This is a genomic window from Brevibacillus sp. Leaf182, from assembly GCF_001423865.2.
GTDB lineage: Bacteria > Bacillota > Bacilli > Brevibacillales > Brevibacillaceae > Brevibacillus > Brevibacillus brevis_C.
Window position 1 is genome coordinate 113,638 of record NZ_LMPN02000031.1, and the last position, 115,343, is coordinate 228,980.

At 48.3% G+C, this 115,343-nt stretch carries 116 protein-coding genes, 1 other RNA gene and 3 riboswitches (2 of these 120 only partly in view); of the genes, 89 read left to right on the forward strand and 28 right to left on the reverse strand.

The genetic code is table 11. From position 1 onward, the window contains the following. Positions 1-30, reverse strand: partial view of a spore germination protein gene (locus ASG16_RS22010; protein WP_016740748.1) — the 5' end (the start) only. The gene continues 222 nt to the left of window position 1, outside the view; 30 of the gene's 252 nt are visible here — the first part of the coding sequence; its start codon is at positions 28-30; the stop codon falls past the left edge of the window. A 147-nt stretch (positions 31-177) separates the two neighbouring features. On the opposite strand from ASG16_RS22010, the gene ASG16_RS22015 reads away from it, so the two are divergent. After that, positions 178-375 carry a spore germination protein GerPD gene (locus tag ASG16_RS22015; protein ID WP_048033723.1) on the forward strand — a complete coding sequence of 66 codons (198 nt, stop codon included), beginning with the start codon at positions 178-180 and terminating at the stop codon, positions 373-375. Positions 376-384: 9 nt separating this feature from the next. Here the strand turns inward: ASG16_RS22015 and shc are convergent, their stop codons facing one another. Next, positions 385-2,283: a squalene--hopene cyclase gene (gene shc, locus ASG16_RS22020; protein WP_056486096.1), complete on the reverse strand. Its 1,899-nt coding sequence runs from the start codon at positions 2,281-2,283 to the stop codon at positions 385-387. A 56-nt stretch (positions 2,284-2,339) separates the two neighbouring features. Between shc and ASG16_RS22025 the strand changes: the two genes are divergently transcribed. After that, complete coding sequence (locus tag ASG16_RS22025; RefSeq protein WP_056486099.1) at positions 2,340-3,482, forward strand: DUF2515 domain-containing protein; 1,143 nt, start codon at positions 2,340-2,342, stop codon at positions 3,480-3,482. A gap of 350 nt (positions 3,483-3,832) precedes the next feature. Here the strand turns inward: ASG16_RS22025 and ASG16_RS22030 are convergent, their stop codons facing one another. Continuing rightward, positions 3,833-4,687 carry an AraC family transcriptional regulator gene (locus ASG16_RS22030; protein WP_056486101.1) on the reverse strand — a complete coding sequence of 285 codons (855 nt, stop codon included), beginning with the start codon at positions 4,685-4,687 and terminating at the stop codon, positions 3,833-3,835. Between the two features lie 243 nt (positions 4,688-4,930). Between ASG16_RS22030 and ASG16_RS22035 the strand changes: the two genes are divergently transcribed. From ASG16_RS22035 to ASG16_RS22050, 4 genes are read left to right on the forward strand one after another with little or no spacing between them, the layout of a single operon-like run. Beyond that, the gene (locus tag ASG16_RS22035) at positions 4,931-6,205 is read left to right on the forward strand and encodes a phytoene desaturase family protein (RefSeq protein WP_056486104.1); all 1,275 of its coding nucleotides are present in this window, start codon (positions 4,931-4,933) and stop codon (positions 6,203-6,205) included. Between the two features lie 27 nt (positions 6,206-6,232). Then, positions 6,233-7,120: an RNA polymerase sigma-70 factor gene (locus tag ASG16_RS22040; protein WP_056486106.1), complete on the forward strand. Its 888-nt coding sequence runs from the start codon at positions 6,233-6,235 to the stop codon at positions 7,118-7,120. Then, positions 7,117-7,839, forward strand: a complete 723-nt coding sequence (locus ASG16_RS22045) for a VOC family protein (protein WP_056486108.1) — start codon at positions 7,117-7,119, stop codon at positions 7,837-7,839. Before ASG16_RS22040 ends, ASG16_RS22045 begins: the two co-directional genes overlap by 4 nt. A gap of 15 nt (positions 7,840-7,854) precedes the next feature. Beyond that, positions 7,855-8,268: a DUF6220 domain-containing protein gene (locus tag ASG16_RS22050; protein ID WP_056486111.1), complete on the forward strand. Its 414-nt coding sequence runs from the start codon at positions 7,855-7,857 to the stop codon at positions 8,266-8,268. 486 nt (positions 8,269-8,754) lie between these two features. On the opposite strand, the gene ASG16_RS22055 is transcribed toward ASG16_RS22050, so the two are convergent. Both ASG16_RS22055 and ASG16_RS22060 read right to left on the reverse strand, forming a co-directional pair. Then, positions 8,755-9,153 carry a hypothetical protein gene (locus ASG16_RS22055; RefSeq protein ID WP_056486114.1) on the reverse strand — a complete coding sequence of 133 codons (399 nt, stop codon included), beginning with the start codon at positions 9,151-9,153 and terminating at the stop codon, positions 8,755-8,757. Between the two features lie 34 nt (positions 9,154-9,187). Continuing rightward, positions 9,188-9,694, reverse strand: a complete 507-nt coding sequence (locus ASG16_RS22060; protein WP_056486117.1) for a DUF2269 family protein — start codon at positions 9,692-9,694, stop codon at positions 9,188-9,190. Positions 9,695-9,880: 186 nt separating this feature from the next. Here ASG16_RS22060 and ASG16_RS22065 point away from each other — a divergent pair, with 186 nt between their 5' ends. The 7 genes from ASG16_RS22065 to ASG16_RS22095 all read left to right on the forward strand — a co-directional run bounded on the left by ASG16_RS22065 (position 9,881) and on the right by ASG16_RS22095 (position 17,104). Beyond that, positions 9,881-10,567, forward strand: coding sequence for a response regulator (locus ASG16_RS22065; RefSeq protein ID WP_056486120.1), 687 nt, complete (start codon positions 9,881-9,883; stop codon positions 10,565-10,567). A gap of 404 nt (positions 10,568-10,971) precedes the next feature. After that, a complete protein-coding gene (locus tag ASG16_RS22070) occupies positions 10,972-11,892 on the forward strand; it encodes a HAMP domain-containing sensor histidine kinase (RefSeq protein ID WP_370444413.1) in 921 nt (306 codons plus the stop codon). 354 nt (positions 11,893-12,246) lie between these two features. After that, the gene (locus tag ASG16_RS22075; protein ID WP_056486126.1) at positions 12,247-14,502 is read left to right on the forward strand and encodes a type IA DNA topoisomerase; all 2,256 of its coding nucleotides are present in this window, start codon (positions 12,247-12,249) and stop codon (positions 14,500-14,502) included. A gap of 124 nt (positions 14,503-14,626) precedes the next feature. Then, positions 14,627-15,292 (forward strand): PspA/IM30 family protein, encoded by a 666-nt coding sequence (locus ASG16_RS22080; protein ID WP_056486129.1) that lies wholly within the window; start codon positions 14,627-14,629, stop codon positions 15,290-15,292. 66 nt (positions 15,293-15,358) lie between these two features. After that, a complete protein-coding gene (locus ASG16_RS22085) occupies positions 15,359-15,763 on the forward strand; it encodes a DUF350 domain-containing protein (RefSeq protein ID WP_048033709.1) in 405 nt (134 codons plus the stop codon). Between the two features lie 25 nt (positions 15,764-15,788). Further along, on the forward strand, positions 15,789-16,295 hold the full coding sequence (locus ASG16_RS22090; protein ID WP_048033708.1) for a DUF4178 domain-containing protein: 507 nt from the start codon (positions 15,789-15,791) through the stop codon (positions 16,293-16,295). Between the two features lie 17 nt (positions 16,296-16,312). Continuing rightward, on the forward strand, positions 16,313-17,104 hold the full coding sequence (locus ASG16_RS22095; protein WP_048033707.1) for a DUF4247 domain-containing protein: 792 nt from the start codon (positions 16,313-16,315) through the stop codon (positions 17,102-17,104). A gap of 77 nt (positions 17,105-17,181) precedes the next feature. Here the strand turns inward: ASG16_RS22095 and ASG16_RS22100 are convergent, their stop codons facing one another. After that, the gene (locus ASG16_RS22100) at positions 17,182-20,103 is read right to left on the reverse strand and encodes a collagenase (RefSeq protein WP_056486132.1); all 2,922 of its coding nucleotides are present in this window, start codon (positions 20,101-20,103) and stop codon (positions 17,182-17,184) included. Positions 20,104-20,288: 185 nt separating this feature from the next. On the opposite strand from ASG16_RS22100, the gene ASG16_RS31000 reads away from it, so the two are divergent. The 32 genes from ASG16_RS31000 (at position 20,289) to ASG16_RS22250 (ending at position 56,184) form a co-directional block, all read left to right on the forward strand. Continuing rightward, positions 20,289-20,435, forward strand: coding sequence for a hypothetical protein (locus ASG16_RS31000; protein ID WP_198674254.1), 147 nt, complete (start codon positions 20,289-20,291; stop codon positions 20,433-20,435). A 3-nt stretch (positions 20,436-20,438) separates the two neighbouring features. Then, a complete protein-coding gene (locus ASG16_RS22105; protein ID WP_056486136.1) occupies positions 20,439-21,059 on the forward strand; it encodes a DUF4912 domain-containing protein in 621 nt (206 codons plus the stop codon). A gap of 10 nt (positions 21,060-21,069) precedes the next feature. After that, positions 21,070-23,907, forward strand: coding sequence for a 1,4-alpha-glucan branching protein domain-containing protein (locus tag ASG16_RS22110; RefSeq protein ID WP_056486139.1), 2,838 nt, complete (start codon positions 21,070-21,072; stop codon positions 23,905-23,907). 30 nt (positions 23,908-23,937) lie between these two features. Then, positions 23,938-26,343: a sugar phosphate nucleotidyltransferase gene (locus ASG16_RS22115; protein ID WP_056486141.1), complete on the forward strand. Its 2,406-nt coding sequence runs from the start codon at positions 23,938-23,940 to the stop codon at positions 26,341-26,343. Between the two features lie 18 nt (positions 26,344-26,361). Next, positions 26,362-28,323, forward strand: a complete 1,962-nt coding sequence (locus tag ASG16_RS22120; RefSeq protein WP_056486144.1) for a glycoside hydrolase family 15 protein — start codon at positions 26,362-26,364, stop codon at positions 28,321-28,323. Between the two features lie 19 nt (positions 28,324-28,342). Then, entirely contained in the window at positions 28,343-29,767 is a 1,425-nt protein-coding gene (locus ASG16_RS22125) for a phosphoglucomutase/phosphomannomutase family protein (protein WP_056486146.1), read from the forward strand. An 861-nt stretch (positions 29,768-30,628) separates the two neighbouring features. Next, on the forward strand, positions 30,629-31,270 hold the full coding sequence (locus ASG16_RS22130; RefSeq protein ID WP_048033700.1) for a serine/threonine-protein kinase: 642 nt from the start codon (positions 30,629-30,631) through the stop codon (positions 31,268-31,270). A 77-nt stretch (positions 31,271-31,347) separates the two neighbouring features. Beyond that, positions 31,348-31,797 carry a signal peptidase II gene (gene lspA, locus ASG16_RS22135; protein WP_048033699.1) on the forward strand — a complete coding sequence of 150 codons (450 nt, stop codon included), beginning with the start codon at positions 31,348-31,350 and terminating at the stop codon, positions 31,795-31,797. A 45-nt stretch (positions 31,798-31,842) separates the two neighbouring features. Beyond that, entirely contained in the window at positions 31,843-32,772 is a 930-nt protein-coding gene (locus tag ASG16_RS22140; RefSeq protein ID WP_048033698.1) for an RluA family pseudouridine synthase, read from the forward strand. 19 nt (positions 32,773-32,791) lie between these two features. Further along, on the forward strand, positions 32,792-33,193 hold the full coding sequence (locus ASG16_RS22145; protein ID WP_056486149.1) for a VOC family protein: 402 nt from the start codon (positions 32,792-32,794) through the stop codon (positions 33,191-33,193). Between the two features lie 98 nt (positions 33,194-33,291). Beyond that, on the forward strand, positions 33,292-34,653 hold the full coding sequence (locus ASG16_RS22150) for a TolB-like translocation protein (protein ID WP_056486152.1): 1,362 nt from the start codon (positions 33,292-33,294) through the stop codon (positions 34,651-34,653). 223 nt (positions 34,654-34,876) lie between these two features. After that, positions 34,877-35,416 (forward strand): bifunctional pyr operon transcriptional regulator/uracil phosphoribosyltransferase PyrR, encoded by a 540-nt coding sequence (gene pyrR, locus ASG16_RS22155; protein WP_007728461.1) that lies wholly within the window; start codon positions 34,877-34,879, stop codon positions 35,414-35,416. A 177-nt stretch (positions 35,417-35,593) separates the two neighbouring features. Further along, positions 35,594-36,952, forward strand: coding sequence for a solute carrier family 23 protein (locus ASG16_RS22160; RefSeq protein WP_056486154.1), 1,359 nt, complete (start codon positions 35,594-35,596; stop codon positions 36,950-36,952). A 168-nt stretch (positions 36,953-37,120) separates the two neighbouring features. Next, complete coding sequence (locus ASG16_RS22165; protein WP_056486156.1) at positions 37,121-38,062, forward strand: aspartate carbamoyltransferase catalytic subunit; 942 nt, start codon at positions 37,121-37,123, stop codon at positions 38,060-38,062. Further along, complete coding sequence (pyrC, locus tag ASG16_RS22170; RefSeq protein WP_056486159.1) at positions 38,029-39,309, forward strand: dihydroorotase; 1,281 nt, start codon at positions 38,029-38,031, stop codon at positions 39,307-39,309. Before ASG16_RS22165 ends, pyrC begins: the two co-directional genes overlap by 34 nt. Positions 39,310-39,364: 55 nt before the next feature. Continuing rightward, positions 39,365-40,462: a carbamoyl phosphate synthase small subunit gene (locus tag ASG16_RS22175; RefSeq protein WP_056486162.1), complete on the forward strand. Its 1,098-nt coding sequence runs from the start codon at positions 39,365-39,367 to the stop codon at positions 40,460-40,462. Further along, positions 40,446-43,658 carry a carbamoyl-phosphate synthase large subunit gene (carB, locus tag ASG16_RS22180; protein WP_056486164.1) on the forward strand — a complete coding sequence of 1,071 codons (3,213 nt, stop codon included), beginning with the start codon at positions 40,446-40,448 and terminating at the stop codon, positions 43,656-43,658. Before ASG16_RS22175 ends, carB begins: the two co-directional genes overlap by 17 nt. Before the next feature lie 15 nt (positions 43,659-43,673). Next, the gene (gene pyrF, locus ASG16_RS22185) at positions 43,674-44,411 is read left to right on the forward strand and encodes an orotidine-5'-phosphate decarboxylase (protein ID WP_056486168.1); all 738 of its coding nucleotides are present in this window, start codon (positions 43,674-43,676) and stop codon (positions 44,409-44,411) included. Between the two features lie 27 nt (positions 44,412-44,438). Further along, positions 44,439-45,077: an orotate phosphoribosyltransferase gene (pyrE, locus tag ASG16_RS22190; protein ID WP_056486171.1), complete on the forward strand. Its 639-nt coding sequence runs from the start codon at positions 44,439-44,441 to the stop codon at positions 45,075-45,077. A gap of 206 nt (positions 45,078-45,283) precedes the next feature. Then, the gene (locus tag ASG16_RS22195) at positions 45,284-45,760 is read left to right on the forward strand and encodes a GNAT family N-acetyltransferase (RefSeq protein WP_056486174.1); all 477 of its coding nucleotides are present in this window, start codon (positions 45,284-45,286) and stop codon (positions 45,758-45,760) included. A 54-nt stretch (positions 45,761-45,814) separates the two neighbouring features. Continuing rightward, complete coding sequence (locus tag ASG16_RS22200) at positions 45,815-46,330, forward strand: phage tail protein (protein ID WP_056486177.1); 516 nt, start codon at positions 45,815-45,817, stop codon at positions 46,328-46,330. Positions 46,331-46,357: 27 nt separating this feature from the next. After that, complete coding sequence (locus ASG16_RS22205) at positions 46,358-46,867, forward strand: phage tail protein (protein ID WP_056486181.1); 510 nt, start codon at positions 46,358-46,360, stop codon at positions 46,865-46,867. Positions 46,868-46,882: 15 nt separating this feature from the next. Beyond that, positions 46,883-47,407 carry a phage tail protein gene (locus ASG16_RS22210; RefSeq protein WP_056486184.1) on the forward strand — a complete coding sequence of 175 codons (525 nt, stop codon included), beginning with the start codon at positions 46,883-46,885 and terminating at the stop codon, positions 47,405-47,407. Positions 47,408-47,590: 183 nt separating this feature from the next. Beyond that, positions 47,591-48,769 carry an ATP-binding protein gene (locus tag ASG16_RS22215; protein ID WP_056486189.1) on the forward strand — a complete coding sequence of 393 codons (1,179 nt, stop codon included), beginning with the start codon at positions 47,591-47,593 and terminating at the stop codon, positions 48,767-48,769. A gap of 136 nt (positions 48,770-48,905) precedes the next feature. Continuing rightward, a complete protein-coding gene (gene kynB, locus ASG16_RS22220) occupies positions 48,906-49,526 on the forward strand; it encodes an arylformamidase (protein WP_056486191.1) in 621 nt (206 codons plus the stop codon). A gap of 97 nt (positions 49,527-49,623) precedes the next feature. Next, a complete protein-coding gene (gene zwf / locus ASG16_RS22225; protein WP_056486195.1) occupies positions 49,624-51,123 on the forward strand; it encodes a glucose-6-phosphate dehydrogenase in 1,500 nt (499 codons plus the stop codon). 24 nt (positions 51,124-51,147) lie between these two features. Continuing rightward, positions 51,148-52,137 carry a Gfo/Idh/MocA family protein gene (locus tag ASG16_RS22230; RefSeq protein WP_056486198.1) on the forward strand — a complete coding sequence of 330 codons (990 nt, stop codon included), beginning with the start codon at positions 51,148-51,150 and terminating at the stop codon, positions 52,135-52,137. 20 nt (positions 52,138-52,157) lie between these two features. After that, positions 52,158-52,781, forward strand: a complete 624-nt coding sequence (locus ASG16_RS22235; protein WP_056486201.1) for a cyclase family protein — start codon at positions 52,158-52,160, stop codon at positions 52,779-52,781. 125 nt (positions 52,782-52,906) lie between these two features. Then, positions 52,907-53,422: a DinB family protein gene (locus ASG16_RS22240; RefSeq protein ID WP_056486204.1), complete on the forward strand. Its 516-nt coding sequence runs from the start codon at positions 52,907-52,909 to the stop codon at positions 53,420-53,422. Between the two features lie 7 nt (positions 53,423-53,429). Continuing rightward, entirely contained in the window at positions 53,430-53,921 is a 492-nt protein-coding gene (locus tag ASG16_RS22245) for a methylated-DNA--[protein]-cysteine S-methyltransferase (protein ID WP_056486212.1), read from the forward strand. 33 nt (positions 53,922-53,954) lie between these two features. Then, positions 53,955-54,159: riboswitch (cobalamin riboswitch) on the forward strand. Between the two features lie 159 nt (positions 54,160-54,318). Continuing rightward, entirely contained in the window at positions 54,319-54,453 is a 135-nt protein-coding gene (locus ASG16_RS31565) for a hypothetical protein (protein WP_255413036.1), read from the forward strand. Between the two features lie 94 nt (positions 54,454-54,547). After that, a riboswitch (SAM riboswitch) is annotated at positions 54,548-54,654 on the forward strand. A gap of 66 nt (positions 54,655-54,720) precedes the next feature. Continuing rightward, positions 54,721-54,832: riboswitch (SAM riboswitch) on the forward strand. A gap of 86 nt (positions 54,833-54,918) precedes the next feature. Continuing rightward, the gene (locus ASG16_RS22250; RefSeq protein WP_056486214.1) at positions 54,919-56,184 is read left to right on the forward strand and encodes a homoserine dehydrogenase family protein; all 1,266 of its coding nucleotides are present in this window, start codon (positions 54,919-54,921) and stop codon (positions 56,182-56,184) included. A gap of 59 nt (positions 56,185-56,243) precedes the next feature. Here the strand turns inward: ASG16_RS22250 and ASG16_RS22255 are convergent, their stop codons facing one another. Next, positions 56,244-57,413 (reverse strand): CapA family protein, encoded by a 1,170-nt coding sequence (locus tag ASG16_RS22255; RefSeq protein ID WP_056486217.1) that lies wholly within the window; start codon positions 57,411-57,413, stop codon positions 56,244-56,246. 77 nt (positions 57,414-57,490) lie between these two features. Here ASG16_RS22255 and ASG16_RS22260 point away from each other — a divergent pair, with 77 nt between their 5' ends. Then, positions 57,491-58,306: a VOC family protein gene (locus tag ASG16_RS22260; RefSeq protein WP_056486219.1), complete on the forward strand. Its 816-nt coding sequence runs from the start codon at positions 57,491-57,493 to the stop codon at positions 58,304-58,306. Between the two features lie 77 nt (positions 58,307-58,383). Here the strand turns inward: ASG16_RS22260 and ASG16_RS22265 are convergent, their stop codons facing one another. Further along, positions 58,384-59,376, reverse strand: a complete 993-nt coding sequence (locus ASG16_RS22265) for an arsenic resistance protein (RefSeq protein ID WP_056486223.1) — start codon at positions 59,374-59,376, stop codon at positions 58,384-58,386. Positions 59,377-59,637: 261 nt separating this feature from the next. On the opposite strand from ASG16_RS22265, the gene ASG16_RS22270 reads away from it, so the two are divergent. Continuing rightward, entirely contained in the window at positions 59,638-60,045 is a 408-nt protein-coding gene (locus ASG16_RS22270) for an NUDIX hydrolase (RefSeq protein ID WP_056486227.1), read from the forward strand. Between the two features lie 52 nt (positions 60,046-60,097). On the opposite strand, the gene ASG16_RS22275 is transcribed toward ASG16_RS22270, so the two are convergent. Then, complete coding sequence (locus ASG16_RS22275) at positions 60,098-60,577, reverse strand: CcdC family protein (RefSeq protein WP_048033670.1); 480 nt, start codon at positions 60,575-60,577, stop codon at positions 60,098-60,100. Between the two features lie 94 nt (positions 60,578-60,671). Next, positions 60,672-61,871 (reverse strand): MFS transporter, encoded by a 1,200-nt coding sequence (locus ASG16_RS22280; protein WP_056486228.1) that lies wholly within the window; start codon positions 61,869-61,871, stop codon positions 60,672-60,674. 194 nt (positions 61,872-62,065) lie between these two features. Between ASG16_RS22280 and ASG16_RS22285 the strand changes: the two genes are divergently transcribed. Both ASG16_RS22285 and ASG16_RS22290 read left to right on the forward strand, forming a co-directional pair. Then, positions 62,066-62,746 (forward strand): CPBP family intramembrane glutamic endopeptidase, encoded by a 681-nt coding sequence (locus ASG16_RS22285; RefSeq protein WP_056486232.1) that lies wholly within the window; start codon positions 62,066-62,068, stop codon positions 62,744-62,746. Between the two features lie 21 nt (positions 62,747-62,767). Then, a complete protein-coding gene (locus ASG16_RS22290; RefSeq protein WP_056486235.1) occupies positions 62,768-63,319 on the forward strand; it encodes an RNA 2'-phosphotransferase in 552 nt (183 codons plus the stop codon). On the opposite strand, the gene ASG16_RS22295 is transcribed toward ASG16_RS22290, so the two are convergent. Continuing rightward, on the reverse strand, positions 63,316-63,849 hold the full coding sequence (locus ASG16_RS22295) for a DUF309 domain-containing protein (RefSeq protein ID WP_056486238.1): 534 nt from the start codon (positions 63,847-63,849) through the stop codon (positions 63,316-63,318). The two genes, ASG16_RS22290 and ASG16_RS22295, sit on opposite strands and share 4 nt — an antisense overlap. Before the next feature lie 91 nt (positions 63,850-63,940). Between ASG16_RS22295 and ASG16_RS22300 the strand changes: the two genes are divergently transcribed. Then, positions 63,941-64,204 carry a hypothetical protein gene (locus tag ASG16_RS22300; RefSeq protein ID WP_056486241.1) on the forward strand — a complete coding sequence of 88 codons (264 nt, stop codon included), beginning with the start codon at positions 63,941-63,943 and terminating at the stop codon, positions 64,202-64,204. A gap of 51 nt (positions 64,205-64,255) precedes the next feature. Here ASG16_RS22300 and ASG16_RS22305 read toward each other — a convergent pair whose 3' ends face one another. Then, a complete protein-coding gene (locus ASG16_RS22305) occupies positions 64,256-64,426 on the reverse strand; it encodes a YjzC family protein (RefSeq protein ID WP_007728413.1) in 171 nt (56 codons plus the stop codon). Between the two features lie 322 nt (positions 64,427-64,748). On the opposite strand from ASG16_RS22305, the gene ASG16_RS31005 reads away from it, so the two are divergent. From ASG16_RS31005 to ASG16_RS22325, 4 genes are all read left to right on the forward strand, one after another. Further along, a complete protein-coding gene (locus ASG16_RS31005; RefSeq protein WP_198674255.1) occupies positions 64,749-65,000 on the forward strand; it encodes a hypothetical protein in 252 nt (83 codons plus the stop codon). Between the two features lie 96 nt (positions 65,001-65,096). Then, complete coding sequence (locus ASG16_RS22315; RefSeq protein WP_007728403.1) at positions 65,097-65,447, forward strand: DUF4870 domain-containing protein; 351 nt, start codon at positions 65,097-65,099, stop codon at positions 65,445-65,447. Positions 65,448-65,577: 130 nt separating this feature from the next. Then, a complete protein-coding gene (locus ASG16_RS22320; protein ID WP_056486244.1) occupies positions 65,578-66,753 on the forward strand; it encodes a CaiB/BaiF CoA transferase family protein in 1,176 nt (391 codons plus the stop codon). An 18-nt stretch (positions 66,754-66,771) separates the two neighbouring features. Next, positions 66,772-67,542: an enoyl-CoA hydratase/isomerase family protein gene (locus ASG16_RS22325; RefSeq protein ID WP_056486665.1), complete on the forward strand. Its 771-nt coding sequence runs from the start codon at positions 66,772-66,774 to the stop codon at positions 67,540-67,542. Between the two features lie 7 nt (positions 67,543-67,549). Here the strand turns inward: ASG16_RS22325 and ASG16_RS22330 are convergent, their stop codons facing one another. After that, a complete protein-coding gene (locus ASG16_RS22330; RefSeq protein WP_056486247.1) occupies positions 67,550-67,975 on the reverse strand; it encodes a Gmad2 immunoglobulin-like domain-containing protein in 426 nt (141 codons plus the stop codon). Positions 67,976-68,117: 142 nt separating this feature from the next. Between ASG16_RS22330 and ssrS the strand changes: the two genes are divergently transcribed. Next, positions 68,118-68,308, forward strand: a non-coding RNA gene (ssrS, locus tag ASG16_RS22335) — 6S RNA. Positions 68,309-68,393: 85 nt separating this feature from the next. Here ssrS and ASG16_RS22340 read toward each other — a convergent pair. Genes ASG16_RS22340 through ASG16_RS22350 form a run of 3 tightly spaced genes read right to left on the reverse strand, consistent with a single transcriptional unit; the run spans position 68,394 to position 70,990 of the window. Beyond that, positions 68,394-68,840 carry a hypothetical protein gene (locus ASG16_RS22340; RefSeq protein WP_048033663.1) on the reverse strand — a complete coding sequence of 149 codons (447 nt, stop codon included), beginning with the start codon at positions 68,838-68,840 and terminating at the stop codon, positions 68,394-68,396. Between the two features lie 32 nt (positions 68,841-68,872). After that, on the reverse strand, positions 68,873-69,214 hold the full coding sequence (locus tag ASG16_RS22345; RefSeq protein ID WP_047068205.1) for a DUF2512 family protein: 342 nt from the start codon (positions 69,212-69,214) through the stop codon (positions 68,873-68,875). Between the two features lie 36 nt (positions 69,215-69,250). Then, positions 69,251-70,990: an Rqc2 family fibronectin-binding protein gene (locus ASG16_RS22350; RefSeq protein ID WP_056486250.1), complete on the reverse strand. Its 1,740-nt coding sequence runs from the start codon at positions 70,988-70,990 to the stop codon at positions 69,251-69,253. 178 nt (positions 70,991-71,168) lie between these two features. On the opposite strand from ASG16_RS22350, the gene ASG16_RS22355 reads away from it, so the two are divergent. The 15 genes from ASG16_RS22355 to ASG16_RS22425 all read left to right on the forward strand — a co-directional run bounded on the left by ASG16_RS22355 (position 71,169) and on the right by ASG16_RS22425 (position 86,170). Beyond that, complete coding sequence (locus ASG16_RS22355) at positions 71,169-72,053, forward strand: YicC/YloC family endoribonuclease (RefSeq protein ID WP_056486252.1); 885 nt, start codon at positions 71,169-71,171, stop codon at positions 72,051-72,053. 24 nt (positions 72,054-72,077) lie between these two features. Next, on the forward strand, positions 72,078-72,338 hold the full coding sequence (gene remA / locus ASG16_RS22360) for an extracellular matrix/biofilm regulator RemA (RefSeq protein ID WP_015891999.1): 261 nt from the start codon (positions 72,078-72,080) through the stop codon (positions 72,336-72,338). Positions 72,339-72,354: 16 nt separating this feature from the next. Continuing rightward, positions 72,355-72,975, forward strand: a complete 621-nt coding sequence (gmk, locus tag ASG16_RS22365; protein WP_047068199.1) for a guanylate kinase — start codon at positions 72,355-72,357, stop codon at positions 72,973-72,975. A 4-nt stretch (positions 72,976-72,979) separates the two neighbouring features. After that, positions 72,980-73,186 carry a DNA-directed RNA polymerase subunit omega gene (gene rpoZ / locus ASG16_RS22370; RefSeq protein WP_016742004.1) on the forward strand — a complete coding sequence of 69 codons (207 nt, stop codon included), beginning with the start codon at positions 72,980-72,982 and terminating at the stop codon, positions 73,184-73,186. Between the two features lie 75 nt (positions 73,187-73,261). Then, positions 73,262-74,509, forward strand: a complete 1,248-nt coding sequence (coaBC, locus tag ASG16_RS22375; RefSeq protein ID WP_056486254.1) for a bifunctional phosphopantothenoylcysteine decarboxylase/phosphopantothenate--cysteine ligase CoaBC — start codon at positions 73,262-73,264, stop codon at positions 74,507-74,509. Then, on the forward strand, positions 74,506-76,941 hold the full coding sequence (gene priA, locus ASG16_RS22380; RefSeq protein ID WP_056486257.1) for a primosomal protein N': 2,436 nt from the start codon (positions 74,506-74,508) through the stop codon (positions 76,939-76,941). Before coaBC ends, priA begins: the two co-directional genes overlap by 4 nt. Positions 76,942-76,957: 16 nt before the next feature. Beyond that, positions 76,958-77,434, forward strand: a complete 477-nt coding sequence (gene def, locus ASG16_RS22385) for a peptide deformylase (protein ID WP_056486260.1) — start codon at positions 76,958-76,960, stop codon at positions 77,432-77,434. A gap of 4 nt (positions 77,435-77,438) precedes the next feature. After that, a complete protein-coding gene (gene fmt / locus ASG16_RS22390; RefSeq protein WP_056486263.1) occupies positions 77,439-78,389 on the forward strand; it encodes a methionyl-tRNA formyltransferase in 951 nt (316 codons plus the stop codon). Positions 78,390-78,392: 3 nt separating this feature from the next. Continuing rightward, complete coding sequence (gene rsmB / locus ASG16_RS22395; protein WP_056486266.1) at positions 78,393-79,739, forward strand: 16S rRNA (cytosine(967)-C(5))-methyltransferase RsmB; 1,347 nt, start codon at positions 78,393-78,395, stop codon at positions 79,737-79,739. A 211-nt stretch (positions 79,740-79,950) separates the two neighbouring features. Next, positions 79,951-81,021, forward strand: coding sequence for a dual-specificity RNA methyltransferase RlmN (gene rlmN / locus ASG16_RS22400; protein WP_056486269.1), 1,071 nt, complete (start codon positions 79,951-79,953; stop codon positions 81,019-81,021). Positions 81,022-81,025: 4 nt separating this feature from the next. Beyond that, complete coding sequence (locus ASG16_RS22405; RefSeq protein ID WP_056486272.1) at positions 81,026-81,781, forward strand: Stp1/IreP family PP2C-type Ser/Thr phosphatase; 756 nt, start codon at positions 81,026-81,028, stop codon at positions 81,779-81,781. Positions 81,782-81,786: 5 nt separating this feature from the next. Continuing rightward, positions 81,787-83,769: a Stk1 family PASTA domain-containing Ser/Thr kinase gene (gene pknB / locus ASG16_RS22410; RefSeq protein ID WP_048033652.1), complete on the forward strand. Its 1,983-nt coding sequence runs from the start codon at positions 81,787-81,789 to the stop codon at positions 83,767-83,769. An 18-nt stretch (positions 83,770-83,787) separates the two neighbouring features. Then, complete coding sequence (rsgA, locus tag ASG16_RS22415; protein ID WP_048033651.1) at positions 83,788-84,678, forward strand: ribosome small subunit-dependent GTPase A; 891 nt, start codon at positions 83,788-83,790, stop codon at positions 84,676-84,678. After that, a complete protein-coding gene (gene rpe, locus ASG16_RS22420) occupies positions 84,672-85,322 on the forward strand; it encodes a ribulose-phosphate 3-epimerase (RefSeq protein ID WP_048033650.1) in 651 nt (216 codons plus the stop codon). The genes rsgA and rpe overlap by 7 nt, the downstream gene beginning before the upstream one ends. 383 nt (positions 85,323-85,705) lie before the next feature. Next, the gene (locus ASG16_RS22425; protein ID WP_056486275.1) at positions 85,706-86,170 is read left to right on the forward strand and encodes a protease complex subunit PrcB family protein; all 465 of its coding nucleotides are present in this window, start codon (positions 85,706-85,708) and stop codon (positions 86,168-86,170) included. An 81-nt stretch (positions 86,171-86,251) separates the two neighbouring features. Here the strand turns inward: ASG16_RS22425 and ASG16_RS22430 are convergent, their stop codons facing one another. After that, positions 86,252-86,674, reverse strand: coding sequence for an RDD family protein (locus ASG16_RS22430; protein WP_056486276.1), 423 nt, complete (start codon positions 86,672-86,674; stop codon positions 86,252-86,254). 127 nt (positions 86,675-86,801) lie between these two features. Continuing rightward, a complete protein-coding gene (locus ASG16_RS22435; RefSeq protein ID WP_056486278.1) occupies positions 86,802-87,935 on the reverse strand; it encodes a M20 family metallopeptidase in 1,134 nt (377 codons plus the stop codon). A gap of 243 nt (positions 87,936-88,178) precedes the next feature. On the opposite strand from ASG16_RS22435, the gene ASG16_RS22440 reads away from it, so the two are divergent. From ASG16_RS22440 to spoVM, 6 genes are all read left to right on the forward strand, one after another. Further along, positions 88,179-88,985, forward strand: a complete 807-nt coding sequence (locus ASG16_RS22440) for a transporter substrate-binding domain-containing protein (protein ID WP_056486280.1) — start codon at positions 88,179-88,181, stop codon at positions 88,983-88,985. Between the two features lie 53 nt (positions 88,986-89,038). Further along, positions 89,039-89,698, forward strand: coding sequence for an amino acid ABC transporter permease (locus tag ASG16_RS22445; RefSeq protein ID WP_048035888.1), 660 nt, complete (start codon positions 89,039-89,041; stop codon positions 89,696-89,698). Further along, positions 89,691-90,413 (forward strand): amino acid ABC transporter ATP-binding protein, encoded by a 723-nt coding sequence (locus tag ASG16_RS22450; RefSeq protein ID WP_056486282.1) that lies wholly within the window; start codon positions 89,691-89,693, stop codon positions 90,411-90,413. The genes ASG16_RS22445 and ASG16_RS22450 overlap by 8 nt, the downstream gene beginning before the upstream one ends. Positions 90,414-90,539: 126 nt before the next feature. Further along, positions 90,540-91,100 carry an energy-coupled thiamine transporter ThiT gene (gene thiT / locus ASG16_RS22455; RefSeq protein WP_056486284.1) on the forward strand — a complete coding sequence of 187 codons (561 nt, stop codon included), beginning with the start codon at positions 90,540-90,542 and terminating at the stop codon, positions 91,098-91,100. A gap of 191 nt (positions 91,101-91,291) precedes the next feature. Next, the gene (locus ASG16_RS31010) at positions 91,292-91,465 is read left to right on the forward strand and encodes a hypothetical protein (RefSeq protein WP_007728365.1); all 174 of its coding nucleotides are present in this window, start codon (positions 91,292-91,294) and stop codon (positions 91,463-91,465) included. 23 nt (positions 91,466-91,488) lie between these two features. Then, the gene (gene spoVM / locus ASG16_RS22460; RefSeq protein ID WP_005831022.1) at positions 91,489-91,572 is read left to right on the forward strand and encodes a stage V sporulation protein SpoVM; all 84 of its coding nucleotides are present in this window, start codon (positions 91,489-91,491) and stop codon (positions 91,570-91,572) included. A 98-nt stretch (positions 91,573-91,670) separates the two neighbouring features. On the opposite strand, the gene rpmB is transcribed toward spoVM, so the two are convergent. Then, complete coding sequence (rpmB, locus tag ASG16_RS22465) at positions 91,671-91,859, reverse strand: 50S ribosomal protein L28 (RefSeq protein WP_005831020.1); 189 nt, start codon at positions 91,857-91,859, stop codon at positions 91,671-91,673. Between the two features lie 248 nt (positions 91,860-92,107). On the opposite strand from rpmB, the gene ASG16_RS22470 reads away from it, so the two are divergent. The 8 genes from ASG16_RS22470 (at position 92,108) to ASG16_RS22505 (ending at position 101,250) form a co-directional block, all read left to right on the forward strand. After that, entirely contained in the window at positions 92,108-92,473 is a 366-nt protein-coding gene (locus tag ASG16_RS22470) for an Asp23/Gls24 family envelope stress response protein (RefSeq protein ID WP_007728362.1), read from the forward strand. Positions 92,474-92,486: 13 nt separating this feature from the next. After that, a complete protein-coding gene (gene fakA / locus ASG16_RS22475; RefSeq protein ID WP_056486287.1) occupies positions 92,487-94,193 on the forward strand; it encodes a fatty acid kinase ATP-binding subunit FakA in 1,707 nt (568 codons plus the stop codon). Positions 94,194-94,240: 47 nt separating this feature from the next. Beyond that, complete coding sequence (fakB, locus tag ASG16_RS22480) at positions 94,241-95,098, forward strand: fatty acid kinase binding subunit FakB (RefSeq protein ID WP_056486290.1); 858 nt, start codon at positions 94,241-94,243, stop codon at positions 95,096-95,098. Between the two features lie 107 nt (positions 95,099-95,205). Continuing rightward, a complete protein-coding gene (locus tag ASG16_RS22485) occupies positions 95,206-95,697 on the forward strand; it encodes a hypothetical protein (RefSeq protein WP_056486293.1) in 492 nt (163 codons plus the stop codon). Between the two features lie 249 nt (positions 95,698-95,946). Then, complete coding sequence (gene sdaAB / locus ASG16_RS22490; protein WP_056486296.1) at positions 95,947-96,612, forward strand: L-serine ammonia-lyase, iron-sulfur-dependent subunit beta; 666 nt, start codon at positions 95,947-95,949, stop codon at positions 96,610-96,612. Positions 96,613-96,650: 38 nt separating this feature from the next. Then, the gene (gene sdaAA / locus ASG16_RS22495; RefSeq protein WP_007728344.1) at positions 96,651-97,535 is read left to right on the forward strand and encodes an L-serine ammonia-lyase, iron-sulfur-dependent, subunit alpha; all 885 of its coding nucleotides are present in this window, start codon (positions 96,651-96,653) and stop codon (positions 97,533-97,535) included. Between the two features lies 1 nt (position 97,536). Continuing rightward, on the forward strand, positions 97,537-99,591 hold the full coding sequence (gene recG / locus ASG16_RS22500) for an ATP-dependent DNA helicase RecG (RefSeq protein WP_056486298.1): 2,055 nt from the start codon (positions 97,537-97,539) through the stop codon (positions 99,589-99,591). A gap of 159 nt (positions 99,592-99,750) precedes the next feature. Further along, positions 99,751-101,250 carry a hypothetical protein gene (locus ASG16_RS22505; RefSeq protein WP_056486300.1) on the forward strand — a complete coding sequence of 500 codons (1,500 nt, stop codon included), beginning with the start codon at positions 99,751-99,753 and terminating at the stop codon, positions 101,248-101,250. On the opposite strand, the gene ASG16_RS22510 is transcribed toward ASG16_RS22505, so the two are convergent. Beyond that, the gene (locus ASG16_RS22510; protein ID WP_056486303.1) at positions 101,247-101,732 is read right to left on the reverse strand and encodes a GNAT family N-acetyltransferase; all 486 of its coding nucleotides are present in this window, start codon (positions 101,730-101,732) and stop codon (positions 101,247-101,249) included. The two genes, ASG16_RS22505 and ASG16_RS22510, sit on opposite strands and share 4 nt — an antisense overlap. Positions 101,733-101,752: 20 nt before the next feature. Next, on the reverse strand, positions 101,753-102,115 hold the full coding sequence (locus ASG16_RS22515; protein WP_056486306.1) for a VOC family protein: 363 nt from the start codon (positions 102,113-102,115) through the stop codon (positions 101,753-101,755). Positions 102,116-102,236: 121 nt separating this feature from the next. Here ASG16_RS22515 and ASG16_RS22520 point away from each other — a divergent pair, with 121 nt between their 5' ends. Continuing rightward, positions 102,237-103,106 carry an AraC family transcriptional regulator gene (locus ASG16_RS22520; protein WP_056486309.1) on the forward strand — a complete coding sequence of 290 codons (870 nt, stop codon included), beginning with the start codon at positions 102,237-102,239 and terminating at the stop codon, positions 103,104-103,106. A 1,177-nt stretch (positions 103,107-104,283) separates the two neighbouring features. On the opposite strand, the gene ASG16_RS22530 is transcribed toward ASG16_RS22520, so the two are convergent. Then, on the reverse strand, positions 104,284-104,760 hold the full coding sequence (locus ASG16_RS22530) for a YhjD family protein (RefSeq protein ID WP_056486315.1): 477 nt from the start codon (positions 104,758-104,760) through the stop codon (positions 104,284-104,286). Further along, positions 104,757-106,019: a DNA polymerase IV gene (locus ASG16_RS22535; protein WP_198674256.1), complete on the reverse strand. Its 1,263-nt coding sequence runs from the start codon at positions 106,017-106,019 to the stop codon at positions 104,757-104,759. Before ASG16_RS22535 ends, ASG16_RS22530 begins: the two co-directional genes overlap by 4 nt. Positions 106,020-106,556: 537 nt before the next feature. Between ASG16_RS22535 and ASG16_RS22540 the strand changes: the two genes are divergently transcribed. After that, complete coding sequence (locus tag ASG16_RS22540; protein WP_048033632.1) at positions 106,557-106,838, forward strand: hypothetical protein; 282 nt, start codon at positions 106,557-106,559, stop codon at positions 106,836-106,838. A 125-nt stretch (positions 106,839-106,963) separates the two neighbouring features. On the opposite strand, the gene ASG16_RS22545 is transcribed toward ASG16_RS22540, so the two are convergent. Next, positions 106,964-108,274 carry an MFS transporter gene (locus ASG16_RS22545; RefSeq protein WP_056486318.1) on the reverse strand — a complete coding sequence of 437 codons (1,311 nt, stop codon included), beginning with the start codon at positions 108,272-108,274 and terminating at the stop codon, positions 106,964-106,966. Positions 108,275-108,495: 221 nt separating this feature from the next. Between ASG16_RS22545 and ASG16_RS22550 the strand changes: the two genes are divergently transcribed. Then, on the forward strand, positions 108,496-110,094 hold the full coding sequence (locus tag ASG16_RS22550) for an amidohydrolase (RefSeq protein ID WP_056486321.1): 1,599 nt from the start codon (positions 108,496-108,498) through the stop codon (positions 110,092-110,094). Positions 110,095-110,176: 82 nt separating this feature from the next. Here the strand turns inward: ASG16_RS22550 and ASG16_RS22555 are convergent, their stop codons facing one another. Together ASG16_RS22555 and ASG16_RS22560 are read right to left on the reverse strand one after the other, a co-directional pair. After that, the gene (locus ASG16_RS22555; RefSeq protein WP_056486323.1) at positions 110,177-110,656 is read right to left on the reverse strand and encodes an SRPBCC family protein; all 480 of its coding nucleotides are present in this window, start codon (positions 110,654-110,656) and stop codon (positions 110,177-110,179) included. Positions 110,657-110,779: 123 nt separating this feature from the next. Next, entirely contained in the window at positions 110,780-111,676 is an 897-nt protein-coding gene (locus ASG16_RS22560) for a DMT family transporter (RefSeq protein WP_056486326.1), read from the reverse strand. Positions 111,677-111,821: 145 nt separating this feature from the next. Between ASG16_RS22560 and ASG16_RS22565 the strand changes: the two genes are divergently transcribed. After that, positions 111,822-112,700, forward strand: a complete 879-nt coding sequence (locus ASG16_RS22565) for a LysR family transcriptional regulator (RefSeq protein WP_056486328.1) — start codon at positions 111,822-111,824, stop codon at positions 112,698-112,700. Position 112,701: 1 nt separating this feature from the next. Here the strand turns inward: ASG16_RS22565 and ASG16_RS22570 are convergent, their stop codons facing one another. Next, on the reverse strand, positions 112,702-113,448 hold the full coding sequence (locus ASG16_RS22570) for a YwaF family protein (protein ID WP_056486331.1): 747 nt from the start codon (positions 113,446-113,448) through the stop codon (positions 112,702-112,704). Between the two features lie 363 nt (positions 113,449-113,811). Then, positions 113,812-114,282, reverse strand: coding sequence for a Gmad2 immunoglobulin-like domain-containing protein (locus tag ASG16_RS22575; protein ID WP_056486334.1), 471 nt, complete (start codon positions 114,280-114,282; stop codon positions 113,812-113,814). A gap of 158 nt (positions 114,283-114,440) precedes the next feature. Between ASG16_RS22575 and aspA the strand changes: the two genes are divergently transcribed. After that, positions 114,441-115,343, forward strand: the 5' portion of a protein-coding gene (gene aspA / locus ASG16_RS22580; protein ID WP_056486337.1) for an aspartate ammonia-lyase. The gene runs 522 nt beyond the window's last position; 903 of the gene's 1,425 nt are visible here — the first part of the coding sequence; its start codon is at positions 114,441-114,443; its stop codon lies off the right edge, out of view.

The window sequence follows — 115,343 nt, forward strand, 5'->3', positions numbered from 1 at the left end:
TACATTGATGACTCCAACGAATGCTGGCATGTTCGGCACATCCTTTTGGGAGAGATCCTCTCTGTATTGTATGTCGTAGGCCAGTGGGTGTTCATACCTGTTTTTGCAACCGAACTCATGTGAGCAGCATACGATGTATAGATAGGCACGAGTTTTAGGAAAAGGAGAAAAAGTTCCATGAATATGAAGGTGACAAATAAAAAAATAGACGTCGGTGATTTCAGCTTTGGTGGCGTAAATAAGTCGTCGATTGTGCTGATTGGGGACACCGATGTCCTGTCCTGCTACTCTATATTTGATACGCCGCCACACGCCGTGATTTATTCCCCCCAGGTTCCTCTCCAGCCGTTAGACCTTGGTTTGCGAAGAGGGTAGAGGTGGTTTTTACATGTTTGCGTATTTGGTCTGGTAGTGGCTGAGAGCCAGCAACGGCCAAATCCAACGATAGCTGTGATAAGCAAAGTAAGTGCCGCCAGGACGTCCCCCGCCAGTCGGGTAGCGAGTCGTCCAGTCATTTGTTTGATTGTGAGTGAGCAAATAGCGAATCCCTCGTTGAAGCTCTGGTGTCGGCTTTGATGATACAGCTATTAATGCATCGGTTGCCCATGCCGTCTGCGAGGGAGTACTTGCTCCGAGGGGGACGTACGTTTTTTTCTGATCGCTTTGGCAAGATTCTCCCCAGCCGCCGTCGGGATTTTGGTTGGCAACCAGCCACGCAACCGCTTTTTGAATGGCGGGATCAGTAGGGGAAAAGCCAATTGCCATCAGTCCGGTAATCGCAGCCCATGTACCGTATAGGTAAGCAATTCCCCAACGTCCATACCAGGAGCCGTCGGACTCTTGATGTTTGAGAAGCCAGCGGACTCCTTTTTCTACATGGGGGTCAGTCAATGTTCGGCCGGCATAGTTTCCAAGGAACTCCAAAGTCCTCCCTGTCAAATCGGCAGAGGAGGGATCTGTACTGACGGTATCGGCTCCTTCGATCGGCAGGTGGCGAATGAAATCAGCATCTGTATTTCGTTCAAAAGCAGGCCAGCCCCCATCCTCGTTTTGCATGGATAATAGCCATTCGAGACCGCGATTCCAAGCGGCTGCTGTTGTGATATCTGTACGGGCAAAATGGCGCAGAGAGCGCAGAGCAGCCGTCGTATCATCAATATCCGGGTTCATGGTGTTATAGTCAGAAAAGCCCCAACCGCCAGGCTTTCCTTTTGGATTGCGAATTTTCCAATCACCGTACGTATGCTGCTGCTTGTGGAGAAGGTAACGATTTGCTTTTTGAATGGCGGGATGTGTGGTAGAAAGTCCGCTTTTTTGCAGAGAAGAAGCCAAGAGTGCCGTGTCCCAGACGGCTGAGGTAGCTAGCTGCAAATGTGCGCCGTTTTCATAATCGTAGACACTATTCGTAAGGCCCTGCATCGCTTTTTGGATGAGAGGGTCTTTCGGAGAATAACCGCGAGCAAGTAACGCAAAAATCATGAAAAAGGTGGAGGTCGAATAATTGTACAGGGTACCGTCCGGCTCGATTCGCGCGAGGATGTATTGTTCCAGACGCCGTAGGGCGAGCTTGTGCAGTTGTCCGGGTAAAAAGGGGAGACGCTGCAAGGAATCTTGAATGGTAGCGAGGAACGCTTGCCCCTCTTTGAGGAAATTCTCTAAGAATCGATGTGGATATAGCCCGCGAGTGATAGGTGTATCTGCATACAGATCGGACAAGTCTGGCGCATCGTCAGGCTTTTTTACATATTTGCGATCAGCCACAATCATCATGGGGGCAAGATGGACTCGTGCGTACCCGACAAAATCATAAAAGCTGACAGGGAAGCTCGGGGGCAATAGAGCAATCTCGACGGGAACGAGAAAATGCGGTGGCCACTGGTATTGGCCGGTCAAGGCTGTAGAGAATTTGGTCAGCATGTTCGCTTGTGTCAGTCCACCCTTTTCCAAAATAAACGAGCGAGCCAGAGCCATTCTCGGTTCGTCCTTCGTGTATTTGCCTGATAGCAGAAGGGCGTAATACGAATCAATCGTCGTAGATAGATGTCCTTCATGCTCGTCAGGGTACAGCTTCCATGCCCCATTATCGTGTTGGAGAGACGTGATGTGAGCAGTGAGCTTCTCCATCAAACGCTCATCATGAATACCCAGCGTGCGCAATAGGATGATCATGTGAGAATCTGTCATTGGTGAGCTTTCCAGACAAAAGCGCCAAGTGCCATCCTCTTGTTGGTGCTGTAACAAAAAGGCTTGCATGCGGTTAATTTCTTGCTGGACTTCACGCAACTCATTCACCTCCCGATAAAATACGTCGCCTGAGGAAGAGAGGGGGAAGAGCATCGGTGGGTTTCACGTGGTACCAATACGCATCTCGCTTGCCGCTTGCCAAAAATCTGGGGAAAGTCCGTACGGCGACAGCAGCACCATTACCCGCACAAGATCAAAAGACGGTAGAGCGGATTAGGCAGGAGACGCTCGCCCACAACCGTGACAACATAGACAGAACGCGCGCCTATTTGTCGTTTTATCAAAAGCATCCACAAATTCATTGGGCGCTTTTGGCCCATCTCGTATCGCGTAATGCGGGATGGAGTATGACCGATTTGCGGGGAGAATTATTGCCTCGCTTGCTACGAACAAAAGAGCAGCAGGATTATTTTTCGTTTTTGGAGCGGGGAAATTGGCTGATTTTTCACGATGCGTACCCTCAATTGTTACTGTATGAAGAGAGTGTCAGGCGACAGACCAACCTTTTTTATATACTGCCTCATCTGGGCGTCTCTACTTTCATGCAGGCGATCTGGAATCATTTCTGGAAGACCACTGACAAAGAGCTGCTCACCATTGGCTTGATTATCAATGAACAAAACTACTTGGAAGAACAGGTCATGAAAGAACCGGCTTATCAAAATTCAGTTGTCCGCACAATCCCGTTTGCCCTACAGGAGCTTTTGCAATTGAATATGATCTTGCTTCCCCATCGGAAAGTGGCGGATGAACAGGGAAGCTCCTTGCAGCTCGCGGGTGAGCGAGTGTTTCATTTTGCCTCCTTATTAGAGAGAATCAGCTTGGGAAAAAGGCTGTACAGTCTGCTTTTCGGGGGCCAGAAAAGGCAGGAGGCAGCGTACTCTTGGGCATTGGAACAGCCACACACAGGTTCGCGAAAAGATTATTGGCCCCATCTCTTTCACGATGTGAATAATACAGCTCCTGGCAAGCCTTATCAGGTAAAGCTAATGAACTGTCAGTTGCGATCAGAGGCAAAGCGGCTGTTTTCCCCAACGCTGCGTCAAGTTTGGAGACCTGTGCACCATGAGCCGCCAAAGGAGTTAGATTGGTATAAAAGCAAGAGTGACGTATGGCGTGTGCTGACTCAAGCAGAGGAGACAGCAAATGTAGCAGAGATGAGTGAAGCGTATTGCCAGGCGTTGACAAAAATCGAGTGGGCTGTCGCAGCCAGAACGAGAATACTTAAAACGTTATGATCATGGCAGAAGATGATAGGTAGATTTGCTTAGAGAGTTTTAGAAGGAACGATTATCATTTGTAGACACTCATTATTACGGAGAAACCTGACATGGGACGAAATATTGCCGCCGCAATAGATCCTAAAGATTAAAAAAGTTAACGTGAGTTTGATTGAACTCGATAAAACCGGTGAGCATACAGCGAGTCTAGATGATTTGGGGGTCGACTAGCTAATTAGTATTCTTTTGTAGATTCTCATACCGTGTTATAAACCTTAAATATCATTATGCTATTCTACCCGTTAGCGTAGAAAAGGCAGCCCATCGTTAAGGCTGCCTTTATGTTTGGATTTTTGTCTCTGCTTCAATTATTTAACGGCAAGCCAGATTTCATTCGTGGAATTCGGACTATTGAGATCGGGACTAATATAAGCCTCTATAGCCGGAAGTTCAGCAAGCATATATCCGTTAGAAGGGATCCATTCCAAATAGATTTGTTTCCAGGTATTTACAATTGCGGTCGGAAATTCCCCTTGCACCTCAAAAACTACCCATTTCGATGGAGGGAAATTAAAATACGCTAAACCTTCCGGCACATCTCCAACATGTTCAGCAGCAATCCAGTAATCAGTCGTGCTTATCTCTTCTTTATAGATGCTCATCCCCAATAAACCTTTTATCTCACCGTTGAGCATTTGAATCAACTGGTTGGCCGTTCCGTTTGTATTCACTTCAGCCCAAAATTCTGGAATACCCGGACCTTCCGCCTTCTCGCCGCAAGGAAATATCCGTTTTACGCCTACTACCTGGAAAGCCTCTCTTTCAACAATGCGGTAGTTCATGGGTTCTGCTCCTTTCAAACTCACCTGAATCGTCAGGCGATTATAAGATTGCAGCTTTCCGATCCCTTTTCGAGCTTCACTTGGAGTAATGCCATGCTGTTTACGGAAAGCTTTTGAAAAAGCTTCGGGAGTTTCATAGCCGTACTTATAGGCAAGGTCGATAATCTTACATACCGTGCTGGTTAACTCTTGTGCCGCTAACGTTAAACGGCGTCGCCGGAGGTAATCACCGACAGTTAAATCTGTCAATATCATAAAGGTGCGTTGAAAATGAAAAGGAGATAGATTCGCCTGTTTGGAAATCACTTCAATCGTCAGTTGCTCTAGCAAATGTTCTTCCATGTAATCGATTGCCTTCTGCAATGATTCGACCAATGCCATAAGGTTCAACTCCCAAGTTAAATGATACTGACTCTAGGAACCCAAATCCTGTCTTCTCATGCTCTGTGATGACAGTACTTTTTTGCAAAAAATGTTAGTTTCCGACTGTTGACCTGTCAATAGTTATCTCCACTTTCCACCTTACCACTATTTGTAATACGGTTCTCCATCTTCCCACTTTGTCACATCTTCGACCTCCTACCTGTCTTGTTTAATGACAGCACATGAAGGAGGTTTCTTCGAATGGTTGCAAAGTATGATGTGGCCGTTGTTGGTGGAGGTATTGCCGGACTGACCGCAGCTCTTTATTTAGCAAGAGGAAGAAAACGCGTCGTAGTTTTGGAAAGTCAGAATCAGATGGGGGGAAGGGCAATCACGAACAAGAAGGACGGAATACACTTCAATTTGGGTTCGCATGCACTGTATGCCGGGGATGCGTACGACATTTTCCGGGAATTAAACATAAATCCGGATATTTTTCGAAAAGTCGACGAGTTCACCCCGTACGGAATCTGGAAAGAGCAGGTGCACCCTTTTCCTGCTGCGGTCAGTTCGCTGCTTAAGACTCCCTTGTTATCGGCGGCGGACAAATACAGGTTCGGAGCCATCCTCTTGAAGATCCTCAAGCTTGACACGGCCACGATTCCACACATGAGTCTGCGCGACTGGATGGAGGAGCACGTGGGAAGCCCGATGGTACGTCATCTTCTGTACGTACTGGCCCGAGGAGGAACATACGTGCAAGCTCCGGATTTACAAGTGGCGGGACCCTTGTTCAGACAGATGCAACGTTCCATCACGGGAGTGTATTATTTGAAGAAAGGCTGGGGATCTCTGATAGAGGAAATGTGTTCGGAAGCACGTCGGCTCGGCGTAGAAGTGATTACAGGTAGGAAAGTCAAATCCGTTGAGTATGATGACGGACGGGTGCAACGAGTTCGCTGCGAGAATGGCGAAACGATTGAGGTTCCCTACGTGATCCTAACGACATCGCCGCAGATAGCGAGCTGTCTGGTTCCATCTGTCGAACGGACTTCGTTGCAGACGTGGGAGCAGCAGGCCATTCCGATCACGGCCGCTTGTTTGGATATTGGGCTCCGTCGTCTTCCCGCACCGCAGCATCAATTCGTCTACGGCATCGATCAACCGGTCCTTATGATCAACCAATCACGAATCAAAGGGCTAGAGCTCAGCGAGAACGATGACGTTCAAGTATTTCAATTGATCAAGTTCCAAGTGCAAGGAAGCGATGCGCAAGGAGACCGCAGACAACTTGAGCAAGCAATGGATCTCGTTCATCCCGGTTGGAGACGAGAAGTGGTGGCGGAGCAGTATTTGCCCAAGATGACGGTCGTTCATGACTTTCCACATATGAAGCGGGTCGAGAATCCGGGTCCTGCCGTCCCTCAGATCAAGGGCTTGTACGTGGCTGGAGATTGGGTGTCACACGGTGAATATTTGGCAGGCGGGGCGGCAGCAAGCGCGAAGCGAGTTTCCCTCCATATTCTCGCTCACTAATCGGACGATTTCGGAAAGGAGGTCTGTATGGACACGGAAAAACTATATCAAACCTATCGGATGTTATTGTTCTCACTGGCGTATCGAATGTTAGGAAGCGTCATGGATGCGGAAGACATCGTACAGGATGCTTTCCTGGCGTTGAGTCAATTGCCTATGGACGCAAATATCCGGAACGAAAAGGCATACTTGTGCAAAATCGTAACGAACCGTTGCCTGAACCTGTTGCAATCGTCCGCGAAACAACGGGAGGTTTACGTGGGGACCTGGTTGCCGGAGCCACTCGTGCATCTTGAAGGCGTAAGCTTGGACCCTTCTGAAATTTATCAACAAAGGGAAACGATCTCAACGGCCTATTTGATGCTTTTGCAACAGCTAAGCGCGGTCGAGCGGGCAGTGTTTCTCCTGCGGGAAATGTTTCAATATCCGTACGATGAAATTGCCAACATGGTGGGAAAAAGCAGCTTCAATTGCAGGCAAATTTTCCATCGGGCCAAGAAAGGTATCCGCCATGAACCGCCGGACATAAGAGCGAGCACCGTTACGGAGACACAAGTGCGGCAATTCATCCAAAGCGTGATTGCGGGCGATGCAAACAGCCTGTTGCAGTTGCTGTCTCCTGACGCCGTCCATTATACAGATGGAGGTGGCAAGGCGCCGGCTGCACAGCGGCCCGTCGTCGGAGTGTCGCGAGTCATTCCGTTTTATATGCAATGGATGGATTGGTTCGGGCGTCCTGACAGCCACTATTCCTATAGAATCACGACGGTGAACGGAAGCCCGGGAATTGTAATGATGATCGGCGGACGTATTGCTTACGTTTACTCGTTCGAGGCTTCGGACAATAGGATTCATTCCATCTATGCAGTTGCAAATCCTGACAAACTCAAGTATCTGGAGGAGGCTGTAAGATGAGAATCATCGAATTGGAACTGAAAACTACCCGGTTAGCTGAAATGAAGGTGTTCTACACAGAAAGACTTGGATTTGTTTTAGCAGATATAACGGAACATTCAATCACGATCGTTGCCGGGGGAACGCGATTGACTTTCGTTCACAAGGAGGAGGGAAGCTTACCGCCGTCCTACCATTTGGCAATGAACATCCCCGAGAACCAAATTCGCGAAGCGAAAAGTTGGCTTCTGGCCAAAGGCTGTCAGGTGCTTTCCGCTGCGCCCCTTCCCTTCGCAGGAATCCAGGCAAACGAAGATATCGCTTATTTCGAAGGAACGGATGCGCATGCCTTCTATTTCGAAGATCCTTCGGGGAATCTGGTGGAGCTCATCGCTCGGCATCGAATGGACAATGCCTCAACAGAGCCTTTTGATCACAAATCCATCCTAAATGTCAGCGAGATCGGCTTTCCGCTTCGCGGCAGCGTATCGGAGGCAATTCAGCGCCTAGATTCTCGATTTGACGTCACGCCTTATAACGGGGACGGAAAGACGTTTCAGATGCTCGGTGACGAGCAAGGAATGTTCATCCTTGGGGATATGGCCAGCGGGTGGTATCCTTCGATGAAGATTCCGGAAGTTCACCCTATTCGAATGACGATTCTCGATCCAAAAGAAGGGGAGTTTCAATTGGATCCGTACCCCTACTTCATTCGCGCTGTTTCCGAAAGGCCAGTCTAAGGGAGGAATGAAACGATGGAAGTAAGCAAAATGACCGCAACCAGCTCTTCGCTGCCGGCAACCGCTCAATACGCGCGGCTAGGTTTTAGGATATTGAACGTGCTTTTTTCGATCTGCGTCGCGGTACAGGTGTTCTTGGCTGGACTCGCGCTGTTCGTAGATTCGACTCAATGGGGGATGCACGGTAATTTCGCCATGTACTTCGCGCCTATCCCCGTATTGTTGTTTATATTGTCTTTTCCGGCCATACTGCCCAAAGGCATAAAAATGAAGAGTTTGGTACTGATCGGCCTAACCCTTTTGATCTTCGCGACGGCTGTCTTCTCGGAAAAAGTCGGATTAGCGGCAGCGGCACATCCCGTCATCTCGTTAGGCTTGTTCTGGAACTCGATGTTGATTATGAGGGAAATGACGAAAACGAAAGAATAGATGAGCGGAGACAGCGTTTGTTAATCAAGTAAACATGATTTTCAAGCAAATTTATAGGCCACCCTGTGAGGGATGGCCTATAAATATTTACGGTCACCACGCCTTGGTTAAATATGATGATAGCATGTAAAGGCCTAGCCCCAATGAGCCTTGGGATGGTAAACACCAGTGCACTTGTGGAGCTTGCATGCAGTAGAGTATGGCAGAACGGAATAACTGAAGCAATTCCTCGGTTCCGGCATGCCCAAATACTGGGCTAAAGGCCTTTAGCCCAGCTTTATCCAGCCCTTTCGTTTTTTCAAAAAGGCTCTTATCACTTTTCTTCCATCGATTTCATTTTTTTGAATAAAAGAACCTCCCAAGGCTAATTTCTATTAGCGTCACTATGTTTGGGAGGGATTAATACGTATTAAATTCGTTTGAAGTTTGTTGCTCCCTCCCTTTCAACATCAATTTACAAACATAAGCCCGTTTTATCATCCAAATCTACCACCTCTGTACACGGCCTATGGCTTTAGCAATTCCTCCTATAACAAAGCCCCAAATCGCATTGGTGATGAAGACACTGACAATTGCAAGTGGATTAGTCAAAGGGCCTTGCAAATTCCCCAGGAGAATGGGCGATAAGATACCGCTTAAAATAATAACGAATAAGGCATAACTCATACCAGAAAAAACAAGAACGGTGATTGGATTGGGGACTTTTCTCTTTACGACGATGACAAGCCAAGCCAATGAAATAAGGATCGTCATCAAAATAGCGCCAAATTGCTGCCCGATTATGTCCATGAACCCGATCATTTTCATGAGTGGACGAATAAGCGCCAAAGCACCTAGACCAAGAATGAGAAGAAAGTTGTCTTTTAGAACTTTCGATAATGTCATATAAAATCAATTCCTTTCCGTTGGATGCGAGCAGCTATTTCTTTTTTACTTTTCCGAACGGTTTGAAATAAGTAAGAAAGACCATCAGCACTAAACATAACAAGTTGAAGCTTGCCGTGATGATGATAGACAACCATGTATTTTGAAAATCCGGATTTTGCAATGTTGAAAAGCCCATCTTTTCTACCATTTCGGCAAGTGATGCTGTCCAATCGTTTAGAAAGAAAATGCCGATCAATATCGTCATAATTGTTAAGATCAGTTTCATCATGACCCAGTAGTGCTTGACAAGCCCCCATTGGGTCCACACAGATAACATGATGCCGGTAAGCAAGCTCAACAATGCAGGATACTTAAGCAAATTTTCATCAATTACCTCCATGTTCACCAAAGTATAAGCAAGCTGTTCACCATTAGCGGCATTTTGTAAATAAAAACCAAACAGCATCATCCCCATTGTTCCGCCGATCCAGGAAGCCACTGCAATAACGTGTATTGCCACTAGAAAGCTTTTTTTCTTTTGACTAAGCCTATATGCCATCGTAATCACCCTCTATCAAATAAAAGTGCCAAATGCTCTTGAGCGAGCAGCTTAGCTCTCGTTAACCGTAACAAAAAAATGTTGTGAACTTATGACGATCCGTTGCGGCTTTCATGACATTTATGACGCGTTAAATTCTATAGGATATACTAACGAAAGAGAGGCTTTGGAAAGGCAGGGAGATTGATGGACCCAACCATTCTACTGGTGGATGATGAGGAAAAGGTCCTTGAGTTTATGCGTTCATTTCTCCAGAGTGAAGGATTCAAGGTTGTTACGGCCCGAACAGGAACGGAGGCATTGACTAAAGCGAAAGAAACAAATCCGGTTGTGGTCGTGCTTGATTGGATGATGCCCGGTATGAGCGGGCTGGATGTCTGTCGTGAACTGAGGAAGAAGAGCCGGGTCGGCATTATTATGGTGACCGCAAAGGCAGACGAGATGGATAAGGTAGTCGGCCTCGAGGTCGGTGCCGATGATTACCTGACAAAACCCTTTTCATTGCGAGAATTATTGGCGCGCATTCGTTCGGTGACGCGCAGGATAGATGGCAGCCCCTCGTTCGAAGAACATTTGGTAAGAGGCGACTTAACCATTTCCCGTTCGCAGTATCAGGTTTGGAAGCGTGGAGTTGAAATCAGTTTGACGCCTACGGAATTCAAGCTCTTATTGACGCTGGCCGACAAGCCTGGTATTGTCTATAGCCGTCTTCAGCTTTTAAAAGCTGCATTGGAGGACGATCTATTTAACGAGGAGCGAACAGTGGATGCCCATATTAGCCGATTGCGAAAAAAAATAGAGGACGATATTTCGAATCCAGGATACATTCAAACCGTATACGGATTCGGATATCGATTTGGGGACCAGCCATGAAGTTTCACTGGAAAATTTTCCTGACAATGACTTCTACGATCGTGGGGATTAGCATCATATTTATTACCCTTACTCATCTTATTGTGAAGAACGCGATTGACGCGGGCATAAATGAAACAAGGGGAAAAGAAGTTGGATTACTTACAAACAAATTATCGAACTATTATCTAGACAACAAGTATTCATGGGATAAGCTTCAACAGTTCGATCTTTTACAAGATATTCACCAGGAAAATCCGAGCATCATTGTCATGGACAGTAATCAAAACGTCATTTGTTATCTGGGTGACTCACCTGAAACGTTAATAACTCACCTGGGTATTCATAAAGAAATCATGATCAATGAGCAAATCGTCGGTCAATTTTTTTATTATGATCCAGAAGTTGCAAACTTAAATAAAATCATGATAGGCATACCAATATCCGTCGTGATCATCTTAACTGTAAGCGGTGCGTTGCTCATACTCATCTCTCTTATTATCACCTACCAATTATCACGCTGGTTGGCCTCTCCGCTGCGAGCGCTACTCCCCGTGATTGAGCAGTTAGGAAGAGGAGAATTTGGCGTTCAAACCAATGTAAACACGCACGATGAATACGGCAAAATTGCGAATGCAATCAATGTGATGTCAACAAAATTAGAGCAAGCTGAAAAGGCACGTCAAAATCTAACCGCGGACGTCGCACATGAACTTAGGACTCCCCTTACCATTATTGGAGGGAAGCTGGATTCACTGCAACAGCAGGGGAAAATGATACCGCCCGAAACATTGTTGCCGCTACAGGACGAGCTCATTCGGCTAAACCAATTAGTAGAAGATCTGCGAACGTTGTCATTAGCAGAAGCAGGAGAATTGCCATTAAAAAAAGAGCCTACTAATATGGCAGACCTAGCACAAAAACTCCTCGCAGCTATGGAGCAAATCGCGGAAGAAAAAGGTATTTCTATTCAACTAGATGTATTGACCAATCAGACAACCATATCCGCGGATGCTAATCGAATCAAACAGGTTTTGGTGAATTTGCTTACCAATGCAATCCGATTTACGCCGAGCCCAGGAGCCATCTATCTCCGGCTTCTTAATGAGAATGATCAATATTTGACAGTCATTGTGCAGGATACCGGTATCGGTATTTCCCCTGAGCACCTGCCACACTTGTTTGACCGTTTTTACCGCGTCGATGAAGCGCGTTCCAGGGTCAGCGGTGGGACAGGGTTAGGTCTTGCCATTGCAAAACAATATGTACTTTCTCACAATGGAATCCTTGAAGTACAAAGTAATCTGAATCAAGGAAGTCGGTTTATTATTCGTCTCCCTTATTGATCATGCAACGTCTGCCGTTTCTAGTACAAGCTATTAAATTTCCTCTTTTGATTGCCATTTTTCACCTTTTTATTGTCAAATCCGCACGATAAAATAAATGGGCCATATCAACACGAAACGGCCCGAAAAGCTTCATCAATATCTTATTACTTCGATGGAAGAATTGTTAAAGCATTATCCTGTTAACTAGCTAAATAAACTTGCAGTCAGTCTTTATTTTTATAGGATATAATAATATTTTCACAGATAAAAAATATATTTGTCGAGTACTAATTAATATTTTGATAGGGTTTTCAAAGAAGCATGTATTCGATACATTTGCTTTGAGAGTTTTTTTAAAGGAGCGATAACCAGGTGAAGACACTCATTATTGCGGAGAAACCTGACATGGGACGAAATATTGCCGCCGCAATAGATCCTAAAGCGAAAAATCACCGCACCTATTTAGAAGGTGAAAAATACATTATTACGTGGGCAATCGGGCACTTAATTGAACTGGCGGAACCGGAGGCGTACGACCAAAAATATAAAAAGTGGAACATCAATGATCTTCCTATCATTCCCGATCCATTTAAGCTGGTGCCCAATCGGAAAACATTCGATCAGCTAAAAATGATCGGGCAGTTGGCCAAACGAAGTAATCTGCTGATTAATGCATGCGATGCCGGGCGGGAAGGTCAACACATCTTTTCGCTCATTCAGCGACATCTAAAATTGAGCCACCCCGTTAAAAGACTGTGGATCTCGGACTTGACACCTGAAACGATCAGGAAAGGATTTGCGGAGATGAAGGATGCCGCAGCCTATGAAAACTTAACAAGAGCAGCAAAAGCTCGTAGTGAAGCTGATTGGCTAATCGGGATGAATGGCTCACGTGCCTTTACGACCAAACATAACGTGCTCCTTTCTGTCGGACGAGTACAGACCCCTGTTCTTGCTCTCATTTATGATCGACAGAAACAGATTGAGGCTTTCTCCTCGGTTACGTTTTTTCAAGTGGAAGGGCATTTTTCACAGGGGGAGAGGACGTACAAGGGTCTTTGGCAAGGGGATCGCTTAACCGATTCATCCAAAGCAGAAATGTTGGCTCGTAAAGTGAAAGGAAAACAAGGGCGGATCGCATCCTACGAAGTAAAGGATACGAAGGAGTATCCTTTCAAGTTGTATGACCTGACATTGCTGCAACGTGAGGCCAATGGCAAGTACGGTTTTTCCGCCAAGAAAACCTTGGATATAGCACAGGCACTCTATGAAAAACACAAAGTGATTTCTTATCCGCGGACGAATTCCAACTATGTGACAGAGCAAAATATTCCCGAAATGCACAACACCCTGTCGTCCTTGCAAGGTACTGGATATGACGATTTGGTAAAGGGTGCAAACCGTAGTTTGGTTCATAAAGGCAACAAATTTATATGCAATCCAGCAAAAGTAGACGACCACCATGCCATCCTGCCGACAAATCGTAAGGCTTCAGGGCTTACGCCAGATGAGCAGAAGTTATACGATTTGATCGTTCGCCGCTTTCTGTCACAGTTTTATCCGCCGGCTGAATATAAGATGCATACGGTCATAACCGATGTGGAAAATGAAAAGTTCAAAACGTCGGTGAAAGAACGGAAAAGTCTTGGTTGGAAGATTATTTATGCCGATCAGCAAAAGGAAAAGCCCAAGAATGGGAAAGGTGCGGCTAAAGAAGAAGAGGATAAAGAAGAGATTGAAGTGAACGAGCCTTTTATCATTCAACCTGATGCCAGCGTAGTATGCTCGGATGCGATGGTAAAGGAGAAAGAAACCCAGCCTCCCAAGCATTTTACGGAAGGGACGCTTCTAAAGGCCATGGAAAGCGCAGGCAAGCAAATCGAGGACGAGGAACTGCGTGATGCGATGAAAGAATCGGGTCTGGGAACCCCGGCAACTCGTGCCGCTACCATCGAACGACTGAAAAAGGTCGGATACGTTGAAATGCAGGGGAAAAGGGTTCAACTTACCCAAAAAGGGCGTACCGTTATCGAATTGATTAGGGGAGCAGGTATCGAACTATTGACCTCTCCTGAAATGACGGGGCATTGGGAGCGACGCTTGAATGAGATCTCCCGAGGGACCGCCTCTGACGGGCAATTTATGGAGAATGTGAAGAAATTCGCTACGATGATCGTGGAAAAGGTTCGCGTACAATCTCGTGCTGAGAAGACCTTGTTTGAGAGTGAGGGTACGACTCGAAAAGGAGCTTCGAAAACAAAAGGACGAGCTGGCGAGCGAAGTACAGGCAGATCAGGTGGCAGGAATGCCACAACAAAGGCTTCAACTCGAACGGTAGCAAAAACCGCGAGTACAACTTCGAGTATCATCACCAAATGTCCACGACCGGGTTGCGGAGGCTCCATTTTCATGGGACGCAAAGGTTACGGTTGTTCGAATTACAACGTGGGCTGTAAATTCGTCATATGGAAAGAGAATTATGGACGTATGCTGACGGATACACAGATTAAAGCACTCATTGAAAAAGGCAAAACGGGCAAAATGAAGCTTGAACGTCAGGACGGGACACCATTTCAAGCAAAGCTTATCTTGAAAAGTGTAGAATCGGGCGAACTTACTTTCGAGTAGGAATGTAGCTAATAAAAAAAATAAATTTATGAAACTTACTTGCGTAACCATCGTAAATACAGGTATAACGGAGGCGGCACATTTAGGCCGAACTACCTAGCACGTACCTAAGGAGGAATAATCCATGTCCATTTTTAAAAGACTGCGTGATTTGACCATGTCCAATTTGTACGCTTTGATTGAGAAAGCAGAAGACCCAATCAAAATGACAGACCAGTATTTGCGTGATATGCAAGAAGACTTGAATGAAGCAGAAAAAGCGGTTGCCGCCCAAATTGCTTTGGAAAAGAAATTTAAAGTGCTGTACGAAGAACAGGAAGCCTTGGTGAAAAAGCGTGATGAGCAAGCTCATATTGCAGCACAAGCTCAGAATATCGATCTGGCTCGCCGAGCTCTGGAAGAAAAGAAATCCGCCGAGCAGAAAATGAACGAATACAAGGACAGCTACGAGAAAAACAAGCTGGCAGCCGACGGATTGCGCGAGAAGCTGGCTGAAATGAAAAAACAGATTACCGAGCTGAAAAACAAGCGTGAAACATTAGTTGCCCGCGTCAATGCAGCCAAAGCACAAAAGACGATCAATCAGGCGATGGGTGGCTTCGACACGAACTCGGCTATGTCTGGCTTGAAACGCATGGAAGAAAAAGCACTGCAAATGGAAGCAGAAGCAGAAGCCAGCGGCGAGATTTACAAAAAACAGAGCTCTTTAGATGATGAGATTGCGAAGCTGAATAAGGATCAAGCCGTTGAGGACGAACTGGCTGCTCTGATGAAAAAATATGAGGGGTAAACCGCTTCAAGCGGTTTCCCTTTTTTTCAGACCTTACACACCTTGACGAAAGTGGAGTGATTCGCTTTGACGTGGACAGAAATACTAGGGATGCTGGTTTGGACAGGAGCCGGCGGCGTTTTGCTTTTTGTTTTGATGTGGATCGATTCATTGTTTACGAAATACAAGGACATCACCGAAATCAAAAATGGAAACATCGCGGTCACGACGCGTTTTGTCATGAAGCTGTTTGCGCAAGGATATATCTTATCGCAATCTATCATTACCTCCAACCTATTGTGGACAGCGCTGCTCGTTTCTGTGCTCTCATTTATCATCCTGTTCCTTTTGGAGAGAATCGTGGAATGGCTGTTAAAGCAAGTGGCCGGACTGGACCTGGAAAAAGGGACGCAGGAAGGAAAAGTGGCACATGCCATGATGGCTGGTTCATTCCATCTCGTGGGTGCCTTGATTTTGGCTGCATGTCTGTAAGACGTGAAAGGGAAGGGAGTACAGCATGAGTTTGATGAAGCGAATCCAAAACATTTTTGCCAAGCATGAGCCTCCTGCACCGGAGAAGAGCATCCTGACGGTGGGACCGGGTGATGTGGTCGATGTATCGCTTGTTACCTATCAAGTAATCGGGAAGGCGAGTAATGCGAGTCGCAAAGCCACGATGCTCACGTTGCAGGATGGAACGACTATTCGCTACCTGTACATCGAGGAACGGGAGAAGATTGTCTATCATCTGTATAGCGTGATTGATGGACGACTGGATTCAATAGACGAAGTACCGACCACAATTGAGATGGACGACGTCACCTACCATTTGGAGGAGCAATATAATGGCTCCGTCCATACTGTGGGGAAAGCGCCGTTTCACACTTCAGGGGAGCAGTACATCTGGCAATTCCAATCGGATCAGCGCCAATTGCTGCGAATCGAGTGGCAGGATGGCCGTTTCATGCTCTATGAGGGAGAAAGTGTTCTGCCAGCGGATGTGCAGGTACTGCGCGGCACATAGAGAGGAGGGACAAGTACATGCCAAATCCATGGATGAAATCAATCAAGCTCCTGCTGATTCCGGCGTTGTTCCTCCTTACGCTAGCGGGTTGTGGCAGCCCTGCGGTTGGCGAGACATATCCGCTTGAATCTGTCTCAACCAAGGACAATGGACAGTCTTCACGCATCTATCGTGCGGAAGACAAGACGGTACCGGAAGTAGCCTTGGAGCTGGCGGAGCAGAATACGCCAGATGAAATCTCCAAAGAAGATCCGCAGCATATGTTCCTCATTTATCCGGACGAGATCTACCATTTGCAGCAAGACGCTGCCAAGCCGACGGATACGTTGATCGAGGTCGACAGCAAAGAGTACGTCCGGCAAAACTACGATTCTTCGTTTTTGCAGGGATACATTGTAGCCAGCGTACTGGATGATTTGTTCGACGGGCTCAAGAAAAGTACAAAGGGCAGCTATCGTGGCTACTCTAGCAAGGACATTTACAAGCCTTCCGGAACGTATCGCGTGCCCACAATCGAGGACAAAAAAGTTGCTCCGCCGATCACCAAAGAGGGTACGGGTAGTATTTTCAAACGGAGTAATGCGAAGAACACGGATGGTACGGTAGGCTCTGACGGCAGCCTTTTCAAGAAGCAGGCGGAGTCATCTTCCAGCGGTAGTTCAGGTAAAATTATTCGTTCCTCCAGCGGACAATCGTCGAAGTCGAGTGGATCTGTCTCATCCAAACGCTCGAGCTTTTCCCCGCCGAAAAGTAAATCGCCTCCACGAACGAAGGTAGGGGGCTCTGGGCGAATTACAAAGCGCAGATAACTGTAAAAAACAGGAGAGAAACGAACCACCCCCAAACGATTTTTGCAGCTCGTTTGGGGGTGGTTTTGTTTTACAAATTAGCGCTGCTTGGTCTCTACCGTATACACCACGTCTTCATTTTGGTATTTGTACACATACAAGTAGTAACGGCCAGGCATTACTTGATAATGGGCACTTTGCAGATTTCCCTCTATCTCTTGCGGGTACGCTACAGGCTGATCTTGATTTCCCTCGTGGAATAGCATCCAAGTCACACCTTGTCCCTGCTGAGGGTTCAGAGAAATACGTATTTCTTCTGGCTTATCTACTTGGAAGGCAAAGATATCTTGCCAGTCGTTTCCTTTCATGTCACCTGAAACAGTCGTACCTATCGGCAATGGACCATTTGCTTGCTCAGGAGAATCATTGCTCTCGTTTTCTTGATAGAGTTGCTTTTGCGGGCGATCTTCACCCGTGACCAATAACGTAAACGGTTGGTCCTCTTGCTCTGTACGATACGTATAAGCAGTCACATAGTAAGTCCCCGGTTTCGCATCAAATGATCCGATCAGCTTGTTACCTTCACGCTTGGTGGGATAGGAGATGTAGTTCTCTCTATCGGACTCATGGAATACAAGCCACGCCACGCCATCCTCTTGCTTCGTTTCCATCTCTACTTGAAGCTGTTGGGCTGATTTCACATCGAGACGGAACTCCTGATTCGGTTTTTGTGGATGGATGATACCGGTGATCGGCTTACCTAATGAAATAGACGATTCCTCAGGATTTGGATTTGGCTGTTCCGTTTCGGAGCCATCTTCTTGAGCCAGCTTCCCGTGGAACACGACATCATAGGCAAAGCGTCCATCTTTTGTCGTACGATAATTGGTGAAGTAGCTCGTAACCGTGTCATAGCCATTCCAGGAAAGATCCGATAGCTCCTTGAGGAATCCATCTGTGAGGCGGTTCATTTCTTGCCAATCCTGATATTCCCCCTGGGAAGCTCCTCCCGTATAGACCCCACGCAACGTGAAGCTGCGGAATTCTCCAGAGTCTTTTTCATCTGTTTTTACATCGGTCAGAGCAGCAACCTCTGCGATTTGACGATAAACCTCTTCTTTGTTCGTCACGGCCACTTTTTGTAAGTAATGATCTGAAACGAGAGGGACATCCAACTCTTCATATTGGTCGATCAATTCTTCTAAAGTTTCTTGATAGCCACGTTCAAGAGCACGATCACGGCTGAAATCTTCGATCAAGTCATCATAAGCAGATACATCATTGGAACGGATCGTATCATTGATTTTATCCAGACGAGCAAAATCATTCTTGAACAGATGGTACTGAAGCGCGAATGAATAGTCGTAGAATGCCAGGGTTCCGTATTTGGCACGCATCATATCGGCTGCTGTGTAATCGAGATAAGGCGATGCATTTCGGATATTGCCTACAACTGATTGGCGAGGCTTGATTCCTTCTGTTCGGGTAGCACCTGCGAAAAACTCAGCTCCGCCTTCTTCATACCAAGGCAAGCGGCTGTTTTCATAAATCTCTCCCTGTCCCCACATGCCCGGCACTTCATATCTGCCTTGCAAATAGTGGACGAATTCATGACGGAACAGCTCTTCCAGACTGTAGATGCTTTGTTCTTTTGTCCGATCGTAGGTGAAAAAAGTACCTGTACCTTCAATGTAGATACCACCATTATCTGTGTCGTATCCGTACAAGAAGCGATTCATTTTATATTCATCAGGCGTATTGTAAATGACAATGGTCAGTACATCATCCGGATTACCGCTCTCAAGCTCCTTGTCATTACCGATTACCCGATGAAATTGTGCCTTCACTTCCTTAGATGCCCAATACAAGCGCTCAACCTGTTCTTCTGTTAGCTTATCTCCCGTTTTGAACACAACCGCTCCGTCATCAAAAGTAAATTGCTGTGGAAGATAATGCTTTTTCCCTTCTTTTTTCATTTCCTCGAGGTCGATTTTTTTACCATTGGCATCCTTACCATATGTTTCCGCGATTTGTTGCGCGGCAGTGAAGTATGGCTCGCTCCACTTTTTATAAGTTTTCATCGCTTTCGTCAATATGTCATTGGCTTTGTCTGGATCACTGTAGTAGCTTCCCAATTTCCCTGTGTAATACAAGGCATTGTTCGTTAACCATACGTGATCAGCGGAAGTCTCACCATTTTCCGCCATGTCAAAAATAGGGTCGAGAAATGCATCGATGTTGCTTTCCAGCTCATCTTTTTCTGAATCAGCGACTCCCCAAATCAGAACATAGCCAACACCTTGGAGGACGCTGTAAAAGGCCTCGCTTGCTTCGCGATCATCTGACCATTTATCCCGATTGTCGTTAAAGTCCTCCATTACTTTTGACAGAAGGCCGATTGTCTCAGAATCAACAGTCGTGTTGCTGATTAATTTTCCCGTAGAACTGATGATTTCATTTTGAGTCTTTGTACCTATGGTGAAATTGGGATTGGTAGTTATTGCTTGAAGTGCTGGAATAATCTTTTGCTTATACTTTGGCTCCATCAAATAGTTTAATTCATCATTGTAATACCCCAAGTAATAACCCGAACGCAAAACCTCTACATATGTATGTATGCCTTGCTCGTCATTCTTGGTAAAGTTCTTACCACTTTCTTGCAAGGCATCGATGATGGCCTGAACACGCTCCCGATCCTCATAAAATTCCTGGGTGTCGTCGTTGTAAGTAAACAGCTCAGGGATTTGCGTCCAACTGATTTCCTTCAACAATTCAACAAGCTCTGAATTGTCCAATGTTTTCAGATGCGAGATGCTGTACTTCTCCTGTTTGGCTGCTTGGCGCAACTGACTCTTCGACATGTTTTCCTGAACCGGTGTATGACCAAGCTGCGAATCATTGGGCTCTTGAGAGGGGCTTGGCAGCGTGCTTTTGGCTTGAGCTGCTAGTGGCAAGCCTGCCGCTACCGTTGAAATTGCAATTGATCCTGCTGTTACCATGCTAATCCATGAATGATTCATTTCTTGTATGACTCCTTTTCAGTCTTTTTGGCAGTAGAAGTGAATATTTTATAGTATCGGTATCCAACATGAAAATCCTTACAAATAAAACAAAAGATGAGGGAATATGGCTCTTTTTTCCTATTTAACAAAAAGAAAAGAATGTCTAGAGAAGTAGCTTTGTAAGAATGAAAGGAGAGCGACTTTTGTTTGCCTATGACGAAAACCTGATTGTTGATCGACAAAAGAAGAAGGGATGTGCATCCAGCATTCGACAGTCTTTGTTAGCAGCATTGGCTATGATTGACATTGGGAAAGCACAGATAGGTGAAATTGGCGGAGGGGAGTGCTAGAAGATGCTGGAAAAAATTCTCGAACTGCGTTCACGATCCATGTCCATTACACAAATTGCCAAAGAGTGTGGTTTAACGATCGGTCAAGTGAAGTATCTCCTGCAAAAAGACCGTGCGAAGCCAGTGACACCACCTCCCGCTAGAACAGAATTAGAATGGCAATTGCCTGCGTTTTATGGTCGGGACATTGTCAAAGTCATGACACAAGGACCGACTGTGTTATTTATCTATTGGGAGATCACTTGGCCGCGCATGAGAATGGTCGCATCGTACCTGCAAGCCGATTATCGTCACATCCAGAAGGGCTTGCGTTTGTATGATGTAACGGAACGGTTATTTGATGGGAAAAATGCGCATTCCGTCCGAGATGTGCTTGTACATGAAGAGGCTCATTCCTGGTACGTGAAAGATGTAGAGCCAGGACGTACATACATTGTTGATTTTGGTTTATATGAACACAATCGGTTTTGTCCGATTTTACGCTCGGAAACGGTAGTTACCCCGCAAAATTCAAAAGCTAGCTGGGGGGAGCCGTTAGTTGAGCCTGTCCACGATCCAGCTACACCCTCCTGGTTTGAGAACTTTTCCTCCTACTCGTTGTATACCAAAACATCCAATAAGTGAGGTGTCATTTGTGCACAAAGGTTATCTCTCCCTCGTGTTGCATGCCCATCAGCCTTATGTCCGACACGGGGATCGGGACGATCGCCTGGAAGAGAGCTGGGTGTATGAAGCCATGCTGGAATGCTATCTTCCCTTGCTCATGGTTTTCGACAAGCTCCTCTCAGACGGCATCGCTTTCCGTATGACCCTTGCTCTTTCTCCGACATTACTTTCCATGCTAGATGATGATCTGATCGTGACACGCTTTCGCACACATCTAGCGAAGACCGTTGAATTGGCCGGGAAGGAAGTCAAACGAACCGCAGGTCAACCCCAAGAACACCGTATCGCCAAAATGTACGTGGATCGTTTTCGAAGCATCATTGCCTATTGCCGCAAGTGGGATTTTCAACTAATCAAGGCCTTTAGGCATATCGCGGATAGTGGATGCCTCGAACTCATCACTTGCGCAGCCACACACTCCTTTTTGCCCTATGTGGAAACAGAAGAGGCGATTCGAGCACAGCTTCAGGTGGGTATCAATACACACGAGCGGATTCTAGGAAGGCGTCCGAAGGGAATTTGGCTGCCAGAGTGCGGGTATACACCTGGATTGGATCGCTTGCTGAAAGAGGTGGGGCTTCGGTATTTCTTTGTAGACAGTCACACGATAGAGCATGCGACGCCTTTACCTCGCAGAGGGGGGTTCGCTCCCTTGTTCACGCCGCATGATGTAGTTGCCTTTGCCCGAGATGAAGAAGCTTCTCGCCAGGTATGGAGCTCGAGCGATGGATATCCAGGGGACTATGACTATCGTGAATACTACCGGGATATCGGATTTGAAAGGGAGATGAGCTACATCGAGCCGTACATCCATCCTGATGGCATTCGGGTGCGTACTGGTTTGAAATACTATCGGATCACCGGCAAAGAAGGGGATAAAGACTGGTATGAGCCAAGCTGGGCGCGGGAAAAAGCAGCGTCACATGCGGGACACTTCCTGTATCACCGAGAGCGTCAAGTGGTAGAAGCCAGTCACTGGATGGATCGTATGCCGTTGGTCGTCGCCACTTATGATGCGGAGCTGTTTGGGCATTGGTGGTTCGAGGGTCCGCAGTTTTTGGATGACCTCATACGGAAAACGGTTTGTGATTCAAAAGAAGTGAAATTAATGACACCATCAGAATATTTGGAGAAGTATCCAGAGCAGGATCGCGGTCACTTGCCTATGTCTACATGGGGAAGAAATGGCTACGGAGAAGTCTGGCTGAACGAGAACAATGGCTGGATATACAGGCATCTGCATCAAGCAGAGCGGGAACTGATCGGAGCGATTACGACCTTTTCTGAGCAAAAAGAAGATCAGCTTTCTTTACGGTGCCTCAAGCAGGCTGCACGCGAATTGATGCTGGCCCAAAGCAGTGATTGGGCGTTTATTTTAGACGGTCAAACGGTCACCCGGTATGCAGTGCAACGCGTTCATGACCATTTGGTTCGCATGCGGGCTCTCTTGGCAATGTATCAAGAGCATCAACTGGATGAAGAAGCAATTACACAAGCAGAAGCTGCCTTTCCGGTCTTTCCTGACTTGGATATCACGTTCTATTTGCCTAAACAAACGCATAGAGTGAACGTATCGCATCAATTGGTAGCGGCTACGCAAGATCAATCTTCGACAAAAACAGTGTTGATGCTTGCATGGGAATTTCCCCCTCATGTGGTAGGGGGGCTTGGTCGGGCTGTCTACGATCTCGCTAGGCATCTTGTCCAGCAAGGAATAGCGGTGCATGTGCTGACGCGTGCGACAGATTCATGCTCCATAGATGAGACGATGGAAGGGGTTCACGTACACCGTTTGCCTACGTACATACCCTCCGAACAAGCTGACTTTCTGGCATGGGTGTTTCAACTAAATTTGGCGATGGTCGATGCTACCTCCCAGCTCTGGGCACTCGGGGTGCGACCAGATGTCATCCACGCTCACGATTGGCTTGTCGGCTGGGCTGCGATCGAACTGAAACAGAGGTACTCTCTTCCGCTCGTCAGTACGATTCATGCTTTGGAACATGGTCGGCATCAAGGCATTCATACACCGTTGCAGCAAAGGATTCATGAGTGTGAACGCGCGCTAACACAAAGCTCTGACTCGATGATCGTTTGCAGCAAGTATATGGAGTCGGAAGTCATGCGGCTGTTTGGAACACCACCCTCCCAATTGCGGGTCATTCACAATGGTGTCGATCTGATGCCCCTACCGGATGTAAATCGGGAACAGCTTCGGCAGGAGTTGGCGATAGGTGGTGGACCGGTCCTCTTTTTTATAGGGCGCTTGGTTCAGGAAAAAGGTGTTCACCTATTGGTGGAAGCCATGGCAAGGCTGCGCAATGAGTTTCCGCATGTGATGTTGCTTGTAGCTGGCAGAGGACCGATGCAAGACGAGTGGAAGCAGTTGGTTCATCAGATGGGACTTTCTCGGCAAGTCCACTTCTTGGGTTTTGTAGACGACGAAAGGCGAAATGAGCTGTTCGCCTTGGCTGATGTGGCGGTATTCCCGAGCTTGTATGAGCCTTTTGGAATTGTTGCACTGGAAGCGATGGCTTTGGGTACGCCAGTTCTTGTTGCGGATACGGGAGGGCTGAGGGAGATCGTTCGCCATGGCGAAAACGGCGCCATGATGTACACAGGCGACCCGGAATCACTAACGAATCAACTCCGCTGGCTATTACGCGACCCTGATCAGCGGCATCAACTGGCCCAGACGGCTATGCGAGATGTTCAACAGTTTTATAACTGGACTCTTTTGGCTGGTCAAACCATGGATCTATACCGTTCACTTGGCGTACCCGCGGAAATCGGCATGACAACATAGATTGCAACGATGAAGGAGGAAGAAAAGAAGATGAAGGCAGTAATCATGGCTGGAGGAAAAGGTACACGACTACGTCCGTTAACATGCCACACGCCAAAACCAATGGTGCCACTCTTAAACCGGCCTTGCATGGAGTACACGATTGATCTATTGAAAAAGCATGGGATTACAGAGATAGCAGTGACACTCCAGTATCTGCCTGATGTCATCCGCGATACGTTTGGTGATGGATCTCGCTATGGTGTTTCGCTCGTCTATTTTGAAGAAACAATTCCTTTGGGCACGGCAGGCAGCGTGAAAAACTGCGCAGATTTTCTCGATGAGCGCTTCGTCGTGATCAGTGGGGATACGTTGACAGACATCGATTTATCAGCAGCCATACGTTTTCATGAGCAAAATAACGCATTGGCTACGCTCATTTTGACTCGTGTAGAAACACCGCTGGAATTCGGAGTTGTCATGACAGATGAGGGCGGACGCATTACCCGCTTTTTAGAAAAGCCGAGCTGGGCAGAGGTTTTTAGCGATACGGTGAATACCGGGATATACGTCTGCGAGCCCGAGGTCTTGTCTTATATAGAAGAAGAGCGGGAAGTAGATTTCAGCAAGGAAATTTTTCCGTCCTTTTTACAAGCAGCAAAGCCTCTATTCGGATATGAGGCAAGCGGTTATTGGTCTGATATTGGCTCTTTGGAGGTTTATCAGCAAGCCCAGTTTGATTTGCTGGATGGACGCGTGCATCTCGAAATAAAAGCACAGGAAATCGCACCGCGCATTTTCTTGGAGAATGATGTTCGCATCGATTCATCGGTTCGTTTGGAAGGCCCTGTCTACATCAGTGAAAATGTACACTTGCAGGCTGGAGTTGCGGTTGGTGCTTATTCCATTCTGGGGAAAAATACCGTGATTTCTTCTGGTACGAAGCTGTCTAGGACGATCATTTGGGAAAATAGTGTCATTGGGAAAAAAACAGAGATCACAGGAACGACCCTCTGCCGCAACACCCGAATAGCAGATTGCGTACAACTCGGGGAAGGGGCGGTCATTGGAGATCAGTGCCTTATTGGAGCGAAGTCGGTGGTAAAGGCAGGGGTCAAAATTTGGCCAGATAAGGAAGTCGGGGAAAATGCGACTGTCACCACCTCGCTCATCTACGGTGCGAAGCAAACCAAAAATTTGTTTGGGACGCATGGAATCAAGGGCATTGGCAACGTTGACATCACGCCCGAATTCGTTACAAGACTTGCTGCTGCCTACGCGTACTTATTACAAGCGGGGGATAAAATTGCGCTCTCGGCATGCGCACACCCATTTGCTCAACTATTGAAGCATAGCATCATGACGAGTTTGTGCTCCTCCGGAATTGATACAGTCGATCTCGGGATTGGCAATTCCCCCTTGACTCGATACGGCGTGCGCTCCTTGGATTGCCAAGGCGGCATTCATATTTATATGGCAGAGCCAGTCGATGATAAAGAGATTGTCATCCAATTCATCGATCATGCGGGCTTGCCGATTTCTCGAGATAGGGAACGCAAAATTGAGAATGCTTACTGGCAAGAGACGTATGTTCGCAACCTGAATCGATTGGGAGCATTGCAAGTCGAGCATCACGTACAAGAAGCTTATCTTCACGCTTTAGTCCAGCAGTTGAATGTATCGTCCATCCAGCGTCAGCGTTTCCATCTGCTGATCGATTGTGAACAGCGTTTTTTTCCGACTTTTCTTGCGCCACTCATGCATGCACTGGGAGTCAGCGCCCATTACAGCTCCATACAAGAAGGTATTCGTAAAAAGGGAGCGGATTTAGGGGTTCGACTCGATAAAAATGGCGAGCAATTTACCTTGTTTACCGAGCAGGGAGAGAAGCTCGCAAACGAACAGATCACGGCTCTGCAACTGCTGGCTTGCAGTGGTCAGCACCGGCGTATCGGTCTTCCTGTGAGTGCACCGATTGAATTGGAGCATATGGCCCAGCTATTGCAAATGGAGGTTGTACGCACCAAGGTCTCTCCGCGTTCCATGATGGAGGTATCGAGCGAGCAGCGCTTTCATCCGATGTTTGATGCTGTGTACAGCCTCATGAGAATTCTTTCGTATCTCGCTTCTGAAGAAAAACCGCTCAGCGTTTTGCTTGATCTGTTGCCAGCTTGCCATATGGAGAAAAAGACTGTCTTTTGCCCATGGGCAGCAAAAGGGAAGGTCATGCGAAGAGTGATGGAAGAAAACAAAGGCAAGCTGCTGGAGCTCGTCGATGGAATCAAGGTATACGATTCGAACGGCTGGGTGCTGATTTTACCTGATTCAGAGGATTCGCACGTAAAAGTGATTTCGCAAGGGGCGACGGCAGAGACCGCAGCTACGCTTGCTTCTTCCTACGCGAGGCGAATTGCCGAATATCAGTATCACGAAAAGAGAGAGATCGACAGCCTATAACGAAAAGGACGTGAAGGCATGCCGAGACCGCTCGTCGTCGGGAACGGAAAACTGCTGATTAATTTTGATGACAAGCTGCACATGCGAGATCTCTATTTTCCGTATGTCGGTCAGCTAAATCATGTCGGGGGACACTTTAGCAAGCTGGGGATATGGGTGCAAGGTCGTTTTTCCTGGCTGGATGAAGACGGCTGGACACGGAAGCTCGGATACGGACAGGAGTCTTTGGTGACAGATGTTCATGCGCATCATGAACATCTGGGCATCTCTTTGCAAATTGCAGATGGGGTGCATCAGCGTGACCCGATTTATTTGAAAAAGGTGTGCGTTCGGAATTTAACGAGCGAGGTGCGGGAGGTCAGGCTGTTTTTTAATCACGATTTCAGCTTGAATGAGACGGAGGTAGGGGATACCGCTGTTTTTGATCCCATCCTGCGCACCATTTATCACTACAAGCGCAATGTGTACATTATGGCGAATGGAAAAACGGATACAGGTGGGATCGATCAATATAGCGTCGGGATCAAGCGGTTCAACTATGCGGAGGGGACCTGGAGGGACGCGGAGGATGGTCTTTTGTCCGGAAATCCGATTGCACAAGGCTCCATAGATAGTACGATCGCTTTTTCCCTCATCCTGCAACCCCAAGAAGAGAAGGCACTCTTTTACTGGATGTGCATTGGTGAATCGTATGAGGATGTTAAAGTATTGAACCAGTATGTACTTGAAAGTGATCCGGAACGTTTGCTCAGTCGGGTCGCGGTGTATTGGCAGCGTTGGGTCAATAAAGAAGAGCGGGACTTTGCTGATCTTCCGGCAGAGGTTGTCAATCTGTACAAGACCAGCTTGCTTCTCGTGCGCACGCAAATTGATCAGAACGGAGCTATTCTCGCTGCGAATGACTCGGATATTCTCCAATTCAATCGCGACCATTACAGCTACATGTGGCCAAGAGATGGGGCTTTAATTGCGAGTGCGATGGCGAAAGCGGGCTATACGGGAGTGGTCGCACCATTTTTCCGATTTTGCGCCGACGCATTGAATAAGGACGGGTATTTGCTACACAAGTACAATCCAGATGGTTCTGTCGGCTCCAGTTGGCATCCGTATATTGTTGATGGAGAGGTTCAGCTCCCGATTCAGGAAGATGAGACGGCGCTCGTGCTGTACGCGCTCTGGGAGCAATACAAGAGCGGCAAGCAAATTGAAGACTGCCAGGCGCTCTATCCCACGCTGGTTCGTCCGGCAGCTCGCTTTTTGCTGGCGTATGTCCATCCAGAGCTGCAGCTCCCAAAACCAAGCTACGACTTATGGGAAGAGCGACGGGGAATTTTTACGTTTACCAGTGCTACGGTTTTCGCAGGCTTAATGGCTGCGGCTCGTTTCGCCCAGTTGTTCGGGGATGATCGGCGGTACAAACGCTACGCAGAAGGGGCAGAGCGCATTCGTGAGGCAATGGAAAAACATCTGTACGACCCTGAAATCGGGCGTTTTTTGCGTGGGATTTATGTAAGAGCAGATGGAAGTATCGAAAAAGATTTCACGGTGGAGAGCAGCTTGTTCGCCTTGTTTGCGCTTGATGTGTTTTCTGTAGACGATCCGAGAGTGGAGCGGACCATGGAAGCTGTCAAAAAGAGTTTGCGGGTAGATACCACGATCGGTGGAATTGCTCGCTATCAAGGGGACTACTATTTCAAAAAATCACATGACACGGCGAAGGTGCCGGGAAATCCATGGATCATTTGCACCTTATGGGTGGCTGATTGGGAAATTGCCAAGGCAAAATCACTCGATGAACTCCAAGAGCCAAAGAACAGACTGGCCTGGGTCGTACGCCATGCTCTACAAAGTGGCGTGCTATCCGAACAGCTCGATCCGTATACAGGTGCTCCCGTATCCGTTGCACCGCTGACATGGTCGCATGCTACTTATGTTGCCACTGTTTTGCGTTATTTGGAAAAGGTGAATGAGTTGCGGTAACGAGGGGAGAGATGAGGAGATGACAACGATCCGTTTCGGTACGGACGGTTGGCGTGACATAATCGCAGATGGCTTTACTGTCGAGAATGTCCGTATTGTCGCACAAGCCATCGCCAGCTATACCAAAGAAATCGGACAACAGGAGCAGCCTGTTTTGGTCGGGCACGACACGCGGTTTTTGGGGAGACGCTTCGCGGAGGAGGTTGCAGCAGTCCTGACCGCGAATGATATTCGAACCTATTTGGTGAATGAAGCTGCACCAACGCCTGCCGTAGCCTTTGGCGTGAAGCATTTTGCAGCGAGTGGCGCAATCATGATCACGGCCAGTCACAATCCACCCGAATATAACGGCATCAAATACATTCCAGAGTATGCTGGACCTGCAACGCCTGCGATCACGCAAAGATTGGAAGAGTGGATCACCGAAACCTGCCAGACGAAATCGGTACGCACGATTTCCCTCGCGGAAGCAAAGTCCCGCAAGCTGCTGCAAGTCATTGTGCTGCGTCCTCATTACGAGGCGCATCTTAGACGGATGATAAACATGGATGTTTTGCGAAACGCTTCCTTGTCGGTCGTTGTCGATGCGATGCATGGTGCAGGCATGGGTTATGTGAGCGGTTTTTTATCAGAGGTGGGGGTGAAAAACGTCGGAATCCGAGAAGTCCCGGATGCGGCTTTTGGAGGAGATTTGCCCGAGCCAAACGATAAGCATTTGCATTTGCTAAAAAAAGAAGTCGTAGACCGCCAAGCCTCTCTTGGTCTTGCCAATGACGGGGATGCGGATCGCTTCGGAGTCGTCGACCGCTTCGGACAGTACATCACGCCAAACGAAGCACTCGTGCTCCTAACCTATCACTTGCGAAAAAATCGTGGCTTGACCGGACGGATTGTCAGGACAGTAGCAACCACGCATCTATTGGATCGGATGGCTGAGCATTATGGTCTTGAACTGGTGGAGACGCCGGTCGGCTTCAAGTACGTAGGGGAGGAAATGCGCAAAGGTGACGTGCTCATCGGCGGAGAAGAAAGTGGCGGGGCCAGTATTCTCGGTCATATCCCGGAGAAGGACGGCGTACTCATCAATTTGTTGCTCGCCGAGATGTGTGCGTATGAAAACAAAGGAATCGATCAAATATTGCGAGATGTATACGAGCAGTTCGGCGAGCTGTTCCATACGCGGCTTGATATGAAATTGCCGGAAAAAGATCAATGGGTACAGCAAATGATCGCCAAGCCACCTGCACTCATTGGCCCTTATCAGGTTTTGGAGATTCAACGAGTGGACGGGGTCAAGCTGTTGCTCGAGGAAGGACATTGGGTCTTGATCCGTCCGTCTGGCACAGAACCGTTGGTACGCATTTATTGTGAAGCAACGAATGCGACGGCTTTGCAGAAGCTTCAAGATGCGATTCATGAATGGTTTTTGGAAATTAATGTGTAGATTCTAAAAGGGGAGAGCCTGCATGGATGTGCCAGGTTCTTCTTTTTTTGACAACAACTAAAGGCGGTCGTTATGTGGCTGCGGTGAAGAGAAGAATATTTCCAGTCTAGGCTCCAGGCTCCGTCCTGCTGGGGGTTGAGACTGTCCGCTCCGAAGGGATTCGCGGGGAAACGCAAAAGTGGTAGCCGCTTCGTCGCGTGGGCACGTTGCGTTTCTGTTCCCCGCGAATCCCTTCTGCGCTGGGTGGGACTCCACAAGTCGCTACGTCTGGAAATATTCTTCTCTGTCGTAACTGATTACATTCTTCAATCTTTTAAGGATTTTAAAACCCGTTTAACACAGAAAGTTCGTAGAGGAAACAGGAGAAAAAAGCGAAGATCTTAGGGACACCGACCGATGCGCAATGAAAAAAAGGAAACAAGCTTTTAGCGTCCACCTCTGAGATACCCCTAGAATGGACGACTTTGGACGCGGGTTTCCCTTTTTTTCATGGAGCAGGGCAGTCAATCCCACAGAGGGTGGACCTAGAATCGGAGCGTTTTCTCCTGTTTCCTCCCCACCACAACAAACGTACCAACGACTTATTTCTAAATGAATCAGATAGAATCATTCGTTATACACTACATAAAACAGGTACTATTGGTGGACATTCACTACCCATTTACCAAATCAAAAAAATGAGGTATTCTTGTCCATATGCAATCCTTTCATTGGAATCGGACAGGACTTCCTGGCCTCACCAGTGTAAAGGATTTTTTGCCCCTTATAGGAAGTGTCTGAATGATCGTAGTAGATGAACCTTCATTAATTTTGTTTTAACGTAGTTCGAAGTCGGTAACTGATGAGAGATGATGAGAAACGATGCGGATCGATCAGCATATATTGCAAGCTTTTTTACAGGAAGTTCAAGTGGAGAGTCTGTCACCGGATGATCCAGTCGTCGTGCACCACACGCCGTACCCGTGGGAACTGGTCGGTACCGGCAATTATGCTGCCGTATTTGCCCACCCGGACTATCCGAAGGTAGTGATCAAGCTGTACGCACCTGGAAGACCAGGAGCCGAACAGGAAATCGAAGTCTATCGCAAGCTTGGGGAGACTCGTTCCTTCCCCATCTGTTATGATTATGGGGAAGGATACTTGGTCATTACGCGGATGAACGGTATCCCCCTGTTTGACTGTGTTCGCTTTGGTATTCCGATTCCTCCGCAGGTGATTGAAGACGTGGAGGAAGCGCTAGAAGAGGCGCGCAGGAAGGGATTGTTTCCCCACGATGTCCATGGGAAAAATGTGTTAATGGATCAGGGACGAGGTTATCTGATTGACGTATCGGATTACTATGTCAATGATACAGACACGAAATGGCGTGATTTACGCAAGGCGTATTACAAGGTGTATCTGCCATTTATCAAGGATCGTGGATGGAAAATCCCATTGTGGATGCTGGAAGGCGTACGCAAAGGCTATCGACTGTACAAAAAAGGAAAGCGCTTGTTCACCTAGGCTGTCTCTGGTAAAATGTTCATTTGACATTGTGTTTGTACAGTTGCTGGTCGAAGCAGAATAAGGAGGACATTCCATTGTTGTACTATCTCATTGCGGCAGTAATTATTGCGCTTGATCAGTTTACAAAGTATTTAGTCGTGAAGTATATGGAATTGGGAGAATCCATTCCTTTGATCGCGGACGTATTTCATCTAACTTCCCATCGAAACATGGGAGCGGCGTTTGGCATCCTGCAAAATCGACGTTGGTTTTTTATTGTCATTACCACTATCGTTGTGATTGGGATTGTCATTTCCTTAATTCGCTTGGGGAAAAAACAACCTCGTGCATCCTTGGCGCTGTCACTGGTCTTGGGTGGGGCCGTAGGGAATTTCATTGATCGTGCGATGACCGGTCAAGTTGTAGATTTTCTCGATTTTACGTTGATTAACTTCCCGATCTTTAACGTGGCTGATATGGCCATCACGATTGGTGTGGGGATTTTGCTTCTCGATGTTTTTCTGGATGGGAAGAAAAACAGATAGTCATGAGAATAATAGTGGGAAAGCTCGGATAGGTGGAGAACATACATGAATGACACGCAATTATTTGAACGTTACGATTGGACGGTAGAGCCAGCGGATACGAGCGAGCGCATCGACAAGTTTATCACGCTGCAAAATGAAGATTGGTCCCGTTCACAGGTGCAGGCTTGGGTGAAGGAAGGCCGTGTCACTGTAAATGGTGAACCGATCAAAAACAACTACAAGCTACAGGCAGAGGACGAAGTGACCCTCCGTGTTCCGCCGCCAAAAGAAATGGCGATCCAGCCAGAAGAGATGTCGCTTGATATTGTATACGAGGATAGCGATGTCGTGGTCGTGAATAAACCACGTGGCCTCGTCGTGCATCCTGCTCCTGGTCATTACAGCGGGACACTCGTTAATGGACTTTTGGCTCATTGCAAGGATTTGTCCGGAATCAATGGCGTTTTGCGTCCGGGAATTGTCCATCGCATTGACAAGGATACATCCGGCCTCTTGATGGTAGCCAAAAACGACAAGGCACACATGGGTTTGGCTGAACAATTGAAAGCACATACGGTCAACCGGAAGTATGTCGCGATTGTTCATGGTGTCATCCCGCATGAAATGGGAACAATTGAAGCACCGATCGGGCGCGATCCGAAAAATCGCCAGCAAATGGCGGTCGTCTTCGAAAACAGCAAGCCGGCTGTTACGCATTTTATCGTGCTGGAGCGTTTCAAGGAGTACACGTTGGTGGAATTGAAACTAGAAACAGGACGTACCCATCAAATTCGCGTACACATGAAGTACATTGGCTATCCACTGGCGGGCGATCCGAAATACGGTCCGAAAAATACGTTGGAGCTCGATGGACAAGCTCTGCATGCGAAAACACTGGGCTTCATCCATCCCCGTACAGGAGAACAGCTTGAATTCGAAGCACCAATGCCGAAGGAAATGCTCGACGTCATAGAAGTTCTCAGACAAGCGTAAGGGAACAGGAGGAATAGCCGTGCTAAAAAGATTAGCGCATGTGACGCTATACGTTCACGATTGTGAAGAGGCATTGCGGTTTTACACGGAAAAACTCGGTTTTGAAAAACGCATGGATTCTCGTATGGATGATGGTTCTCGGTGGCTCACTGTCGGCCTTCCAGGGGAGGAGATAGAGATCGTATTGCATGACCCTGCCCATTGGCATCGGGAAGACGTTGCACAGGAAATGCTTCGTCAGGTCGGCAAAAATCCCATGTGGGTTTGGCAGACGGATGATTTTGGGTCCACATACGAAACACTGCGTCAACGCGGCGTGAAGTTTGTGAGTGAACCAACTGAAGTGATGTATGGCATTGAGGTTGTTTTCGAGGATCTGTATGGCAATCGTTTTTTGTTGTTGCAGCCAGTCTTTCTATGACACTTACATAATGGCAGTTGGATTGGAAAACGCTAGTAGAGAGCTTATTACTTTCTTCTGGCGTTTTTTTATCATTCAATAGAGAGTGTAAGGAGTGAATGTCTGTGAACGGAAAATGGCGGAAGCGGATCAGCCTTTTTGTCCTTTTGGTTGTACTTGTCACAGCAAACGGTGAAGCAAAGGTGGCAGCCCAAAGCCAACAGCCAGAGCGTGTGAACAAGGAAATAAGCGTTCCGGCAAAAATTGCATTTACGAGCAATCAGCATTTGTTTTTGGTAGATGGACGGGATGCGACGGGAAAGATAATGCAAATCACCAAGAACGGCTATGCACAGATCGTGGGCTGGTCGTCAGATGGCAAGTGGCTTCTGTTCGTAAAATACAAGGGCAACGACAATTACTCGACACCAGGCTACGTGTGGATCGTCAGAGCTGACGGTAGCCAAGCTGTGCAGGTAGACGAGCGAGCGGTTTTTGAAACGCCAAAATGGTCCCCGAAAGCGAACAAGCTAGCGTACACGGTAAATATCGGTAGTAATGAAGCGCCAAGACCATTGCTGATAGTAAAAGACGTCCATGAGCAGGGAAAATTAGCTTTGCAAAGTTCAACGAAGGCTGATTTCGCAGATTTTGCCTGGATGCCGGATGGGGAAAACATGCTTGTCTCGCTACCTGCCGAAAAAAATAAGCCGATGACGCTGGCCTTGCGCACGCTTGCAGGTAAAACATTGGCTGCCTACCCGATTGCAGAACCGCCAAAAGTGGAGGAAGGTATCTACCCATGGGCAGCGACAGGCTTAAAAATATCCCCGGATGGGAAGGCTGTGGCCTACTTTGTCCGGTATAACTCCGGCTCCTTGTCTGCTGATGGCGTACCTATTCAACGGTTTGATTTGACACAGCCTGCCAAAAAGCCAATAGTGCTCGGTACTGGATTGGCTTATCCTGATTGGCTTGCCTGGACCCCAAATGGCGAACAGCTTGCTTTTGTCGACGGCACTGACCGGATCGCCACGACTAACAAGCAGTTAAAGCTGGCCGATCGAGCAGGAAAGGTCAAAACAGTCAGCCCTGGTCCAGTGGTGGTAGACACTTATCCGGTATGGATTCCAAAAGCTCCGTACACGCTGCTTTTCACTAGAGGCTTGGCTACAGCGTATTCGTATGATCCTAAAAAGGTCATGGTACCGGAACAAGGCATCTGGCGACGGTCCGCAGGTGGAGCAGAGCAGCAGGTGACAAAAGGGGAAGCGCATACAGCAGACTACTATCCTGCACCGTCTCCAGATGGGAAACTGCTACTTTTCTTGCGTTTGGATCGAGCGGAGCATGGCTCCCTGTTTATCCAAGGAATTGGCGAGGAGGCGGACAAACAAGTCGAGCTGATCAGAGACATTACAGGAGATATTGGGTATTATGCGAATTACTTGCCACCGTGGGTCAGCGTCTATTGGGAATAGTTAGACTTTTCCGGGCTGCATTGACACCCGTCCAGAATCGTGACATAATTCTACATGACGAATGGAACCTTTAAATCCAGTCCAGTGAGGCTGGCAAGGGCACGGAATGACAAACAGGCGGGACTCTTACAGTCCGGTCAGTTTGTCCGAGGGCTTCTTGTCTCCTGACAAGGAGCCTTTTTTCGTAAGGTCCACTGTTCCCGTCGAGAAGGGGGATATTGAGATGATCAACAAAAGCGTCATTATGGATGAAGCCGCAATCCGCCGAGCGCTTACACGAATCGCACATGAAATTATCGAGCGAAACAAAGGCGTCGAGGATCTCATTATCGTGGGTATCAAGACTAGAGGGATCTACCTTGCGCAACGCCTTGTGGAAAGAATCGAAATGATTGAAAATGTGAAAGTCCCAGTCGGTGAACTGGACATTACGTTCTATCGTGACGATCTGCAACACAAGTCCGAAGATGCCATTTTGCAAGGCTCCAAGCTTCCGGATCAAATCACAGGCAAGACTGTGATTTTGGTGGATGATGTTCTCTACACAGGAAGAACCGTGCGTGCCGCATTGGATGCACTGATTGACAATGGTCGCCCACGAATGATTCAACTGGCTGTTCTGGTTGATCGCGGTCATCGTGAGTTGCCAATTCGTCCTGATTTCGTCGGAAAAAATCTCCCAACTGCTCGAACGGAAATTGTCGATGTACAATTGGCAGAAGTGGACGTTATGGACATTGTGTCCATCCGACAGCTACTGTAAAAATAAAATATCTCCTCTTTAAAAACGATCCCGTGAGGTCGGCAAGAGGCAAGAAACTTCCCATGAGCATGGCGAAGCTAGCCTCTTTGTGTCCGCACAAAGAGGTTTTTTGTATAAAAAGAAGCTTTTTGAAAGAAGCTTTTTGAATGAAAGAAACAACACAGGGGGCATACAGGCATGAGCCAAAAAAATTACATCGATGTAGACGAAACACCACATATTTCGCGATTGCTGCCACTTAGTATTCAACATTTGTTTGCGATGTTCGGCTCGACTGTACTCGTACCGATCTTGACGGGTCTGGATGTTGCAACTGCCCTCTTGGCGAGCGGGATCGGGACACTCCTGTTCCTGTGGATCACCAAAGGAAAGCTTCCGAACTATCTCGGTTCTTCCTTCGCCTTCATTGGTCCGATTATCGTCGTGAGTCAATCGCATGGTGTAGGGACGGCACTCTTAGGTTGCTTCCTCTCCGGGATTGTGTACATCATCGTCGCCGGGATCGTGAAGAAGGCAGGAGTCAAATGGCTCGATCGGGTACTGCCACCAGTTGTCATCGCATCCGTCATCGTTGTGATCGGTCTGAGCCTGGCTGGTGTAGCAGTAGACATGGCAACGAAAGTCACTGTAGACGGTCAATCGCAAATGTCACTGACTTCCATTGAAATCTCGCTCGTTACTGTAGTCATAACAGTTCTTGCAGCGGTCATGCTGCGCGGTTTCCTTGGTCTTATCCCAATCTTGATCGGAATGGTTTCCGGTTATGTATACACACTGCTGCGTCACCCTGATCTGATTCATTTTCAAACAGTGAAAGATGCTCCTTGGGTTGTTGGATTCAGTGAAATGTTTACGTCCCACTTCAAATTCGCAGAGGTGACGAGTGCAATGGCGAATCCGAGCGCATGGATCGCTGCCCTGGTTATCGCACCAGTCGCTTTCGTCACACTGGCGGAGCATCTGGGTCACTTACTGGTAACGAGTAAAGTTATGGATCGTGATTTGATGAAAGACCCTGGATTGCACCGCAGCTTACTTGGGGATGGGGTTGCTACGTCACTCGCTGCGATTATGGGCGGTCCACCTGCAACGACGTACGGTGAGAACATCGGAGTCCTTGCGATTACAAAGGTATACAGCCGCGTCGTCATCGGTTTCGCAGCCGTTCTCGCGATTATGTTTGCCTTCGCAGGTAAGGTCAGTGCCTTCTTGATGACGATCCCAACACCGGTACTTGGCGGTGTCTCCATCATCCTGTTCGGTATCATCGCGGCACAAGGCTTGCGGATGTACGTCGAGCACAAAGTGAATTTTGCAGACAAGCGCAACATGATTCTCGCAGCGGTCATCCTCGTGACGGGAATCGGCGGATACAAAATCAGTTTTGCAGGTACAGGTATCGCTTTCCTGAACGATCTGACCATCGATAATATCGCACTCTCTACCTTCCTGGGAATCATTCTGCACCTGATCCTTCCAGGAAAAGAGTCCGCGATGGGAGATGCGCACCGCGAAGAACAAAAACAAATAGCCTAAACGTTCCCAATCCTTTAAATCCAGTCCAGAGAGGCTGGCAAGGCAAAGAACGCTGTTTTGGCTGCCCAAAAAAGGCACTCAACCAGCTTCTTGTCTCGCTTGCCTCCAGATGCAAAGCGATGCCAAGAAGCTTTTTCTTTTAACATTAAAGAATCGGAGGGATTCATGATGAAAAATGTAGCGCACCTGATTGGCCTCAAAGACTTATCGAAAGAACAGATCATCCAGCTCCTCGAGCGAGCAGAGTATTGGGCTGCCAGACCAACTGAGCAAGCGGATATCCTGCGCGGACGGTTTGTCGCGAATCTGTTCTTCGAGGCCAGCACCAGAACTCGCTTCTCTTTTGAAGTAGCACAAAAGCGACTGGGCGCACATGTTTTGAACTTCATACCGGAAACCTCCTCTACCGTAAAAGGCGAAACGGTCTATGACACGATCCGCACCTTGGAAGCAATGGGCGTGGAAGCAGCCGTGATCCGCACCAAGAAGGAAGGCCTGCTGCAAGAGTTGGCTGAAAGCGTAGACCTGAAGCTGATCAACGCGGGAGATGGAACGAATGAGCACCCGACTCAATGCCTGCTCGATCTTTTGACCATGAAAAGGCAGTTTGGCAAGCTCTCTGGTCTCACGGTAGCGATCATGGGAGACCTGCGCCACAGCCGCGTGCTCGGTTCTCACCTGCATGCGCTGCCGAAGCTCGGCGTGAATCTGCTGCTCTCAGGTCCAGCTACGATGATGCCGGCACATATCCCGCAAGGTGTCAAAATCGTGGAAATGGAAGAAGCGGTTCAAACCGCAGATGTGGTCATGATGCTGCGCGTGCAACTGGAGCGCCATGCGGAGTCCCTCTACTTATCGAAGGAAGAGTACCACAAGGCACACGGGCTCACTCTGGAAAGAGCCAAAATGATGAAGTCCGGCGCAGTTATCATGCATCCGGCACCCGTCAATCGCGGGGTTGAGATTCATACCGATTTGGTAGAATGCGAAACGTCCTTGATCCAAACCCAAGTGACCAACGGAGTCGCAGCAAGAATAGCAGTTCTAGAAACTCTTTTGAAAGGGAGCGAAATGACATGGGAATCATCCTTGGCAACGGCAACGTACTAAATCAGGCGGGGGAACTCACCCCGATGGAAATATTGGTGGAAAAGGGAAGAATCACTGCGAAGGGGGAAACGCTCGATCGCTGTGGGCATGAATGGATCGATTGCCATGGAGGTTTGATTAGCGCGGGTCTCATCGATGTCCACGTACATCTGCGTGAGCCAGGCTTTGAACATAAAGAAACGATCGAAACAGGGGCAAAAGCAGCGGTACAAGGCGGATTTACAACAGTAGCATGCATGCCGAACACACGACCGTCCATCGACAGTGTCGAGACCGTGACCTACATTTTGGACAAAGCGAGCGAGGCTGGTATGGCGCGCGTGATCCCGTATGGTGCGATTACTGTTCGCCAATTGGGAAAAGAGCTGACTGATTTCGCAGGGTTAAAAGAAGCGGGGATCTTCGCGCTGACAGATGACGGTGTAGGTGTGCAATCAACAGCGATGATGAAAACGGCCATGCAAAAAGCAGCAGAGCTCGGCATCGCAATTGTCGCTCACTGTGAGGACGAAGACCTGTTGATCCCGGGAGCAGCTTTGCATGACGGGGTGGTAGCAGCTCGACACGGTCTCCCTGGAATTCCTTCTGAGTCAGAGTCCATCCATGTCGGTCGCGATATTTTGCTGGCAGAACAGACAGGTGTGCACTACCACGTATGCCACATCAGCGCGAAAGAGTCGGTGCGTCTGGTACGCGACGGCAAACGCGCTGGCGTAAATGTAACGTGTGAAGTCAGTCCGCATCACCTCTTGCTGTGCGATGAGGATATCCCGGACAATCTGGATACGAATTGGAAAATGAACCCGCCGCTGCGCTCTCGAGAGGATCGCGCTGCACTGATTGCGGGATTGAAAGACGGCACCATTGATATGATCGCCACAGACCATGCTCCACACACCCAAGAGGAAAAAGCAAACGGGATAAACCGCGCACCATTCGGAATCGTCGGATTGGAGACAGCATTCCCGCTGTTGTACACAAATCTCGTTCAAACGGGAGAACTGACCTTGAAGAAGCTGGTTGAGCTGTTGACCGTGAAGCCAGCAGAAGCATTCAAACTGCCATACGGACGCCTGGAAGTGGGCGCACCAGCAGACCTGACTGTGATTGATCTGGAAACGGAAAAAACAATTGACCCAAGCACATTCGCAAGTAAAGGAATCAACACACCATTTGCAGGCTGGGCATGCAAAGGCTGGCCGACCCTGACGCTGGTAGATGGGAAGATCGTATATCAAAACGTGTAAAAACGACTGACAGACAAGACACAAGTTTTTACACGACAATGGAGGAGGAGCATAGATGCGTGCAAGATTGATCTTGGAAGACGGAACAGAATTTATCGGGACGGCATTTGGAGCGACAAAGGAGTCCTACGGGGAAGTGGTTTTCAATACAGGGCTGACTGGTTATCAGGAGGTTTTGTCCGACCCATCCTACTGCGGACAGATTGTCACCATGACATACCCGCTGATCGGAAATTACGGGATCAATCGAGACGACTTTGAAGCTGTTCGTCCATACATTCACGGTTTCGTTGTTCGCGAGCATTGCGAAGCACCGAGCAACTGGCGCAATACGAACACACTCGATGAACTGCTGAAAACATACGACATCCCGGGGATTGCGGGAGTCGACACTCGCATGCTGACGAGAAAAATTCGTTACCACGGCACGATGAAGGGGATGATTACAACCAGTGAAGCCCCATTGACTGAACTGGTTGCTGCCCTGAACGGCACGACATTGATGACAGACCAAGTATCACGCGTTTCTACGAAAAGCGTCTTTAGCTGTCCAGGAACAGGTCATCGGGTAGTGCTGGTAGACTTCGGAGCCAAGCACGGGATTTTACGCGAGTTGACCAAGCGCAACTGCGACGTAGTCGTCGTGCCCTACAATGTGACAGCAGAAGAAATTCGCCGCATTCAGCCGGACGGGATACTCTTGTCCAATGGCCCTGGGGACCCGAAGGACGTACCGCAAGCCGTCGAGATGATTCGCGAAATCTTGGGTGAATATCCTCTGTTCGGAATTTGCCTCGGTCACCAGTTGTTTGCACTAGCATCTGGCGCTGACACGACGAAAATGAAATTCGGACACCGTGGCGGCAACCATCCGGTAAAAGAACTGCCAACCGGACGCACATATATCACATCCCAGAACCACAGCTATGCAGTCAAAGAAGACTCACTGGCAGGCACGGAACTGGAAGTTACCCATATCGCACTGAATGATGGCACCGTCGAAGGCGTACGTCATGCAGCGAAGAATGCATTCTCAGTACAGTACCATCCAGAAGCAGCTCCAGGACCGTATGATTCCGGCTACCTGTTCGACCAGTTTCTTGCGATGATGGAAACCGCTAAGGAGGAAAAAACTCATGCCAAAACAAGATAATCTGAAAAAAATCCTCGTAATCGGCTCTGGACCTATCGTCATCGGGCAGGCTGCAGAATTTGACTATGCAGGCACGCAAGCATGCGAAGCGTTAAAAGAAGAGGGCATGGAGGTAGTGCTGATCAACTCCAACCCGGCGACTATCATGACCGATACAAACATGGCGGACAAAGTATATATCGAACCAATCACACCTGAATTTGTAGCGCGAGTCATTCGCCAAGAAAAGCCGGATGGACTACTGCCTACACTTGGAGGTCAAACAGGCTTGAACATGGCTGTTGCCCTCTCAGAAGCAGGCGTTCTTGAGCAAGAAAATGTAAAGCTGCTCGGTACCAAGCTGGAATCGATCAAGCAAGCAGAAGACCGCGACCTGTTCCGCTCCCTCATGAATGAGCTGGGCGAGCCAGTACCTGAATCAGTCATCGTGAGCACGGTAGAAGAAGCTGTCAATTTTGCAAACGAAATCGGTTATCCCATTATCGTTCGTCCTGCCTACACCTTGGGTGGTACAGGCGGCGGAATTTGTGATGATGAAGAAACCCTCCGCGAGATCGTCGCAAGCGGATTGAAATACTCCCCGATTACGCAATGTTTGATCGAGAAAAGCATTGCTGGCATGAAAGAAATCGAGTACGAAGTGATGCGGGATGCCAACGATAACTGCATCGTCGTCTGCAACATGGAAAACATCGACCCAGTCGGCGTGCATACAGGTGACTCCATCGTAGTAGCGCCTAGCCAAACACTGGCTGATCGCGAGTATCAAATGCTGCGCACATCTGCACTGAACATCATCCGGGCGCTCGGTATCGAGGGTGGCTGCAACGTACAATACGCACTCGACCCGCACAGCTTCCAGTACTACGTGATCGAAGTAAACCCGCGTGTGAGCCGCTCTTCTGCACTGGCTTCCAAGGCAACAGGCTACCCAATCGCAAAAATGGCCGCCAAAATCGCAATCGGCTACACGCTGGATGAACTGAAAAATCCGGTGACAGGCCAAACATACGCATGCTTCGAGCCAACACTGGACTACATCGTCAGCAAGATTCCACGTTGGCCGTTCGACAAGTTCCAATCCGCCAACCGCAAGCTCGGTACGCAAATGAAAGCAACTGGAGAAGTCATGGCGATCGGTCGGACTTTTGAAGAATCGATCATGAAAGCCATCCGTTCCTTGGAAATCGGCAGCTATCACATCGAGATCAAGGGAGCAGACGAAATCAGCGAGGAAGATTTGAAAGCACGACTGGTGCACGCGGATGACGAACGCCTCTTCCTGCTGGCAGAAGCACTGCGCCGTGGCTGGACGATCGAACAACTGCACAACTTGACTAAGATCGATCTGTTCTTCCTGCACAAGTTCCATAAAATGATTGCCTTTGAAGCAGAACTGGCAAAAGGCTTGACGAGCGAAAAGCTGTACGAAGCAAAACGCATGGGCTTCACGGACCGCAAAATTGCCGAGCTATGCGGTGAGACAGAAGAAGCGGTATACGCAATGCGCAAGGAAAAAGGCTTTGTACCTGTATATAAAATGGTAGATACTTGCGCGGCAGAATTCGAAGCGCAAACACCGTACTACTACTCCGCGTATGAAGTAGAAGACGAGCGCATCGAGACTGGCAAGAAGCGCGTGGTCGTGCTGGGCTCCGGACCAATCCGTATCGGTCAAGGCATCGAGTTTGACTATGCAACTGTTCATGCTGTCTGGGCACTGAGAGAAGCGGGCTATGAGGCAGTGATCATCAACAACAACCCGGAGACGGTTTCTACAGACTTCAACACTTCTGATCGCCTGTACTTCGAGCCCCTGTATATCGAAGACGTCATGAACATTCTCGATGTGGAAAAACCAGAGGGTGTCATCGTACAATTCGGCGGACAAACCGCGATCAATCTGGCTGACAAGCTGGCTGCACGCGGAATCAAAATCTTGGGTACGAGTCTGGAAAACATCGACGCAGCGGAAAACCGCGAGAAGTTCGAAGCGCTGCTGCGCGAGCTGGATATCGCCCAACCACCAGGCAAAACGGTTACGTCAGTCGAGCAGGCAGTCGTGGCAGCAGAAGGTCTTGGCTTCCCGGTACTGGTTCGCCCTTCCTACGTACTTGGCGGACGCGCGATGGAAATCGTGTACAACCAGTCCGAGCTGTTAGAGTACATGGAAAAAGCGGTGAAGGTAAATCCTGATCACCCTGTACTAGTAGACCGTTACATGGTCGGAGTAGAAGCGGAAGTCGATGCGATCTGCGACGGCGAAAACGTTCTGATCCCAGGCATCATGGAGCATATCGAACGCGCAGGGGTGCACTCCGGTGACTCTATCGCTGTATATCCTCCGCAATCCTTGTCCCAAGCGATCAAGGATGAGCTGATCGACATGACGACGAAGCTGGCGCGTGCCCTGCAAATCAAAGGCTTGCTCAACATCCAATTCGTCATCTATAAAGACCGCCCATACGTAATTGAGGTCAATCCGCGTTCGTCCCGTACGGTGCCATTCCTCTCCAAAGTAACGGGGATTCCGATGGCGAATATCGCAACGAAAGCGATCCTTGGTCACTCTATCATCAATCAAGGCTTTACACCAGGCTACCATCCAGAGGAGTCGATGGTTTCTGTCAAAGTACCAGTCTTCTCCTTCGCAAAGCTGCGCCGCGTCGATATTACGCTCGGCCCTGAAATGAAATCGACCGGAGAAGTCATGGGACGCGAGAGCACACTGGCAAAAGCGTTGTACAAAGGCTTGGTTGCAGCAGGGATGAATATCCCGACACAAGGCACCTTGCTCGTGACTGTTGCTGACAAAGACAAGGAAGAAGCGCTAGACATCGTGAAACGCTTCCGCCACCTCGGCTTCAAGCTAATGGCGACCGCAGGCACAGCCGATTATTTGGAGCAAGCGGGACTGCAAGTCACACGCGTAAGCAAATTGTCCGAAGGCACGCCAAACCTGTTGGATGTCATCCATACAGGAGAAGCGAACATCGTACTCAATACACTGACAAAAGGCAAAACACCACAACGTGACGGCTTCCGCATTCGTCGGGAAGCAGTAGAGAACGGCGCCGTATGCTTGACTTCACTCGATACAGCTTCCGCTCTCCTGCACGTACTGGAGACGATCACATTCTCTACAGAAGCAATGCCAGCCCAGCGTGCTGGTGCCAAAGTAGCGGTAACCGTATAAAAGGGGGAGAGTAGCGTGCAACAACAACTAACCGATATTCGCGAACGCATGATTGTTGCGCTCGACTTTTCCACACTGGCTGAAGTCAAGAAGTGCATCGAGCCTTTAGCGGGACATATCCGCTATGTAAAAGTGGGGATGGAGCTCGCTTACGCAGAAGGGCCAGCGATCGTTTCCTTTCTGAAGGAAAAAGGATTCAAAGTGTTCCTCGATTTGAAGGTTCACGATATTCCCAATACCGCGAAAGGCGCAATGAGAAGCCTGGCGCGTCTGGGAGCAGACATGGTAAACGTTCATGCGGCAGGCGGCGTAGCGATGATGGCGGCAGCGAGAGAAGGTTTGGAGCAAGGGACAGCGGCAGGTGCTGCTCGTCCCCTCCTGATCGGTGTGACGATGCTGACATCCACTGGTTTGCAAACGATGAATCAAGAATTGGCGATTCCAGGTACGGTAGAAGATGTTGTGGTGCACTATGCACAGATGACCAAGCAAGCTGGTTTGGATGGGGTCGTTGCTTCTCCGCTTGAAGTGCCGATGATCAAAAAAGCTGCTGGAGACGCATTCGTAACCGTAACGCCAGGAATTCGTCCACTGGGAGCGGATCAAGGAGATCAGACGCGTATCACGACGCCAGAACAGGCATTCCGCTTGGGCAGTGATTACCTCGTGATCGGACGCGCCATTACGGGTGCAAAAGATCCGGTCGGGGTTTGGCAAAGTATCGTCGCAGCAGTGGAAAAAGATCGTTCGTAAAGTAGCCAGTTGGAGGGAATAAGGGAAATGACGACAATGACAACCGCTAAACAAATTGCAGCGAATCTTCTCGAAATCGGGGCAGTTCATCTGCGACCAGAGCAACCTTTTACATGGACGTCCGGGATCAAATCCCCGATCTACTGCGACAACCGGATCACGATGTCCTATCCGCATGTGCGACGTGCCATTGCGAAAGCATTTGCCGATTTGATCAAGGAGCAGTACCCAGATGCGCAAGTCGTGGCAGGAACAGCGACTGCTGGTATTCCACATGCTGCATGGGTGGCAGAGCTGCTTGATCTGCCGATGATCTACGTACGGGACAAGGCAAAAGGCCACGGTCGCCAAAATCAGATTGAGGGCGCATTGGCGGCTGGTCAAAAGGTAGTCGTGATTGAAGACCTGATTTCCACAGGAGGCAGCTCCTTGAAAGCAGCACAAGCGGTGCAGGCTGATGGTGGAGAGGTACTTGGGGTCGTAGCTATATTCAGCTACCAATTCCCGGATGCCCACGCCTTGTTTGAGGAAGCAGGCATTCCTTGCTCCACCATATCGAATTACACAGCACTTTTGGAAGTAGCTTCAGAGCAAGGGGTTATTACGAGCGAACAGGAAAAAGTATTGGGTGAATGGCGGAAATCCCCGCGAACTTTTTTTGAATAAGGGAGACATGATGAAGAGTAGGGCGGGGTCAAACCGTCCTACTCTTTTTTGTTTCGTCATGGATCGTAATCTGGACCCGTTTTTCATGTAAAAGAGCTAACTTTAGTTAGTGTTAGAAGGAATTTGGCTAATGATATCATGATTTATGATTGCTATTTAATCAGGCAGGATATCAGAAAAGTACAGCGATTGCTGCAAGGAGGATTATGGTACATACCAGACCTTTTGAACACGAGCAAGACGAAGCATTTATTTGGGAATTGTACTGTTCTACGAGAACCGAAGAAATGGCTAATTGGGGTTGGAGTGAGTCGGACAAGCTTGCTTTTTTACAGTCGCAGTATGCCATGCAGCAGCAATCTTACCAAATGCAGTTTCCCGCTCAAAATCATCAAATCATTCTCCGATCCGGGCAGCCTATCGGTCGTTTGATCACGGATGCGAGGGGAGATGCACTGCATCTTGTTGATCTTTCTTTGCTGCCAGCTTATCGGGGACAGGGTGTTGGTTCTAGTATTATTGGCGATCTGCAAAAAGAGGCCCAATCTTTCCAATTACCGATCCGTTTACATGTTTTACAAGGGAATCCTGCCTTTCGATTATATGAACGGCTTCATTTCATCGTGACAGACTCAACGGGGCTGTATATCCAAATGGAATGGCAGCCAGTTCCGCAAAAATGATCTATCTGCTCGTTCGACAACGGAAATTACCACTTTATATAAGGAGGAAGCAACATGGCAGAGCCATTTCTTGGAGAAATCAGGATGTTTGGAGGAGATTATGCACCACAAGGATGGGCATTATGCGAAGGACAGATTTTATCTATTTCGGAATACGACACGTTGTTTCAATTGATTGGAACCACATATGGCGGGGATGGACAAACGACTTTTGCGTTGCCTGATTTACGGGGACGTATCCCGCTTAATCAAGGGAAAAATCCGAGTACAGGAACTACCTATGTGATGGGTGAAAAAAATGGTGTAGAATCCGTCACCTTAACCGTCTCACAATTACCTGCGCATACGCATACGGTCCATGCATCATCGCAGCCAGGAACGCAGAACAGCCCTGCCAATGCTGTATGGGCAAAAAATACGCAGCTTTATTCAACAAATACACCTGATGGATTGATGAACGCGTCCAGCTTGAGTAATGTAGGTGGAAATCAATCACACAGTAACCTGATGCCGTTTACGGTTATTAATTTCATCATTGCCCTGTATGGGATCTATCCGCAACAAAATTAATATTCCAATCGAACAGGAGGATTTTACATGGAACCATTTCTTGGAGAAATTCGATTTTTTCCTTTTCCATTTGCGCCACAGGGTTGGGCTTTGTGTAATGGTGCGGTGTTGCCTATCAGTAGAAACCAGGCACTGTTTTCCTTGTTAGGAGTTGTTTATGGGGGGGACGGGAAAAACACGTTTGCTTTGCCAGATTTAAGAGGACGTGTCCCCATTCACAAAAACAATCAACAGGATCGTCCAATCGTACCGCTTGGGATGTCAGCCGGAGAAGAAACGCATGTATTAACAACAAACGAGATACCTGCCCATACCCATACGGCTACCGGCTCGAATGCAGTTGCCAGTGAAAAAACGAGCGCTGGGAACTACTGGGCGCAAGCATCCACCACAACCTATGGGACAACCCCTGATACGACGATGAGTGAGAGCGCGTTGCAAACGGTAGGAAACAGTGCACCTCATACGAATATGCAGCCGTATCTCGTCGGGAATTTTTGCATCGCGATTCAAGGGATTTACCCGTCAAGAAACTAGAGGAGGCACTATCATATGGATCCGTATATTGGAGAAATTCGTATCTTCGCTGGCAACTTCCCGCCGAGGGACTGGGCTTTTTGTGATGGACAATTGCTTGCGATCCCTTCCAATCCTGTTTTGTATTCGATATTGGGTACAAAGTATGGCGGAGATGGCAAGACCACATTTGCGCTTCCTAATTTAAGAGGAACAGCCCCGATGAACCAGGGGGCAGGACCTGGCTTGACACCGCGTACGGCAGGTCAGACAGATGGCGCTGCCAATGTAACACTGCTGCAAAACGAAATTCCCGCGCATACTCATGTTCCAAACGCGTGCTCAACGCCTACAGGGGATACGCCAACAGGGGCGAGTTGGTCATCCACTGGTGGCCGGGGAGGTATCATTCCTTACTCCAGCACGAGTGATGGGACACAGCTTAGCCCGCAAGCAATTGGAACCACAGGCGGGACTCAGCCTCATAATAATATGCAACCTTATCTCGGACTCTCGTTCATCATTTGTGTGGAAGGCGGAGCTTTTCCGTTGAGAGGATAGAGACTGTATCTTGGACGCCCGATGCTGTGTAGCAGAAGGCGTCTTTTTTGAATGACGGTCACAGCCCTTCTTCCATCTTTTCCTACTTTTCGTATTCTTCTTGCGAGATATATGCATTATAATGGATATGTCCGTGATACTAAACGATCGCTTGGAGCAGAACGATCGCAGAGGATGAAGCAGATGACGAAGATAGAAATACTGAAAAGCATGTTGACGAGCGACCAACGCAACGCGCCAGTATGGCTGTTATTAGGATTAGAGCATGCTGAGCAAGGGGATCGTACGGAGGCTTTACAGGCATTTACGCAGGCTCTTGCCTATGGAAATGAATCGATGAAGGAAAAAATTGTGATCGAACTCAACAAGCTACAAAAGGAATCCCCATATTCGCGGACGTTAAAAGGGATCAATCAGAAGGAATCCTCTACATACACTACGATGTTTTCACCTAAGATACGCGTCATAGAAGGGGGCAAAGGAAAGACCACCGCGAAATCGGTTCAACTCGTTGAGAAAACGGCGGGCTTTGGAATGGTTGGTGGGCTTGGACGAGTAAAAGAGGCAATCTTTCAAAGACTCCTACATCCTATTTCGCAACGGTTGCCTCAAAAGAGAAGTACCATATTACTTTACGGACCATCGGGGTGCGGAAAATCTTTGCTGGCAAAAGCAACCGCAGAAGAATGCCAGGCTCATTATTTCTCCATGGCGATCACAGGCGGTCGAAGTATGTATACGCCGTCAAACAGGCAGTTCAACATCCATGACTTACTGGCAACAACCCCTGCCAATAAACCGTTTCTGTTCTTTTTAGATGAACTGGAGGCTTCCAGCCATTACGAAGAGCATGCGACCCCCTATAACAGACAGGGGATCGATTCCAAATGGCTTCAGCAGATAGCGGAGGCAGGCGAGTACGACGAACGATTTGTCCTGATGGGTGCAACCAACGTCCCGTGGGAATTGGAGCCATCCATGCTCCGAGCAGCCGGCTTTGATCACTGGATTTTTGTCGGACCACCAGATCGGCAAGCACGGGAGGATATTTTTCGCTTAAAACTGGAGGGCCGTCCCACTGAGATACTCGATTATGGGCAATTAGCAGGATGGACAGAGTTTTATTCGGGGGCAGACATTGAATATGTAGTGGAGCTCGCAACGGAGCAGGTATGGCATGATATTGTAACAAAAGGGGTCGATCGCCCGATTCAGATGAGCGATCTACGGGAGGCCATTGCAGCTACCTATCCAACAACCATTGAGTGGTTGAGGACTTTGAAAGAACATTTGAAACAAGTGGATTACCATGGGATTTATGATGAAGTGTGGGACTACCTGTCTCTTCATACTAGGATCTGAATCAACGAAAAGACTGTCAGCTCTCAATCAAGCTGCGGTCTTTTTTTGGTAAAAATGTTAGAATATTGACTCAATATAGTCTTTTCTGTACGCTGAGTATAGGTATGAACAGTTGCTGGAAGGTGGAGGATACATGATGAAAATAATAGATATATCCCGTCCGCTCATGGCAGGTATGCCGACCTGGCCAGGGGACACTCCCTTTCACTATGTCGTAAACTGGCCCAAAGCGGAGAGCGGATCGGTCAATGTCGGTAAAGTAACAATGAGTGTTCACACAGGCACACATGTGGATGCTCCGTTCCACTTCGATGACGCTGGCCGAAAAATAGCTGAATTGCCTTTGGACTTGTATATCGGAGAGACAAGAGTAGTAGAGCTTACTGGACGTTCCAGCATTGGCCCAGAAGATTTTGCCCAGGTTGATCTGGAGGGGGTGGAACGCTTGCTGCTCAAAACATTATCATGGAGCGACCCCAATCAGTTTCCGTCATCCATCTGTCATCTGCGAGCAGATTTGCCAGCGTTCCTCGCCCAAAAGGGCATTCGGTTGATCGGAGTGGATGTCCCATCTGTCGATCCGTTGGACAGCAAGGAACTGGCCGCTCATCACGGGCTTCACGAGCATGATATTCATATTTTGGAGGGGCTCCTGCTCGATCATGTCGAACCGGGTGATTACGAATTGATCGCACTGCCGCTGCTTTTGATGGAAGCAGATGGAAGTCCGGTACGTGCAATCTTGCGTCGTTCTTAAGGCTGCATATTGATAAAGCAGTGATTTTCTCGAATAATAACAGTGTACCTACTATAACCATCATCACGGCGTAGGTAAGAAGGGAATGAAAAAGTAGATGGAAGCGATGACCTTTGTCCTTTTTGGCGCAACAGGAGATTTAGCCAAACGTAAAATTTTCCCTGCGCTGTTTACCTTATATGTAGATCAAAAATTGCCTGCTGCCTTTTCGATTATCGGTGTGGGGAGAAGGGCCTGGTCTGATAGCGAATTTCAGGAATCTGTTCGCCAGTCTGTCCATGAGTTTTCTCGTCGTGCCCAGATTGATTCCCGCGAGCTAGACGTTTTCTTGTCAGCTTGTTGCTATGCGGAAGTAGATGTCATGGAACCACGTGCTTATGTAACGTTACATGATCTGGTTCTGCAAAAAGAGCAAGAGCTGCAGATCCCGCAAAACCGGATGTTTTACTTGTCAGTAGCCCCGCAATTTTTCGAGGGAATTGCTACCAATGTCAAGGCCAGTGGATTGGGCTCAACGACAGGCTGGAAGCGTCTGATCATTGAAAAACCGTTTGGACATGATTTGCAATCAGCGAAAGAATTGAATGAAAAGCTGGGGAAAGCATTTTCGGAAGAAGAAATTTATCGCATTGACCATTACTTGGGAAAACCGATGGTTCAAAACCTCGAGGCTCTCGAATTTGCGAATCCGGTCTTCCAGGCTCTCTGGAATAATCAGTACATCGCAAACGTACAAATTACGGCGAATGAAACGGTCGGCGTTGAGGATCGGGCTGGATATTACGAGCCAGCCGGGGCACTGCGCGACATGCTTCAAAATCACATGCTCCAAATGCTCATGATCTTCGCTATGCAGCTTCCGAAGCGAATCACGTCCGCCCATATCCGAGAAGAAAAGCGCAAGGTGATGGCAGCCGTGCGTCCGATGATGAAAGAAGAAGTCCACACACACGTTATTCGCGGTCAGTATAGCGCAGGACATATTCAGGGGACGCCTGTGGCTGGCTACAGGGACGAGCCTGGTGTCGATCCCGTTTCGATGACAGAAACGTATATTGCCACGCGTGTCTGGATTGATGATCCGTTTTGGCAAGGGGTACCTTTTTATATTCGGACGGGGAAAAGACTGCAAGAGAAATCAACCAGGATCGTCATTGAGTTTAAAAATCCGCATAAAAAGCTATATCAGGAACATAATGAAACGCCAGCGCCTAATTTGTTGATCATCAGCGTGAATCCGAACGAAGGTATTGCCTTGCAGGTAAATAGTAAGAATCCGAAAAATAGCGGTAAGATTGAACCGGTGACGGTAGATTTCAGTGCAGGGACAAAAGACGTGCCAGAAGCGTACGAGCTGCTCTTGGTCGATGCACTCCGAGGGGATTCCACTTACTTTGCGCATTGGGATGAGGTCCGGCTGTCATGGGAGTGGGTGACACCGATTTTGGAAGCCTTTGCGGAAAATTCGGTGCCGCTCTTTACGTACGAAGCTGGCTCATTCGGACCGAAGGCCGCAGAGCAATTGCTTGCAGCAGACGGATTCGTGTGGTGGCTGGATAAGGTCGAGGAACGAGTGCCGGTCACTGCAACGAGATAGAAAAAAGAAAAGGGAGCGGATGAGATGCGGTTTGGCGTAATTGGAACGAACTGGATCACCGAGGAATTTATCCAGGCTGGTCAAGAAGTAGAAGGATTTTCTCTTCAGGCTGTTTATTCACGTACCATCGAGCGCGCCAAGGATTTCGCTGACAAGTACCATGCTCCATTCGCCTATAACAGCCTGGAAGAAATGACTGCAAGCAAAAATGTGGACGCGGTCTATATTGCGAGCCCCAACTCCTGCCACGCGGAGCAAGCGATCCAGTGCATGGACGCGGGGCTACACGTATTATGCGAAAAGCCACTGGCTTCCAATGTGTTTGAGGTAGAAGAAATGATCCAAGCAGCGAAAAGAAATGACGTGCTGCTCATGGAGGCTGTCAAATCTACTTTGCTGCCCAATTTTTTTGCGATACAGGACAACCTGCACAAGCTGGGAAAAGTACGGCGCTTTATTGCCAGTAATTGCCAATATTCTTCGCGTTATGATGCGTATCGCGAAGGAAAGGTTTTACGTGCTTTTGATCCTGCTTTTTCCAACGGAGCCTTGATGGACATCGGAATCTATTGTCTTTATCCGCTACTCATCCTTTTTGGCAGACCAGATGACATCAAAGCAGAAGGAATTGTGCTTGATTCTGGTGTGGACGGAGAAGGCAGTATGCTTTTAAAGTATCGAGAGATGGATGCAATCATTAGCTTCTCGAAAATTACGACCTCCTATCAACCAGCAGAAATTCAAGGGGAGGACGCTACGATTGTGATCGACCGAATCAACCATCTCAAAGAAGTGGACATTCGTTACAGGGATGGACGAATCGAGCAAGTGACAAGGCCTCAAACCCCGAAGACCATGCATTATGAAATAAGAGAATTTCTACACTTGGCGAGAAGCGGGGGCAGACAGTCTGCAACGAATTCGCATGAAGTATCCAAAATGGCCATGCAGGTCATGGATGAAGCGAGAAGACAGATGGGGATTGTTTTTCCAGCGGATCGAAAAAAACAGTAGGCAAAGGGAGGGCGTTGGGGATGAAAATGTATGATGTAACCGCCACCGTGTACGAAGGAATGACGGTGTATAAAAACAAGCCGGAAAAGCAGCCGAAAATACGTACCGCTACCAATGGCTATGTAACAGAATCGAGAATCGACATGGACCTTCATTCTGGTACTCATGTAGATGCTCCCCTGCACATGGTGAATGCTGGCGATACATTTGAGAGTATTTCCTTGGAGAAGCTAGTGGGCAGTTGCAAGGTTCTCGATCTCACAGCGGTAGAGGACAGGATCACTCGCTCCGACTTAGAGAGCTTCGATCTTGTGCGAGGAGATTTTGTCCTGTTTAAAACGAAAAACTCTTTTGAAGAGGCATTCTCTTTTGAATTCATCTTTCTGTCTGAAGAAGGGGCAGAATATTTAAGTGAGCTGGGTGTGCGGGGCATTGGTACCGATGCACTTGGAATCGAACGCGCCCAGGAAGGACACCCCACACATAAAAAGCTGTTTGCAGCGGGAGTCATTGTCGTGGAAGGATTGCGGCTAGCAGAGGTCCCGCCAGGCGAGTATTTTCTGGTAGCTGCACCACTCAAGCTGATCGGCACGGATGCAGCCCCGGCAAGGGTTCTACTGTTTGAAGGCTTACATAGCGTATAATGGTGAAGCTCACCCGCCTGTGAGGATTAGGCGGGTTCGTTCGTATTGGACAAGAAATGCTTGGCTGAGGATGCATAGTGGTATAATTTGTCTATCCAAACTGAATGAAGAGGAGTGGGAAATACATGCTCAAACGACCAGAGCAGGATGAATACGCTGCATATTTTGATTATTATATTGGACTTGTACCGGAGGGGGATCTGCAAACGATCCTCACACAACAAGGAGAGAGGCAAGTCGCGTTATTTTCGTCACTAGCGCCTGAGCAAATTGATTATCGGTATGCGCCAGGCAAATGGACGGTAAAAGAGGTTTTGGGTCATCTCATCGATGCAGAACGCATCATGAGCTATCGCTTGCTGAGAATCGCGAGAGGAGATCAGACACCCCTCGCTGGTTTTGATGAGAATGCTTTTGTCGAACACGGGTGTTTTCAGCGAAGAGACCTCTCTGATTTAGTGGAAGAGTATAAGGCCGTTCGGGCTTCCACCATCGCGCAGGTTCGCGGAATCTCTCCAGAAGCGTGGTTGCGTACAGGCCTTGCCAACGGAAACAAGCTATCTGCAAGGACGTTGGCCTATGTGATTGCTGGACATGAAGCTCACCACAGAACCATTTTGAAAGATCGGTATCTAGGGTAGGTCTTGTATGGAGAGATTACAGACAATTGATTATGTTTCGCCACTCGGCATCTTGGAAATCAGTGGGACAGAAGACGGGGTATGTTCGATCATGTTCACAGATCGGGACGAACCCATTTTGCGTGAACAAGAAGACAAATGTCTAGAGCCTCTCCTCGTTTGTCGGCAACAGTTGGACGAATATTTTTCCGGCGAGAGACAGTCCTTTTCTGTTCCCCTGTGTATGAAAGGGACAGACTTTCAGAAAACAGTCTGGCACACATTGACCACCCTTCCCTATGCGCACAAGATTACGTACACGGAGCTAGCCGCGTTGATTGGGAAGGAAAATGCGGTGAGGGCTGTCGGGAATGCCAACGGAAAAAATCGGCTGAACATCATCGTACCCTGTCACAGAATTATAGGAGCAAACGGGAGTTTAACAGGCTATTCGGGTGGCTTGTGGCGAAAGGAATGGCTACTGGCCCACGAGCAATGTTCGCAAAACAAGGAAAAATAAGGTAGAATCTGAGAATAGTAGTGAGAAAAGACAATTTCATAGATGGAAACAGGTTCCTTAGGGCGTACCAATTCGCCAAAAGGATAATAGGGAAGCTCGGTGCAATTCCGACACGGTCCCGCCACTGTAAGAGGAGAGTCAGCGTCCAACGAGCCACTGGTCTATCAAAATAGACGGGGAAGGCGACGCTAGACGATGAACCCATAGTCAGGAGACCTGCCTGTTTCGACGACACTGATAGACCTACGGGAGATAGGGAGGTGTTAGAGATGGCTTGCAAAAAACAGCGAGTGGACAAGTGCGTCCCTCCTTTTCTGGCATTTTCTAACGATCGTCACGGTCGAACGGAAAATGCTCTTTTTATTTTGGGCAGGATAAAAGAAAAGGAGGGCGTGCGATGATGCAACTTATGATTTGCCAATGGTGCGGATATGTCGAGGAACAAGAGCTGCCTGAGGAATGCCAGGAGGGCGTGTTTCATTGCACTTGCTGCAGTATGGAAGAGGTAGAAAGTCTGTTCACCCACAATTGAAAGTCTGGCCAAATCAGCTTGCAATCAGAAAAGAAAGAATTTTGTTGACGCTTGCCTTGGAATTTCTTAGAATAAAGCTCAACAGCATAAATGGTTCTTATCCAGAGAGGTGGAGGGTCTGGCCCGATGAAGCCCAGCAACCGTTGCATATTGCGACAAGGTGCCAATTCCTGCGAGACGTTTCGTCTCGATAGATAAGAAGCGGGTTACTCCATTAGTAGATGAACCTTCTTCTTAGCGAAGAAGGTTTTTTTCAATTTCATATTTTCTTTATCCAGAGAGGTGGAGGGACTGGCCCGATGAAGCCCGGCAACCGTCACGCATATTTTGTGACAAGGTGCCAATTCCTGCAGGACATATACGTCCTGGTAGATAAGGAGGAGGAGCAGTAGCTGCTAACAAGCCTTCTTCTTATCGAAGATGGCTTTTCTTTTTATCTAAAATTCGGGGTATGGGGTGGTCAGGATGAGTGCAGAAGTGGTACGCGTGGGATTATTGGGATTGGGGACAGTGGGTGGAGGCGTAATCAAAACAATCCGTTCGCAACAGGAGAAGCTGGCTTCTCGTCTGGGTAAACGAATTGAGATCGTCAAGGCATTGGTGCGTGACTCGGAAAAAGAGCGGGCGGTTCCTATCGACCCGACTTTACTGACAACAGACTTTGAGGATGTATTGAACAGCGATGTGGATATCGTGGTGGAGGTCATGGGCGGTGTAGAACCTACCTATGACTACGTCCGTGCTTTCATCGAAAAGGGATGCCATGTAGTAACTGCCAACAAAGAACTTCTGGCGAAAAAAGGAACAGAGCTAGTCGATTTGGCCAATCAGCATCAAGTGCATCTTGCCTATGAAGCGAGTGTGGCAGGGGGCATCCCGATCTTGAGCGTGCTCCGGCAGTTCCTGCGCACGAACGATATTCAAGGTGTTCGCGGTATTCTCAACGGAACAACGAACTTCATTTTGACGAAAATGGAGGCAGAGCAGCTCTCTTACCAGGAGGTGCTCAAGCAAGCGCAGGAGCTGGGCTATGCGGAAGCAGACCCTCGTTCGGATGTAGAAGGCTTTGATGCCATGTACAAGTTGTATATCTTGGCACAGCTTGTTTACGGAGAATCACTGCCTTTAGCAGATGTTGTTCGCAAAGGAATTGCAGATTTGTCAGCAGGTCACATTCGGATTGCGAGCGAGCTGGGATACCGGATCAAGCTGATCGCGCAGGCCTATCAAGCTGAGAAAGGAATTCGCCTATCTGTTGAACCAACCATGCTTCCGCTGAGCCATCCGTTGGCGCAAATCCACGACGCGTTTAATGCTGTACAGCTATCCGGCAACATCGTGGGAGACTTGTTGTTTACAGGAAGAGGGGCAGGAGAGCTCCCTACAGCGAGTGCTGTCGTCGAGGATTTGGCCTATTTATTGACACAGCCATTCACACCGCATCCTACCTGGAAAGAAAAAACGGCTGCCAAAGCTGGTGTCACGGTGGACTCGGAAGAACACGTCCTGTGTTATATGGAGGGCTCATGTCATACTGCTACGCCAGACCGTGTCTTGCATTTCCTTCAGCAGGCAGGAGTCAACGTGCATAAACTAAAGGTCCAATTCGACTTGGGAGGCGTCTTGCGCGCAGGTTTGATCGTGACAGGAATCAGTGAAGAGCACGAGTCCCTATTGAAAAATGATTTTGGCTTAGAAGTGCGCTGCTTCCCGATTATCGAATCTGCGTAAGAAAAAGGAATCACAAGAAGAGCCGTATTTCTGGTTAGCTAGAAACACGGCTTCTTTTGTCAGGGGGCAGTCTCCACCGCTTTTGCACGCGGCTGTACACGCCCGTCGCTTTGGATGTCAACACTCACAGAAATGGATTCAATCCGTTTTAGCAGGGCAGCGCCGTTGCTTTCATTCATGGGTACAGCTTGTCCCAATTCTGCGTGAAACGGAAGCATCGTCAGCTCACAATCACCACTTTTCGTACAGCTTGCTTGCAGAACCATCGTTTCCCAAGTCTTGGGTTCGTTTGATCGTGTGAAAATGAAATTGCCGAGACTGTACGCAATCCATTTGTCGTTGTATCGTTCAAAGCCTTGAAGGACATGAGGATGACCGCCAACAATCAAATCTGCACCAGCATCGATGTAGGCACGAGACAACTCTTTTTGATGATCGACAGGATAATCGGAGCGTTCCTTGCCCCAGTGTGCAATCACCACGACGAGATCTGCTTGGTTGTTCGCATCTTGGATCGCTTTCACTGCTAGCGTAGGATCATAGGAAGCGGCCATACCTGCCTGGGAATTCCCTGCATACCAGCTCGTTTCGGGAATGACCCTGCTGAAGCCGAGAATCGCGATCTTGATGCCGTTCTTTTCTATCAATACAGGAGAATAGGCACGGCTGGCATCCTTTCCGGCGCCGACGTATGCAATCCGGTTTTTGTCCAAAGCGTCAAAGGTATCCAGCAATCCCGGAACTCCTTGGTCCATGGAGTGATTATTGGCGAGATTCACCACATCAATCCCAGCGTTTTTCATGGCAGGAACAGCAAGTGGCGACGACTTGTAGACATACGCCTTGTTCTGTGCAGCAACACCTGTTTCGGTGATCGGTGTCTCCAAATTGGCAATCGTGATATCATCTTGTAAAAAGAGCGAGCTTACATGCTTGTATGGGTAGTCATAGCTGTTTGCGAGTAACGTTTTCTCTACATTTCCTGACATCATGATGTCACCGACAAAGGTGAGCTGCACTGAAGTCTTTTGGTTCACGGTATTGTCAGGAGCAGGCTGCGTGTTCGGGTTGGTATGTTCTCTATCCATGGCAGTTTGGAATAGGTAGTAGGTTCCGACGACGAAGATGGCCAACACGCTAAAAAGGAGCGTGCTCTTCCCAGCACGTACCCATTTTCTACGTGAGTGCTTGCGCCGAGCCTTTACCCGGCTTGATCTGGTCTCGTTCATTTTTCCCCCTTGTCTTTCTATCCTTACATAAATGAATTTTGATATTCTATAAGTAATACGAAAAGAGGCGAAAAAAGGTGCGATTAACTTTTGATCATTTGGTTCATTTTGTACATCGGACTCCTCAGGAAGCAGCGGAACAATTTTGCCAAGCGGGTTTTCATGCGGTAGCCGGAGGGCGTCATGCGTCTTGGGGGACATGGAATAGCCTTAGTTATTTCGGGCTTTCCTATGTTGAATTTTTGGCGGTTGAACACCAGGAGCTTGCTCGACAATCAGAGAATCCGCTCGTGCGTCAATGCATCGAGGACGAAGCAAAGGGAGAAGGCTTTGGTCAGATTGCGCTTCGGACCAGCGAGATGGATGCGTGGGCAGAGCGCCTGCGAAGCCAAGGTCTACAGGTGACTGGACCTGTTGCGGGAAGTCGTACGCGTGATGATGGCACGACCCTTCGGTGGCGGATGTTGTTTCTCGAAGATGCAGATAGTGCTCTTCTACCACCATTTCTCATTGAATGGTCGCAAACAGATGAAGAAAGAATAGAAGATTTAACAAATCGTGGCATCATTGGCGCACATCCGAACGGTGCAGCACATCTCCAATCAGTAGGCTATGCAGTAAAGGATCTGGAAGAAGCAACAGCACGTTGGCAAAGATGGTTTGGATGGAAGAAGAGCGAAAAATTCCACGATAAAGAACTGGGGGCCATCTGTCAGGCATTTGAGCTTCCGGGTGGAAATGTAGTGCTTTGCCAACCGACTGAGGAGGGATTGGCGCAGACTGCATGGAAAAATCGTGGGCAGAGACCGTTTTTTGTGAGGCTGACAGGAGCGAGCAAGAATAGCGAGTATAAGATTGGTGGAGGATCTTACTTTCTAGCAGCGCTGAAATAGTTGTTTGGAAGAGGGGGAGGCGGTACCAACGAAGTTGACACCGCCCGTCATGTAGATCGTTTCATTATCTACCAAGCCTATTCATTTTTGTTTTCAGCAGTTCCGTTCGTCTCTCGTAAAAGTACATTTGGAACAAGACGAATATATAAGAGTTCCCCAATAAGTTCTACAATTGTTTGCGTTACGATTACAGCAGAAACTACCCCGTTTAGAGGTTCAGGTAGCGCCAGTGCAAAAGGAAGAACGACAAGAGAGTTACGGGTTCCTGCGCTAAAGATAAGAGCCCGCCCCGCTCCGGTATCTAAGCGGAATATACGAGAAACGATACGTGCAATCAATGGTGTAATGGCCATATATGCTACATAGACGGGAATCACTTGGCTAATAAAATGAAAAGAGGTATATAGTTTAGAGATTTGGGATGCAACAACAATAAAGAGGGTTAGTGCCATAAAAGGCACGGGAAGCCATGCTGTCGCATCAAGAAAACGTTCTCCGTGTGGTTTGCGTCTTGACCACCATTGAGTAAGGAGAGCAAGTCCCAGTGGAACAATAATAAGGCCGAAAAATGCTTCGAGAAACGGCCCGACACTCACAATTTCTGCCGATGTCTTGCCCATAAAAAGCGCCAGATAAATAGGCAATAAAAGCATTTGGGTGACAAAGAGTACAGGGGTTGAAACCAAAACAAGTTTTTCGTTCCCTCGACCAAGATGTGTAAAGACAATAACATAGTCAATGCAGGGCGTAAGCAAAACAAGAAGTACACCTAATAATATTGCCGGATCGGTTGGAAGAAACCGAGTTAACCCCCAAACCAGAATAGGTACAGCTATGTAATTCGTAACAAGTAGCGCATAGATGAACTTTCGATTCGCTAGTGCCTCTTGTAAACGAAAAAACGGTATTTGAGTAAACATTCCGTACAGTAAGATGGCAAGTATGAACGAAATCATACGATCTAAGTTTTCACTGGATTCTGGCCACAACAAACCAGTTCCAGCGGCAATCATTAGTACGAAAGCATAGAGCCATACTTGATTCTTTTCTAATTGCTCTCTTGAAATCACTTCTTGTACTTCCCCTTCCTAACACGAACCCGTATTTTCTATCTTCTCATACCGGCGTTGCCCGTTCGTCAATACGTTTACCTCTGCCCTTGAAGCGAGTTGCCCAATGCTAACTCCAGTCATGACTTCACCCCTTGACTTAAAGTTAACTTAAAGTTTTATGATCAATTATATCTTGTTACCAAAGGGGAATATAGTATTGAGTAAAGACTCAGTCTAACAACGCTGGAATAGTCGTTTAGAAGAAATGGAGGCATACATATGGGATCACCCCGACATATTGTGTCCGCAGCAGCGATTATCATCAATGAGCGTCAGGAGATTTTATTGATCAAGGGTCCGCGTAGAGGCTGGGAAATGCCTGGTGGCCAAGTAGAGGAGGGCGAATCTCTTGCACAGGCAGCCATTCGAGAAACAAAGGAAGAATGCGGCTTGGAGATTGAAGTGACGAAGTTTTGCGGTATTTTTCAAAATGTTAGGAAAAGCCTCTGCAATGCGTTATTTTTAGCCAAGCCGGTGGGTGGAGAATTGATAACGACCCCGGAATGCTTGGAGGCAGGCTTTTTTCCGGTAGAGAAAGCTCTGGAGATGGTCACCTGGAAAAACTTCCGGCAACGCATTGAGCTGTGTTTGCGAGAAGAAGAGCATCCGTTTTATGTAGAGTTTTGATCCGCGGAACCGAAAATGAAAGAAACCACCTCGCAATGGAGGTGGTTTTCTATTAGGTACCAAACGTCTTTTTGGTTAAATTCCGGTACATCACCAGCATCGCGATACGCCAAGGTACGAGCATACCGAATGCGAGCAAGAAGAACAGTCCACCCGTTTGAATCGGTGTAAAGCTATCATTGATCAGCAGTTTAATAATCAGCCGGATGACCAACAGACCGGACAAAATAAAGAAAAACGCGCGGGACCGTTTCAAATACACATCTTGCCCAATGATTTCGAAGCGTGACGTCATAATCAGCGGAATCGAAAAGATAAGCCCAACCACAAAGGCAGCAATATCAAACTTGGGCGGTAATTGCGCCTCTGGGAACAAGAACATCGCAAACCCTGTCGCCATAAAGAAGGGTGGCAAAATAATACTTTTTGCAGAAGCCGGCTTTTTTTGCCGACGCATTCTCACAATGATCACTGCAATAGCCATCACGAGAGGCAGCAGGATTCCCAAAATGGGAGAGGAAAGGATCTGCATGGAAAAACGCCTCCATAAGTGTTCAACATACTTCCACTAGTGTACACCAAAGTATGGTCTATGGGAAAGCGTTTGTCATGGTACGTTTCTAATACTAGGCAGCTGCTTCATCGTGGGACCGCACATCCAGCTTATGCTTTTTACTGTAGAAGAAAGTCAACAAGCCAAAGAGCAATGTCACCGAGCCGATGAAGAGGAGGTAACCGCTAATGCCGAGAAGGTCCAGCCCAACTCCTGTAATCGCGAGAGCCAACAAGAAGAATCCACGATCCAGCATGCTTTTGAAAGAAAAGAATCGCCCTTGCTGGTGTGGAGGCAGGCGCTTCTGGAAAATCGTTGCCGTGACTGGGAAGAAGAAAGCAACGACAAATCCGAACACCGAGAAGGAAGCTAGTACCATGAATTTGTTATCGGCGAATGACATGCCGAACTGGGACAGCGCGAAGAAAAAGAGCATGACGGTGGACGCTGCCACGAGGTTTCTGCGGCCTATCCAACGTTTTGCCAAGAGCCCCCCAATCAAAATGCTAATTCCTTCTGCTGCATAGATCCATCCCATGAGCTGCGGTTCCTGTTGCAGCTCGCTAAAGTTCAAGATCATCAGGTTCACACCGCCGAGGAACAAGGTGATCAACCCGTTATTAATCAATCCGACAAACAAGGCTGGGTCCTGGCGCGAGATCGTCAGTACTTCGCGAAACTCCACTTTTTCCTGAATCTTCCGAGAAGTGACTGGTGGAATGCGGAGAAAGAGCGTGACGACAGCGAGTACAGCGTACGCGATGATGGAGCACACATACAGCATGGACAAGTCCATGGACGCAACGAGTATTCCACCGATTGCCGTTCCTCCAATGCGCGAGAGAGTTGAGATATTTAAATATGCGCTGTTCGCCTTGAGTAACTCGTCTTGGGAAAGGATGGCTGGCAAGGAAGCCTGTACGGTTGGAAAATAAAACGCAGCAGAGCATTGCATCACGATCAAAGATACAATCATCCACAGAAGAGAATCGTTTGCAAGAGCTGGGAACATGAAGACTGGGCTGAGTGTTCGGACCAGGCTAGCAAATAGCATGATCCTGCCTTTGTCGTACATGTCGATTACCACACCCGCTTTAGGGGCGAGGAGGATGCTGACCACCAATCCACACATCAGAATCAAGCCCTTCACCGTATCAGAAGGAACGAGTTTCTGCATGAACGAAAGATTGGCAATAATCGAAATCCACATGCCCGCTCCCGCGACGATCTCTCCGCTCATTAAAAGCAGAAAGGTACGATTACGCCATAACATGAGAGCCACTCCAAACATTCGTTAGATAGGTAAAAATTTGAACAGATCCATTCAGTTGATAAAAAGCGATTTCTCTAGTATAGCATTCATGCAAACGCTTGTATATTTATTGTCTTTGTGGGTATTCTTCGCATATATAACGGACAAACTAACGCAATACTGCGGCCATTACGCCCAAAAGGAGCTATTCGTAAATGGCGCGAAAACGAACGATGCTATTGTTGATTGTGTATGGATTTGCTGCGACACTCACGATCTTTTACGGACTGGTGGAAAAGCATAGCGTCATTGTCACGTTCTTTACTTTTCATGTGCTCGTTTGCATCTGTATCCCCGCCATTCACGGATGGTGGGAAGGAGATTTGCGAAAGCACTGGCGTTTAGCGTGGGGAAGTTTTGAATGGCAGGGTACTTTATACGGACTGGCATTTGGCGTGCTTATGTTGACAGGAGTGCTGGCTGGGCTTTGGTTGCTCCTGCAAGAACCGGGAAGACCTGAAGCCGTTCGAACTGGTATGGAAGCATGGGGAATTGAACGCCGCTGGATTTGGGTTTTTTCCTTCTACCTCATTTTCATTAACTCACTATTGGAAGAGTTGTTCTGGCGAGGCTTCGTATTGCAGCGGTTGCGCGCATCCTTGTCCCGCTTGATGTCCATTTTTCTTTCCAGCTTTTTTTATTCCTTGTATCACCTGATTATCTCTACGATCCTATTTGGTTTTCGAAACGGCTTGCTCATTACAACGATGGTTTTTGGTGCAGGGTTGATTTGGGGATGGATGAAAGGAATGTTTCCTTCGATTTATCCAAACTGGATGAGTCATCTGTTCGCGGATTTGGGTCTCGCACTAGCTGTGGTTCTCTGGATTTATTGACCGGATAGGAGGGCGAAACTGATGCTGGCGATTCATGAAGAAACGAGACTTCGCAAGCGATTGCTCAGTATACTTCGGCAAAACAGTGAAGCATTTCAACTCTATTATGACACGTATGGTTATACCCCGGTTGAGCCGTTGCTGGACTACCTTCATACGCTAAAAGGGTGTGCGTACATAACCAGGCAAGATCTACATCAAGTCGTGGAATTCGATCCGGAGCGGAGTATTGATTGGGACGGTGGAGCACTCATTCGAGTTACCTACGGCTTTTTGCCTTCCATTGCCAAAAACAGGCTCATCGAGATCGTACCACCTGACGTTCTGTATTACGGGACACATCGAAAGTTATTGAAACAGGTACTCACTGGCGGTCTGTTGCCGATTGCCAGTGAGTATGTGCAGCTTGCGGAGAGGCCGGAGCATATTGGAATGCCAACAGACACATTGCGCCTCGTCACTGTGAATGCAAAGGAGGCCCGTGAAGCTGGCAGTTGCTTTTACCGAGTGGGTGAGCACTATTGTTTGAGCGATGCTGTCCCAGCCAGTTATTTGCAGCAGTACGCAGATTAGTTCGACTCGTTGTTACGACGTGCTTCGCGCATTTGCAACTGGTGCTGGCGTTCTGCCAAAACGTCGCTTCGATCCCTCAAGGTATGCTTATTCAGCAAGTAGGCGTCATGCATATTACTATCCCGATGTTCAGGGTGATTTTGCATCGTACAAGCCTCTTGATACGCCTGTTTCAAAGCATCTGTCATGGGCAAGGACAGGCTTCGATAGGGCTGACCATTTTGTATTTCCGTCAGGCGCTCTTCAAGCAGGCTCGCCAGACTGTCACTATCCAACCCAAGCTTTTGGATGTCTAGATGATGCTTTTTGACAAGGGATATGGCGCTTGTGAGCATTTTGATTGCACCTGACTGATTCCCGCGTCTCTGATGATAAAGAGCGACGGAGATTTGAATCAAGCCAACCCACACTGGCTGTCGTTCATGTGGAGGAGCGCTTTTCCAATACTCCTCGAGAATCTCATGACACTCAAAATAATCGCGTTCTACATGAAACTGAATCAAATAATCCAGATACGGTTGCGGATACATGGTGATCTTCACCTCACTGCTTGGTTTTCAATGGTTCGATTATGTACTATTATAAAGCATAGAGAGTAGAAAATGAGGTGTAAAACCATTTATGACAAGAGATGAACTCGTAGCCGTATTGGAAAAAAAGCGAATGACCGAAATCATAGAACTGATCGAGGATGCTGAACAGGGAGAACTGGAAGAGCTCGAGCTCGTGGAAAGCCTGGGATTGCTCATGGATCAGGAGTTGAACAAAGAAGTCCTTTCGTTATTGGAGAGCTTGGGTGTCACCATTATTTACTTGAGCGGCGATGAAGAAGACGAAGACGAAGAAGACGAAGACGAAGAAGACGACGAAGACGACGACAATTAGTAAAAAAGAGAACCAACCTTGTGCATGGTGCCAGGTTGGTTTTTTCATTCCTTACTTTTGTGTCCATACGCGATTTTTATTTCGTGTAGCGGGGAACTTTTCCCCTCTGGAAAGCTCGATGATCATCGGGTCCTGCACACTTGCACCGGACTCACCAATCTCCATGTATACGGCATTTTTCGGAGACTTTTCTCCTTCACGAAAACGGCTGTGTTCTCCCACGAAGGCACCTTCTTCCTAAGGAATTGTCATCTGAATTAGTATGACCCGGTACACTTGCTTCATGCTTTCCCTTTTAATTCCTTTTGGATACATGCTACCTTTGCGTCTCCACCCAGAAGGGCTGGCTGATTGCCGACAGGATTCGTTATTTTTGAGGCAGATGGTCAGAAAAAGCGCGGTCCAATCAGCGATTGACCACTCTTACTCCTCAATAGCCTACGAGACATTCGCTGATTTTGACTAGTGTATAGACTGATGTCCATGCCGATATGCCTTCACCTACATACCTTGTAGATGTAACGAACAGGAAGGAGTGAGGTTAATGAGTTGCGGATGCAGAAGATCTCGTCGCAGATGCTTTAAATGCTGCGAAAAGAAAGTGTACAGAAAGCATTGCTTCTACAAGCCACACTACAAAACCCATTGTAAACCATACGGTCGTAGTTGTGGACACGGTCACTTTGGTGGCTTTGACCACTTCGGCGGCGGTTACGGCGGTTTCGATGGTTACGGCTCCTCTTATGGTGGCGGGTACGGTGGCGGGTACGGTGGAAGTCACGAGAGCAAGTATTAATAGAGAAAGGCGCCGTAGAGGCGCTTTTTTCGTTTTTTCGCAAGTTTTGCGCAATTTGTCGTACAATAGAGGAAAAGGATTAATGGAGGTATGGATATGCAATTCCTGAATGGGAAAGAGGAACGAATGTGGGCGATGATCGTGCATCTATCTGCCTTCCTTGGTTTTATCGTTCCGTTCGGCAATGTACTAGGACCTTTAATCGTATGGTTGATCAAGCGTGAAGAGGGAGCCTTTTTTTATCAGCATGGAAAAGAGGCGCTGAATTTTAGTATCTCGGTGACGATTTATGCCGCCATTTCAAGTTTGTTGATCATCATTTTTATCGGCGTTCTATTATTGGGGGCCCTCTTTATTTTTTGGGCAATCTTCGTTATTATCGCTGCGGTGAAAGCAAATGAGGGAAAAGAATTCCGTTACCCGCTCACTCTCCGGTTTATTAAATAGCCGTTCTTGGAAAGTCGTTCCACTTGGGACGGCTTTTTGTATTTGTTTGAATTTTCTATTAAAAAAGAGGGTGAACAGTCGTTCATCTCGAATTACAAGAGAGTGTAGTCGGTGAAGGGGGAGTCAAATCATGTTGACGGGAGTGACGATAGTTGATTTTTCTCGCCATCTTCCAGGTCCGATTTGTACGATGCGCCTTGCTGATTTGGGGGCGGAGGTCATCGAGGTGGAACCGTTTCACGACAAAGCTCACTCACCGTTAACCGGGCCTTCTCATCCTGAAGCTAGAGAGACGGGAGCGTTTTACCTGCGTTCACATCGCAATCATAAAAGCATTTCCTTGAATTTGCGGACGAATGAGGGAAAAGCGCTCGCGTTTGCTCTGGCCAGACAGGCTGATGTTGTGGTGGAAAGCTATCGACCAGGTGTGATGCGACATTTGGGACTTGATTACGATCGCCTGTGGGAGGTGCACCCTGCGGTCATTTATTGCTCCGTGACGGGCTATGGCCAAAGCGGCGAGCTATACCAAATAGGGGGGCATGACTTGAATGTCCAGGCAGTAAGCGGATTTCTCTCGCTGATTCGTGATCTGGAAGGCAAGCCTGTCGTTGCAGATATTCCGCTATCTGATTATGTGCTCGGGTTGTATGCCAGTGAACAAATATGCGCGGCGCTTGTGCAACGTGCACGGACAGGACGAGGAGCTTATTTGGATGTTTCGTCGGCTGACTTGTTTAGTTCCTGGACAGGCCTGCATGCACTGTTTATGTCATACAGCTCCTCGATTGGACGGGCGACCGGTAGAGGGAGTTTGCTGGCGTATCAGGTCTATGAGACAGCAGACGGCCAGTATGTCGCCCTTGCTGCGTTGGAAGAGAAGTTCTGGCTTAATTTTTGCCGCGCGGTAGGAAGAGCAGACTGGGAGCTATGTCATCGAGCTAGTGTTGCTCGGCATCCAGAGTTGTTTGAAGATATGAAAGCACTGTTTCTGTCCAGAACCCAAGCAGAGTGGAGTGAGCTGGGTAGTGAAGTAGATTGCTGTCTGACCGCCGTTGAAGATTGGGAAAACTGGGCAGACAATCCATACGTTGCGAACAGGGAGATCGCGTATACACTTCCTTATTTGGAAAAGAAGTCGCCCGAACAAGAGGAGAGCTTCGCGCATCGATACAGGGCGGAGCGATTGTCACCCCCGTGGCACACCGATTACACGTACGAGCTGCTCAAACGCAAGCTGAACCTCACCGAGGAGGATTTGAGCAGGCTGCAAAGGCAGGGGGTTATTCCTGCCGCTTCTTCATAGGAAAGGGTGAGAAAAATGATGGAACAGGATCATCATACGCAATTGCTCGTAACAAAAGCTGGTGGAATCTGCACGATTACACTCAACAGGCCACAGGTCCTCAATGCGATGACAGTTGAAATGTTTTCTCTTTTGCAGGACGCGATCGCAAAAGCTTCAGCAGATGAGGACGTCGATGTGCTTATTTTGCGGGGAGCGGGGGGGAACTTTTGCTCCGGTGCTGATTTGGGCGTGTTAACTGCGCTGACGGATAAGAGTGACGCTGATCAATCATTGACGATCATTAATGATTTCATCACCAACTTGCATCAAATGCCAAAGCCCGTGATTGCAGTCATCGAGGGTGTAGCCGTTGGAGCGGGACTCAATCTTGCGTTGCATGCTGATTTTGTCATTGCCACGGAAGATGCCCTTTTGCAGGAGCCTTTTGTCCAGATCGGTCTGACAACGGATTTTGGCGGGACATACCTTATGCCAAGACTTGTTGGTACGGCGTGGGCGAAGCGTCTCGCGTTGTTAGGAGAAAGGATTACAGGGAAAAAAGCGGAGGAAATCGGCTTGATCTATCGAGCGGTAGAAGCCAGTCAAGTCGAAAGTGAGGTTGAAAAATTGGTTGCTGCGGTACGTCGCCTGCCGAAGCAAGCGTATGCTGTAACAAAAGAGGGGTTGGGACGCTGCCAGGCAAACGGCCTAGAATATGCACTGGCCTGGGAAAAGCAACAGCAGCCGTCCCTGATCGCACGTCCTGAATTTCAGACGCTTGTTCAAGCAAAGCTAAAGCGGACGTAGCGATGATTTATTTTGGCAGTGGGATGTTTAGCTCATGAATGCGCTGTCCTATCGCTGCACTTTCCTCGAACAAAGAGAGCACAGGTGATTTTGCGCTCGGGTCCAGCTTGAGATCGATGGAAAAGCTCCCCCAGTCAGGAGCGCCCATGCTAGCTGTCACAAAGCTATTTGCCAATGTCTTGTCTCCGTCCGTCACGACGAATCGTACGTTAGCTTCGTTCACGCGTGCTTCACCTTTAATCGTATATTGCCCTTCGCCTGTTTTGGTGATCGCAATATTCCGAAATGATTCATTCTCGTATCGACCCTTGTCCTCGCTAACCGGATGAGAATTTGTGCTAGCTGCTGCGGATGGAATGATGGTGGGGAATGATACAGCAGTCAAGCCCATGGCAAGTAAGCAGGTTGTCAGCATGTTTGTTCGAAATTGCATGTTATTCCTTCCCTTCGTTCGTTTTCCTCTCTAGGTTGGCGAAATTGGAATGGAACTATTCTTGGGTTTGATTAGTTAGAAAAGTCCAAAGGCAACTTTATCCGTTGAGCTAAGGACCATTCTGTGATAAAGTAGGGATATCAAGATCCTGCGATGTACGATAGGCCGTAAATGTTTCTAACCTTATACGTGTTTTTTGGGAGACGGAAACTGTGATGGATGTCAGGCCCACCTCCTTTTTGGATGCATGGGAAGGCTGAAGTGCAGAAGGGTCGCCCACCTGTGTGAGCGCAGGTTATAGAAACATGAGGTCAACGGCAGAGCGGGGACTTGGCCGTTTATGAATGCAATGAATTGCCGATAGCACAAAAAACCACTTGGAATCTGCTTCCAGGTGGTTTTTGTTTTTGTACCGAGATCAATGTGTGGTTTTGTTTTGTTTGCCCGAGCCGTGACCCTGCCCTTGTTTTTGGGAGCCCTGGTCTTGATCTCCGTGATCAACAATAGTCAGGTCCTTTTCAAGTGTTTGGGAGTCTTGGGCGTCTTGAAGAATTTGATACATTTGCAGGAAGTTTGCTTTTTGCCCCTCAGGAATTCCTTTAATGCGAACGGTCAGTTCTTGCGGGCCGCCGCCGCCATTTTGCTGTTGTCCACCTTGGCTGTTCCCTTGCCCGCTGTGTTCATTGGAACTGGGTTGCTCATCAAGAAAGCTGAGAAACATCGAGTCGCTGTCTTGGTCTTGCTGGTTGTTTTGTCCGCTGTTTTGTGATTGCTGTCCTTGTCCGTTTCCGCCTTGTCCGCCTTGCTGTTCAAACAGCACGTTGAATTCGTTAAGATCGGTCTGGATGATGCCAATGACGTTCATCCTGATCCTCCTTCCAAAATAGAAATGATGCTTCAGCCCGGATGCTTGGAATGGTGGACACCGTGCCGTTGCAGGTAACCATGGAAAAAGTATTCGACCACCGTAATGGCAAATGCCGTCAACAACAAACCAGATAAGGATATGGTCTGACCAAACAAGTAACAGCCAAGCCACAAGGAGGCATACACGAACAAGAAATCAGCGGAGCTCGCAAACGTATTGTTCGTACGTGGGAGGATTGTCAAATCAAGTACATAACCCAGTAGACTGACAATCACGCTTGCGAGCACTGCAAACATTAGGGACGTCCCTGACCACCAAAGCCCTGGAATGGCAATGATTCCGTTAAACAAGAGCTTGAGAACGATGTTCAAAGAGCGAACACCACCTTTCATGCCCTTAGTATGAACTTAGGTAGTCGCGCTATTCGTAGAAGAGGTGTTTGATTTTAGACGGCGGATCAGAGCTTCATCTGGGGTCACATACAGCGTTCGTTGCTGCTCGTAGATCACATAGCCAGGCTTGGCTCCGCTCGGTTTTTTTACATGCTTGACGAGCGTGTAATCTACGGGAATTTGACTTCCTTCTTTGGCGCGACTGAAATAAGCCGCCAGATTCGCTGCTTCGAGCAACGTCTCATCCGAAAATTCCCGAGCGCGAATGACGACATGGGACCCAGGGATATCCTTGGTGTGTAGCCAAGTTTCTTGTGAAGATGCGAGCTTGTTGGTCAAGTATTCATTTTGTTTATTGTTTTTGCCGACCAAAATTTCAATGCCGTCCGAAGAAAGGTACGCATCCAGCTCTGGTCGGGTGTCTTTTTTCTTGCGCGGACCGCGTTTTTTACGGTCTCGCATGTAGCCTTGCTCTACGAGCTCCTCGCGAATTTCTTCGGCATCTTTTAAGGTAGCATGCTCCAGTTGAACCAATACGCCGTCCAAATACAAGAGTTCTGTCTTCGCTTGCTCAATCTGCTCACTCACGATAGAAAGACTGTTTTTTGCCTTGTTATACCGCTTGTAATACGACTGCAAATTTTCCGAGGGGGTCTTCAACGGATCGAGCGGAATCGTGATGGTACCTCCCGCTTCGTCGTACCAATTGACAGTGACGAGCTCGCGATCCCCTCGCTTCATGTGGTGCATATTGGCGGTGATCAATTCACCGTACAGGCGAAACTGATCTGCTTCATGCGCATCTTGCAGTGTTTGCTCGAGCTTCTCGATTTTCTTTTCATTTTTATTGCGCTCAGCGGTGACAAAACGAATTAAATCGTGCGCACGCTGCTTGACAGTATCACGGAGCGCCTTTCCTTCGTAAAATGCCTGCAAACATTCTTGGACGGAAGGATAGGGGGTGCTAACCCCGTTTGAGAGATGAGTCAGCTCAACGACGTGAAAATACGTTTTGCCATTTGCCTCTACAATGGATGGCACATACTCATGAGCGCTGATTGCCTTCATCACTTGTGAAAAGGCAGCCCACAGTGTTTCGCGATTCGCGAGGCCTGCTCTGTGCAAAATTTCTTTTGCCAATAAGGGACTGATCCCGGTATAGCCATCTACGATTTGCTTGTCCAAACGACCGCCGTTCCAGTCGAGGGAAGAAATGAACGCTTGCTCGGTTACAGTGAGAGGGTCGCGCTTATCTTGGCTCGGAGGAGAGACGTAAGGTCTGCCAGGCGTAACTTGTCTGTACTGGCTAATGGCAAGCGTCACGTGCATGGCGCTGTCCAAAATCATTCCGGTTGCAGGATCGATGAGGATGATGTTACTGTGCTTGCCCATGATCTCTACAATAATTCGGCGAACAGCCGTGTCACCCAGCTCATCCCGGGTGCGTACGTCGATGTGAATGATTCGCTCCATCCCGATTTGCTGGACAGATTCAATTACGCCACCTTCGCAATGCTTGCGCAACAGCATGCAAAACATTGGAGCTTCCAGCGGATTCGTGAATTCTTCTGTTGTAATGTGCAAGCGGGGATAGGTCGGGTTTGCAGACAGGAGGAACCTTACCGTTTCTCCTTGTGTCCGTATTTGCATAACAATATCGCTATGGTGGGGCTGGTGGATTTTCGAGATGCGTCCTCCTACCAGTTTATGTAATTCCCGTGCAACGGAGCGGGTTACTACGCCATCAAATGCCACAAAAGTCACCTCAGATCAAAAAATGGCTAGAATAATAGTATAGAGAGCTGCCAGTCACAGTGTAGCATAAGTCAGAGCAAGGAGGAATCTTATCGTGGTGGGGTTGCTTCGGTTGACACTGCCAAGAGTTGTCTCCTATAATAAATTAACGATTTTGCGTCTATGGAAGTGAAAACTTGTGATTCGAAGCATGACTGGTTACGGTAGAAAAGAAGATAGCAAAGGCTCCATTCGAGCAACAGTCGAGATTCGTGCAGTGAATCACCGCTTTTCTGAGATTGTCGTGCGTCTGCCCAAAGCATGGAATATACTTGAGGATTCGATTCGTAAGCTGGTCGCACAGTATGTCAGAAGAGGGCGTGTCGATGTCACTGTCTCAGTGGAAGGAAAAAATTCTTCTGCTACGGTTATGGACATTGACTGGGATGTAGCTGAACAGCTAGTCTCCATTTCCCGTGAGATGACTCAGCGTTTTTCGCTAGAGACGCCTTTAACCGTCAAGGATCTGCTACACTTTCCTGGCGTGATACATACCAAAGAGTCAGAGGACAATGTGGAGGAGCTGGCAGAGTGGCTCCAAGACCTGGTCAGGGGCGCAGCAATGGATCTCGTTTCGATGAAAGAGACCGAGGGTAATCTGTTGCACGCTGATCTAACCAGTCGCCTGACTGCCGTCAACACATGGACACGGGAGATCTCCCAGTTGGCCCCACTTTGTAGGGAAGATTACAAGGGCCGACTTGAGCAACGCGTAAGTGAGTGGGCCGGTTTGACACCTTTTGAATTGGACCCTGCTCGTGTAGCGCAAGAGGTTGCCTTTTTCGCTGATAAAAGTGATATTAGTGAAGAGTTGACCCGTTTAGATAGTCATTGCCAACAGTTTGCCATTCAATTAGGCAAAGAAGAAGCAATTGGTCGAAAACTGGATTTTCTGCTCCAGGAAATGAATCGGGAAGCCAATACGATTGCTTCCAAAGCGAATCATTTGCGCATTCAGCATCTGGCTGTCGAGATCAAGACAGAACTGGAGAAGATGCGGGAGCAAATACAGAATGTCGAGTAGCATGAAAGGATGGGCTGGGCCGTCATGGCAATCAAGCTAATCAATATCGGTTTTGGCAACATCGTCAATGCCAACCGCATTATTTCAATTGTAAGTCCGGAGTCCGCTCCTATCAAACGGATCATCCAGGAAGCGCGCGATCGCAACATGCTTGTGGACGCTACCTATGGGAGACGTACACGTGCAGTCATTATTACAGACAGCGATCACGTGATTTTGTCAGCGGTACAGCCAGAAACAGTGGCCCAGCGCTTGACTACGAAGGATGACGAATCGGACGAATAAAGTAGGAGTGTAAACAATGAGTATGGTTGATCGTGGTCTCCTTTTGGTTCTTTCCGGACCAGCTGGTGTGGGAAAAGGAACAGTATGCAAGGCACTTCGTGAAGTGATGCCTGATCTGGTGTATTCTGTTTCCGCTACCACACGCCAGCCGCGTCCTGGAGAGGTAGAAGGAGTTAATTACTTTTTTAAAAGCCAGGAAGAGTTCAAGCAGATGATTGAAGAAGATGCTCTTCTGGAATGGGCAGAATACGTAGGAAATTACTACGGAACACCTCGTCAGTTCGTGGACGATATGCTGAATGAGGGGCGCGATGTCATTCTTGAGATCGAGGTTCAGGGTGCTCTTCAAGTGAAAGAGCGCTTCCCGCAAGGTACATTCCTGTTCCTGGCTCCGCCTGATTTAAACGAACTGGAAAACCGGATCGTGGGTCGCGGGACAGAATCACAAGAGATCATTCGCAAGCGCATGGAAGTGGCGCGTGCTGAAATCGAGCTCATGGACCACTACGATTATGTAGTCGTCAATGACGTCATCGAATCGGCTTGCGATCGAATCCAAGCGATTATTACAGCAGAACATCTGAAAAAAGATCGTCAGGTTCACAAATATCGCAAATGGTTACAGGAGGTTGAATAAAATTATGTTGTATCCATCTATTGACGAATTGACCGAAAAAGCGGAGAGCAAGTACATCTTGGTGACAGTAGCATCCAAGCGTGCACGTCAGCTTCGCGAAAACAGCGAAATTCAAGTGGTGAGACCAAAATCCAAAAAGTTTGTAGGTTTGGCACTGGAAGAGTTCATCTCCGACGAGCTCGTTCACGAGTTTTTGGACGGTCGCAAATAAGCAGTCACCTTTAAAAACAACCTCACGAGGTTGTTTTTTTCGGATTTCGGATAGGGGAGAAAGGAGAGAGTGCAGATGCATTCGCTTGCAGGAAAACGAGTTGTTCTTGGAGTATCTGGCGGCATCGCTGCTTACAAGGCTGCTGCACTGACCAGCAAGCTGACACAGGCAGGTGCGTTGGTGCATGTCATTTTGACAGAGGGCGCCTTACAGTTTATTCAGCCTTTGACGTTTCAGGCCTTGTCTCACCTGCCTGTCTATACAGATACGTTTACGGAGCCAGACCCCCATGTGATAAGCCATATCGAACTGGCTGATCGAGCTGATCTCGTATTGATCGCGCCAGCAACCGCCAACGTGATTGGCAAAATGGCGAATGGCATTGCGGATGATATGCTGACGACGACAGTACTGGCTACGAAAGCGCCTATCATGGTCGCGCCTGCCATGAACGTCAATATGTACAATCACCCTGCGGTTATCGCAAATATGGATAAGCTTACTGATTATGGTTATCGGTTTGTTGAACCAGGTGTCGGGCTTTTGGCATGTGGCTGGATTGGCAAAGGACGTTTGGCGGAGCCCGAGGAAATCGTCGAAGCTGTGCGTCAATGGTTTGCTTCCGATGAGACCAGACAAACGATCCGTGAAAAAGATTTGCAGGACAAGCACGTATTGATCACAGCGGGTCCGACTCGTGAAAAAATTGATCCAGTGCGTTACATAACCAATCATGCTTCAGGAAAAATGGGCTACGCCATCGCGGAAGCGGCACGAGACAGAGGGGCGAAGGTTACGCTGATCAGTGGGCCGACTTCCTTGGCACGTCCTGATGGAGTGGAATTCATCGCGGTAGAATCGGTACAAGAAATGTTTGATGCCGTTATGGAGCAGTTGCCGCACTGTGACATCGTCGTCAAATCCGCAGCAGTTTCCGATTATCGACCGAAGCATGTAGCAGAACATAAGATGAAAAAGGGTGATGGTCCACTCGAACTTGCGCTGGAGAAAGCACCCGATATTTTAAAGACGATTGGTGAGCGGAAAACGAAGCAGTTCGTCGTTGGCTTTGCAGCAGAGACCCAAAATGTGTTACAGCATGCCCAGTCCAAGCTGGAGCGAAAAAATCTCGATATGATCGTAGCCAATAATGTATTGCTTGAGGGAGCAGGTATGGGAAGCGATACGAATATCGTGACCTTGCTAACCCGTGGCGGAGAGCAACTGGCATTGGATAAATTGAGCAAGCGGGCTGTGGCAGACAAGCTGTTTGATGCTGTCCTTGCCGTGCAAGAGCATAGACCGCTTCGAAACCTGTCATGATTGCCCAAATTATCGTGGACGTTCCGGTCAATCGAACGAATCGACCTTTTGATTACCATGTTCCGCCTTGGTTGCGTCCGCTGATTCGCATCGGCAGTCGTGTGGTTGTCCCATTTGGCCCTCGTCAATTGCAAGGCTATGTCATCGGGATCGTAGAGGACGACGAAGCCATACCAGATCGTTCGCGACTAAAAGATGTCGTGCAGGTACAAGACGACACTCCTCCTCTAACGCCAGAGCTGCTAAAGATGAGCGAATGGATGTCCAAGCAATACCTGTGTCCGTGGGTAACCGCTGTACAGGCGATGCTTCCGGCTGTGCTCAAAGGGAAGTCGGAGAAGTGGCTGACGGCGACAGACGCATTGGACGAAGAAGCATGCGGGAGATCGGGGCTTCTGTGGGAATTGTTTCGCAAACGGCAAATTCCGCTCTCAGAAGTGGAGAAACAATTTGCGGAGGAGTATTTGCTCGTTCCGGGCTGGATACAGAGTGGTCTGCTTGCTACGGAGTATCAAGTAAGGGACAGAATTACCCGCAAGCAGCAGTCATTTGTCCGGAGCTTATTGGATGAGGGTGAGCTGGAAGAAGCGATTGGTTCTCTGCCAGCACGGGCAGAGCAGATGCGCCGTGTCCTTCAACTGATGCTCATGCACAAGGGGCAGTCCTTATCTGTACAAATGCTGCGGGATGAGTACGGAATTACGCGCTCTCCGCTGAAAAGCCTGGAATCAAAAGGCTGGATCGCGATCGAGCAAGTGGAGGTTTACAGGGACCCGTACGCCAATCGGCGTTTCCAGGAAAAGCAGAAGCCTGTCTTTACCCCGGTACAGGAAGCGGTACTGGCACCTATTTTGCAATCGATTGAATCGGGAACCTATGCTTCTTATTTGCTGCACGGTGTTACCGGAAGCGGTAAGACAGAAGTGTATCTCGAAGCGATTGAACGCACGTTGGAAAAAGGGCGGGAGGCGATCTTTCTCGTTCCGGAAATTTCACTGACTCCGCAAATGGTGGAGCGCTTCAAAGCTCGTTTTGGTGCAGACGTAGCTGTTTTGCACAGTGCCCTGTCACAAGGAGAGCGTTATGACGAGTGGCGCAAAATCATCCGCAATCAGGTCAAAGTGGTGGTAGGTGCACGGTCTGCCATCTTTGCTCCGTTTCGGAATGTTGGTTTGATTGTGATCGATGAGGAGCATGAGAGCTCGTACAAGCAAGAAGAGACCCCTCGCTATCATGCGCGAGAAGTAGCCTTGTGGCGAGCGAAGGAGAATCAGGGTGTACTTGTCATGGGAAGCGCGACTCCTGCCCTGGAGACGTATGCACTAGCTACCCGAGGTCGCTACGAGTTGTTGCGCATGCCGGAGCGTGTCGGGAATCGCCCGATGCCTGAGGTGCATGTCGTGGATATGCGCGAGGAGCTTCAGGCCCAGAATCGTTCGATGTTCAGCCGGAAGCTGCATGAGATGATTGCAGATCGATTGGCAAAAGAAGAGCAAATGGTCATTTTCCTTAACCGAAGAGGCTTCTCTACCTTTGTCATGTGCCGCTCCTGCGGCTATACGATGCGCTGCATTCATTGCGACATCTCGCTTACTTATCATAAAACGAATCATACGGCGCGCTGCCATTACTGTGGATACACCATCGCTCAGCCCAAGCATTGTCCAGAGTGTCAGAGTGAGCATATACGTTTTTTTGGGACAGGAACGCAAAAAGTGGAAGCAGAGCTGGCAAAGCTTTTCCCTGGAATCCGGGTCATCCGAATGGACGTGGATACGACCTCGCGTAAAGGCTCTCACGAAGAGCTGTTAAACAAATTCCGCTCAGGTCAAGGCGACGTTTTGCTCGGTACCCAGATGATTGCCAAGGGCCTTGATTTTCCACGAGTGACGCTGGCGGGCATCATTGCAGCGGATACGTCCTTGCATCTGCCTGACTTCCGTGCAGCGGAAAAGACATTTCAGCTCCTGACGCAGGTAGGCGGACGCGCAGGACGACATGAGCTGGACGGAGATGTCGTAATTCAGACGTATACGCCCGAGCACTATAGCATTGTTCATGCGACCAAGCATGATTATCCCGCATTTTATCAGGATGAAATGATGCAGCGCAGACGAACAGGCTACCCGCCGTATTTCCGTCTCGTATTAATTACGTTTAGCCACGAGGATGTCCCTGTTGTTATCCGCGGTGCGCATACAATGGCTGACTATTTGCGGCAGCGTTTGGCTCAGACGACGATCCTCTTGGGCCCAGTTGCTTCGCCTATTGCAAGGGTGAAGGATAGATTTCGTTTTCAGATCATGCTAAAATATCGTGATGAACCGCAACTGTCAGAACTGCTCGCTCAGGCGACGGCTGCGTTTGAAGAATGGAACAAACAGCAGAAAGTATTGATGACGATTGACGTCGACCCTTACGTACTGCTTTAGGGAGGATATGAAACACATGGCGATTCGCACAATTGTAAAACATCCAGATCCGATTTTGCGTGAAAAGGCAATGGTCGTAAGCAAATTTAATTCCAACTTGCACAAGCTGCTTGATGATATGGCAGATACGATGTACGATGCAGACGGTGTAGGCTTGGCTGCTCCACAAGTGGGCATCTCCAAGCGTGTCATCGTGATGGATTGCGGTGATGGACTGATTGAAATGATCAATCCGGAAATCGTTGAGCATGAAGGGGAGCAATTCGATTATCCAGAAGGCTGCCTGAGCATTCCTGGTCTGCAAGGAGACGTTCGTCGCCACAAGTGGATCAAGCTGCGCGGTCATGATCGTAACGGGAATGTGGTTGAGCTGGAGGCAGACGACCTGTTGTCCCGTTGCGCTCAACACGAGATCGATCATTTGAATGGGGTCCTCTTTATCGATGTAGCTGACAAGGTGTACAAAGTAAACCCGAACCAGGAAGGGGAATAACCATTTGAAAGATGCTCGCATCCTGTTTATGGGTACGCCTGACTTTGCTGTATCGAGTCTTACGGCTGTACTCGAAGCAGGCTACAACGTGATTGGAGTCGTAACACAACCCGATCGTCCCGTTGGACGCAAGCAAGTATTAACGCCGCCCCCCGTGAAGGAGGCGGCTTTGCGTCATGGACTTTTGGTATTGCAACCGGAAAAAATCAAGGCAGAGGAAGCACTTGAAGAAGTGTTGGCGCTCGAGCCTGATCTGATTATTACCGCGGCGTATGGGCAGATTTTGCCTAAAAAGCTGCTCGATGCACCGAAATATGGCTGCATCAATGTGCACGCCTCTCTTTTGCCGAAATATCGCGGGGGTGCCCCCATACATAAATCGATTGTTGAGGGAGAAGCGGAAACAGGCGTAACCATCATGTACATGGTGGAAGCTCTCGATGCAGGGGATATGCTGTCTAAAGTAGTCGTGCCGATTGAAGAGCGTGATACCGTAGGGACCTTGCATGACAAATTGGCTGCGGCAGGCTCTGAGCTGTTGATGGCTACTGTCCCGCCCCTGTTGGCTGGTGAGCTCGTAGCAGAGCAACAGGATCATTCGGCAGCGACTTTTGCCCCGAATATCAAGCGTACAGACGAAAAAATTGACTGGAGCCGTTCTGCGGAACAGATTTACAACCAAGTCCGTGGCTTGAATCCATGGCCAGTCGCATTTACTACATGCGAAGGCAAGATTTGGAAGCTATGGTGGGTAGAAAAAATGCCGGCGTCAGGCGAAGGCAAAGAGCCGGGAACGATCATCGCCCGCGAGGAAGACGGTATCGTTGTTGCTTGCGGTAGTGGTGCAGTGAAAATAACCGAATTGCAGCCAGAAGGCAAAAAACGTATGAGTGCACTCGACTTTTTGCGTGGAGCGGGCAGCAGCATTGAAATCGGCACAAAGGTAGGAGAATAGTCCGTGGCAAAAAAGGGAGCTCGCGATATCGCCCTCGATGTTTTGAACAGGGTAGAAGAACATAAGTCCTACAGCAATCTTGAGCTGCGCAATGTCCTGGATCGGGAAAATCTCAGTGCAGCAGATGCAGGGCTGGTAACAGAGCTTGTGTACGGTACCATTCAGCGCAAGTTGACGCTGGATCATGTCCTGTCCCATTTTGTCGGGAATAAAAAGGTCCAGACCTGGGTCCGTAACTTATTGCGCCTCAGCTTGTATCAAATTCGCTTTTTGGACCGTATTCCTGAGCGCGCTGCCGTACACCAGGCGGTTGAAATCGCCAAGAAACGTGGTCACCAAGGGATTGCTTCGATGGTCAACGGTGTTTTACGCAATGTATTGCGCCAGCCGGATGTGTGGGAGCGTCAGCCAAAAGGCGACCGTGCCTTGCAAATCGCCGTAGCCTATTCTCATCCAGAATGGCTTGTGCGTCAGTGGCTTGAGGTATATGGCGAAGAGACGACGGTTGCGATTTGCGAAGCCAACAATAGAACCCCGCATAGCTCTGTCCGGGTCAATGCATGGAAAACGACGAAGGATCAAGTGCTGGACAAGCTGGCGGAAGAAGGGCTGGAAGGCCAAGCGTCGTCTGTCAGTCCTCATGCTATTCTGATGGAGGGCGGACATGCAGCAGGCTCTCGCTTGTTCAAGGAAGGCTACTTCACGATTCAGGATGAGAGCTCAATGCTCGTAGCACCAGCTCTTGCTGCGCAACCAGGTATGCGCGTACTGGATGCTTGCGCGGCGCCAGGTGGAAAAACAACGCATATAGCGGAAATGATGGAAAACCGCGGGCAAATCATCGCGAGTGACGTGCATCCGCACAAACGCGATCTGATTGCGAGTGCAGCGAAAAGACTCGGGATTACAATCATCGAGCCAATCGTAAGTGATGCGCTTGACCTACCAGAAAAAGCGCTAGGAACTTTCGACCGAATTCTGCTCGATGCGCCATGTACCGGATTTGGCGTGATTCGTCGCAAGCCTGATCTGAAATGGAACAAAACACCTGGAGATGTCCGTGCGATTGCTCAGCTACAGTACGAACTGCTCAAGACATTGGCGCCGATGCTTGCTCAGGGTGGTTTGATGGTTTACAGCACATGTACGATAGAGCCAACAGAAAACCAGGAGATTGTTCGCCGCTTTGTCGAAGAACACCCTGACTTCGTATTCGATGATACACTGGCACAAGACCTGCCTGAGGCAGTCAGAAAGCATGTCGATGAAACCGGAGCCTGCGTACAAATTTTGCCTCACCATTTCGAGAGTGATGGATTCTTTATCGCGCGATTGAAACGAAGAGGATAAGGAAACGGACATACTAACAAGGGGTGGCGCACCAACAGGTGGAAAATGCCACTCCTTTGCCTTTGTTTGCGAGCGCGCGTATTGGTTTACACTAGGAAAAGCGACGCATTTATGAATATGGATGTCAAAACCGTTTGAAGCGAGACGCCCCACGAGGTACAATGATAGAATGGATTTAGGCAAGCAATGATTTTGAGGATGTGGAGATAGAATGCCATTAACGACATTTACTGGCGCAAAGCCGCTTATTTACAGTTTGACACAAGATGAAATGAAGGAATGGCTGGTTAGTGCCGGCGACAAAGCATTTCGTGCGCAACAAATTTTTGACTGGCTATATGTAAAGCGCGTCACTTCTTTTGACGAGATGAGCAATTTGTCCAAGGAGCTGCGCGAAAAGCTGTCTGATACGTTCCGCATGGAGCCACTCAAGGAAATCACGCATCAGGAGTCGCAGGATGGAACGATCAAGTTTTTGTTCCAGCTTGTCGATGGACATGCGATTGAGACAGTAATTATGCGTCATAACTACGGAAACAGCATTTGTGTTACGACACAGGTGGGCTGCCGTATCGGATGTACGTTTTGTGCCTCTACATTAGGTGGACTAAAACGTAACCTAGATGCAGGTGAAATCGTCTCTCAAGTATTGACGGCACAACGCAGATTGGATGCGGAAGGTGAGCGTGTCAGTCACGTTGTCGTCATGGGGATCGGGGAGCCTTTCGAGAACTTCGAGAGCTTGATGGCGTTCTTGTCCGTAATCAACGATAACCGTGGTTTGAATATCGGTGCTCGTCACATTACGGTTTCCACCAGTGGAATTGTGCCGAAGATTTATGAGTTTGCTGAACGTGGCGGACAAGTGAACCTGGCGATTTCCCTGCACGCTCCAAACACAGAGCTGAGAAGCCAGTTGATGCCGATTAACCGCGGCTTCCCGCTCGCTAAGCTGATGGAAGCATGCCACCATTACATTAACAAGACAGGGCGCCGCATCAGTTTTGAGTACGGTCTATTCGGTGGGAAAAACGATCAGCCCGAACATGCAGAGGAGCTGGCCGAACTTATTGGCGACATGCTTTGCCACGTGAATCTGATCCCGGTGAACTACGTACCGGAGCGTGATTATGTGCGCACGCCACGCAATGAGATTTTTCAGTTCAAACGCATTTTAGAGGAAAAAGGAATCAATGTGACCATCAGACGTGAGCAAGGCAGTGATATTGCTGCTGCTTGCGGACAATTGAGGGCACAGCACGCTAAAGAAACCGTGGGGTGATGCCATGGAAATCGCGATGAAATCCCATGTTGGCCGCGTTCGTCAGGTTAACGAGGACTATTATGCCTGTGTGACCGATTTAAACGGACGCGTGCTCGCCATTGTAGCAGATGGTATGGGTGGCCATCAGGCTGGTGATATTGCCAGTCGCCTTGCTGTTGAGCGAATAGTAAAAGAACTGCGTCACCTAGATGGGGACCTCGAAGCAGAGGATGTGCGTGAGCAATTGATGAACGCTATCCTGCTAGCGAATAAAGAAGTCTATGAATATGCGGTTGAACATCCGGAGTGCAGTGGCATGGGCACAACCGTGGTTGCGGCCTTGTTCGATCAATCTACTGTGATTACCGCGCATATTGGAGACAGCCGTCTGTATTTTTACAACCAAGACGGACTGGTCATGAAAACGGAAGACCATTCCCTTGTCAATGAGCTGTTGAAAAGTGGACAGATTACAGCCGAGGAGGCGTCTGTCCATCCTCATCGCAACGTCATTATGCGTTCGCTTGGGACTGAACCGGATGTGCTTATTGATCTTGGGCAGTTTGAATGGTCAGAGGGTGATATCGTCTTGATTTGCTCTGATGGACTGAGCAACAAGGTCAGTCATCCTTCCTTAGAAGAAAGCTTGCAGAAACAGATATCGTTACAAGCGAAGGTGGACGGTTTGGTGCAGGAAGCACTGGATGCCGGTGGGGAAGATAACATAACGCTGGTTGCCGTACGAAATACGCTTGATGCCGGTCAGGAAGAGGGGTGAGAGAGATGGAAGGTCAACGACTGGGAGGACGATACCAAATAGAATCCCGCGTCGGTGGGGGCGGTATGGCCATTGTATACAAGGCCAAAGATTTAATTTTGAATCGTCCAGTGGCAGTCAAAGTGCTGCGTTCACAGTTTGGTACGGACGAAGATTTCGTCAATCGTTTCCGACGTGAAGCGCAGGCGGTGGCGAGCTTATCTCACCCCAATGTGGTTGGGGTGTATGATGTCGGTCAGGAAGGCGATACCCATTACATGGTGATGGAGTACATAGAAGGCTATACGTTGAAAGAGGTCATTATTCAACGTGGTGCACTGCCGGTAGAAGAGGCAGTGCGGATCGCCGAGCAAATTTGCGATGCACTCGATCATGCGCATCAAAACCAGATCATTCATCGAGATATCAAGCCGCATAACATTATGATTGGAAAAAATGGTCGGGTGAAGGTTACGGACTTCGGGATTGCGCGAGCCGTTACTTCAGCTACGATTACGCATACGAATGCGATGCTTGGCTCTGTCCATTATTTTTCGCCAGAGCAGGCGCGCGGTGGGATTACCGGGGAAAAATCCGATATTTACTCGCTGGGGATCGTCTTGTACGAAATGGTGACGGGTGAACTGCCGTTTTCCGGTGATTCGCCTATATCAGTGGCGCTTAAGCATTTGCAGGAGCCGCTTCCAGAGCCGCGCCAAGTCAATCCGGCTATTCCACAGAGTGTGGAAAATGTCATTTTGAAGGCGCTGGTAAAGGACCCGTTTCTCAGATACGCATCCGCGAGTGAAATGCTAGAAGATTTGGAGACCTGCCTGTTCCCTGAGCGATTAAACGAAGAAAAGCTGACGTTCCCGGTGGATGAAGAGATGACGCGTGTGGTGCCAATCATCACACCTGACATGCTCAAAGACCATACCAATGGCAAAACCGGAGGAGCGGGGCGTGGTCGCTATGAGCAGCGTACGGAAGAAGAGGACGCCAAACCAGCCAAGAAACAATGGTGGGTCAAAGCCCTATTATGGGTAGGCGGTATCGGACTGTTTTTCGTACTGGCATTCTTCGGATTTAACTTACTGTTGAATCTGTTTCCTTCCGTTCCAGAGGCACAGGTACCTCATGTAGAAGGGATCGAAGTGACACTTGCTGAGAAAAAGATTCAGGATGCCAAACTTGTTGCCCGTATCGTCGAAGAAGCCAATGATACGATAGAAAAGGGAATGGTGATACGCCAGGACCCTGCACCTCCCATGCGGTTAAAGGAAAATTCCGTTGTGACCTTGTATGTAAGCAAAGGGCAACAAGAGATCAATATGCCAAATCTGGTTACGTTGCCGCGAGCAACAGCAGAGGAAGCATTGAAAAGCAATGGTTTTAAACTGGAGAATGTCACTTTCGTAGAGGAAGCGGACGACAAGGCCGAGGTAGGAACGGTTATCAAGCAGTCTCCAGCCGCAAATGAAAAGGTGTTCCCGACCAAAACAAATGTGACGGTCACGATTAGTAAAGGAAAAGCCTTTGTGAAAATGCCGGATGTCCGGAATAAATCAGTAGAGGCTGCACAAGTAGAATTGTTCAAAAAAGGGCTGTCTGTCGGTGAAATCAAGGAAGTGCCTACTTATACCACGGACAAACCAGGCATTGTTCTGAGCACTCACCCATACGATCCGGGAATGGATGTGCAACAGGGAGTTTCGGTTCCGCTTGAGGTCAGCAATGGCCAATTCCCGCAGGACGCCAAGACCGGGAATTCGCCTGTCTATGTAGATGTGATGCCGGGTGATACGTTGGAAGTGCAAATTGAAGTAACGGATGCCAGCGGTACGAAGGTTGTACTGACTGAGACTGTTTCTGAAAGCAAAGAATACAATGTGCCATACGTAGTATCGCCTCAAAAAGATGCGTTGATCAGGCTGTTGGTCAAAGGGCCGAACATGAACAACTTTATGGAGGCACAAAAGTATTCGATTTCCTATAGCAGCTTGCCATAGTGTAGTGGAGGGACATGAATGCCAGAAGGACGGATTGTGAAAGCGCTGAGCGGTTTCTATTATGTAGCCGACGAAGGGCGAATCTACAGTTGCCGTGCACGAGGGCTCTTCAAGAAAAAAGATGCAAAAGTAAATCCGCTGGTTGGGGATTGGGTCGTCTACGACGCGATCAATGAGGAAGAAGGCTATATCATGGAGGTGGGCGAACGGACGAATGAGTTGGTTCGTCCGCCCATTTCCAATGTGGATCAGGCGGTACTTGTCTTTTCGATGTACAAGCCGATGTTCAGTCCGTTGCTGTTGGACAAGTTCCTGACGCACACGGAGCATGCAGGGATTGATTCTGTGATTGTGCTATCCAAAGCCGATCAAGTGTCGGAAGAAGAGGTAGCCGAAATCGTGGAGAAATATGAAGCGGTCGGGTACCGCGTGATTCCGACCTCAACAGCGGATGAACGCGGTGTGGAGGACGTGCGTGAGATTTTGCGGGACCGCATATCCGTTTTTGCAGGTCAGTCAGGTGTAGGCAAATCCTCTCTGATCAACATGCTGTTTCCGGGTGTCAGTCTGCAAACAGGAGATGTCAGCCAAAAGCTCGGACGAGGAAAGCATACAACACGTCATGTCGAGCTGATTCCGCTTGCGGGCGGCGGCTATGTGGCAGATACACCGGGCTTCAGCTCACTGGAATTCATCGATTTCTCCGAGCTTGATCTGGCGGAATCCTTCCGGGACTTTGCCGATCGCAGCTCGGAATGCAAATTCCGTGGCTGTCTTCACGTAAGCGAGCCAGCTTGTGCCGTGCAGGCCGCACTGGAGGCTGGTGAGATTAGTGAACAGCGCTATGAACACTACAAACAATTCCGCGAAGAGCTAAAAGAATACCAACGGAGGAACAAACCATGGTAAAAATCGCACCTTCTATCCTATCTGCTGATTTTGCCCGTCTGGGTGAGGAAATTCTCGATGTCGAGAAGGGAGGAGCAGACTGGATTCACGTGGATGTGATGGATGGACACTTCGTTCCAAACATTACAATCGGTCCTCTGATTGTAGAGGCGATTCGCCCAGTGACCAAGCTGCCTCTCGATGTACACTTGATGATTGAGGAACCAGATCGCTACATTCCGCAATTCGCGAAAAGTGGAGCAGACTGGATTACGGTTCATCAGGAAGCATGCCGTCATCTTCATCGCACGCTGTACTTGATCAAGGAGCAAGGTGTAAAAGCGGGAGTGGTATTGAACCCGGCTACACCGATTTCCACGATCGAGCCAGTCCTCGCTGATTTGGATATGGTTCTCCTCATGACAGTGAACCCTGGTTTTGGTGGACAAAAATTCATTCACAGCGTTCTGCCAAAGGTTGCCCAGTTGCGTCAAATGCTGAACGAGCGTGGCTTGGGGCATGTGGAAATCGAAATCGATGGCGGTGTCAATGCTCAAACAGCACGTTTGTGCGAGGAAGCAGGAGCGACTGTCCTCGTTGCAGGAAGCGCGGTATTCAATCAGGCAGATCGCGGCCAAGCGATCGCTGCGATTCGCGGACAGTAAGAATAATACGTAGCTGTAAGCTGACGACGATAATTAATCGGCGTCAGCTTTTTTTGCTATCTCCTATTTGCGCTGTTTCCAATCATCTGAATATTTTAATTAATTATATGATAAATCAATTAATAATAAAAATAAAAGTATAATTATAGTTCAAACTACAAATAGAATAAAATTGATTTATTCTTACTATTATAAGGATTATCAGCAAAAATCGGTAAAGGTTAATGAACAAAAATAAAACATTTTGGAAAATATTGCTTTTTAATAAATATAATGATTAAATCAAATTATCCAGATGGTGGTAAAAATTTCCTATCTGAGAGATACTGGCCAGTATCAAGAAAGGTTTTACGCCCTCTAAAAAAATCAGGAGTTGATCATGTATGAAATCGTTATGGAAAAACAGTGTAGCGGTTCTCACCATTCTCTCCATTCTGCCATTTTCACAAACTGCCGTGCACGCTGAACAAAAACATTCGGGGCCGAGCACGACTTCTCAAGTAGACGTGCAAACGAAAAAATTGTCTATCGTAAAAGAAGGTACATTGACAGCGGCTGAACGTGCATTCGTAGGAAAAGTAAAATCGAAGAAGGGTGTACATCGTCAAGGCGACCTGTATGTGGTCTCTCGTGGTGAAATGCCTACCTCTGGCTATAGCTTGAAGGTTGTTGGAACTCAGCAAGGATGGGAAATGCTCACGGTCTATGTAGAGTTGACAAATCCTGCTCCAGAAGAGATTACATTGCCAGCGGTGCACACACCTTATATCATAGTGCGTGCAAGCCTGCCGCCATACACAACAATGGTGTTTATGGATGCAAAAACAGATCAGGTGTTGTTCCGATAAACGGCTTGATGGATAAAAATGAAAAAAGGCCGGATGATTATATCCGGTCTTTTTTAGTCTGGATATGCTGTTTTGGAAAAATTAAGGTTGATTCGATGTTACATACGTACCGGCGATCAAATCATGGATCGAGCGTTTATCCTGACGAACAGCAACCATGATGGCGCTGACGATTATACCAAGACCGAGTGTAATGACGTACACGATCCCTCCGACCAGGTTGCGTAACAGCATGGTTCCGATTCCCACGGACTCTCCATCGATTCGGGCGATGCGAATACCTGCAATTCTTTTGCCTACTGTATAACCATGCCAAAATACAGGTACGAGGAGGCTGTACAGTGAGGAGATGATATTGGTAACAAGATTGTCTTCGGTAGTGCCTGTAATGATATAGGTGAGCAGTAGTAGCGGTAGTCCGATGATGATTGCATCTAGCAGACCGGCACCGAGCCGACGCCAAAATCCTACGGGATTGCTTGGCGATGTGGTGATTGATTCCATGTTTTCCCTCTCCTTGTTATTCGAATAGGAATATATATGACTGCCTATTCGAAAATAGTGCAGATAAGGCTCCGTCGTTAATAGACGGAGCCTTAATTTTCCATAAAATTATACACCTGTAAATTTATTATGACAAGGTTAAAAACATCCGAAGCATTACGGCAATCCTGCCAGGAATGGCGTCAATGACGATATGCTCGTGGGAAGCGTGGGCTCCATCACCAACAGGTCCCAAACCGTCAAGCGTAGGTGTTCCTGCATCAGCGGCGAAGTTTCCATCGCTTGTTCCGCCGACACCTTGCTCCGTCAATTCAAAACCTTCCAAACGAGCTTGTTCCTGTGCATGCAAGAACAGTTGCTCGGTACCCGCCGTTCGTTCCATGGGGGGCTTGGTGATCCCGCCTTCTAGGGACAGCTTGGCTTCGGGATGGACAGGGGTCAACTGACTCATCAATTGGGTAATACGCTCCCTTTCCTCGCGGCTTTGGATGCGCACATCGATTTCTGTCATGGCAAAGTCAGGTACGACGTTCGATGCACTTCCGCCTGTAATGGTACCGACAGACAAGGTTGTGCCCGCTTCATAATTCGTAAATGATTGAATAGCGAGGACGTGGTGAGCCAGCTCGGCGATCGCATTGATCCCCTTGGCGTGATCATTGCCTGCATGCGCAGCGCGGCCTGTTACTTTTAGTATGAAGTCTCCGCCGCCTTTACGGCTTGTTTTCAAAGAGCCATCTCCAGCGGCAGGCTCCAGCACCAATGCATATTTACTTCTTTTTGCTTCCTCTCTAATGAGCATTTCCGAAGAAACACTGCCAATCTCTTCGTCGGTGTTCCAAAAAAAGACGAGCTTATTTTTGGGCGAAAGATTATGTTCCATCATGGCGCGCAGGGCAAAATAGCTAAAAACGATCCCTGCTTTCATGTCGTATGTACCAGGCCCATAGAGTCGTCCATCTTCCTCGCGACAAGGCTCAACGGCTAATGTTCCAATGTCTTTTACAGTATCGAAGTGACCGAGAATGAGGATCTGCTCGTCGCCATCTCCATACTCCATTCGAAGCTGATTTCCGTATTGCTCTTGTGGCAAGCTCTCCACCCGACACCCCAATTGGCGAAAGCGCTCAGCAATCAGGCTGCCCAATCGATCAACAGCTTGCTTGTTGTGGGTGGGTGTTTCCATTTCTACATATGTACGCAGTTCCTCGATAATTTCTGGGAGCTGCTGCCGAAAATAGGACGTCCAGTTTTTCTCCATGTCAGCCTCCTGTAATTCCTTTTACTAGCACTATAAAGCCTTGCTTGCTTTTCTGCCACTAAAATAAAAAATTGTGCATAAAATTCTGTATATTCCGTATTTAAAATGTAGGTAAAAAATGATTGAAATTGTTCAGATTATGAGTAAAATAATCATTGTGATGCATAAATATAAGTTTTCATGCAAATTAATGCTACGAATAGACTGCTTTATGCGTAAAATTCATAACAACGGGGGTTCATCATGAAGAAAACAAAATCATTTATTTCTTTGGCTCTTACTTCCATGCTTGCGGCAGTCGTGATCGCTGGATGCGGTACAGGCAATCAAACGGCAACAGGACAAGCACCTGCGCCTTCTGCTGGCGACAAGAAAACATTGGTCATGGCTACTTCTGCTGACTATAAGCCGTATGAATATCACGACCTGAGCAGCGGAAAGGATGAGATTGTCGGCTTTGACATTGATATCGCGAAATACATTGCAAAAGAGCTTGGCTACGAACTGCAAATTAATGACATGAACTTTGACGGACTTATTCCCGCACTGCAAACGAATCGCGCGGACTTCGTTATGGCTGGTATGACAGCAACACCTGAGCGTGAGAAGAACGCTGATTTCTCCACCATCTATTACGATGCGAAAAATACGATCGTAGCAAAGAAAGACAGCAATCTGACCAAACCTGAGCAATTGGCGGGTAAAAAAGTGGCGGTACAGCTCGGTTCTATTCAGGAAGGGGCAGCAAAGGAGCTTGCAAAGACTATTTCCGGCTTGCAGATCACTTCGCTGAACAAGCTGCCTGAGATTGTCGAAGAAGTAAAAGCAGGCCGTGTAGATGCTGCTATTATCGAGGACACGGTAGCGAAAGGCTTCGTGGCAAACAATGACTCCCTGCAATTCACTACAATGGAAGAAAATGAAAAGAATGGTTCCGCTGTTGCGTTCCCAAAAGGATCGCCGCACGTAGAGAAATTTAATGAAGTCATTAAAAAGATGCAAGAAAACGGAGAAATGGACAAGCTGATTCAAAAATGGTTCGGTCAATAATCTCTCCAGGCAACGAAGAATAACTGTATAAGCAGCAAGAGGGGAGAATGGGCATGAATTTGGATTTTGCACAAATCGTGCCCTATATTCCTTTCATATTGGAAGGGATAAAGGGCACGTTACTTGTTACCTTAATTTCGGTTGTATTGGGATTTTTCTGGGGCTCCATCCTCGCACTCATTAAAATTTCGAATGTAAAATTGCTGAATTGGCTCGCGGTTGCATACACGTCTGTTTTTCGCGGGACACCTTTGATTTTGCAGCTAACCTTTGTTTATTTTGCAACGCCACAGCTTACTGGTTACAACATTTCACAACTGGAAGCAGCTGTACTGACGTTTACACTAAACTCAGGTGCATATATTTCTGAGACGATTCGCGGTGGAATTTTGGCGGTGGATAAAGGGCAGTGGGAAGCGGCCAAAGCGCTTGGTGTACCTTATCATCGGATGATGCTCGACATTATTTTGCCGCAGGCTGTCAAAAATATCTTGCCTGCTCTTGTCAATGAAACGATTGCACTTTTGAAGGAATCCGCCCTCGTTTCCACGATTGGTCTTGCAGACATCATGCAGAACGCGAATGTGGTCAAAGGCACCATCTTCCGCTATTTTGAGCCATACATGATCGCCGGTATCCTGTACTATGTCATGGTTATGATCCTGACTTGGGTAGCTCGCGTACTGGAACGGAGGATGAGACTCAGTGATTAAGATCGGTAACATTACGAAGTCATTTGGACAACTGAATGTGTTGAAGGGCATCACGACGAACATCGGTAAAGGGGAGGTTGTCGCCATCATCGGTCCATCTGGATCGGGGAAGTCAACGTTATTGCGTTGCATCAACCTGATGGAGACGCCGACGACGGGTACAATTACGATCAACGGACAGGAAATCACGGCTCCAAAGGCTGACGTGATGGGCATCCGTCAGCAAATTGGGATGGTTTTCCAGCATTTTCACTTGTTTCCGCATATGACGGTATTGAAAAACTTGACCTATGCCCCCATGAAAGTAAAAGGCATGTCTGCGGCTGAAGCGGAACAAAAGGCAAGAGAGCTATTGACGCGCGTAGGGCTGGCAGACAAAGCGGATGTCTTTCCATCACGCTTGTCAGGTGGTCAGAAGCAGCGTGTAGCCATTGCCCGTTCGCTTGTGATGGAGCCAAAAATCATGCTGTTTGACGAGCCGACCTCTGCCCTCGACCCAGAGATGGTCAAGGAGGTTTTGGAGGTTATGAAGGGGCTGGCTGATAGCGGAATGACCATGGCAATCGTCACGCATGAAATGCGCTTTGCCGAAGAGGTGTCAGACCGTATTTTGTTCCTCGATGATGGTCGTCTCTTGGAAGATACGCCACCAGAAGAGTTTTTCCAAAAGCCAAGAAGTGAACGTGCCCAGCAGTTTTTGGAGAAGGTTCGGTAATACAACTAGCCGCAGTGCCGATGAGGCAGCGGCTTTTTTCTTTGACACGCGCATAGACTTGGGCTAGAATCAGAAACATTATCAGTGTAAAAAATTTTATTTATTCTATTTTGAGGAGTGACTATTTTGGATCGTCAACGGTTGGTCATTTTGTTGGAAATGGCGATGATGGCGGCTCTTGCAATTGTGTTTAGTCAGATCAAGGTTTTCGATATGCCACAGGGCGGCTCTGTATCGCTGGTGATGGTGCCAATCGCGTTGATCGCTGTTCGCCGTGGACTCGCTGCTGGTGTCATTACCGGACTTGTTGTTGGATTTCTTCAATTGCTCTTGGGCAGTACAGTTGTCCATCCGGTTCAGTTGTTGCTGGATTATCCGCTTGCTTTTGGTGTGCTGGGTCTCGCTGGGCTTGTTCGCCTGTCTGGCTATGAAGGAACGAAGCAACGAATCATCGTACTGTGGAGCGGCTTGTTTATCGGCGTGATTGGACGATTTGTCTGCCATTTTCTATCGGGTGTTATTTGGTTTGGCAGCTACGCGCCAGAAGGTGTACCAGTCTGGCAATATTCCCTCATTTATAACATCACGTACTTGCTGCCAGAAATGATTATCGCGGGAGTCGTCTTGACAGTTGTGCTTAGTAGCGCATCGCAGTTGCTGTTCCCCGCACGCGATCGAGTCGCATAAGAAACAGGAAAAAATCGGTATCAAGTACAAACTATCCACATAATGTAATCAGGCAGCGAGTTCCGTTGCCTGATTTTTTACTTCTTAAGACATCTACTTTTTTCATGTGGCAGGATACATGTTTATCCGACAGCAGAATATGATGTAATATGCACGTTTTTGAGAACACCTAAAGGAGGTGCTTACGCGAAATGGGATTGCGCTCCTATCGCCTGCGACAGGGGGGCGCCTTGCGACGTGTTCTCGGGGTTGCGTTGGCTGTCGGGGGAATCACCATTTTCCTGTATTGGGCACCTCCGTGGGTTTGGTATAGCCTATTGGCATTAGCACTCATAGGGGCCGGCGTGTATTTGTATCGTGTGTAGTAATTTCGGTGAGGAGGGGTAGCATGCGGTTTTACACCATCAAGTTGCCGAAGTTCCTGGGTGGCATGATTCGGGGCATCATCGAGGCGTTCAACAAGAAAAAGTGAAGCTTCGGCCCCGAGCCTCCTTTGGGAGAAGAGTGGAGATCCGGGAGAAATGCAAAAAAGCACCTCGAGGGTGCTTTTTTTCGCATAGTTGAGATCAACTATACGCGAGTTACGAGACCGGATTTCAGTGCTCGAGTACTTACATAAACGCGCTTCGGTTTTCCATTTACGAGAATGCGCACTTTTTGTACGTTGACACCCCAGGTGCGGCGAGTTGCGCGCATGGAGTGGGAGCGAGCGTTTCCAGCTTTAGCAGATTTACCTGTTACAAAGCAACGACGTGCCATTACGATCCACCTCCCTTGTTACATCTAAACGGGATTTCCTTTGTGGGAAATACAAATACTCGACTATATTAGCACAACATTGCTGTCAATTGCAATACTTGACAAGATGATTTACCCAGTCTTTCTCATAGGGTTGATAGGATCGACAAAACGCTTCATTTCTCTTTTGTGTTAGTGTAGAATTGTAAGGAAGCATGGTTACGCTTACCTATGACGGTCAAGCTGTTTAACAGAGGAGGAGTCCTTGCATGACAGTGGAAATGAATACATCGCTAGGAAAGATCGATGTTACAGAAGACGTGATCGCACGGATCGCTGGCGGCGCGGCCATGGAAGTTTTTGGACTTGTGGGCATGGCTTCTCGCAAAGCGTTGAAAGATGGAATCGCTGAACTGTTAGGAAGAGACAACCTGAGCAAAGGTGTCGTCGTTCATAACACAAATGGCGAAGTAGTATTGGACATGCACATTATCGTCAGCTATGGCGTGAAAATTTCCGAGGTGGCAGGCAACGTACAACGCCGTGTTCGATATACCTTGGAGCAAACGGTAGGCATTGATGTGACTGCTGTTAATATTTTTGTGCAGGGAGTTCGTACAGACAGGGATATGTAAGGAGGAACATCAGTTGGTACATACGCGTCTAGATGGCGTGCTGTTTAGCCGGATGGTTTACCTGGGGGCGAACCTTTTATCCGACAACGTCAGAGTAGTGGATGGATTAAACGTCTTTCCTGTGCCGGATGGCGATACGGGGACAAACATGAATTTGACTTTCTCTTCCGGTGTGGAGGAGCTGACTCGAAAAGAATCCCCCCGAATCACTGAATCGGCAGCTGCTTTGGCAAAAGGTCTGTTAATGGGCGCGCGCGGTAACTCCGGCGTGATTTTGTCCCAGTTATTCCGCGGCTTCAGCAAATCAGTCAATGGAAAAGATGAGGTTAACGCCCGTCAGTTTGCCGATGCCTTGAAAGCTGGTGTTGACTCTGCGTATCAGGCAGTGATGAAGCCGGTAGAAGGCACGATTTTGACTGTTGCCCGTGAAGCGGCGGAGATGGCTGTGCGTGCAGCGCGCACGTCAGATGATATTATCTCTGTCATGGAAAAAACATACGAACAGGCGCAAGCTACGCTGTTGCGTACGCCGGAAATGCTGCCTGTTCTAAAAGAAGTGGGCGTAGTCGACTCAGGTGGACAAGGTCTCTTGTTTATTTATGAAGGGTTTTTGCGAGCATTGCGCGGGGAAGAGCTATCCGCCGATCGTGAGCGTTCGATACCTAAAATGGGTCAGGAAGAGCTGGACAAGCTCATTTCTGAACAGCATCATGCACAAATCCACATGAAAACAGAAGACATCACGTACGGGTACTGTACGGAATTTATGGTTCATGTCGCGCATAGCACTGAGCCGAACAAAAAGCCGTTTTCAGAAGCGCTGTTCCGCAGCCATCTGGATACGATGGGCGATTCACTACTGGTCGTCTCTGATGATGAAGTCATCAAGGTACATATTCATGCAGAGCATCCGGGAAGCGTACTGCAATACGCTCAGCAATTCGGCAGCCTGCATCGACTGAAGATAGAAAACATGCGCGAGCAGCATGCGAACATTCTAAAAGCGGAAGAAAGCAAAGGACAGGTGAAGCCAGAAACCACTGCTCAACCTGCTACAGAACTGCTTCCATACGGATTGATCGCGGTAGCTACTGGTGGGGGAATCGCTACGATTCTGCGCAGCATGGGTGTGCATGTAGTAGTAGAGGGTGGCCAAACGATGAACCCGAGCACAGAGGACTTCATGAAGGCCATCGAAGGGCTGAATGCCCAGCACATCATCATCCTGCCAAACAACAGCAATATCATCATGGCAGCACAGCAGGCATCCGAGCTTGCTGAAGTTCCTGTATCTGTCGTACCGACGAAGAGCATTCCGCAGGGATTGGCAGCACTGGTCAGCTTCCGTGCAGATGTTGAACCGGAAGCGAACGCCCAAGCGATGACCAAGGCGATTGCTCAGGTGAAAACAGGTATGGTGACGCACGCGGTTCGCGACACGCAAATGGGTGAGGTACAAATCAAAGAAGGCGATTATATCGGCATGGCTGAGAAAGAAATCGTCACAGCAGGTCCCGACTTGCTAGCTTGCGCAACGACGCTGCTCGTGGGAATGGTGGATGAAGACTCCGAAATCGTGACGATATTCTTAGGAGAAGATGCGACGGAAGATCAGGCTCATGCTTTAGAAAAAGCTTTGTCCGATGCATACCCGGATGTGGAAGTTGAGATCCAGGCAGGCGGTCAACCGTTGTATCCATTTATTTTTTCTGTCGAGTAAAAGCCAACTTTTTAAGTACGAACAAATAGGGAGAGGAGCGATCGAGAATGCCAATTGTGATTCTTACCGACAGCGCGTCCGATATCGATGCGTCTGTGAGGCAGTCATTGGGGATCGTGGCCGTCCCGTTGAAAATCATGTTTGGGGCGGAAACGTATGTGGACGCAGTCACTATCTCGTCTTCAGAGTTTTTCGAGAAGCTGAAGCAATCGAGCGTGATGCCGACAACCTCGCAGCCGTCTCCGCTTGAATTTGCCGAAGCGTACAAAGCGATCTATGAGAAATATGGCAAGGACGTGCAAATCATTGCCATACTCTTATCGGGTTCCTTATCGGGTACGTATCAATCAGCGATGATCGCCAAGTCGATGTTGGATGAACATATCGACATTACGGTGATCGATTCCCGCAAAGCTTCGTTTGTTCATGGAATGATCTGCGTGGAGGCTGCAAAAGCCGCACAAGCAGGCAAGAACAAGGAGCAGATTCTGGATCAGATTGATCGTTATTTGGATGAGGTGCAGGTTTACTTTATTGTGGATACGCTGGAGTTCCTGCAAAAAGGCGGTCGGATCGGCAAAGCATCTGCTGTTATCGGTTCGCTCTTGAATATCAAGCCGATTTTGACACTGGATACCGCTGGGTACGTGTCTGCTTTTGACAAGGTACGAGGGACGAAGAAGGCTCTGAATCGCGTATTTGAAGCTTTGCAGGAATACGCGCAAGGGAACCCGGTGAAAATCGCTGTGCTGCACAGCAGTGTTCCAGATCAAGCGGCTGAGCTCTTGGAGCGACTCAAGCAAGAGTTTACGGTAACGGACTCTTGGTTGGAACAGATTGGTCCCGTGATCGGTACACATACAGGTCCAGGGCTACTTGGGATTGTCATGGTAAAAGATAAGTAAGGCATATGTGGTATGGAGAGGAGCTTCCCTGAGGACAGGGGGCTTCTTTTTTATATAGAGGTTCTGTTAAAACTATTTAAAAGTCATGAAAAATAAGGGGGGTTTTGGTGAATAAGGATGATTTCCTTATTGAGTTGGAGGATATTGTGTATGACTCTCTATTTATTGGCGGTCATAAAGATGATTTGAACAAAGAAATTTCTGCTAATAGGTGGTCTATTTCTTTAAGTATGCAGTTAGCTAGTCAGTTAACAGTTTCTGATTTCATGAACTTTTTCCATAAAGTAATAGAGGATAGACAGCAGCAAATTTTAAAATCAAATAGTGATCATGGAATGCTGTTATATGTTTGGTTCGATTGGCAGGCTTCGCAACTAAGGTTTAATCTTATATCTCAGATTCATGAAAGACTCCCTTTTAACGGAAAGATTGAAATCCTTGATGAGCTTGAAACAATCATTAACGAGTTTATTCACTTTCCTTATCATGATGGAATTCCAATAGGAGAAACAGCAAACGAAGGGAATGATGTTCAAGCCGATTTCGACCGAGAACTAGATCCCGTAAAGGTATTCCTAATTTCTCTTCCCAAGAAATAAAATGAAATTCATGAAGTTCGCACGCATACATGCTAGTTGTGGGACTCAGAAGATTACCGGCTTGACTATCCTTGAAGACCTCTTCTTCTCAGAGGGAGTTTTTTCATTTAGCCGGATTTGACCGCATGTTGTCTGCGTAAATCGGTTATGATTGCTTTACGTACAGTTTCCTCTGTAGCGCTTTCACAGGCTGTAGGATACAATGAGAGTGAATCTTGTTGAACCCCTTGTGATTCAGGAGGAGAACCGGTGAAGTACAAAAGCGTATTTGATATTATCGGTCCAATCATGGTTGGGCCATCTAGCTCCCATACGGCTGGTGCAGCTCGTATCGGTCGTGTGGCTCGCAAGCTGTTTGGCAGAATGCCTTTGCGAGCAGAAATTGTTTTTTACGGCTCATTTGCAAAAACGTATCAAGGACATGGCTCTGATGTGGCGACTGTTGCAGGAATCCTTGACTTTGACACGTCAGATTTGCGTCTGAAAAATTCGCTGGTGATTGCAGAAAAAGCGGGCATGGAAGTGGAGCTGACTACTTCTGAGGTTTTGACAGAGCACCCGAACACGGCGCGGATCAAGCTGTCTGATGATGAGCGTCAGATTGAAATCGTTGGTGTTTCCATTGGTGGCGGGAAGATCGAAGTGTTGGAAGTGAACGGGTTTTCCTTTCAGTTGGGCTTCGATACACCGACACTCTTGGTCTTGCATGAGGATCGCTTTGGGATGATTGCGGCTGTGGCAAAGGTACTGACTCAGCACAACATTAATGTGGGGCTCATGGAAGTGTCTCGACATACACGCGGTTCGCGTGCTTTGATGGCAATTGAAACGGATTCGACGATCTCGCCGGAAGTGCTGGAGGAAATTCGTCAAATCCCCCATATCTTTGACGTATCCCTGCTCGCATTGAACTAAGCAAAAGGACGAGCAGGATTAGAGGAGTGAACAACCAGATGTTTCGTAATGTGGCTGAACTAGTAGAGTTGGCCGAATCCCAGGGGAAGAAAATCTCCGAGGTGATGATTGAAGCAGAAATGGAAGTTTCCCAGCGCAGTCGGGATGCCATTATGCAAGATATGTACGCCAACCTCGATGTGATGGAAAAAGCAGTGCGTCGCGGACTTACTGAAGATATTCGCTCGCATAGCGGATTGACGGGCGGCGATGCGAAGAAGCTGCAAACATATATGGAGACCAAGACGTTTTTGTCTGGTCCCACCCTTTTGAATGCCGTCTCGATGTCCGTGGCGGTTAACGAAGTAAACGCAGCAATGGGTACCATTGTCGCAACGCCGACAGCAGGAGCATGTGGTATTGTACCAGGGACGCTGTTTGCCGTATCTGACAAGCTGCAGCCGACCCGTGAGGAAATGGTCAATTATTTGTTTACGGCAGGCGCTATCGGGTATTGCATTGCCAATAACGCATTCATTTCGGGTGCTGCCGGTGGTTGCCAGGCAGAGGTGGGCTCTGCAACGGCCATGGCTGCTGCGGCGATTGTAGAAATGGCTGGCGGTACGCCTGAGGAATCTGCCCAAGCAGTGGCGATCGCGTTGAAAAATATGCTCGGTCTGGTCTGTGACCCCGTAGCCGGACTGGTTGAAGTACCATGTGTCAAACGAAATGCGATGGGAGCAGCGATTGCGACGGTAGCTGCAGATATGGCTATGGCAGGCATCAAGAGCGTAATCCCGACAGATGAAGTCATCGAGGCCATGTACCGAATCGGCTGCGCCATGCCGACTACGCTGAAGGAAACCGCACAGGGTGGTCTTGCTGCCACGCAAACGGGCCGCATGATCGAAGCCAAAGTGTTCGGTGTACGGATGGAGAAGTAAGATGGCTGGTGCATATCAATCGCCCGTCTCCCTTTTGCACGGGGTAGGGGAAGAGCGGGCGAAGGCATTTGCAGGACTGGGAATCAACACCATTGGTGATTTGCTGGAGTATTTCCCGTCTCGCTATGAAGATTACCGTGTGCGCGATTTGACAGAAGTAAAAGACGGAGAGAGGGTCACGCTGGCAGGTACGGTGTACGGCGAACCCTCTGTTCGTTTTTATGGAAAAAGAAAATCACGACTGTCGGTCAAGGTTGTCATGGATCGTGTCGTGGTGACGGCTGTCTGGTTCAATCAGACGTTTGTCAAAAGCAGGCTGTCGCCCGGCAAGGAAATACTCGTCACAGGAAAATGGGACAAGCACAAGCTACAGATTACTGTGAGCGAAATGACAGAAGTAGACTCCGAACGTGCGACAAAACGAGGCGAGCTCGCCCCTGTCTATCCACTTGGCGGCGATGTGACGCATACACTGCTGCGCAAAACCATTCAACAGGCGTTGCGTCAGTACGGCAAGGAGATTCCTGAGATCCTTCCTGCGGATATCGTGGAACGCTACCGACTGATGCCGCGAATGCATGCCTTTCATTCGATTCATTTTCCGGAAAATGCAGAAGATGGTCGTCAAGCGCGGCGACGGATTATGTTCGAGGAGCTTTTCTTATTCCAATTGAAAATGCAAACACTGCGCAAGATTAATCGGCAGCAAACGGAAGGCGTTGCTTTGGCGATCCCGATGGAAGAGGTACGGGAATTTGTCAAAGGGTTGCCGTTCCCGCTGACAGATGCGCAGAAACGAGTGGTAAAAGAAATATTGGACGACATGCGGGCTCCTCATGCGATGAATCGGCTGCTGCAAGGGGACGTAGGCTCGGGGAAAACCGTTGTCGCTGCCATCGCGCTGATTGCTGCGGTGAAAGCAGGCTATCAGGGAGCGTTGATGGTACCGACGGAGATTCTCGCCGAACAGCATGTGCAGTCGTTGACGAAGCTCCTGTCCGATTACGGCATTCAGGTCGCGCTCTTGTCAGGCTCCCTGACGGCGAAACGTAGACGCGAAGTCATCGGTTCTCTGCAAATGGGATTAATTGATGTCGTGGTCGGTACCCATGCACTCATTCAAGAGGATGTCTTTTTCTCCCGGCTTGGTCTCGTGATTACGGACGAGCAGCACCGATTCGGTGTGGAGCAGCGGCGAATTTTACGGAATAAAGGCTTGTCGCCTGATGTCTTGTTTATGACTGCAACGCCAATTCCGAGAACACTGGCTATTACGGCATTTGGCGACATGGACGTCTCGACGATTGATCAAATGCCTGCGGGGCGCAAACCAATTGAGACGACATGGAAAAAGCATGATCAGTTTCCGGCTGTGTTGGAGCAAATGCGGGATGAGCTGCGCAAAGGACGGCAGGCCTACGTGATTTGCCCGCTCATTGAGGAGTCGGAAAAGCTCGATGTGCAAAATGCGATTGATGTACATGCTCAGCTCACACACATTTTCCCTGAATTCGGCGTAGGCTTGATGCATGGGCGATTGCCAGCGAAGGAAAAGGATGCAGTCATGCAAGCCTTTCTTGCGGCAGAGCACGCTGTTCTGGTCAGTACAACGGTCGTAGAGGTCGGTGTGAATGTGCCGAATGCCACCTATATGGTCATTTATGATGCGGAGCGGTTTGGCCTTGCTCAGCTTCACCAATTGCGTGGGCGGGTAGGTCGTGGCTCTGAACAGTCGTATTGTGTGTTGATCGCCGATCCGAAATCCGAGATCGGAAAAGAGCGGATGCGTGTCATGTGCGAGACGACGGATGGATTTGAGCTGTCGCAGCGCGATTTAGAATTGCGCGGACCGGGTGATTTTTTCGGGACAAAGCAAAGCGGCTTGCCGGAGTTTAAAGTCGCTGATCTATTAAGTGATTACAAAGCGCTGGAGGTAGCGAGACAGGAGACTGTCAAGCTGGTAGCAGAGGACTCCTTCTGGCGCGACGAAAAGTATCACTGGCTGCGTGACTATTTGAAGAATGAGGGCGTGCTGGAAGGTGTCGTCTTCGATTAGGAAATGAAGGAAGGCCTTCCCACTTCAAGCGTGAGGGGAGGCTTTTTCTTTTGTGAGGTGAAACTTTAAGCAGGCTATCGACGTCTATCCTCTGTAAGGTAAATTTTTCTAGGAAGCGAGGCGAGTTTTTTGTCTTTGCGAAAAATTCGAGGAATGAGTATGTCCATTGTGTTCGCATTGCTTATCATGACAGGATCCGACTTCGCGCAAGCAACTTCCACGGACAGTCGGATTGCTCAGACTGGCCCATCCCATACGACCAGCCAAACAACAAAGGAATGGAAGCAAAAGGAACTGCCTTACGACTACGCGGCGATGAAAGAAGACGTGGTCATTCAGCTAAACGATGCTCCACAGCTCCGCTCTCCTCGAAGAACAGTCGTGGGACCTGCACCACAGGCGTACACCCTCTTTTTTAAGGAAGCCGTGAATCGTGGAACCGTCGAAGCAGCTATTCGCAAAAATGCCCAGGAAGAGACCAAAAAAGAGGACTTGGGATTCGTGGAGCCGATTTTTACGTTTCACTGGGTGCACGACCGTCAACTGCAATTGCTGGCTACCCTTCCTGATACGCTTGCCAAAGACAGAAGCTGGACGGAATATGTTGTAAACGTAGCAGGAGCGAAGACGGTAAAGGGAACCGTGTTTGACGATACGAATGATTTCGCGGCGGTGGTGTTTGCTCCAGCTCAGATTTGGCGAGTCTCAGTCGATGGCAAGGTAAAAGAAAAAATGACGGACTTTGCCGTCAGGACTCCCATGGAGTTTATCGATCCTGAGGAACGGTATGTACTGCTGGAGCGATTTACAGAATATTGTGAGTGCGATGCCCGTTTCCCCATGCTGTATTCGATTTATGACACACAGTCAAAAGAGCTGACTGCTTATCCAGTGGAGCTGACTGACAACTATAGCGGTTCAGGCGACTTCATGGCAGATCGACGCGGCTTCTTTTTCGCGTATCCACCGAAAGGGACAGAAGTACCGAAAAGCGAGTTTGCTACTCGTGTCAAGGTAGATGGATACGTACATGGAGCCAGCTTTAGCCATGATCGCAAGCATGTATTGATGGCAGTAGGCAAGACCGAACAGAAAAAGGATCTCGATCTGGTCGTGTATGATTTGGCGACGGGAAAAGAACGGCGCCTCCCAGGTGTCATCAAAGGATGGGTTCCAACAGATGAAATGAATGGGCAAGTCCAGCCCGTCAGTTTTATGGATGATGGACGTTACGCGACGTTTGAAATGAGAACAGAGGAAGAAAGCTTTGAAGAGCTTCGTCAACGCTACGATTGGCAGTCAGGCAAGGTGATTAGCTGGAATCCACCGGTTCCCAAAGAAGCGTGGTCTGGCTATATCCAGTCGACGGATGGCGCCTATCAAATGTATTGGAATGCAGGGGTGTTTAAGGGCGACGTCAAACTGATGGAAATGAAGCCAGAAGCGATATGGATTCCAGGCACTCACCATTTGGTTTATATCGATTGGGAAAAAGCTGAACAAGGAGCGGAGTCCGTGTCGTCGCTCTTCCTGTTCGATGCCGATCGTAAGCAACAATCTGTGCTGGTCAAAGGACTGCCAGCAAGTGTTTCGATTTTGGGAGCTAGCAACGACGGCAAATGGCTGTACGTCACGACTCCGGACGCATTTGCCCCCTAGGCGTCATATTCCGTTGCCAGCATCGATAAAATGATCAAGGATTCGTAAGTATCGCCAGCTTTTAGGCAATCGCGCAAGGTGCCCTCTATGTGAAACCCTTCGGATAAGTAAAGGCTGCGGGCGCGGTCGTTCGTTTCTTTTACATCCAGCCAGAGTCGATGGGCTTTTTGCTCGATGAATGCCCACTGCTTGATCTGGCGCAGGATGTTGCGACCGTAACCTTCCCCCTTCACTGCGATTGTAATACGCATAAGCTCAATACTTTGATGAGGATTGGTCAGCCCGGCGATGATAACGTAGCCGACGGGGTGGCCTGTTTCTTTTTTTTCGGCAATCATATGGAGGATGTCCGGGTCGCCAAGAGCGTTGTGGTGCCGTTCTTCGCTCCATGGAATAATGAACGGGGTATTCTCTGGCGCATTTTCTACTTCGCATACGAATGGAATGTCTGCTGGAGTAGTGGGCCGCAAGTGGATAGTCATGCGTGTATCTCCTCTTTTGTTTAACATTGGCTTACCATGATCAGATTGCCGTCGGGATCGCGGAAGTTGAACCAGTGGCCATGCTGGATAGGAGTGACGACTTCGACTCCGCTCTCCTTGAGAAAAGCATAAGAGGCTTCGATATCCTGTGTGTTGAAATGAAACAAGGGTGCATCATCTGTGATGCGCTTCGGAAAGATTTTGCTATCCAGAACGAGCGTCAGTCCGCTTTGTAAGGGAATGCAGTAGATATGCCCGAACATAATTTCACTGTCTGTGGGAATGCCCAATAGGCGGCAGTACCAGTCGCGTGCGCGCTCGATGTCGCTGACGGCTACAAAAATGGCTCCGATTTGGGGGAGCAGGGGGGAAGTGGTTGTCATTATGATAAAGCTCCTTTCAATGGGTGTTTTTCACAAGGCCGACCCGTCATAATTGTGCACGAAATGTCGGATTGCCCGATTTTGCATCTGCTATTCTGAGGGGGAAAGAGAGGTCATTACCATGGATTTGCTTGCAAAGCTGAATGAGGCTCTGGACTACATCGAAGACAATTTGACAAGCGAGATTGACTACAAAGAAATCGCTCGGGTGGCTTGCTGCTCCGAGTATCACTTCAAAAGGATGTTTTCTTTTCTGGCTGGTGTTCCGCTATCCGAGTATATCCGGCGTCGGCGCATTACGCTTGCAGCTTTTGAGCTGGCGGACAGCAACGAGCGGGTCATTGACATTGCGATCAAATACGGATACGGATCGGCTGACTCCTTTACCAGAGCTTTTCAGAATGTGCATGGAGTCACTCCCACAGAAGCCAGACATATCGGCCATTCCTTGAAGGCTTATCCGCGAATGACCTTTCATCTATCCATTAAAGGAGGCAGTGCCATGAACTACCGCATGGAAGAAAAAGAGGCATTTCGCATAGTGGGTCTGAAAAAAAGAGTTCCGTTGATTTATCGTGGAGTCAATCCAGAGATTGCGGCCATGTGGGCTTCATTAGATAGGGAGATGATTCAGCAACTGAAGTCGCTATCCGATGTCAAGCCACTTGGACTGCTCAGTGCGTCCACGAACTTTTCGGAAGGTCGGCTGGAATATGGCGAGGTTGATCACTTTATCGGGGTGGCCACTACAAAAGAATGTCCAGACAATCTGGCAGTGCTTGAAGTTCCTGCTTTTACCTGGGCCGTATTCGAATCAGTGGGTCCATTCCCCGATACGCTGCAAGACATCTGGGGTCGCATCTATGCTGAATGGTTTGTGTCCTCTGGATATGAGGCGGCTCAGGGCCCAGAAATTTTGTGGAACGAAAATAAAGAGATAGCATCACCGACCTTTCGCAGCGAGATTTGGATTCCTGTGGTGAAAAAGTAACCCTATATTGCATTCGCTCTCGTTTGCGGAACACCTACCAGCGTGTGCATATCCGGGAAGAAATAATTACCAACTTTTTTTGCATAAGACAGGTATAAAAACGAACGTTTGTTCGCTGAAATAACGGATCGTTTTTTGATCAACATGCAGAGCTTTTATGCCAGTATCGAGAAAGGGGTTAACCCAGAGCTGCGAAACAAGCTGATTGTCGTCGCCGTCGATCCCGCTGCGTGTCGCATAGTTCAACCCTAACCAAGATTACCCTAGCCTCATCTTGAAGACAAGGTGGGGCTATTTTACGCTTGCTGTGCTCACGAGCATCTGACAAACGTTAATGCCAAGAAATCTTTCTTTACTGAGGACTCTTTTCGGGCACTCTAAGGGCAACACCACGATTAAGGAGGGCACCCTGATGCACAAACACCTAGTCTTGTTCCTACTCCTCCTGTTCCTGCCGCTGGGCGCCTGCGAGCCGTTTGCATCGCCGTCGACCCCCGGTCCCGGTCCGGGGATCTCATCCCCCGGTCCTGGTCCGGCGACCCCATCCCCCGGTCCTGGTCTGGTGACCCCGCCCCCCGATCCTGGTCCGGTGTCCTCATCCCCCGGTCCTGGTCCGGCGACCCCATCCCCCGATTCTGGTCTGGTGACCCCATCCCCCGATCCTGGTCTGGTGACCCCTGGTACTGGCTGCGACAAAGTAGCGGAAGTCGACAGGCAAATGAAGGAATTATATAACAAGTATCTCGAGGCTAATAAGGCTGGTAGAACGGAGGAGGCAGCACAGCTATACAAAGCCTATGCGGATGCCTGGAAACAACTGCAACACCTTAGAAGTATTTGTCCACATGTCCCTGAAAGAAGATGACGATCCTGCAATACCTGTCGGCTGGTCATCTGCTCAGATTGCGTGAGCCTGTTACTTTCTGGGGGGCAGCTGTCATCCGGCCGACCAGAGCTAATTTGAACCATTTAAGCCGGCCCGAGTTGTCGGCTTTTTTCTGTTAAATTTATCAAGGGAATGGGCAAGACCGTCCGCTTCCGGTAGACCGCTCTAGCACTACGTAAAGCCGTTACATTGATGTCCCAATCCACTCCGATAAAAACGAAGAAAACCATGATAATGGGAACAACAACAAAATCGCCAACTTATATGACGGTAAATTCGGATATGCAAGGTTTAATAGTCGTTTGCACCCATTCGACCAACTAATTCTTTGATATACATTGACAGGCGAATACTGATTTCCGAACGCATAACATCTCGGACCATTCCAAAGCGATCCTCGTATCCTCTACAAATAAAACGGTGATACATTACCATATCTGCTTGTTCATCACTCATTATTTTAATATTACGCTTCGACAATTCGCGGCGCAGACTGTACAAATCTGCACTTATTTGGCTCATTAGTGCTCGGCCTGCTGTCAAATAAAGCTGCTTGAGAAGGTTGGAATGGTTCTCTATGTCTTCGATGCTCTTTTGCACCATGCTTAACATGTGAGGAAGCAAGATGCAGTCTCGGATCATTTTGAACTCATCTTCTGTAGGTCGTTTACGGGAGTTCTTTGCGTCGTGACGATTTTCGTATTGTTCTTGATGCTCAGTAAGCAGCATTTTGGACTTCCACCGTTCATTACCGTCCAGTTTGCTCATTTGTAATGGCCTCCAATCTGTTCTGCCCTCTCGCGGGCTACTCCGGACTGTAATAATGACGATGCCCTCATAATAGCGGCGCTGCCGTATCTATCCTTAATTTTATCAGTCGCTCTCTCCAGGCTGTAGGCTTTGATCCGGTCGTCGAAAAAAGTAAGCTGAATGACGTTATCGTCTGTCAACTCAGTCAATGCAACAGATAGGTGGTTAACGGGCATACCGCTCCAATTTTTATGGAAAAGTCCGAGAGCTGCTGATGCGACTTCATGTGAAAGGGATGTAGGTTGTGGAAGTGTTACCTGTCTATTAAAAGACAATATCGAATGTTGACCATCTGTTTCCGTTGCTCCGACGGACACAACTCGCCCGATGTAACCCAGTCTCCTGCTGCGACGACAGACCTCCACCACCAATTCCAGCAGTATAACCTCAATATCTTCAATCCTCCGATAAAGGCTGCTTCTGAGCGCCTTGCCGTGACTAACCGATTTTAATTTATTACGAATACTTGCCACGACAGGGCTAGGGTCTATTCCACGTGCTGTTTGCCAATAATATTCCGCCTGTATATCACTTTGCTTGCCCATCTCTTTTCGCATACGCTTTTTAAAATCACCCAGTTCCAGACGCGCAATGTCGCCAATCGTGTAAAGACCCATACGTGTAAAATGACGAGCCATTCGAGAGGCAACCATAAACATTTGATGTACCGGTAACGGCCATAATACAGATTCTAAATTGTCGAAACCAAGTTTAAAGATACCTTCGGGCATTTTTTTAGCAAAATTATCAGTAGCCATTTTCGCTAACACTTTCGTTGGTCCAATTCCGCACCGCGTCCAAACTCCTGTTGATAACAGAACGTGTGTCTGGATCTGGTGAGCAATCTCTTCTGGAGCCCCGAAATAACTGATAGAACCTGTAACATCAAGAAACTGTTCATCGATGGAATAAGGTTCGACCTGGTCCGTAAATGACTCGAAGATCTCGGTAAGAAGCAGGGATACGGTGATATATGTTTGCATTCGGGGGCGTATTACGACCAAATCGGAACATTTCGCAAGCGCCTCGCCGACTCTTTCGGCCGTTGTTACACCGCGTGATTTGGCGACGGGGCAAGCAGCCAGAATGATACCAGATCTTCTAGAGGGATCAGCTACAGCGACTGGCTTATCTTTCAAGTCTGGCCGGGCAGCTTTTTCAATCGAAGCATAGAATGATTGTCCGTCAACTAACATAATGGTTCGCTCTTGAGGCACGGCATTTCACTCCTGTAAAGTTGGTGATTCGTAGATGTACTACAAAGTCCATACACGCTATGGAGGCGAACGTATATTCTTATTATATACCGAATGTATGTTCGTGATGCAATGAGAATAATTGGAATGCAAAAAATGCCCCCAGGTCATCCATATTGACCAAGTAGCGCGACGCCTCAAGCTTCGGGCAGGCTCTAAGGACCACTGGGCTCCTTTTGCCCGACTGCTGCATGTGAAGCTGGCAACGAATTTTTCGAATAAAGGAAAAGTAGGTACATGATGGGGAGTACACAAGGATACACAGTAAATAGACAAAAATAGGTCTCTTTTTCAAAAGCAAGCGGCAAAAAACAGCGTGCCGCGTTGAAACGGTGTGTGCGAGGAAGATGTGAGATTCCTGAAACGAAAAGCGGTCAAAAACAACCGTTTTTCGTGTTTTTTTGGCTTACACGGATTTTGCCAGAAGGGAGGTTTCCCTGTATTGTTAGATTATCTTTTGAAGCATATATTTGACGGATAGAACAAAGGAGATTTTACATGCTAGCACAAGAAATGGGTGTCATATTCACCAAGCACGCCGATCAAATTACTTCCAAGCGTTGGGGAGAATTCATGCAACAATTGGAGGAAAAAGGCCTGTACGTGCTCATTGAGACAGACACGATCGGAAGAGTGATGAGTCCATTGGGCGGATTGATGCCCATGCCGTGTAAAAGTGAGACGCTCCATATTGTGACAGCTGATGAGCTGGAGCAGCGCGGCTTGCCGCTCGGTCACCACATCGTAACGAAAACGAAAGAAAAAGTAGCCCAATCATAATCGAAAAACCAACGCAACCTTTCCCGTGGGAGCTAGCCTCCAAGTGGGAAAGGTTTTTTGTTGTTAAAACCCGCTAGGCAAGTCAGCCGAAGCGGGTTTTGTTTTGTCATGGGTGCACGCTTCGTTCAGTTGTCTGCTTTTTTAGCAGCAGGGACGTGACGAAATAGCTTGGTCATGCACACCCACGCGATGAGTGGGCCGATTCCGATACACAGAATCAACCAGTTCAGCGTAAGGGGAGAGACGCTTAAAGACGTTACTAGCAGGAAGATCAGAATCCCCACCAACCGACCAACGTCCAGAGCGAACTCTCGGAGCACGACATATTCGACCCGATTGCGTGCGCTCTCTTCGTTTGTGCCAATCAGATCAAAAATCGTGGAGAGCATGGGCACTGAAAACAGCGGATAAGCGATGGACACGGCAATCCCGAAAATAATCAGTGTCGTAAAGCTCACCTGCCAAAAAAATACGAAGAGAATCCCCCACATGATGACAGAACCAGCAAGCATTCCCCACTTGCGATAGCGAGGAGTGAACCATTTGGCGATCAGAAAGTAGCTCACCAGTCCGACGGCAGATGTAATCAACCAGTAGTTGCCGAGAGTCATCTCGCTTTTCGTGGAAATGTAGACGAGTAGACCGATCACAAAGCCGAATACGCCTTCACGCAGTCCTTGACCAGCCAAAGCGCCTGCCGCCCAACGCCACTCGGGCTGATCCCGCAAACAGCGTAAGGAAAAGCTCCAGGCATACGTCCCTTCCGATTGGCGTTTTTTCAGAAAAAAGCTAATGAACACGCCGACGACAAATAGCGCAAGAGAAATCCCGAAAATAAGGGAGTAGCCGCTATTCCCCGGAAGCCGTGTAATGAGCAACCCTGATATCCAGGGCGCGAGCATGCCGCCAATGGAAGCAAGCAACCCTGCCCAACTGTTGAAAAGGTCACGGTTATCGGCATTCGTGATTTCGAAGTACACCACATTAAAGGAAAGCCAGAAAAATCCACTCGCCATACCCTGAACGAGCCCAAGCGGTACGGCATAAGAGACAGCCTTTGGACCCGCCAGAAGAACGAGCAAATAAAAAAGGGCAGAAACCGCCATTCCGGAACGCAAGACATTCATTTTGTTCAAATTCTTGACGTACCAGCCAGCGAGCCAGAAGGTCAGAGCACCCGCGAGATGGGCGGAAAAAGTAAACCAAGCGATCGGTGCAAATTGACTTTTTACTTTCCACAAATAGACGTTTACAAACGTGCCAGAAAGGGCGCCAGCGGCAATGAATACAGCGTTGACCAGGAGCAGTAGCTTGGCTTGATTGTCCAGACGACCTGATGGCTTTTTCTGAGAAGGCTCGTGCCGCGACATTTTCAGACCAGTGGACTCCTGCATTTGAAGGAAGGATGGAAGGCGTTTTTTTGTTTTTTGCTGCATACGTTCCCTCCGCGCAAAAATAGGACATGAACATAACGTGCCCTACCGCTGCTGCTTTCAACAGGGAAGTAAGTAAACACCATGTTTTCCCAAGCCCAAAAGCGAAGTACGCAATTTTTTGAACGTTATTTCATTTCAGGGAGGAAAACGACTAGCAGCAAACAAATTAAGAGAGGATAGGCATACGAAAATACAGAAGTGAACAGAAAAGAGGTCACGAGATGACGACAACCATTTTCAGAAATGGACGCATTTACACAGGAGACTCCAGGCATTTGTTCGTACAAGCGTTGGTCGTTCGAGATGGAATTGTCCATGACTTGGGCAGCGATGCGGACATGCTTCTTCAATACGGAGGTAGTGATGCAACGGTCATTGATCTGCAAGGATATACCGCTACCCCGGGATTGATTGACAGCCACCTGCACTTGGGATGGCTCGGTCTCACCTTTTTGCAACTGGATTTGAGCAAAGCTCGCTCCAAGGACGAGATGCTGTTTCTCTTAAAAGAAAAAGCGCAAGCCACACCTGAAAATGCGTGGATACAAGGCTATGGCTGGGATGAGAATCTGTTCGCGGATGGTGGGGGCATTCCTGCCATCGAAGAGCTTGATCAAGCTGCCCCGCATTGCCCGATTCTTCTGGCACGAATATGTGGTCATGCGAATTTGGTAAACAGCAAGGCATTGGAGCTATGTGGCTATCATCGTGACATGGAGGTGCCTGCGGGGGGAGTCATTGTACATGATCCTGTGAGTGGAAAGCCAACAGGTATGCTCCTAGAAACTGCCTCCAACCTGATTACGAAGCATATTCCGAGACCTGCCTACGATCAGTTGAAGCAAAGCCTGCGCAGCTCGATTCGCTATGCAATAGCGCATGGATTGACAGGGGCACATACAGAGGATTTGCGTGAATTGGGCGGACTTGCGCAAACGTATCAGCTCTATGATGAGCTCATCAATGGTGAAGAGCTTGCACTGCGCAGCAACCTACTTGTCTACTATCCGCATATGCATGAGCTGCGCGACTTAAACATGACGGCAGGTTACGGAAACGCTCATGTGCAAATCGGTGCGGTGAAAATTTTTGCGGATGGGGCATTAGGACGCAGGACGGCTTACCTGTCAGCTCCGTACGCTGATGATCCGAGTACCAGCGGTTATCCAGTGCATGAGCAAGACGAGCTAACAGAGCTGGTCCGACAAGCACGTGGACTCGGGATGCCCATAGCCGTACACACGATTGGAGACAAAGCACTGGAAATGGTGCTGGACAGCTTGGATCAGTTCCCGGCAGTCGTTTATCGGGACCGCCTCATTCATACTCAAATCTTGCGACCAGACCTGCTGGACCGCTTGAAGCATCCTCATCGAATCGCAGATATCCAACCGCGTTTTCTTGCAGGAGACTTCCCGTGGGTGATGGATCGCGTAGGACAGGAGCGGATTCAGCACTCCTACATCTGGAAAACGATGATGAATGACGGAATCATTTGCGCTGGGGGCTCGGATACACCAGTAGAACCTATCGATCCTCTGTTGGGGATACACGCAGCCGTCACGCGCAAAGCACCGGGAGAAACACACGATGGATACTTCCCGCAAGAAAAACTGACGATGGAGGAAGCCATTCATCTGTTTACATTGGGCAGTGCACAGGTGACGAACGAAGATCATGTCAAAGGCACGCTGTCTCGTGGAAAATATGCAGATATGACCGTCTACTCGAAAGACCTGTTTACCATCGATCCAGACGAGCTGCTCTCGACAAAGGTCATGATGACCATCATTGGCGGAAAAGTTTGCTACACGTCTTGAAAAAATAACCCGAAAATCAGAGCAGCGGCTTTCCTTGGACAATGAAGTAATGTCCTGGATTGCCGCTGTTTTATGGAACGATCTACTTTTCAGATATACTTGCCAGGTGCTCTTCAAGACGATCCATGGTCTGTTCAGCACCTGGGACGGCATATGTTTTCACCTTATCAAACACAGCGGCAGGTTCTTCAAAAACGGTGCGATAAGTAAGTTTGGTTTTGCCATCCAAATCCTCAAAGATGGCTGTCGCAAGAAAATGAGGAAACACAGTATGCTTGAAGACGATCCGCTCGAGTTCAACAACCTCGACGAAGACGTTGGTGTTGGGAAAATCAACGCCATCAGGACCGTGCATGATAAACTGCCATGTACCGCCCGGTTTTAGATCAAACTTCTGGGAAGTGGTCGTAAAACCTCGAGGCCCCCACCACTTCGACAGGTTTTCCTCTTTCGTCCAAGCATCAAACACAAGAGCGCGTGGAGCATCAAAAACGCGGGTGATCACAATCTCGCATTCACCTACTTGTGTCGCGAATTTGTTTGTTTCATTGTTTACGTTCATTTCCATCCCTCCATCCTAACTAGCTTCGTCATGGATAAACTCATTTTTACAATCATAGCAAATTAATCAGGGATGAATTTCTTACAGATTGCTCTCTTGTATCATAGATGTGCAAAACCCGACTCAGGATAAGTGAGTCGGGTTTTTTGTCAACTGCTTTCCGCGCAGCAAGCTCTTCACATCGATTTCCGCAATCAGCACACTGATCAAAACGAGACCTGCGCCTATGTACCCGCGAACAGAAAGTGTTTCGCCTGTGACCAAGAAGGCAAACAAGGCTGCAAAGACTGGCTCCAAGGAAAAAATAACACCCGTGTGCGTGGCGGTTGTATATTTTTGGGCCACCGTTTGTACGACAAAGCCAATTGCACTGCACAATACGCTAAGGGCGAGTACGGCGATCCAAGCCTCTGTTGTCTGGGGCAAGGTGGGAGTCTCCAACGCAAAAGAAAAGACAATGCCCAGCAGCGCTGTAAAGCCAAGCTGGTAAATCCCCAACTGGATCGTATCCGATTGATTGGCCCATCGGCCTGTTACGGTAATATGTGTAGCGTAAAAGAGGGCACCAGCGATACATAGAAGGTCTCCTTGGCTGATGCGAAATTCAGCGCTTAGTGTGAGCAGGCCGATGCCGATCATGGCCAGTCCAGCGCCGACAAATACTCTTTTTTCAGGACGGTTTCTCAAAAGAATAGATAAGAGCGGAACGAAGATAACGGTCAAGCTAACGAGAAAGCCTGCCTGGGAAGCCGTTGTTGATTTCACTCCGTTCGTGATGGTGGCAAAAACCCCGAAAAGGAGCGCACCGAGTACGAATGCATGGAGCAATGTTTTTCGATTCGTGACACGCAAGCGTTTATGGAACAAGGCGGCTGCCAGTAGAAAAGCAATGCCAAAGCGGATACCGATCAGATTGAAAGTTTCCAAATCCTTCAATCCCATTTGCATAAACACATACGAGGTTCCCCAAAACAGGGTGACCAAAATCATAGCCAAATCGGCTTTTACTTGCGGTTTCATGATGGGATAAGCCTCCTTGCCCGGGTAAAAGCGGGTCCTAATCAGTGTTGCGCCATAAACAGTATACGAGTATCGTTTAAATAAGAAAAATGAATGTTTGTGATGATTTTCATGAATCGGATTCATGTAAAGGGGACGAAGAAGGGTGAGTTTGAACAAGTTTGAGGTATTCATCACCGTTATGGAGTCAGGGAGCTTAACCAAAGCTGGCGGGATACTAGGTCTGACACAATCAGCGATCAGCCATGCGATTGCGAGTTTGGAGCGGGAATTTGGGTTTTCGCTTTTGACCAGAGGACGATCGGGTATTAGCCTCACGAGTAATGGGGAGCGACTGCTTCCTTACATGCGTGAGACCTTGCGATGCCATGAGCGGATGAAACAAGAGGTGTTTGCCATCAACGGGTTGGAGGTCGGGACGGTGCGAATTGGGACGTTCACGAGTGTATCCACGCAATGGCTTCCCGGAATCCTCAAGCGGTTCCAAGACCAGTATCCGGCGATCGAGATTAAGCTGATGGAAGGGTATTACGATGGAATTGAGAGCTGGATTCAAACCGGAGAGATTGATTTCGGCTTTGTCTCCTTACCGACAACAGAGGATTTGGAATGTATTCCTTTAAAAAAGGATCAGATGTATTTGCTGGTGACAGAGGAACACCCGCTCTACGGAGAGGAGCGGGTGCATGTGAGCCGATTGGCCGAAGAGACATTTATTATGCCGAAAACGGGCTGTGACAATGATATACAGCGCTTGTTGGCCGAGTATCAGATCGAGCCACGAATCAAATATGAAGTGGGAGATGATCACGCGATTATTGCTATGGTGCAAAATGGGCTCGGGATTAGCATCCTTCCGGAAATGATTTTGTTCCGCTTGCCTGCAAATATCCGGATGATCCCGCTTGAAGGGGAGCATTACCGTTCGCTGGGGGTGGCAGCAACCTCTTTTTCCAAGCAGTCACCGGCTGCCAAACGCTTCTTGCAGTTTGTAACCGATTGGGTAAACGAGCAGCAGGTGTAATTCAGACAGACAAATCGCTCCTGACTTCCTTCGCCAACGACTTCTTTCGAGCAAAGGGCAGGTACAACACGAAAAACAACGCGAGCGCTACACCTTCCAACGAAACGATGTACCACGGATACGGGCCTAAAAAGTCAATCAGACTGGGATTGTCTGGTTTGCGCGAGACAAATAAGTAATTTCCGCCCGTCCATTGGTTGACGAAAAGTGCGACGAGCAATAGCAGGTTTAAAAAGCCCATCGTTTTCCAAATCGAACGGACAGTCGGACGGTAGCCTTCTACCCACGTCATGTACAGGCAAGCAAGGACGATTCCCGCGTGGGCTACAAAAAAATGCACAAAGCGAAAATGCGGAAATGGATAAAACAACTCGGGGGTAAGCAATGCCTGCATGGCGCCGCCAATCCCGGCAAAAAACGTAATCTCATACAGCCCGTTGCTTCTCGTCACCAGCATCACGGTAGAAAGAAGGAGAGTCACGCTACACAACTGCAAGGGCAATGTGTAAGCAGCCGTCCAGCTCTCGGTATAAACATGCCAAAGCTGATAACAAACCTCTGACAAAAGCAAGATTCCCGCAAGTACGTAACGCGTGACGAGTCGATTTGTCGGGGCTTGGAGCTTTTGTCGAAAGAAATAGGTGAGCACGACCAGACAGAGCACAAGAATCAAGGTGATAACGTGAGAAGTGGAAAACAGCCGAAACGGCTCTCCTGTCAGGAAAAGTGAAAAATAGGGTGAGGTCATGATGATCTCCTCTTTGTTTATTATTTTTTATATTTGAAAATTCACGAAATTTTAACAGATAGCTCTTTGTCTCATATAAATCTTTGGTTATAATATAAATAGACTACGTTACATCATTGAGAGGAGATATAGTCTTGAACTTAGTGCTCACGGAAAAACAATGCAAGTCTTGCCAGGCTCGCTTGACCGAGTATGAAATCGAGAACAATGGTGCGCTCTGCATGGAATGCTTCAAGGAAGAAAAAGGCGAGTAAAAGTAACAGCAAGGCATACGGCAACTGACTGTCTACTGCTATCTAATAATAGACCCTTTCAATCAGACCCTCTCTTTTTCATAGAGAGGGTCTGATTTTTTTACAGGCCTTATTCCGGGAGTGGAATGATGAGTTCCATTCTTCGGCTGCCGTCTTTCATGCTTGTTTCAAACAAGATCAGTGTCAGTGTGCTGTTCGGCTCCGCTTTTTTTACTTTCAGTGTATGGGTAAAATCTCCCCAATCAGGAGCAGCGGTCGTAGCCTGCACGGAACCTTGCGTCAGCTCGTTATGTCCATCTTCTACGACATAATTGAGTACAGCTTCGAATACGCTGGCCTGTCCTTTGATTTCAAACGTGTCTTGGGCGGTCTTCTTCACAGTGACATTGCGGAAAATATCATTGGCATAGACAGTCTCCTGTTGAGCTGGTTGTTCCGTTGGTGGTTTTTCAGGCGTTGTAGGTGGTTGCGTGGTTGCGGGTGGCTTCTGTTGTTCTGTTGGAGTGGAAGGGCTATTTGTGGCACTCGTGCATCCTTGCAGCAAGCCAATCGTCAACAGCAGCAAAAGCATTTTTTTCATGGTATCCCTCGATTCTGTCTGGTATGAAATGGTACCTACAAATAGTAAGACGTAAAAACAAATAAGAGGTTTCAGGTGGATAGGTCTTCCTGCGTCAAACTGTGGTAGAATGGAGAGGAAGTAGCAACCATTATTCCTAGAAGGCTGGTCTGATAAGAATGGAACAACAGACGTTTCGAGTGGAAAAAGACTTTCTCGGCGAGAAGCAAATTCCAGTAAATGCTTATTATGGCGTGCAAACGATGCGAGCAACGGAAAACTTCCCAATCACCGGGTATCGTCTTCATTTTTCCCTCATCAATGCAATGGCAATGGTTAAAAAAGCAGCTGCGATGGCAAATATGGAAGTTTCCAGATTGAATCCGCGTTTAGGAAATGCAATTGTCGCTGCGGCGGAAGAAATCATGCAAGGAAAATGGCATGATCAATTTATCGTCGATCCGATTCAGGGCGGAGCAGGTACTTCAATCAATATGAATGCCAACGAGGTAATCGCGAACCGCGGTCTTGAAATGCTTGGTGAGAAAAAAGGGGATTATTTCCACTTGAGCCCCAATACACATGTTAACATGTCTCAGTCTACCAATGATGCTTTCCCAACAGCCATTCATATTGCAACACTCACCCTGTTGGAAAAGCTGCTTGTGACGATGGATAAGATGCATGATGCATTTGGTCAAAAAGCAAAAGAATTCGATGATGTCATTAAAATGGGAAGAACGCATTTGCAGGATGCGGTTCCGATTCGCTTGGGCCAAGAATTCGAAGCATACCGTCGAGTACTTGAGCGCGATATCAAGCGTATCAAGCAATCTCGTCAGCATTTGTACGAAGTGAATATGGGAGCGACTGCGGTAGGAACGGGGTTGAATGCTGATCCTCGTTACATTACCACAGTAGTTAAGCATCTTGCTGACATCACAGGCTTCCCGCTGACAGGTGCAGAGCATCTCGTGGATGCTACACAAAACACAGATGCGTATACAGAAGTATCGGCAGCACTGAAAGTTTGCATGATGAATATGTCTAAAATTGCGAATGACTTGCGTTTGATGGCATCA

Bases quoted from the DNA above. Each gene is read 5' to 3' on its own strand.
- ASG16_RS22015 (WP_048033723.1), top strand. From the start codon at position 178: ATGAATATGAAGGTGACAAATAAAAAAATAGACGTCGGTGATTTCAGC.
- ASG16_RS22030 (WP_056486101.1), bottom strand. From the start codon at position 4,687: ATGGCATTGGTCGAATCATTGCAGAAGGCAATCGATTACATGGAAGAA.
- ASG16_RS22035 (WP_056486104.1), top strand. From the start codon at position 4,931: ATGGTTGCAAAGTATGATGTGGCCGTTGTTGGTGGAGGTATTGCCGGA.
- ASG16_RS22040 (WP_056486106.1), top strand. From the start codon at position 6,233: ATGGACACGGAAAAACTATATCAAACCTATCGGATGTTATTGTTCTCA.
- ASG16_RS22045 (WP_056486108.1), top strand. From the start codon at position 7,117: ATGAGAATCATCGAATTGGAACTGAAAACTACCCGGTTAGCTGAAATG.
- ASG16_RS22050 (WP_056486111.1), top strand. From the start codon at position 7,855: ATGGAAGTAAGCAAAATGACCGCAACCAGCTCTTCGCTGCCGGCAACC.
- ASG16_RS22055 (WP_056486114.1), bottom strand. From the start codon at position 9,153: ATGACATTATCGAAAGTTCTAAAAGACAACTTTCTTCTCATTCTTGGT.
- ASG16_RS22060 (WP_056486117.1), bottom strand. From the start codon at position 9,694: ATGGCATATAGGCTTAGTCAAAAGAAAAAAAGCTTTCTAGTGGCAATA.
- ASG16_RS22065 (WP_056486120.1), top strand. From the start codon at position 9,881: ATGGACCCAACCATTCTACTGGTGGATGATGAGGAAAAGGTCCTTGAG.
- ASG16_RS22070 (WP_370444413.1), top strand. From the start codon at position 10,972: ATGATAGGCATACCAATATCCGTCGTGATCATCTTAACTGTAAGCGGT.
- ASG16_RS22080 (WP_056486129.1), top strand. From the start codon at position 14,627: ATGTCCATTTTTAAAAGACTGCGTGATTTGACCATGTCCAATTTGTAC.
- ASG16_RS22090 (WP_048033708.1), top strand. From the start codon at position 15,789: ATGAGTTTGATGAAGCGAATCCAAAACATTTTTGCCAAGCATGAGCCT.
- ASG16_RS22095 (WP_048033707.1), top strand. From the start codon at position 16,313: ATGCCAAATCCATGGATGAAATCAATCAAGCTCCTGCTGATTCCGGCG.
- ASG16_RS22100 (WP_056486132.1), bottom strand. From the start codon at position 20,103: ATGAATCATTCATGGATTAGCATGGTAACAGCAGGATCAATTGCAATT.
- ASG16_RS22105 (WP_056486136.1), top strand. From the start codon at position 20,439: ATGCTGGAAAAAATTCTCGAACTGCGTTCACGATCCATGTCCATTACA.
- ASG16_RS22115 (WP_056486141.1), top strand. From the start codon at position 23,938: ATGAAGGCAGTAATCATGGCTGGAGGAAAAGGTACACGACTACGTCCG.
- ASG16_RS22120 (WP_056486144.1), top strand. From the start codon at position 26,362: ATGCCGAGACCGCTCGTCGTCGGGAACGGAAAACTGCTGATTAATTTT.
- ASG16_RS22125 (WP_056486146.1), top strand. From the start codon at position 28,343: ATGACAACGATCCGTTTCGGTACGGACGGTTGGCGTGACATAATCGCA.
- ASG16_RS22130 (WP_048033700.1), top strand. From the start codon at position 30,629: ATGCGGATCGATCAGCATATATTGCAAGCTTTTTTACAGGAAGTTCAA.
- ASG16_RS22140 (WP_048033698.1), top strand. From the start codon at position 31,843: ATGAATGACACGCAATTATTTGAACGTTACGATTGGACGGTAGAGCCA.
- ASG16_RS22150 (WP_056486152.1), top strand. From the start codon at position 33,292: ATGTCTGTGAACGGAAAATGGCGGAAGCGGATCAGCCTTTTTGTCCTT.
- pyrR (WP_007728461.1), top strand. From the start codon at position 34,877: ATGATCAACAAAAGCGTCATTATGGATGAAGCCGCAATCCGCCGAGCG.
- ASG16_RS22160 (WP_056486154.1), top strand. From the start codon at position 35,594: ATGAGCCAAAAAAATTACATCGATGTAGACGAAACACCACATATTTCG.
- ASG16_RS22165 (WP_056486156.1), top strand. From the start codon at position 37,121: ATGAAAAATGTAGCGCACCTGATTGGCCTCAAAGACTTATCGAAAGAA.
- pyrC (WP_056486159.1), top strand. From the start codon at position 38,029: ATGGGAATCATCCTTGGCAACGGCAACGTACTAAATCAGGCGGGGGAA.
- ASG16_RS22175 (WP_056486162.1), top strand. From the start codon at position 39,365: ATGCGTGCAAGATTGATCTTGGAAGACGGAACAGAATTTATCGGGACG.
- carB (WP_056486164.1), top strand. From the start codon at position 40,446: ATGCCAAAACAAGATAATCTGAAAAAAATCCTCGTAATCGGCTCTGGA.
- pyrE (WP_056486171.1), top strand. From the start codon at position 44,439: ATGACGACAATGACAACCGCTAAACAAATTGCAGCGAATCTTCTCGAA.
- ASG16_RS22195 (WP_056486174.1), top strand. From the start codon at position 45,284: ATGGTACATACCAGACCTTTTGAACACGAGCAAGACGAAGCATTTATT.
- ASG16_RS22200 (WP_056486177.1), top strand. From the start codon at position 45,815: ATGGCAGAGCCATTTCTTGGAGAAATCAGGATGTTTGGAGGAGATTAT.
- ASG16_RS22205 (WP_056486181.1), top strand. From the start codon at position 46,358: ATGGAACCATTTCTTGGAGAAATTCGATTTTTTCCTTTTCCATTTGCG.
- ASG16_RS22210 (WP_056486184.1), top strand. From the start codon at position 46,883: ATGGATCCGTATATTGGAGAAATTCGTATCTTCGCTGGCAACTTCCCG.
- ASG16_RS22215 (WP_056486189.1), top strand. From the start codon at position 47,591: ATGACGAAGATAGAAATACTGAAAAGCATGTTGACGAGCGACCAACGC.
- kynB (WP_056486191.1), top strand. From the start codon at position 48,906: ATGAAAATAATAGATATATCCCGTCCGCTCATGGCAGGTATGCCGACC.
- zwf (WP_056486195.1), top strand. From the start codon at position 49,624: ATGGAAGCGATGACCTTTGTCCTTTTTGGCGCAACAGGAGATTTAGCC.
- ASG16_RS22230 (WP_056486198.1), top strand. From the start codon at position 51,148: ATGCGGTTTGGCGTAATTGGAACGAACTGGATCACCGAGGAATTTATC.
- ASG16_RS22235 (WP_056486201.1), top strand. From the start codon at position 52,158: ATGAAAATGTATGATGTAACCGCCACCGTGTACGAAGGAATGACGGTG.
- ASG16_RS22240 (WP_056486204.1), top strand. From the start codon at position 52,907: ATGCTCAAACGACCAGAGCAGGATGAATACGCTGCATATTTTGATTAT.
- ASG16_RS22245 (WP_056486212.1), top strand. From the start codon at position 53,430: ATGGAGAGATTACAGACAATTGATTATGTTTCGCCACTCGGCATCTTG.
- ASG16_RS31565 (WP_255413036.1), top strand. From the start codon at position 54,319: ATGATGCAACTTATGATTTGCCAATGGTGCGGATATGTCGAGGAACAA.
- ASG16_RS22250 (WP_056486214.1), top strand. From the start codon at position 54,919: ATGAGTGCAGAAGTGGTACGCGTGGGATTATTGGGATTGGGGACAGTG.
- ASG16_RS22255 (WP_056486217.1), bottom strand. From the start codon at position 57,413: ATGAACGAGACCAGATCAAGCCGGGTAAAGGCTCGGCGCAAGCACTCA.
- ASG16_RS22270 (WP_056486227.1), top strand. From the start codon at position 59,638: ATGGGATCACCCCGACATATTGTGTCCGCAGCAGCGATTATCATCAAT.
- ASG16_RS22275 (WP_048033670.1), bottom strand. From the start codon at position 60,577: ATGCAGATCCTTTCCTCTCCCATTTTGGGAATCCTGCTGCCTCTCGTG.
- ASG16_RS22280 (WP_056486228.1), bottom strand. From the start codon at position 61,871: ATGTTATGGCGTAATCGTACCTTTCTGCTTTTAATGAGCGGAGAGATC.
- ASG16_RS22285 (WP_056486232.1), top strand. From the start codon at position 62,066: ATGGCGCGAAAACGAACGATGCTATTGTTGATTGTGTATGGATTTGCT.
- ASG16_RS22290 (WP_056486235.1), top strand. From the start codon at position 62,768: ATGCTGGCGATTCATGAAGAAACGAGACTTCGCAAGCGATTGCTCAGT.
- ASG16_RS22295 (WP_056486238.1), bottom strand. From the start codon at position 63,849: ATGTATCCGCAACCGTATCTGGATTATTTGATTCAGTTTCATGTAGAA.
- ASG16_RS22300 (WP_056486241.1), top strand. From the start codon at position 63,941: ATGACAAGAGATGAACTCGTAGCCGTATTGGAAAAAAAGCGAATGACC.
- ASG16_RS31005 (WP_198674255.1), top strand. From the start codon at position 64,749: ATGAGTTGCGGATGCAGAAGATCTCGTCGCAGATGCTTTAAATGCTGC.
- ASG16_RS22315 (WP_007728403.1), top strand. From the start codon at position 65,097: ATGCAATTCCTGAATGGGAAAGAGGAACGAATGTGGGCGATGATCGTG.
- ASG16_RS22320 (WP_056486244.1), top strand. From the start codon at position 65,578: ATGTTGACGGGAGTGACGATAGTTGATTTTTCTCGCCATCTTCCAGGT.
- ASG16_RS22325 (WP_056486665.1), top strand. From the start codon at position 66,772: ATGGAACAGGATCATCATACGCAATTGCTCGTAACAAAAGCTGGTGGA.
- ASG16_RS22330 (WP_056486247.1), bottom strand. From the start codon at position 67,975: ATGCAATTTCGAACAAACATGCTGACAACCTGCTTACTTGCCATGGGC.
- ASG16_RS22340 (WP_048033663.1), bottom strand. From the start codon at position 68,840: ATGAACGTCATTGGCATCATCCAGACCGATCTTAACGAATTCAACGTG.
- remA (WP_015891999.1), top strand. From the start codon at position 72,078: ATGGCAATCAAGCTAATCAATATCGGTTTTGGCAACATCGTCAATGCC.
- gmk (WP_047068199.1), top strand. From the start codon at position 72,355: ATGAGTATGGTTGATCGTGGTCTCCTTTTGGTTCTTTCCGGACCAGCT.
- rpoZ (WP_016742004.1), top strand. From the start codon at position 72,980: ATGTTGTATCCATCTATTGACGAATTGACCGAAAAAGCGGAGAGCAAG.
- coaBC (WP_056486254.1), top strand. From the start codon at position 73,262: ATGCATTCGCTTGCAGGAAAACGAGTTGTTCTTGGAGTATCTGGCGGC.
- priA (WP_056486257.1), top strand. From the start codon at position 74,506: ATGATTGCCCAAATTATCGTGGACGTTCCGGTCAATCGAACGAATCGA.
- def (WP_056486260.1), top strand. From the start codon at position 76,958: ATGGCGATTCGCACAATTGTAAAACATCCAGATCCGATTTTGCGTGAA.
- rlmN (WP_056486269.1), top strand. From the start codon at position 79,951: ATGCCATTAACGACATTTACTGGCGCAAAGCCGCTTATTTACAGTTTG.
- ASG16_RS22405 (WP_056486272.1), top strand. From the start codon at position 81,026: ATGGAAATCGCGATGAAATCCCATGTTGGCCGCGTTCGTCAGGTTAAC.
- pknB (WP_048033652.1), top strand. From the start codon at position 81,787: ATGGAAGGTCAACGACTGGGAGGACGATACCAAATAGAATCCCGCGTC.
- rsgA (WP_048033651.1), top strand. From the start codon at position 83,788: ATGCCAGAAGGACGGATTGTGAAAGCGCTGAGCGGTTTCTATTATGTA.
- rpe (WP_048033650.1), top strand. From the start codon at position 84,672: ATGGTAAAAATCGCACCTTCTATCCTATCTGCTGATTTTGCCCGTCTG.
- ASG16_RS22425 (WP_056486275.1), top strand. From the start codon at position 85,706: ATGAAATCGTTATGGAAAAACAGTGTAGCGGTTCTCACCATTCTCTCC.
- ASG16_RS22430 (WP_056486276.1), bottom strand. From the start codon at position 86,674: ATGGAATCAATCACCACATCGCCAAGCAATCCCGTAGGATTTTGGCGT.
- ASG16_RS22435 (WP_056486278.1), bottom strand. From the start codon at position 87,935: ATGGAGAAAAACTGGACGTCCTATTTTCGGCAGCAGCTCCCAGAAATT.
- ASG16_RS22440 (WP_056486280.1), top strand. From the start codon at position 88,179: ATGAAGAAAACAAAATCATTTATTTCTTTGGCTCTTACTTCCATGCTT.
- ASG16_RS22445 (WP_048035888.1), top strand. From the start codon at position 89,039: ATGAATTTGGATTTTGCACAAATCGTGCCCTATATTCCTTTCATATTG.
- ASG16_RS31010 (WP_007728365.1), top strand. From the start codon at position 91,292: ATGGGATTGCGCTCCTATCGCCTGCGACAGGGGGGCGCCTTGCGACGT.
- spoVM (WP_005831022.1), top strand. From the start codon at position 91,489: ATGCGGTTTTACACCATCAAGTTGCCGAAGTTCCTGGGTGGCATGATT.
- rpmB (WP_005831020.1), bottom strand. From the start codon at position 91,859: ATGGCACGTCGTTGCTTTGTAACAGGTAAATCTGCTAAAGCTGGAAAC.
- ASG16_RS22470 (WP_007728362.1), top strand. From the start codon at position 92,108: ATGACAGTGGAAATGAATACATCGCTAGGAAAGATCGATGTTACAGAA.
- fakB (WP_056486290.1), top strand. From the start codon at position 94,241: ATGCCAATTGTGATTCTTACCGACAGCGCGTCCGATATCGATGCGTCT.
- sdaAA (WP_007728344.1), top strand. From the start codon at position 96,651: ATGTTTCGTAATGTGGCTGAACTAGTAGAGTTGGCCGAATCCCAGGGG.
- recG (WP_056486298.1), top strand. From the start codon at position 97,537: ATGGCTGGTGCATATCAATCGCCCGTCTCCCTTTTGCACGGGGTAGGG.
- ASG16_RS22505 (WP_056486300.1), top strand. From the start codon at position 99,751: ATGTCCATTGTGTTCGCATTGCTTATCATGACAGGATCCGACTTCGCG.
- ASG16_RS22510 (WP_056486303.1), bottom strand. From the start codon at position 101,732: ATGACTATCCACTTGCGGCCCACTACTCCAGCAGACATTCCATTCGTA.
- ASG16_RS22515 (WP_056486306.1), bottom strand. From the start codon at position 102,115: ATGACAACCACTTCCCCCCTGCTCCCCCAAATCGGAGCCATTTTTGTA.
- ASG16_RS22520 (WP_056486309.1), top strand. From the start codon at position 102,237: ATGGATTTGCTTGCAAAGCTGAATGAGGCTCTGGACTACATCGAAGAC.
- ASG16_RS22530 (WP_056486315.1), bottom strand. From the start codon at position 104,760: ATGAGCAAACTGGACGGTAATGAACGGTGGAAGTCCAAAATGCTGCTT.
- ASG16_RS22540 (WP_048033632.1), top strand. From the start codon at position 106,557: ATGCTAGCACAAGAAATGGGTGTCATATTCACCAAGCACGCCGATCAA.
- ASG16_RS22545 (WP_056486318.1), bottom strand. From the start codon at position 108,274: ATGCAGCAAAAAACAAAAAAACGCCTTCCATCCTTCCTTCAAATGCAG.
- ASG16_RS22550 (WP_056486321.1), top strand. From the start codon at position 108,496: ATGACGACAACCATTTTCAGAAATGGACGCATTTACACAGGAGACTCC.
- ASG16_RS22555 (WP_056486323.1), bottom strand. From the start codon at position 110,656: ATGAACGTAAACAATGAAACAAACAAATTCGCGACACAAGTAGGTGAA.
- ASG16_RS22560 (WP_056486326.1), bottom strand. From the start codon at position 111,676: ATGAAACCGCAAGTAAAAGCCGATTTGGCTATGATTTTGGTCACCCTG.
- ASG16_RS22570 (WP_056486331.1), bottom strand. From the start codon at position 113,448: ATGACCTCACCCTATTTTTCACTTTTCCTGACAGGAGAGCCGTTTCGG.
- ASG16_RS22575 (WP_056486334.1), bottom strand. From the start codon at position 114,282: ATGAAAAAAATGCTTTTGCTGCTGTTGACGATTGGCTTGCTGCAAGGA.